At 61.4% G+C, this 111,479-nt stretch carries 104 protein-coding genes, 2 tRNA genes, 3 rRNA genes and 1 pseudogene (1 of these 110 cut by a window edge); 61 read left to right on the top strand and 49 right to left on the bottom strand.

Features of this window, described 5'->3' with window-relative positions:
* A pseudogene (locus DXT88_RS20570) lies at positions 1–404 on the top strand (transporter substrate-binding domain-containing protein); the annotation flags it as partial.
* 121 nt (positions 405–525) lie between these two features.
* Here the strand turns inward: DXT88_RS20570 and DXT88_RS20565 are convergent.
* From DXT88_RS20565 to DXT88_RS20545, 5 genes are all read right to left on the bottom strand, one after another.
* A complete protein-coding gene (locus DXT88_RS20565; RefSeq protein ID WP_265215816.1) occupies positions 526–1,533 on the bottom strand; it encodes a fimbrial protein in 1,008 nt (335 codons plus the stop codon).
* Between the two features lie 143 nt (positions 1,534–1,676).
* A complete protein-coding gene (arfB, locus tag DXT88_RS20560; protein ID WP_016833388.1) occupies positions 1,677–2,090 on the bottom strand; it encodes an alternative ribosome rescue aminoacyl-tRNA hydrolase ArfB in 414 nt (137 codons plus the stop codon).
* A gap of 32 nt (positions 2,091–2,122) precedes the next feature.
* Positions 2,123–2,569, bottom strand: a complete 447-nt coding sequence (locus tag DXT88_RS20555) for an Lrp/AsnC family transcriptional regulator (RefSeq protein WP_265215815.1) — start codon at positions 2,567–2,569, stop codon at positions 2,123–2,125.
* An 11-nt stretch (positions 2,570–2,580) separates the two neighbouring features.
* Positions 2,581–3,372, bottom strand: coding sequence for an amino acid ABC transporter ATP-binding protein (locus DXT88_RS20550; RefSeq protein ID WP_321161126.1), 792 nt, complete (start codon positions 3,370–3,372; stop codon positions 2,581–2,583).
* Between the two features lie 4 nt (positions 3,373–3,376).
* A complete protein-coding gene (locus DXT88_RS20545) occupies positions 3,377–4,045 on the bottom strand; it encodes an amino acid ABC transporter permease (protein WP_016833391.1) in 669 nt (222 codons plus the stop codon).
* A gap of 302 nt (positions 4,046–4,347) precedes the next feature.
* Between DXT88_RS20545 and DXT88_RS20540 the strand changes: the two genes are divergently transcribed.
* Together DXT88_RS20540 and DXT88_RS20535 are read left to right on the top strand one after the other, a co-directional pair.
* Positions 4,348–5,115, top strand: coding sequence for an SDR family NAD(P)-dependent oxidoreductase (locus DXT88_RS20540; RefSeq protein WP_265215814.1), 768 nt, complete (start codon positions 4,348–4,350; stop codon positions 5,113–5,115).
* Between the two features lie 14 nt (positions 5,116–5,129).
* Positions 5,130–6,398: a D-amino acid dehydrogenase gene (locus tag DXT88_RS20535; RefSeq protein ID WP_265215813.1), complete on the top strand. Its 1,269-nt coding sequence runs from the start codon at positions 5,130–5,132 to the stop codon at positions 6,396–6,398.
* Here the strand turns inward: DXT88_RS20535 and DXT88_RS20530 are convergent, their stop codons facing one another.
* Positions 6,399–6,836, bottom strand: a complete 438-nt coding sequence (locus DXT88_RS20530) for a hypothetical protein (protein ID WP_265215812.1) — start codon at positions 6,834–6,836, stop codon at positions 6,399–6,401. It lies immediately after the preceding gene.
* A gap of 174 nt (positions 6,837–7,010) precedes the next feature.
* On the opposite strand from DXT88_RS20530, the gene DXT88_RS20525 reads away from it, so the two are divergent.
* On the top strand, positions 7,011–7,595 hold the full coding sequence (locus DXT88_RS20525) for a cell division protein FtsI (RefSeq protein WP_265215811.1): 585 nt from the start codon (positions 7,011–7,013) through the stop codon (positions 7,593–7,595).
* Between the two features lie 729 nt (positions 7,596–8,324).
* Here DXT88_RS20525 and DXT88_RS20520 read toward each other — a convergent pair.
* A complete protein-coding gene (locus DXT88_RS20520) occupies positions 8,325–8,957 on the bottom strand; it encodes a flagellar basal body L-ring protein FlgH (RefSeq protein WP_016833397.1) in 633 nt (210 codons plus the stop codon).
* 49 nt (positions 8,958–9,006) lie between these two features.
* Between DXT88_RS20520 and DXT88_RS20515 the strand changes: the two genes are divergently transcribed.
* From DXT88_RS20515 to DXT88_RS20415, 21 genes are all read left to right on the top strand, one after another.
* Complete coding sequence (locus DXT88_RS20515; protein WP_265215810.1) at positions 9,007–9,315, top strand: hypothetical protein; 309 nt, start codon at positions 9,007–9,009, stop codon at positions 9,313–9,315.
* A gap of 295 nt (positions 9,316–9,610) precedes the next feature.
* The gene (locus DXT88_RS20510) at positions 9,611–10,396 is read left to right on the top strand and encodes an ABC transporter ATP-binding protein (RefSeq protein WP_016833399.1); all 786 of its coding nucleotides are present in this window, start codon (positions 9,611–9,613) and stop codon (positions 10,394–10,396) included.
* 62 nt (positions 10,397–10,458) lie between these two features.
* Positions 10,459–11,478: an ABC transporter substrate-binding protein gene (locus tag DXT88_RS20505; protein WP_016833400.1), complete on the top strand. Its 1,020-nt coding sequence runs from the start codon at positions 10,459–10,461 to the stop codon at positions 11,476–11,478.
* Positions 11,479–12,336, top strand: coding sequence for an ABC transporter permease (locus DXT88_RS20500; RefSeq protein ID WP_029363254.1), 858 nt, complete (start codon positions 11,479–11,481; stop codon positions 12,334–12,336).
* A 14-nt stretch (positions 12,337–12,350) separates the two neighbouring features.
* Positions 12,351–13,127: an SDR family oxidoreductase gene (locus tag DXT88_RS20495; protein ID WP_265215809.1), complete on the top strand. Its 777-nt coding sequence runs from the start codon at positions 12,351–12,353 to the stop codon at positions 13,125–13,127.
* Positions 13,128–13,170: 43 nt separating this feature from the next.
* Entirely contained in the window at positions 13,171–13,710 is a 540-nt protein-coding gene (locus DXT88_RS20490) for a cupin domain-containing protein (protein ID WP_016833403.1), read from the top strand.
* A gap of 29 nt (positions 13,711–13,739) precedes the next feature.
* Positions 13,740–14,651: an alpha/beta fold hydrolase gene (locus tag DXT88_RS20485; protein WP_265215808.1), complete on the top strand. Its 912-nt coding sequence runs from the start codon at positions 13,740–13,742 to the stop codon at positions 14,649–14,651.
* A gap of 10 nt (positions 14,652–14,661) precedes the next feature.
* Positions 14,662–15,495: an IclR family transcriptional regulator gene (locus DXT88_RS20480; RefSeq protein WP_265215807.1), complete on the top strand. Its 834-nt coding sequence runs from the start codon at positions 14,662–14,664 to the stop codon at positions 15,493–15,495.
* A 5-nt stretch (positions 15,496–15,500) separates the two neighbouring features.
* Positions 15,501–16,316: an SDR family oxidoreductase gene (locus tag DXT88_RS20475; RefSeq protein WP_265215806.1), complete on the top strand. Its 816-nt coding sequence runs from the start codon at positions 15,501–15,503 to the stop codon at positions 16,314–16,316.
* On the top strand, positions 16,309–18,060 hold the full coding sequence (locus DXT88_RS20470) for a thiamine pyrophosphate-binding protein (RefSeq protein WP_265215805.1): 1,752 nt from the start codon (positions 16,309–16,311) through the stop codon (positions 18,058–18,060). Before DXT88_RS20475 ends, DXT88_RS20470 begins: the two co-directional genes overlap by 8 nt.
* A 19-nt stretch (positions 18,061–18,079) precedes the next feature.
* Positions 18,080–18,880: an aspartate dehydrogenase gene (locus DXT88_RS20465; RefSeq protein ID WP_265215804.1), complete on the top strand. Its 801-nt coding sequence runs from the start codon at positions 18,080–18,082 to the stop codon at positions 18,878–18,880.
* Between the two features lie 19 nt (positions 18,881–18,899).
* On the top strand, positions 18,900–20,384 hold the full coding sequence (locus DXT88_RS20460) for an aldehyde dehydrogenase (RefSeq protein ID WP_407649384.1): 1,485 nt from the start codon (positions 18,900–18,902) through the stop codon (positions 20,382–20,384).
* 16 nt (positions 20,385–20,400) lie between these two features.
* The gene (locus tag DXT88_RS20455) at positions 20,401–21,381 is read left to right on the top strand and encodes a VOC family protein (protein WP_265215803.1); all 981 of its coding nucleotides are present in this window, start codon (positions 20,401–20,403) and stop codon (positions 21,379–21,381) included.
* A 14-nt stretch (positions 21,382–21,395) separates the two neighbouring features.
* Positions 21,396–22,541, top strand: a complete 1,146-nt coding sequence (locus DXT88_RS20450) for an FAD-dependent monooxygenase (protein ID WP_265215802.1) — start codon at positions 21,396–21,398, stop codon at positions 22,539–22,541.
* A gap of 11 nt (positions 22,542–22,552) precedes the next feature.
* Complete coding sequence (locus DXT88_RS20445; protein WP_016833381.1) at positions 22,553–22,888, top strand: hypothetical protein; 336 nt, start codon at positions 22,553–22,555, stop codon at positions 22,886–22,888.
* The gene (locus DXT88_RS20440; protein WP_016833380.1) at positions 22,888–23,121 is read left to right on the top strand and encodes a recombinase-like helix-turn-helix domain-containing protein; all 234 of its coding nucleotides are present in this window, start codon (positions 22,888–22,890) and stop codon (positions 23,119–23,121) included. The genes DXT88_RS20445 and DXT88_RS20440 overlap by 1 nt, the downstream gene beginning before the upstream one ends.
* Before the next feature lie 34 nt (positions 23,122–23,155).
* Positions 23,156–24,202: an aromatic ring-hydroxylating oxygenase subunit alpha gene (locus DXT88_RS20435; protein WP_029363249.1), complete on the top strand. Its 1,047-nt coding sequence runs from the start codon at positions 23,156–23,158 to the stop codon at positions 24,200–24,202.
* Positions 24,203–24,206: 4 nt separating this feature from the next.
* On the top strand, positions 24,207–24,653 hold the full coding sequence (locus tag DXT88_RS20430) for a RidA family protein (protein WP_265215801.1): 447 nt from the start codon (positions 24,207–24,209) through the stop codon (positions 24,651–24,653).
* 12 nt (positions 24,654–24,665) lie between these two features.
* Positions 24,666–25,616 carry a PDR/VanB family oxidoreductase gene (locus tag DXT88_RS20425; RefSeq protein ID WP_265215800.1) on the top strand — a complete coding sequence of 317 codons (951 nt, stop codon included), beginning with the start codon at positions 24,666–24,668 and terminating at the stop codon, positions 25,614–25,616.
* A gap of 299 nt (positions 25,617–25,915) precedes the next feature.
* Complete coding sequence (locus DXT88_RS20420) at positions 25,916–27,001, top strand: porin (protein WP_265215799.1); 1,086 nt, start codon at positions 25,916–25,918, stop codon at positions 26,999–27,001.
* An 83-nt stretch (positions 27,002–27,084) separates the two neighbouring features.
* Positions 27,085–28,794: a methyl-accepting chemotaxis protein gene (locus DXT88_RS20415; RefSeq protein ID WP_265215798.1), complete on the top strand. Its 1,710-nt coding sequence runs from the start codon at positions 27,085–27,087 to the stop codon at positions 28,792–28,794.
* 3 nt (positions 28,795–28,797) lie between these two features.
* Here the strand turns inward: DXT88_RS20415 and DXT88_RS20410 are convergent, their stop codons facing one another.
* Positions 28,798–30,132, bottom strand: a complete 1,335-nt coding sequence (locus tag DXT88_RS20410) for an LLM class flavin-dependent oxidoreductase (protein WP_265215797.1) — start codon at positions 30,130–30,132, stop codon at positions 28,798–28,800.
* A gap of 18 nt (positions 30,133–30,150) precedes the next feature.
* A complete protein-coding gene (locus DXT88_RS20405) occupies positions 30,151–31,122 on the bottom strand; it encodes an aliphatic sulfonate ABC transporter substrate-binding protein (RefSeq protein WP_265215796.1) in 972 nt (323 codons plus the stop codon).
* Between the two features lie 270 nt (positions 31,123–31,392).
* On the opposite strand from DXT88_RS20405, the gene DXT88_RS20400 reads away from it, so the two are divergent.
* The 3 genes from DXT88_RS20400 (at position 31,393) to DXT88_RS20390 (ending at position 33,758) form a co-directional block, all read left to right on the top strand.
* A complete protein-coding gene (locus DXT88_RS20400) occupies positions 31,393–32,415 on the top strand; it encodes a fimbrial protein (RefSeq protein WP_265215795.1) in 1,023 nt (340 codons plus the stop codon).
* A 192-nt stretch (positions 32,416–32,607) separates the two neighbouring features.
* Positions 32,608–33,327 (top strand): GTP cyclohydrolase I, encoded by a 720-nt coding sequence (gene folE / locus DXT88_RS20395; protein WP_029363247.1) that lies wholly within the window; start codon positions 32,608–32,610, stop codon positions 33,325–33,327.
* A gap of 5 nt (positions 33,328–33,332) precedes the next feature.
* Positions 33,333–33,758 (top strand): BLUF domain-containing protein, encoded by a 426-nt coding sequence (locus tag DXT88_RS20390; RefSeq protein WP_265215794.1) that lies wholly within the window; start codon positions 33,333–33,335, stop codon positions 33,756–33,758.
* 15 nt (positions 33,759–33,773) lie between these two features.
* On the opposite strand, the gene DXT88_RS20385 is transcribed toward DXT88_RS20390, so the two are convergent.
* A complete protein-coding gene (locus DXT88_RS20385; RefSeq protein ID WP_265215793.1) occupies positions 33,774–35,018 on the bottom strand; it encodes an HD-GYP domain-containing protein in 1,245 nt (414 codons plus the stop codon).
* Positions 35,019–35,286: 268 nt separating this feature from the next.
* Positions 35,287–36,714, bottom strand: coding sequence for an MFS transporter (locus DXT88_RS20380; protein ID WP_265215792.1), 1,428 nt, complete (start codon positions 36,712–36,714; stop codon positions 35,287–35,289).
* A 342-nt stretch (positions 36,715–37,056) separates the two neighbouring features.
* On the opposite strand from DXT88_RS20380, the gene DXT88_RS20375 reads away from it, so the two are divergent.
* From DXT88_RS20375 to rrf, 9 genes are all read left to right on the top strand, one after another.
* The gene (locus DXT88_RS20375; RefSeq protein ID WP_016833365.1) at positions 37,057–38,547 is read left to right on the top strand and encodes a sensor histidine kinase; all 1,491 of its coding nucleotides are present in this window, start codon (positions 37,057–37,059) and stop codon (positions 38,545–38,547) included.
* A gap of 13 nt (positions 38,548–38,560) precedes the next feature.
* Positions 38,561–39,067, top strand: coding sequence for a hypothetical protein (locus DXT88_RS20370; RefSeq protein WP_265215791.1), 507 nt, complete (start codon positions 38,561–38,563; stop codon positions 39,065–39,067).
* A gap of 35 nt (positions 39,068–39,102) precedes the next feature.
* The gene (locus DXT88_RS20365; RefSeq protein WP_265215790.1) at positions 39,103–40,476 is read left to right on the top strand and encodes a sigma 54-interacting transcriptional regulator; all 1,374 of its coding nucleotides are present in this window, start codon (positions 39,103–39,105) and stop codon (positions 40,474–40,476) included.
* A gap of 221 nt (positions 40,477–40,697) precedes the next feature.
* Positions 40,698–41,048, top strand: a complete 351-nt coding sequence (locus tag DXT88_RS20360; protein ID WP_265215789.1) for a BON domain-containing protein — start codon at positions 40,698–40,700, stop codon at positions 41,046–41,048.
* A 621-nt stretch (positions 41,049–41,669) separates the two neighbouring features.
* Positions 41,670–43,202: ribosomal RNA gene (locus DXT88_RS20355) — 16S ribosomal RNA — on the top strand.
* Positions 43,203–43,318: 116 nt separating this feature from the next.
* Positions 43,319–43,395 (top strand) — tRNA-Ile (locus tag DXT88_RS20350).
* A 9-nt stretch (positions 43,396–43,404) separates the two neighbouring features.
* Positions 43,405–43,480, top strand: a tRNA-Ala gene (locus DXT88_RS20345).
* Between the two features lie 284 nt (positions 43,481–43,764).
* Positions 43,765–46,639, top strand: a 23S ribosomal RNA gene (locus DXT88_RS20340).
* Positions 46,640–46,783: 144 nt separating this feature from the next.
* Positions 46,784–46,896 (top strand): 5S ribosomal RNA (gene rrf / locus DXT88_RS20335).
* Together the 16S, 23S and 5S rRNA genes with 2 tRNA genes alongside form the textbook arrangement of a ribosomal RNA operon.
* A 331-nt stretch (positions 46,897–47,227) precedes the next feature.
* On the opposite strand, the gene DXT88_RS20330 is transcribed toward rrf, so the two are convergent.
* The 20 genes from DXT88_RS20330 to infA form a co-directional block, all read right to left on the bottom strand.
* Positions 47,228–47,461 (bottom strand): hypothetical protein, encoded by a 234-nt coding sequence (locus DXT88_RS20330; protein ID WP_265215788.1) that lies wholly within the window; start codon positions 47,459–47,461, stop codon positions 47,228–47,230.
* Positions 47,462–47,494: 33 nt separating this feature from the next.
* Positions 47,495–48,109 carry a HupE/UreJ family protein gene (locus DXT88_RS20325; RefSeq protein WP_016836512.1) on the bottom strand — a complete coding sequence of 205 codons (615 nt, stop codon included), beginning with the start codon at positions 48,107–48,109 and terminating at the stop codon, positions 47,495–47,497.
* Between the two features lie 74 nt (positions 48,110–48,183).
* Positions 48,184–48,813, bottom strand: coding sequence for an urease accessory protein UreG (gene ureG, locus DXT88_RS20320; protein WP_029364006.1), 630 nt, complete (start codon positions 48,811–48,813; stop codon positions 48,184–48,186).
* A 70-nt stretch (positions 48,814–48,883) separates the two neighbouring features.
* Entirely contained in the window at positions 48,884–49,564 is a 681-nt protein-coding gene (locus DXT88_RS20315) for an urease accessory protein UreF (protein ID WP_265215787.1), read from the bottom strand.
* 21 nt (positions 49,565–49,585) lie between these two features.
* Positions 49,586–50,095: an urease accessory protein UreE gene (ureE, locus tag DXT88_RS20310; protein ID WP_016836515.1), complete on the bottom strand. Its 510-nt coding sequence runs from the start codon at positions 50,093–50,095 to the stop codon at positions 49,586–49,588.
* Between the two features lie 9 nt (positions 50,096–50,104).
* On the bottom strand, positions 50,105–51,805 hold the full coding sequence (ureC, locus tag DXT88_RS20305) for an urease subunit alpha (protein ID WP_265215786.1): 1,701 nt from the start codon (positions 51,803–51,805) through the stop codon (positions 50,105–50,107).
* Positions 51,805–52,128 (bottom strand): urease subunit beta, encoded by a 324-nt coding sequence (locus tag DXT88_RS20300; protein ID WP_265215785.1) that lies wholly within the window; start codon positions 52,126–52,128, stop codon positions 51,805–51,807. The genes ureC and DXT88_RS20300 overlap by 1 nt, the downstream gene beginning before the upstream one ends.
* Before the next feature lie 11 nt (positions 52,129–52,139).
* Positions 52,140–52,442 carry an urease subunit gamma gene (locus DXT88_RS20295; protein ID WP_007881339.1) on the bottom strand — a complete coding sequence of 101 codons (303 nt, stop codon included), beginning with the start codon at positions 52,440–52,442 and terminating at the stop codon, positions 52,140–52,142.
* 30 nt (positions 52,443–52,472) lie between these two features.
* Positions 52,473–53,372 (bottom strand): urease accessory protein UreD, encoded by a 900-nt coding sequence (locus DXT88_RS20290; RefSeq protein ID WP_265215784.1) that lies wholly within the window; start codon positions 53,370–53,372, stop codon positions 52,473–52,475.
* A 165-nt stretch (positions 53,373–53,537) separates the two neighbouring features.
* Positions 53,538–54,236, bottom strand: a complete 699-nt coding sequence (urtE, locus tag DXT88_RS20285; protein WP_265215783.1) for an urea ABC transporter ATP-binding subunit UrtE — start codon at positions 54,234–54,236, stop codon at positions 53,538–53,540.
* A gap of 16 nt (positions 54,237–54,252) precedes the next feature.
* Positions 54,253–55,107, bottom strand: coding sequence for an urea ABC transporter ATP-binding protein UrtD (gene urtD, locus DXT88_RS20280; protein ID WP_265215782.1), 855 nt, complete (start codon positions 55,105–55,107; stop codon positions 54,253–54,255).
* Positions 55,104–56,228 carry an urea ABC transporter permease subunit UrtC gene (gene urtC / locus DXT88_RS20275; protein WP_029364008.1) on the bottom strand — a complete coding sequence of 375 codons (1,125 nt, stop codon included), beginning with the start codon at positions 56,226–56,228 and terminating at the stop codon, positions 55,104–55,106. Before urtC ends, urtD begins: the two co-directional genes overlap by 4 nt.
* The gene (gene urtB, locus DXT88_RS20270) at positions 56,225–57,841 is read right to left on the bottom strand and encodes an urea ABC transporter permease subunit UrtB (protein ID WP_265215781.1); all 1,617 of its coding nucleotides are present in this window, start codon (positions 57,839–57,841) and stop codon (positions 56,225–56,227) included. Before urtB ends, urtC begins: the two co-directional genes overlap by 4 nt.
* 202 nt (positions 57,842–58,043) lie before the next feature.
* Positions 58,044–59,297, bottom strand: a complete 1,254-nt coding sequence (urtA, locus tag DXT88_RS20265) for an urea ABC transporter substrate-binding protein (RefSeq protein ID WP_265215780.1) — start codon at positions 59,295–59,297, stop codon at positions 58,044–58,046.
* A 491-nt stretch (positions 59,298–59,788) separates the two neighbouring features.
* Positions 59,789–60,637, bottom strand: a complete 849-nt coding sequence (locus DXT88_RS20260) for a ferritin-like domain-containing protein (RefSeq protein WP_265215821.1) — start codon at positions 60,635–60,637, stop codon at positions 59,789–59,791.
* Positions 60,638–60,824: 187 nt separating this feature from the next.
* Positions 60,825–61,694 (bottom strand): 4-hydroxy-tetrahydrodipicolinate synthase, encoded by an 870-nt coding sequence (gene dapA / locus DXT88_RS20255; protein WP_265215779.1) that lies wholly within the window; start codon positions 61,692–61,694, stop codon positions 60,825–60,827.
* Between the two features lie 138 nt (positions 61,695–61,832).
* Positions 61,833–62,072 carry a hypothetical protein gene (locus DXT88_RS20250; protein ID WP_265215778.1) on the bottom strand — a complete coding sequence of 80 codons (240 nt, stop codon included), beginning with the start codon at positions 62,070–62,072 and terminating at the stop codon, positions 61,833–61,835.
* 193 nt (positions 62,073–62,265) lie between these two features.
* Positions 62,266–62,478, bottom strand: a complete 213-nt coding sequence (locus DXT88_RS20245) for a cold-shock protein (protein WP_016836527.1) — start codon at positions 62,476–62,478, stop codon at positions 62,266–62,268.
* 223 nt (positions 62,479–62,701) lie between these two features.
* Entirely contained in the window at positions 62,702–63,013 is a 312-nt protein-coding gene (locus DXT88_RS20240) for a hypothetical protein (protein WP_083831047.1), read from the bottom strand.
* 25 nt (positions 63,014–63,038) lie between these two features.
* Complete coding sequence (gene infA / locus DXT88_RS20235) at positions 63,039–63,302, bottom strand: translation initiation factor IF-1 (RefSeq protein WP_007881321.1); 264 nt, start codon at positions 63,300–63,302, stop codon at positions 63,039–63,041.
* Positions 63,303–63,777: 475 nt separating this feature from the next.
* On the opposite strand from infA, the gene DXT88_RS20230 reads away from it, so the two are divergent.
* On the top strand, positions 63,778–64,032 hold the full coding sequence (locus DXT88_RS20230) for a DUF1488 family protein (protein WP_016836530.1): 255 nt from the start codon (positions 63,778–63,780) through the stop codon (positions 64,030–64,032).
* Between the two features lie 235 nt (positions 64,033–64,267).
* Positions 64,268–66,940 carry a DbpA RNA binding domain-containing protein gene (locus DXT88_RS20225; RefSeq protein WP_265215777.1) on the top strand — a complete coding sequence of 891 codons (2,673 nt, stop codon included), beginning with the start codon at positions 64,268–64,270 and terminating at the stop codon, positions 66,938–66,940.
* Between the two features lie 84 nt (positions 66,941–67,024).
* Here the strand turns inward: DXT88_RS20225 and DXT88_RS20220 are convergent, their stop codons facing one another.
* The 3 genes from DXT88_RS20220 to DXT88_RS20210 form a co-directional block, all read right to left on the bottom strand.
* Positions 67,025–68,329, bottom strand: coding sequence for an LLM class flavin-dependent oxidoreductase (locus DXT88_RS20220; RefSeq protein ID WP_265215776.1), 1,305 nt, complete (start codon positions 68,327–68,329; stop codon positions 67,025–67,027).
* Positions 68,330–68,338: 9 nt separating this feature from the next.
* The gene (locus DXT88_RS20215; RefSeq protein WP_265215775.1) at positions 68,339–69,322 is read right to left on the bottom strand and encodes a sulfonate ABC transporter substrate-binding protein; all 984 of its coding nucleotides are present in this window, start codon (positions 69,320–69,322) and stop codon (positions 68,339–68,341) included.
* A gap of 139 nt (positions 69,323–69,461) precedes the next feature.
* Complete coding sequence (locus tag DXT88_RS20210) at positions 69,462–69,893, bottom strand: hypothetical protein (RefSeq protein WP_265215774.1); 432 nt, start codon at positions 69,891–69,893, stop codon at positions 69,462–69,464.
* A 133-nt stretch (positions 69,894–70,026) separates the two neighbouring features.
* Here DXT88_RS20210 and DXT88_RS20205 point away from each other — a divergent pair, with 133 nt between their 5' ends.
* The 3 genes from DXT88_RS20205 to DXT88_RS20195 all read left to right on the top strand — a co-directional run bounded on the left by DXT88_RS20205 (position 70,027) and on the right by DXT88_RS20195 (position 73,258).
* Positions 70,027–70,368 carry a zinc ribbon domain-containing protein YjdM gene (locus DXT88_RS20205; protein ID WP_265215773.1) on the top strand — a complete coding sequence of 114 codons (342 nt, stop codon included), beginning with the start codon at positions 70,027–70,029 and terminating at the stop codon, positions 70,366–70,368.
* A gap of 25 nt (positions 70,369–70,393) precedes the next feature.
* Positions 70,394–71,440: an oxidoreductase gene (locus tag DXT88_RS20200; protein WP_265215772.1), complete on the top strand. Its 1,047-nt coding sequence runs from the start codon at positions 70,394–70,396 to the stop codon at positions 71,438–71,440.
* A 273-nt stretch (positions 71,441–71,713) separates the two neighbouring features.
* Complete coding sequence (locus DXT88_RS20195) at positions 71,714–73,258, top strand: methyl-accepting chemotaxis protein (protein WP_265215771.1); 1,545 nt, start codon at positions 71,714–71,716, stop codon at positions 73,256–73,258.
* Between the two features lie 109 nt (positions 73,259–73,367).
* Here DXT88_RS20195 and DXT88_RS20190 read toward each other — a convergent pair whose 3' ends face one another.
* From DXT88_RS20190 to DXT88_RS20175, 4 genes are all read right to left on the bottom strand, one after another.
* Positions 73,368–75,152, bottom strand: a complete 1,785-nt coding sequence (locus DXT88_RS20190) for a methyl-accepting chemotaxis protein (RefSeq protein WP_265215770.1) — start codon at positions 75,150–75,152, stop codon at positions 73,368–73,370.
* A gap of 207 nt (positions 75,153–75,359) precedes the next feature.
* On the bottom strand, positions 75,360–77,123 hold the full coding sequence (locus DXT88_RS20185) for a diguanylate cyclase (RefSeq protein WP_265215769.1): 1,764 nt from the start codon (positions 77,121–77,123) through the stop codon (positions 75,360–75,362).
* 56 nt (positions 77,124–77,179) lie between these two features.
* Positions 77,180–78,367 (bottom strand): extracellular solute-binding protein, encoded by a 1,188-nt coding sequence (locus tag DXT88_RS20180; RefSeq protein ID WP_265215768.1) that lies wholly within the window; start codon positions 78,365–78,367, stop codon positions 77,180–77,182.
* Between the two features lie 251 nt (positions 78,368–78,618).
* Positions 78,619–78,813: a hypothetical protein gene (locus DXT88_RS20175; RefSeq protein ID WP_265215767.1), complete on the bottom strand. Its 195-nt coding sequence runs from the start codon at positions 78,811–78,813 to the stop codon at positions 78,619–78,621.
* A 158-nt stretch (positions 78,814–78,971) separates the two neighbouring features.
* Here DXT88_RS20175 and DXT88_RS20170 point away from each other — a divergent pair, with 158 nt between their 5' ends.
* The 14 genes from DXT88_RS20170 (at position 78,972) to DXT88_RS20105 (ending at position 94,816) form a co-directional block, all read left to right on the top strand.
* Positions 78,972–80,195: a Bcr/CflA family multidrug efflux MFS transporter gene (locus tag DXT88_RS20170; protein WP_265215766.1), complete on the top strand. Its 1,224-nt coding sequence runs from the start codon at positions 78,972–78,974 to the stop codon at positions 80,193–80,195.
* A gap of 340 nt (positions 80,196–80,535) precedes the next feature.
* Positions 80,536–81,222, top strand: a complete 687-nt coding sequence (locus tag DXT88_RS20165) for a FadR/GntR family transcriptional regulator (RefSeq protein ID WP_265215765.1) — start codon at positions 80,536–80,538, stop codon at positions 81,220–81,222.
* Between the two features lie 78 nt (positions 81,223–81,300).
* On the top strand, positions 81,301–82,953 hold the full coding sequence (locus tag DXT88_RS20160; protein ID WP_265215764.1) for an ABC transporter substrate-binding protein: 1,653 nt from the start codon (positions 81,301–81,303) through the stop codon (positions 82,951–82,953).
* Positions 82,954–83,041: 88 nt separating this feature from the next.
* A complete protein-coding gene (locus tag DXT88_RS20155; RefSeq protein WP_265215763.1) occupies positions 83,042–83,995 on the top strand; it encodes an ABC transporter permease in 954 nt (317 codons plus the stop codon).
* A 2-nt stretch (positions 83,996–83,997) separates the two neighbouring features.
* Positions 83,998–84,903, top strand: a complete 906-nt coding sequence (locus DXT88_RS20150) for an ABC transporter permease (RefSeq protein ID WP_265215762.1) — start codon at positions 83,998–84,000, stop codon at positions 84,901–84,903.
* Complete coding sequence (locus DXT88_RS20145; RefSeq protein WP_265215761.1) at positions 84,900–85,955, top strand: ABC transporter ATP-binding protein; 1,056 nt, start codon at positions 84,900–84,902, stop codon at positions 85,953–85,955. Before DXT88_RS20150 ends, DXT88_RS20145 begins: the two co-directional genes overlap by 4 nt.
* Positions 85,948–86,952: an ABC transporter ATP-binding protein gene (locus DXT88_RS20140; protein ID WP_265215760.1), complete on the top strand. Its 1,005-nt coding sequence runs from the start codon at positions 85,948–85,950 to the stop codon at positions 86,950–86,952. The genes DXT88_RS20145 and DXT88_RS20140 overlap by 8 nt, the downstream gene beginning before the upstream one ends.
* Before the next feature lie 61 nt (positions 86,953–87,013).
* Positions 87,014–88,225, top strand: coding sequence for an amidase (locus DXT88_RS20135; protein WP_029363324.1), 1,212 nt, complete (start codon positions 87,014–87,016; stop codon positions 88,223–88,225).
* Entirely contained in the window at positions 88,212–88,766 is a 555-nt protein-coding gene (locus DXT88_RS20130; protein WP_265215759.1) for an ureidoglycolate lyase, read from the top strand. Before DXT88_RS20135 ends, DXT88_RS20130 begins: the two co-directional genes overlap by 14 nt.
* A gap of 158 nt (positions 88,767–88,924) precedes the next feature.
* Entirely contained in the window at positions 88,925–89,803 is an 879-nt protein-coding gene (gene rarD / locus DXT88_RS20125; RefSeq protein ID WP_265215758.1) for an EamA family transporter RarD, read from the top strand.
* Between the two features lie 61 nt (positions 89,804–89,864).
* Positions 89,865–91,532 (top strand): energy-dependent translational throttle protein EttA, encoded by a 1,668-nt coding sequence (gene ettA / locus DXT88_RS20120; protein WP_029363325.1) that lies wholly within the window; start codon positions 89,865–89,867, stop codon positions 91,530–91,532.
* A gap of 243 nt (positions 91,533–91,775) precedes the next feature.
* The gene (locus DXT88_RS20115) at positions 91,776–92,933 is read left to right on the top strand and encodes a branched-chain amino acid ABC transporter substrate-binding protein (protein WP_265215757.1); all 1,158 of its coding nucleotides are present in this window, start codon (positions 91,776–91,778) and stop codon (positions 92,931–92,933) included.
* Positions 92,934–93,177: 244 nt separating this feature from the next.
* Positions 93,178–94,098: a ketopantoate/pantoate/pantothenate transporter PanS gene (panS, locus tag DXT88_RS20110; RefSeq protein WP_016833737.1), complete on the top strand. Its 921-nt coding sequence runs from the start codon at positions 93,178–93,180 to the stop codon at positions 94,096–94,098.
* A gap of 118 nt (positions 94,099–94,216) precedes the next feature.
* Positions 94,217–94,816 (top strand): molybdopterin-dependent oxidoreductase, encoded by a 600-nt coding sequence (locus DXT88_RS20105; protein ID WP_265215756.1) that lies wholly within the window; start codon positions 94,217–94,219, stop codon positions 94,814–94,816.
* 52 nt (positions 94,817–94,868) lie between these two features.
* On the opposite strand, the gene DXT88_RS20100 is transcribed toward DXT88_RS20105, so the two are convergent.
* The gene (locus DXT88_RS20100) at positions 94,869–95,447 is read right to left on the bottom strand and encodes a DUF4337 domain-containing protein (RefSeq protein ID WP_016833740.1); all 579 of its coding nucleotides are present in this window, start codon (positions 95,445–95,447) and stop codon (positions 94,869–94,871) included.
* Positions 95,448–95,638: 191 nt separating this feature from the next.
* Between DXT88_RS20100 and hisC the strand changes: the two genes are divergently transcribed.
* Positions 95,639–96,706: a histidinol-phosphate transaminase gene (gene hisC / locus DXT88_RS20095; protein WP_265215755.1), complete on the top strand. Its 1,068-nt coding sequence runs from the start codon at positions 95,639–95,641 to the stop codon at positions 96,704–96,706.
* Positions 96,707–96,745: 39 nt separating this feature from the next.
* Here the strand turns inward: hisC and DXT88_RS20090 are convergent, their stop codons facing one another.
* The 4 genes from DXT88_RS20090 to DXT88_RS20075 form a co-directional block, all read right to left on the bottom strand.
* Positions 96,746–98,821, bottom strand: a complete 2,076-nt coding sequence (locus tag DXT88_RS20090) for a 2Fe-2S iron-sulfur cluster-binding protein (RefSeq protein WP_265215754.1) — start codon at positions 98,819–98,821, stop codon at positions 96,746–96,748.
* 25 nt (positions 98,822–98,846) lie between these two features.
* Entirely contained in the window at positions 98,847–99,458 is a 612-nt protein-coding gene (locus DXT88_RS20085) for a glutathione S-transferase family protein (RefSeq protein ID WP_029363326.1), read from the bottom strand.
* A 121-nt stretch (positions 99,459–99,579) separates the two neighbouring features.
* Entirely contained in the window at positions 99,580–100,425 is an 846-nt protein-coding gene (locus DXT88_RS20080) for a LysR substrate-binding domain-containing protein (RefSeq protein WP_265215753.1), read from the bottom strand.
* 62 nt (positions 100,426–100,487) lie between these two features.
* Positions 100,488–101,708 carry a YbfB/YjiJ family MFS transporter gene (locus DXT88_RS20075; RefSeq protein WP_265215752.1) on the bottom strand — a complete coding sequence of 407 codons (1,221 nt, stop codon included), beginning with the start codon at positions 101,706–101,708 and terminating at the stop codon, positions 100,488–100,490.
* Positions 101,709–101,978: 270 nt separating this feature from the next.
* Between DXT88_RS20075 and DXT88_RS20070 the strand changes: the two genes are divergently transcribed.
* The 3 genes from DXT88_RS20070 to DXT88_RS20060 are packed head-to-tail and all read left to right on the top strand — an operon-like array spanning position 101,979 to position 104,415.
* Complete coding sequence (locus tag DXT88_RS20070; RefSeq protein ID WP_407649381.1) at positions 101,979–103,205, top strand: MFS transporter; 1,227 nt, start codon at positions 101,979–101,981, stop codon at positions 103,203–103,205.
* Positions 103,206–103,242: 37 nt separating this feature from the next.
* Positions 103,243–103,695 carry an META domain-containing protein gene (locus tag DXT88_RS20065; protein ID WP_029363327.1) on the top strand — a complete coding sequence of 151 codons (453 nt, stop codon included), beginning with the start codon at positions 103,243–103,245 and terminating at the stop codon, positions 103,693–103,695.
* A gap of 24 nt (positions 103,696–103,719) precedes the next feature.
* Entirely contained in the window at positions 103,720–104,415 is a 696-nt protein-coding gene (locus tag DXT88_RS20060; RefSeq protein ID WP_265215751.1) for an alpha/beta fold hydrolase, read from the top strand.
* 225 nt (positions 104,416–104,640) lie between these two features.
* Here DXT88_RS20060 and DXT88_RS20055 read toward each other — a convergent pair whose 3' ends face one another.
* Positions 104,641–104,907 carry a hypothetical protein gene (locus DXT88_RS20055; RefSeq protein ID WP_016833751.1) on the bottom strand — a complete coding sequence of 89 codons (267 nt, stop codon included), beginning with the start codon at positions 104,905–104,907 and terminating at the stop codon, positions 104,641–104,643.
* A gap of 152 nt (positions 104,908–105,059) precedes the next feature.
* Positions 105,060–106,031: an NAD(P)H-dependent flavin oxidoreductase gene (locus DXT88_RS20050; protein WP_265215750.1), complete on the bottom strand. Its 972-nt coding sequence runs from the start codon at positions 106,029–106,031 to the stop codon at positions 105,060–105,062.
* A 479-nt stretch (positions 106,032–106,510) separates the two neighbouring features.
* On the opposite strand from DXT88_RS20050, the gene DXT88_RS23430 reads away from it, so the two are divergent.
* Entirely contained in the window at positions 106,511–108,346 is a 1,836-nt protein-coding gene (locus DXT88_RS23430) for a methyl-accepting chemotaxis protein (protein ID WP_321161125.1), read from the top strand.
* 76 nt (positions 108,347–108,422) lie between these two features.
* Here DXT88_RS23430 and DXT88_RS20040 read toward each other — a convergent pair whose 3' ends face one another.
* The 4 genes from DXT88_RS20040 to DXT88_RS20025 form a co-directional block, all read right to left on the bottom strand.
* Complete coding sequence (locus DXT88_RS20040) at positions 108,423–109,331, bottom strand: hydroxymethylglutaryl-CoA lyase (protein ID WP_265215749.1); 909 nt, start codon at positions 109,329–109,331, stop codon at positions 108,423–108,425.
* 42 nt (positions 109,332–109,373) lie between these two features.
* A complete protein-coding gene (locus DXT88_RS20035) occupies positions 109,374–109,889 on the bottom strand; it encodes a YbaK/EbsC family protein (protein WP_016833756.1) in 516 nt (171 codons plus the stop codon).
* Between the two features lie 2 nt (positions 109,890–109,891).
* Complete coding sequence (locus DXT88_RS20030; protein ID WP_265215748.1) at positions 109,892–110,827, bottom strand: 2-hydroxyacid dehydrogenase; 936 nt, start codon at positions 110,825–110,827, stop codon at positions 109,892–109,894.
* A gap of 66 nt (positions 110,828–110,893) precedes the next feature.
* Positions 110,894–111,479 carry the 3' portion of an MBL fold metallo-hydrolase gene (locus DXT88_RS20025; protein WP_265215747.1) on the bottom strand. 350 nt of this gene lie beyond the right edge of the window, so the window shows 586 of its 936 coding nt (coding positions 351–936); its start codon lies beyond the right edge, outside the window — the gene reads right to left on this strand; the stop codon is at positions 110,894–110,896.

Below are 111,479 nucleotides of genomic sequence, written 5' to 3'. Positions count from 1 at the left end.
ACAAGCCTGAAGTCAAGATCGGCGTCGACATCGGTTCGTCGCACGATGCGATGATTTCGCGCGTCTGTCCCAAGGCCACCATCGTGCGTCTGGAAAAAGCCGACGACGCCACCCTGGCATTGCAAACCGGTCGCGTCGACGTGCAAGTGCTGGTCTGGCTGCTGGCGCTGAACGTGCTCAAGAAGAACCCGAGCCTGGGCACCATGATCGTGCCGATGCCGCTGGAAGCGACCTCGACCAACATCGGCGTGCCGAAGGAAGACGACAAGGCCTGGCTCGACTACATCAACAAGTGGATCGTGCAAGAGCGCGCCGCCGGCAAGGTCAAGTCCACCGTGCTGGAAAACCTGCAGAAGCTGTCCGGCGTGCGTCCGGAAGACGTGCCGCCGCAGATTCCGCTGTAAACGTACGGCGCCGGAAAGCACAAAGGGCTTGTCGCGAGACAAGCCCTTTTTTCATGGCGCCGGGCAGGGTAGCGATCGATCGCGAAGTTGCCTTGGCCTCCGCCTCCACTTCCGCCTGCGGCTATCGGTAGGTGACGCTCACCACCGCGCGTCCGGCCACGGTGCCGGTGCCGACCGTCGCGTCGGTTTGGTAATAGCGCGCGCTGAGGGGGTAACTGTAGGTGCCGTTCAGCCCCTTGACGATGCTCCCGCTTTCGAAACGACCGAACTGGATCGGCAGGTTTGTTGTCTTGTTGACGACCTGGATCGCCACGCCTGCTGCCGAATTGGCGGTGGCGTCCACGGCAATGACGCCCGCCGCCTGGGACGCATGCCGATAGGCAGGATCGAACGAGAGGCCGATATCGGCGACCTGGTCTTCCTGTGCGCACCTGATCTGCACGTTGAAGTCGGTGGGCCGTGCGGTAGTACCGACGCCCTGGAATTCGCGCACCGGGGCTCTACCCAGCGTCACCAGCTGGTTGGTCTGGGTGAAATCGCAGGTGGTCGCCACGACTTTGGCTGTGCTGAATGTGGCGCGCCAGAACCATATGAGATTCGTATTGGAGGTGAGCGAATCCTCCATATGAGCTAACTCACTACCCTCATAGGAGACATACCTGCGGGTGTCGATAGGGCCGGTGATCGCTCCCGTCTTGATAAGCTCAACGCGCAATGAAAAAGGCGCGGTTGCCGCAGTCGGCAGATCATCTTCTCGTGTCGTGAGGTTCAGCCTGCCGTTGACGTTTCCATAACTCATGGAGAGGCGAACACCTAAACCCGGCACGGATGTCGGGGAAATGCCGTTTTCATCCGGAGCGATATGCCCCCCGGCGTAACTCGTGAAATAAATCGTCCGATGGCCTTGGGTTCCACACTGGGTTGTTGGAGTGATGATAGAAGTGAAGGTTCTGTCATACACGATGCTGCCAACGGGAAGGTTCGTGGGAATCGTCAGAGGATCCAGCACGATATTGGTACCTTGCCAGGGTGTGCAGCCTTGGGCGTGAGCTTGGTTCGAGGCTGTCCATAACAAGAGCGACAGCAAAAGCAGAGTCAGTTTTTTCATGGTTGTGGCGGGTTCGTCCATGGCATGGACACATCGGGATTGCATGTCGGCCAAAGATGCCATGGTAGGGATCGACCGCTTGTCGTGCTATAGGAAAGTTCTCAAAAGCGATCCAGGGCGGCCTCGATGGCAACGGCCTCAAAGGTCAATCCCTCTGCACCGTTTCATTCCGCGATGCGCGTACGCAACACCTTCAGCAGCCCGCGCCGGGTCTTGCTGTCGACGCGCTTGCGTTTGGCGCTGCGGGTGGGTTTGGTCGGCCTGCGCGATGGGTGGATGACGCCGGCCTCCCGGATCAGCGCCGCCAGCCGTTCCAGCGCTGCAACACGATTCTGCTCCTGGCTGCGGCTCTGCTGCGACTTGATCACGATCACGCCGTCGCGGGTGATGCGCTGGTCCTTCAGCAGCAGCAACTTTTCCTTGTAGAAGTCGGGCAGCGAGGACGCGCGGATGTCGAAGCGCAGGTGCACCGCGGTCGATGTCTTGTTGACGTTCTGCCCGCCCGCGCCCTGGGAGCGCGTGAAGCTGAGCTCGATGTCCGTATCGGGCAGGCTCAGGTCTTCGGTGATCTGCAACATGGCGCTTCAGCCGCGCCGACGGAGCGCGATGTTCATCGGTCTATCTTGCGCGACAGCACGATCGAGGTGGTGGTCTTGCGCACGCCTTCGATTTCGCCGATGTCGTCGAGCAGCTTGTCGAGTTGTTCGGCCGAGCCGGCGCGCAGCCAGGCGACATAGTCGAACTCGCCGCTGACGGAGCAGAGCTGTTCGATCTCGGGGATGCGCTTGAAGCGCTTGAGGACGTCGCGCGCGGTCTTGGCTTCGACCGTGATCCCGACGTAGGCGAGCAGGCCGCTGTCCTGGGCTTCCTGGCCCAGCTTGACGGTGTAGCCGACGATGACGCCGTTCTTTTCCAGCCGGGCCAGGCGTGCCACCACGGTGGTGCGGGCCACGCCGAGCTGGCGCGCCAGGTTGGCGACGCTGTCGCGCGCCGATTGCTGCAGCAGCGAGATCAGCTTGCGATCGGTGTCGTCGAGCAGGTCGAGGCGGCCGGTCATCGGATCAGCCGCTAGCCGTTGAAGCGGGTGAGGAAGGATTGCGTCGCCGCCTGCTGCGGATTGTCGATGACCTGCGACGGCGGACCGGCTTCGACCACCACGCCGTCGCGCATGAAGATGACCTGGTCGGCCACTTCGCGGGCGAAGGCGATTTCGTGCGTGACCAGGATCATGGTCATGCCGTCGGCCGCCAGTGAGCGGATGACATTGAGCACTTCGCCCACCAGTTCCGGATCGAGCGCCGAGGTGGCTTCGTCGAACAGCATCACGCCTGGACGCATGGCCAGCGCGCGGGCAATTGCCACGCGTTGCTTCTGGCCGCCGGACAGACGTTGCGGATAGATGTCGGCGCGGTCGGACAGGCCCACTTTCTGCAGCAGTTCCAGTGCGTAGGCGCGCGCTTCCGCCTTGGGTTTGCGCAGCACCGTGAGCATGCCTTCCATGACGTTTTCCAGCGCGGTCATGTGCGGGAACAGGTTGAAGTGCTGGAACACCATGCCGGTGTTGGTGCGGAACCTGGCCAGCTCGCGATCCTTGAGCGGCTTGGATGCTTTGGAACCAAAGGTGAAATCCTGCGCGCCGACGCGGATGCTGCCTTGCTCGGGCACGGTCAGCAGGTTGATACAGCGCAGCAGCGTCGACTTGCCGGAACCGGACGGGCCGATCATGGCGACCACGCTGCCCTTGTTGACCTGCAGCGAAATGTCCTTGAGCACCACGTGGTCGCCGAAGGCCTTCTTCAGATTCCTGATTTCAATCATGACTTCATTGCTTACGTGATTGGCGTGATTAGTGTTACTCATGTTCTCATGCTCCCTGTTGCGCGGTCAGGCGGTTTTCCAGGCGCTTGGCCCAGATCGTCGCCGGCAGCAGGATGAGGAAATAGATCACCGCGACCATGGTGTAGATTTCCAGCGGGCGGTAAGTTTCATGCGCGATGATCTGGCCCTGGTACAGCAGGTCCGGCACCGCCAGCACCGACAGCAGTGAGGTGTTCTTGAGTTGCATGATGGACTGGCTGACCAGCGGCGGCGTCATGCGCTTGAACGCCTGCGGCAGGATCACGCGGCGCATCAGCTGGAAGCGCGTCATGCCCAGCGCACAGCCGGCTTCGCTCTGGCCGATGTCGATCGAGACGATGCCGCCGCGGATGATTTCCGAATAGAAGGCGCCGCCGTACAGCGCCAGCGCCAGCAGGGCCGAAGTACCGGCCGACATCTCGATGCCGACCAGCACCGGCAACGCATAATAGAACCACACCAGTTGCACCAGCACCGGCGTGCAGCGGAACACTTCGACGTAGGCACGCAGCGGGCCCGACACCAGCGGGTTGGTCGACAGGCGGCCGAGGCCGACCGCCAGTCCGATCAGCAGGCCCAGCAAGACGCAGGCGACCGTATAGGCCAGCGTGTAGCCGAAGCCCACCGCAATGACGTTGCGGAATTGCCAAAGCGCGGCGAAGTCCCAGTGATACATCGTGTTTCCTTTTCTTTTACTCTTTGGTGTCTGAATTCTTGGTTGCCTCAGTTGCCTGAGTTGCCCGGGTTGCAAAATGGTGCGCAGGCAGGGCAGCATGAAATGTGCCAGTCGATGCAGAAAAGATGGTCGGTCTGACCAATTTCCCTTCCCGAAAACCCCGCAATTGTAATGGAGAATACCGCCCGGGATGTAGCGGAAGCTGTTGTGCAGCGCTTTTGCGGCTGGCCGGCGCTTATTGGTTAAAATAGCGCACGGCCGTTCCGGTCCTCCTTATTCTTCATATTATTTCCCCGTCACCCATGAATCCATCTTCCAGCGTGCAGCGCGTGATCCTGATTACCGGCGCCGCACGCGGCATCGGCGCGGCCACCGCGAAAACCGTGGCCGCCGCCGACACCGGCATGGTGTTGCATGCGCGCGCCGATTCGCCCGAGTTGCAACAGACCGCCGCCGCTTGCCGCGAGCGTGGCGCGCAGTGCGTGACGGCCTTCGGCGACCTGGCTGACGTCAATACCGCCGCCGCCCTGCGCGACGTCGCACTCAACACCTACGGCCGCTTCGACGCCCTGGTTGCCAACGCCGGCTTCGCCGACCGCAAGCGCATCGGCGAGCTCAGTACGCAGGACTGGTCGCGTTCGATTGATGCGCTGCTGGGCGGCTTCTTCCAGCTGGTCACTGCCTGCAAGGACGCCTTGCAACAGGCGCCGGCGGGCCGCGTGGTGGCGGTCAGCTCTTTTGTCGCGCACGTGTATCGGCTCGGCGAATCGGGTTTCCCGGCCTCGGCCGCCGCCAAGGCCGGCATCGAAGCGCTGGTGAAATCGCTGGCGGTGCAGCTGGCGCCGTCGGGCGCGACCGTCAATGCCGTGGCGCCCGGCTACGTGCAGAAATCCGATCCCAACAAATCCGCCATCGACCCGGCCGCCTGGGCCGCCGCGCTGGAGCGCATTCCCATGCAGCGCCTCGGCCAACCGCAGGAAATCGCCAACGTCATCGCCTTTTTACTGAGCCCGGCCGCGTCATACGTCACGGGTCAGGTTTGGCACATCGACGGTGGCCTTACTCTATAAATAGTTAATTCATCATGCACATCATCGTCATCGGCGCCGGCATCGTCGGCGTAACCACCGCCTATTTCCTGCACGAAAAGGGATACACCGTCACGGTGGTCGACCGCCAGCCGGAAGTCGCGGCCGAAACCAGCGTCGGCAACGCCGGCCACGTCTGTCCGTCCTACGCCACGCCGTGGGCGGCGCCCGGGATGAAGGGCAAGTCGCTCAAGTGGTCGCTGCAAAGCTGGCTGGGCATGGAGTCGGCATTGCGCTTCACGCCGCGCCTGGACCGTCATCAATGGCGCTGGCTCGGCCAGTTCCTGTCGCAATGCAACGCCGGGCGCTACGCCGTCAACAAGGCGCGCATGGGACGGTTGGCGCGCTACAGCCACACGCAGCTGAAGGACATCCGCGAACGCCTCGGCATTGAGTACGAACAAACCACGGTCGGCAACCTGCAACTGTTCCGCACCCAGGAAGGCATGGACAACGCCGGCCTTGCCGCGCGCGTGCTGGCCGAAGCGGGCGTGGCCTACGAGTTGCTCGACGCCGGCGCCTGCGTGGCCTTCGACCCGGCCCTGCGCGCCGCGCGCGATCAACTGGTCGGCGGCATGCTGCTGCCGCAGGATGAGACCGGCAACTGCCCGCTGTTCGCCCGCGCGCTGGCCGGCTGGCTGCAGGCGCAGGGTGTCGGCTTCGTGCTCGGCACGTCCGTGCAGCAGATCGAATATGCCGGCGGCGCCGTCACCGGGCTGCGCACCGCCAACGGCCTGTTGACGGCCGACGCCTATGTGGTGGCCTGCGCCAGCGCATCGGTGGCGCTGGTCAAGCCGCTGGGTTTGCAATTGCCGGTGTATCCGGTCAAGGGTTACGCCATCACGGTGCCGGTCGCTGACGCGACGGCGGCGCCGAAGAGCGGCGTGATGGATGAGTACTACAAGGTCGCGATCACCCGCATGGGGTCGCACATCCGCGCCGCCGGCACCGCCGAGATCGGCAGCTGGGATACCAAAGTGACGCCGCGCGATTGCGCCACCGCAGTGAAGTCGTTGAGTTCGCTGTTCCCGGGCGGCGCCGACATGAGCGGCATCAGCTACTGGGCCGGGCTGCGTCCGATGACGCCGGACGGCGCGCCGCTGATCGGCGCGACCGCGTTTTCCAATCTCTACCTCAACGCCGGCCACGGCTCCAACGGCTGGACCACGGCTTGCGGCTCCAGTCGCCTGATCGCCGACAAGATCGCCGGCGTCGCCACCGAAATCATCAGCGACGATCTGAGTCCGTTGCGTGCGTTTGCATAGTCAGCGTGTAAACAAGCTGTTGATGTTGTCGCCATTGCTGAAGTTGCTCAGCGCCCAGCCCGAGCTGGTCCTGTAGAAGATGAATTGCCAGGGAATCGCCTGCTTCTCGGCCTTCTCTATATAGACCAGCTTGAGCAGCGATTCGCCCACCTTTTCGCTGCGGATGAACTCGTAGCCCACCGACCCGCCGATGTATTGCTCCAGTTGCATGCGCGAAGTGCGTGCGCCGAGCCGTGCGCGGTCGAGCGTGTTGACGTCGGTCAGCGTGTACGGCGTCATCGCCGCGTAGGCGTCGTCGGTCTGCCCCTTGCCGGCGGCAGCCATCACCTTGTCGGCGAGCTGGCGTACTTCGGTTTCGTTTTTGAGCGTGTCGGCGTGGACATTGAATGTGGTCGCCGCGAACAACGCGACGATGGTCGTGGACAGCAAGGCGCGCATGATGTTTCTCCTGAAAAATCAGAGCGACCATTGTGCCACCGTCGCGGACAGGCTACAGAAAACCGGCGAGTGTAAAGCCGTGTCCGGCATGGCGTAAATCAGGGTAAAAGCGCGCGAATCCGGGAACATCGGCGGATATGATGAATTTCACTCATCGTCGAACCGGTCGCCGCCATGATCAAAATTCTCTTCGCTTCCGTCTGCGCCGCTTCGGCATTTTCCCTGTCCGGCTGCGTCGTCATGTCGCCCAGTCCGATCGTGGAAGCCGCCAACCTGCTCGGCTCCGCCATCTCCGGCGTCTCGTCGATGACGCCGGCCACGCCGCAGAATCCCATCGTCTTCGCGCACGCGCCGATCAAGGAGATCTGCATCGAGTGGAACGGCGCGGTGGCGCTCAGCGATTTTGTCCCCAGCCTGCAAAGCGAACTGCAACGCCACGGCGTGCCGAGCCGCGTCTATGACGCCGGCACCCAGCCGGGCAGCTGTTCGATGACGCTGGCGTATGCGGCATTCGTCAAATGGGACATGAAGACCTTCAGCAATGCCTATATGCCCTACCTGACGTTTGCCTCGGTGACCTTGCGCAAGGAGGGGCGGGTGGTGGGCAGCGCTTCTTACAAGATGGGGTCGATTGCGCAGGACAAATGGTCTTCCACGGGGAGCAAGCTGGGGCCGGTGGTGGATGCTTTGCTGATCAGCAATCCGGTGGTGGAGGCTACCAATAGTGTGGGGGCGTCGAATGTGTTTGGCGGGTCTTGAATTTAAATCTCAGATCTGGTTTTTTGTTTCGACGTTCCGGCTGTATTGTTGATGCTTTTCTTTCTTCGGACGACCGTGGTTGCCGGGTGCGGCCCGGCAGCCGCTCACTTTCTTTGCTTCGCCAAAGAAAGTAAGCAAAGAAAGGCGACCGCGATTCGCCGCCCCTTCGGGGTTCCCGTTGGCGCCGTACTCAAATCGGGAAGGGAAACAAACTCGCTGCGCTCAGACAAGTTTCCCTTCTTTATCCGATTTGAGCACGNCGCCAACGGCGACTCATAAGCGGAATTCTTTTTTCGGCTCGCTTCGCATTGCCTTGGGTGGCTCGCCTGCGGCATTGTGATGCTCATTCTTGGTTTTATTGGTAGCGGAGAACTGCGACCGTAGCTTCATCATCGTACCCTGGCGATGCGAAGCGAGCCCGTCTCGAATTCCCGCTTGAGAGTAGCCGGTGGCGGCAGGTGCAAATCGGATAAAGAGGGGAAATTTGTCTGAGCGCAGCGAGTTTATTTCCCCTCCCGATTTGTGCCTGCCGACGCCGGGAACCCCCGAAGGGGGCTGCGAACCGCGGTCGCCTTTCTTTGCTTACTTTCTTTGGCGAAGCAAAGAAAGTGAGTAGCCGCCGGGCTACCCCCGGCAGGGTTGATCGAAGAAAAAACAGCATTCATAACGCACAACAAGCAAGTCGGAACAAAACGCCGCTCTCAAAGAGCAGCGCCAATCCCTCCCTCATCACCAAAACGTCAAAACACTCCTGAAAAACTGCTGCATCCATCCCTGCGAATTCGCATCCGCCACCGTCCCGCCGCCAACCTGCTCCAGCCGCGCATCCGCCACATTGCTGGAAGAAACCACATTCCCCCCGCGAATATCGCGCGCCCTCACCACTCCCGAAAACCGCAAGGTATTGATCGACCCGTTCATGCCGATGCGCTTCTCTCCCGCCACCACCAGGTTGCCGTTGGGGAGCACCTCGATGATCGACACCATCAGGCTGCCGGTCATGCTGTTGCTGTTGTCGGTCTGGCCGCTGCCCTTGAAGGAGTCGCTGCCGGTGGCCGTCGCGTTGATGTTGAAGACCGAGGCCAGCAGGCCGCTCATCGACGAGCCGGCGCCGGGGCCGACTTGCTTCAGGCTGGTGTCGCGGCTGTTGGAGGTGGTCGACTTGTTGCTGCCGGTGAGCGACTCGGCGATCTCGATCTTGAGGATGTCGCCGACGTAGTGCGTGGTCGATTCTTCAAACAACTGCGCGCTGCTGACGCGGAAGATCGCGCCGTTGTTTTCGATATTGGCCACCGGATAGGCCGGCCGCACGCTGGTCGGTCCCTGCACCATCGGCGGCGGGCTGCTGCACGCGCTCAACATGCATAAAAATCCTGCCGCATAAGCAGTGCAGGCAATCCGTCCCTGAATCATGATCTTCCCCCCTGGCAAACCGATAAAAACCGATAACCGGCAACGGGTCCTGCAAAGGACAGGCCCTCGCGGCCATCATCGCGGCAAAGCCTGTAAGCGGAAGTTAATGCGCTGTAAATCAGCGAAAACGCCTCTCAAGACGGGTGAAGATTCTTCAAGGAATGTGAAGACGATCCGTATCGCCATTGTCATGAACGCCGAATCCATCGCCAATCCGGCATTTTCCCTGCGGGGACGCTGCGGCGCTAGCCGGCTGGAATTGGTGCAAGCCGCACCGGTGAAGCGCGTCAGCGCGTTTCTTTGGTGAGCGAGTGTCTGAAATATGAGACAAAACCGCAGATTTTTGCGTGGCACAAACCTTGCGATAAGAGGAAAACAGTTTTTATATAAATCATCAAACCATATATGAAACAAAAAGCACTATCTTTTTGCGAAATATCTGCTATATTTGATTCGTATATCTCGCATTTGGTTTGTGGTTTTATATATGAGACAACTGACATTTGTGCCGCACCAGTCACCTACCGGTCGCCGGCTTCAGCGAATGTCACGTAATTAGGCGCGAGGGCGCCAAAGCAACAAGTAACCAACCAAGAGGCATCATGATCGAAATCGAATTTCGCAACGTCGGCAAGAGCTTCGTCGACCGCCAGACTTCCCAGCCGCGCGCCGCGGTCACCAACGTCAACCTGTCGATACGCAGCGGCGAAGTGGTTTCCATCATCGGTCCGTCGGGCTGCGGCAAGAGCACCTTGCTGAACATGGGAGCCGGCTTGTACCTGCCGACCTCCGGCGAAGTCATCGTCGGCGGCCAGCGCGTCACCAAGCCGGTCCGCAACGTCGCCTTCATGCTGCAAAAGGACTTGCTCATGCCCTGGCGCAATATCCGCGCCAACGTCTCGCTCGGGCTGGAAATCGACGGCGTCAACGCCGCCGAGCGCAAGCGCGTGGCCGACGAGTTGCTGGCCAAGTGCCACCTCAAGGGCTTCGAAGAACACTATCCCTATCAATTGTCCGGCGGCATGCGTCAACGCGCCGCGCTGGCCCGCACGCTGGCGGTGGATCCGCAAGTGCTGCTGATGGACGAGCCGTTCTCGGCGCTGGACGCGCAGACCAAGATGGTCTTGCAGCAGGACCTGGCCAAGATGCTGTTCGAAAAGAAAAAGACCGCGCTCTTCATCACCCACGACCTGGTCGAAGCGATTGCCCTGTCGGACCGCCTGCTGGTCATGAGCGAGCGTCCCGGCACCATCATCGAAGAGATAGAAGTCAACCTGCCTTTCCGCGACAACCCGCTGGAGCGCCGCAAGCTGCCGGAGATCGGCCCGCTGCAAGGCCGCCTGATGGAGTTGCTCAAAGTAGGCAAGGAAACCGCCGAATTGCATTAAGACGTATCCCGGCATCCCGACATCCAACCTGATCACCACCGAACAATAGGAGTGAAGCAAGCATGACAAAATTTCTCGCCTCTTTCTGCAGCAAACTGGTCCTGAGCGCCGCCGTTGCAACGACACTCGCGGTTACCGTCGCCGCCGCGCTGGTGCCGGGCATTGCCCACGCCGCGCCTGAAGAAGTGACCTACCTGCTGCCGGCGCCGCCGAATTCCCCGGCCTTCGCACCGTGGGTGCTGGCGCAGCACAAGGGCTATTACGCCGACGAAAACCTCAAGATCAACTTCATCGTCGCCAAGGGCGGCGTCGACGTCGCCAAGCAGATCGGCGCCGGCAACGCCGTCATCGGCGGCGCCATCGGCGACACACCGATCGTGGTGCGCGCCAATGGCATTCCGGTCAAGGCGATTGCAGTTCTGGGCGCAGGCTCGATCACCATGGTCGCCGCCAACGCCGGTGAAAACATCAAGTCGCTCAAAGACCTCAAGGGCAAGACCGTCACCGTGATGTCGTACACCGACACCACTTACTACGCCTTCCTCGGTAGCCTCAAGACAGCCGGCCTGTCCAAGACCGACCTGCAGATCCAGGCCGCCGGTCCGGCAGGCGTATGGCAAGTGTTCACCGCAGGCAAGGCATCGGCATTCGCCGGCGTGCCTGACTGGGTTGTCAATTCCACCGATGCCGGCGCCAAGGTCGAGCTGCTCGACAACGGCGGCTTCAAGAGCATGGCGCAAGCGATCCTGGCCTCCGACGACACCATCAAGAACAAGCCCGAATTGCTCAAGCGCCTGGTGCGCGCCACCCTGCGCGGCATGCAGGACATCATGAAGGATCCGAAAGCCGCCGCCACCGACTACGTCGCCGCACTGCCTGCCTACAAAGGCAAGGAAGCCAGCATCGAAGCGACCTTCGAGATGTATCGCAAATACGTCTACGCCGGCCAGAAGACGCTGGGCCAGATCGATGCCGCCCGCATGGACAGCGTGCAGAAGTTCTACGTCAGCGAAGGCATCGTGACCAAGGCCACGCCGGTCAACGAACTCTTCACCAATCAATTCGTTGGAACAGCAAGATAAATGGATACCTCTACTACAGCCAATCCCATGACTACGCCTGCGCCGGAGACCGGCACCATCGCCAAGGTAAAACGCCCGCTGCTCAATGAGCGCGCGCGCACCGTCTGCGGCAGCCTGGTGGTGCTGGTCCTGTTCCTCGCCTCATGGCAATGGGGGCCGGGCTGGCTCGGCATGCCGGAATACATCCTGCCGAACCTGTCGCACGTGCTCAGGGAATCGGTGGTCATGTGGAACAACAACGACTTGCTGACGCACTTCGGCATCACCGCCATGGAAGTGGTGTTCGGCTTCCTGTTCGGCGCGTTGCTGGGATTGGCTGTCGGCGTTGCGCTGGGTTTGTCGCCGCGCGCCGAAGCGATGCTGTCGCCGTACATCCTGGCCTTGCAGATTGCACCGAAGGTCGCGTTTGCACCGTTGTTCGTGATGTGGCTCGGCTACACCATCTACCCGAAGATCATCGTCGCCGTGCTGATCGTGTTCTTCCCGATCATGATCAACGTGCTGTCGGCCGTCCGCACGGTGGATCCCGACATGGTCAACCTGGTGCGCACGCTCAACGCCGGCCGCTGGCAGATCTTCCATCTGGTTGAGTTTCGTTCGGCGCTGCCGGCGCTGTTCTCCGGCCTGCGCATTGCATCGACGCTGTCCGTCATCGGCGTGACCGTCGGCGAACTGGTCGGCGGAAATCAAGGCCTCGGCTACCTGCTGGTCGACGGCGAAGGCCAGGGCAATACCGCCGCCGTGTTCGTCGCCATCTGCGCGCTGACGCTGATCGGTATCGTCACTTACGGCGCCGTCGTCTGGGCCGAACGCCGCGTGCTGCACTACCTGCCTAAAGTGCACACCAGCACGGTCTGATGGAGCAATACGAAATGACTTCTTCCACGACGATTCCCAACCAATTGCTGGCCGGTCGCCGCATCCTGATCACCGGCGCCGCGCGCGGCCTCGGCCTGGCGTTCGCCACTGCGGTGGCGGAAGCGGGCGCCAGCGTGGCGATGGCCGACATCCTGCAAGACACTTTGCAGGGCGCGGTCGCCGGTTTGCAACAGCGCGGCCTGAACGTCGCCGGCTTCACCGTCGACCTGGCCGACCCGCAGTCGATCGACGCCTGCGCCAAGGCATCGGTGCAATGGCTGGGCGGTCTTGACGGTCTGGTCAACAATGCGGCGATCACCAATTCGGGCGGCAAGACCACCGAGCAACTGGCGATCGACATGTGGGACAAGGTCATGGATGTCAACGTGCGCGGCACCTGGCTCATGACCAACGCCTGCTTGCCGGCCTTGCGCGAATCGGGCCGCGGCAGCGTCGTCAACCTGTCATCCGACACGCCGCTGTGGGGCGCCACCAACCTGCTGGCCTATGTCGCCAGCAAGAGCGCGGTGATTGGCATGACGCGCTCGCTGGCGCGCGAACTGGGCGGCGACAACATCACCGTCAACGCCGTGGCGCCGGGCCTGACGCTGGTCGAAGCCACCGAATACGTACCGAAGGAACGCCACCAGACTTACCACGACCGCCGCGCCATCCAGCGCGACCAGTTGCCGGAAGACGTCTGCGGCGCCGTGATCTTTGCTCTATCCGATTTGTCCCGTTTTTACACAGGACAAGTCATGGCCGTCAACGGCGGCTTCGTGATGAATTGAATCAAAACCGACTACGTTTCCCTGACCTACCAAGGAGAAAAGAATGACCGACATGTCCGAACAAAACAACGTCAAGCGCAGCTGGGACCAGCCTGAAGGCAGCAGCTTCGGCGACTGGATGGAATCGCGCGTGGCGCGCCTGTCGACCCGCAAGTACGACTGGGACGCGCTGAAGTTCCAGGCCGACCACGATCCGAAATTCCGCCGCGCGCAAATGCGCTACATCGGCACCGGCGGCACCGGCGTGGCGGTCGACGCCAACGTGATTCCTTCGGAGCACTTCACCTTCTCGACCATGATCATCCCGGCCGGCCACGAAGGCCCGCCGCACCTGCATATCGACGTCGAAGAAGTGTTCTTCGTCCTGCGCGGCAAGCTCAAGCTGGTGCTGGAAAAAGACGGCGAGCGCTTCGAAACCATCCTGACCGACCGCGACGTCGTGTCGGTGCCGCCCGGCGTATACCGCGAAGAAATCAACATCGGCGACGAAGATGCGCTGATGTGCGTGATGCTGGGCGCGAAGAAGCCGATCACGCCGACCTATCCGCCGGAACATCCGCTGGCTTCCATCAAGCGCGGCTGATCGGCAGCAAGAGCCCACCGGAAACCGACATGACTCCGCACGCACCCGCCTCCGCCTCCGTCACCTGCGCCGACACGCTGAAGGATTCCCTGAGCCTGCTCGAGGGACGCTTCGCGGAAAGCACCGTTGATCTCGACGACGGCAGCATCGTCTCGTATCGCTCGTGCGGACGCGGCCCGGTGATCGTGCTGCTGCACGGCATCAGCTCGGGTGCGGCGTCGTGGCTGCAATGCGCGCTGCGTCTTGAAAAAGACGCCCAGGTCATCGCCTGGAACGCGCCCGGCTACGGTCGTTCGACCGCACTACCGCAGATGCAGCCAAGCGCAGCCGACTACGCCGCGCGGCTGGAACTGTTCCTGCAGGCGCTGGGCGTCAACAACTGCCTGCTGGTCGGCCATTCGCTCGGCGCCATGATGGCGGCGGCCTATGTCGGCGGCAGCGGCGGCGGCAAGCGCGCCTCGCGCCTGTTGCTGGTCAGTCCGGCGCAAGGCTACGGCAGCGACGCCAAACGCGAACGCGGCCGGCAGATTGCGCAGGAACGTCTCGACGTCCTGCGCGCCATCGGCGTCGAAGGCATGGCCGAGCGCAGCCCGGCGCGCATGTTGTCGGCGCAGGCCGGCGATGCCGAACGCGCCTGGGTGCGCTGGAATATCCAGTGGCTCAACCCGGCCGGCTACACGCAGGCGGTGCACATGCTGTGCGGCGATGCATTGCAGGCCTATGCGCCCAACGGCATGCTCGGACACGTACCGGCGACGGTCTGTTGCGGCGCCGAAGACGTGGTCACCAGCGCCGACGACAGCCGTGAACTGGCCTGGAATTTGAATTTGCCGTTCCACCTGATCGACAATGCAGGCCACGCCTGCTACATCGAACAAGCCGGAGCGGTAGCAGCAGCCATACGTCGCCAGCTCAGCGGTCATCCTTATCAACTTTCGTAAAACAAAAATCATGAACAAACCAGTGCTGCCAGAAGAAGAATCGCAAGAGAAATACCTCGTTCCAGGCCTGGAGCGCGGCCTGCGCCTGCTGTGCGAGTTCAGCCGCCAGGACAAGACCCTGTCGGCGCCGGAACTGGCGCGTCGCCTCGACGTGCCGCGTTCCACCGTATTCCGCCTGCTGACCACGCTGGAACGCATGGGCTTCGTCGAGCGCAACGACGGCGGCCGCGACTACCGCCTCGGCATGGCCGTGCTGCGCCTCGGCTTCGAATACCTGGCCTCGCTGGAATTGACCGAGATCGGTCGTCCGTTGCTGGACCGCCTGCGCGACGAAATCGGCTACTCCTGCAACCTGGTCGTGCGCGACGGCCGTTCCATCGTGTACGTCGCCAAGTCGGTCACACAAACCGCCTTCGCCAGCCACGTCAACGTCGGCACCCGTCTGCCCGCGCACGCTACCGTGCTCGGCCGCGTGCTGCTGGAAGACCTGACCCTGGCCGAACTGCGCGACCTGTATCCGGAAGAACACCTGGAAGTCTTCTCCAGCAATACGCCGAAGACCGTGGTCGAACTGTTCGACATGGTGCAGAACGACAAGCAACGCGGTTACGTGCTGCAGGAAGGCTTCTTCGAAACCAGCATCTCCACCATCGCCGCACCGGTGCGCGATCTCTCCGGCAAGGTGGTGGCCGCGATGGGCGCGACGATCCCGTCGCCGCACATCGACACCGACCAGCTCGACCTGATCGTGGCCAAGGTGCGCGACACCGCGGGCGAACTGTCGCGCCTGCTCGACCATGCGCCGGCAAAGTCGGGCAAGGTCGTCAACATGTGGCGGGAGTAACGGCAATGAGCATGATTCAACTCGAAGGCAAAGTCGCCGTCGTTACCGGCGGCTCTTCGGGCATCGGCCTGGCGACTGTCGAGCTGTTGCTCGAAGCCGGCGCGGCGGTCGCGTTCTGCGGCCGCAACCAGGAACGTTTGCAACAGGTGGAAGCGCAACTGCGCGCGCGCTTCCCGCAAGCGAAATTGTTTTCGTCCGTCTGCGACGTGTTGTCGCATGAGCAGGTGCAAGCCTTCGCCGCCGCCGTGGAAGAAAAACTCGGCGCGGTCTCCATGTTGGTCAACAACGCCGGCCAGGGCCGCGTGTCGACCTTTGCGGATACTGAAGACGCCGCCTGGACCGAAGAGCTGCGCCTGAAATTTTTCTCGGTGATCTATCCGACCCGCGCCTTCCAGCCGCAGTTGCAGCGCATGAGCGCCGTGCATGGCGAAGCGGCCGTGGTCTGCGTCAACTCGCTGCTGGCGATCCAGCCCGAACCGCACATGGTGGCGACTTCCGCCGCGCGCGCCGGCATCCATAACCTGGTGCGCTCGCTGGCGACGGAATTCGCGACACAAAAGATCCGCGTCAACGGCATCCTCATCGGCCTGGTCGAATCCGGCCAATGGCGTCGCCGTTACGAGGCGCGCACCGGCGCCGACCTCGACCTGTCCTGGGAACAATGGACCCAGGCGCTGGCGCAAAAAAAGAATATTCAACTCGGCCGTCTCGGTCACCCACAGGAAGCCGCCCGCGCGATCGTTTTTCTCGCGACGCCGCTTTCTTCGTACACAACAGGCAGCCACATCGATGTTTCAGGAGGACTTTCCCGCCATGCCTAAGCAAAACCAACCAACAGAACAAGTCACCGTGGGCTGCGCCATCGCCGCCTTCCTCGAGCAATGCGACGTCAAGGCAGCATTCGGTGTTATCTCGATCCACAACATGCCCATCCTCGACGCCTTCGGCGAGCGCGGCAAGATCCGTTTCATCCCGGCACGCGGCGAAGCCGGCGGCGCCAACATGGCTGACTCGTATGCACGCACCACCGGTGGTCTGGGCGTCTGCCTGACCTCCACCGGCACCGCTGCCGGCAACGCCGCCGGCGCCATGGTCGAAGCACTGACCGCCGGCACGCCGCTGCTGCACCTGACCGGCCAGATCGAAACGCCTTACCTCGATCAAAGCCTCGCGTATATCCACGAAGCGCCGGATCAATTGTCGATGTTGAAGGCGATCTCCAAGGCCGCCTTCCGCATCCGCAGCACCGAGACCGCCATCAGCACCATCAAGCTGGCCGTGCAGACGGCACTGACGCCGCCGATGGGGCCGGTCAGCGTCGAGATCCCGATCGACATCCAGGCTGCGTTGATTCCGATGCCGTCCGATCTGCGTCCGCTGCCGATCGCCGTGCAGGCGCCTTCCGAACATGCACTCGACGAACTGGCCGAGCGTCTGCTCAAGGCCGGGCGTCCGTTGCTGTGGCTGGGCGGCGGTGCGCGTCGGGCCGGCAAGCAGGTGCAGCGCCTGCTCGATCTCGGCTTCGGCGTGGTCACCAGCACGCAAGGCCGCGGCATCGTGGCGGAAGACGACCCTCGTTCGCTCGGCTCATTCAACCTGCACAAGCCGGTAGAAAATTTCTACCAGACCTGCGACGCCATCGTCGTGATCGGCTCGCGCCTGCGCGGCAACGAAACCCTGAAGTACGAACTGAAGCTGCCGCGTCCGCTGTATCGCATCGACGCCGATCCATCGGCGGAAGGCCGCTGCTACAACAGCGACCACTTCGTCTGCGGCGATGCTGCACTGGCGCTGGAAGGCCTGGCGGATCGCCTCGAAAAACGCAAGAGCGCAATCCACATCGACCCGGCCTTCATGGCCGACCTGAAAAAGGCGCGCGATGCCGCCGTCGCCGGCCTGGTCGACGGTCTCGGTCCCTACAGCGCGCTGGTTGAGCAAGTACAAAAGGCCGCCGGCCGCAAGTTCAACTGGGTGCGCGACGTCACCGTGTCGAACAGCACCTGGGGCAATCGCTATCTGCGCATTTTCGATCCGCTGGCCGGCGTGCATGCACTCGGCGGCGGCATCGGCCAGGGCCTGGCGATGGGCATCGGCGCCGCCATCGGCGCAGCGGTGACCGCCTCGGGCAAGAAGACCTTCACGCTGGCCGGCGACGGCGGCTTCATCCTCAACCTGGGTGAGCTGGCGACTGCCGTGCAAGAAAAGGCCGACATGGTCATCGTGCTGATGAACGACAAGGGCTACGGCGTCATCAAGAACATCCAGGACGTGCAATACGGCGGCCGCCGCCATTACGTCGACCTGCACACGCCGGACTACGCGCAACTGTCGCAGGCGCTGAGCCTGCGCCACACCCGCGTCAGCAACCTGGCCGACGTCGAAGGCGCGTTGAAAACGGCGCTGTCCGAGTCCGGTCCTTTCCTGCTCGAAATCGACATGCTGGCCATCGGCAGCTTCAAGACGGCGTTTGCCGGTCCGCCGGTGACGGAAAAAGCCGCCGCGGAAGCCGCAGCCGCTTCCATCGCCACGAGCAAAACCGCTGCAGTTACAGCAGCAGCCGTCTGAAGAAACTGAGGAGAAACCCATGTTGCATGTTTCGATGATCGGTTGCGGCGCCATCGGCGTCGGCGTGATGGAGCTGCTGAAAAGCGATCCGGAAGTCGCCTTCGATGTCGTCATCGTTCCGGAAGCGAACATGGCGAACGCCCGCACCGTGGTGTCGTCGCTGGCCCCCAAGGCGCGCGTCGAGACCCGTCTCGGCGACGATCGTCCCGATCTGCTGATCGAATGCGCCGGCCACCAGGCGATCGAAGAGCACATCATCCCGGCGCTGCTGCGCGGCATCCCCTGCATGGTGGTGTCCATCGGCGCGCTGTCGGAGCCCGGCCTGGTCGAGAAGCTGGAAGCCGCAGCACGCGAAGGCAAGACCCAGGTGCAATTGCTGTCGGGCGCCATCGGTGCGATCGATGCCTTGTCGGCGGCGCGTGTCGGCGGTCTGGAGTCTGTGGTCTACACCGGCCGCAAGCCGCCCAACGCGTGGAAAGACACACCGGCCGACGGTCTCTTCGACCTCGCCAACCTGACGGTGGCGACGGTGATCTTCGAAGGCACCGCGCGCGAAGCCGCGCGCCTGTATCCGAAGAACGCCAACGTCGCAGCGACCTTGTCGCTGGCCGGCCTTGGCCTCGATCACACGCAGGTTCGTCTGTACGCAGATCCGGATGTCACCGAGAACGTGCATCACGTCGAAGCCAGGGGCGAGTTCGGCGGTTTCGAACTGACCATGCGCGGCAAGCCGCTCGCGGCCAATCCGAAGACCTCGGCGCTGACCGTATTCAGTGTGGTGCGTGCGCTCGGTAATCGTGCGCATGCGCTGTCCATTTAAGTGATGTGAACAACCAATCATGACCGAACTGAATCTCAACGAAACACTGCCGATCTGCGTCGCCGGCGAATGGCGTCTGGGCGGCGGCGATCGCTACGCCACGCTGTACCCGGCCACCGGCGAAGCGGTTGCTTATCTGAATGCCGCCAGCGTGGCCGATGTCGAAGAAGCCATTGTCGGCGCCGACAAAGCCTTCCGCACCAGCGGTTGGGCGCAGAAGAAACCGCATGAACGCGCCATCGTCCTGTACCGTGTCGCGCAACTGATCCGTGAACGCGGCGAAGCGCTGGCGCAACGTCAGCGTCTCGACAACGGCAAGCCGATTACCGAGACGCGCAATCTGGTCGGCAGCGCTGCCGCGACCTTCCAGTTCTTTGCTGCTGCCTGCGAGACACTGGAAGAAACCATCACGCCAATGCGCGGCGACAACCTGACCATGAGCGTCTACGAAGCCATGGGTGTGGTCGCTGCGATCACGCCATGGAATTCGCCGATCGCCAGCGAAGCGCAAAAGATGGCGCCCGCACTGGCCGCCGGCAACGCCGTGGTGGTCAAGCCTGCCGAAGTCACGCCATTGATGGCGCTGGAACTGGCCAGGATCTGCGAAGAAGCCGGCGTGCCGAAAGGCCTCATCAGCGTCTTGCCTGGCAAGGGCTCGGTGATCGGCGACGCCATCACGCTGCATCCGCTGGTCAAGCGCGTGTCCTTCACCGGCGGCACCACCACCGGCAAGCATATCGCCCACATCGCCGCCGACAAGATGATGCCCGTCTCGCTGGAACTGGGCGGCAAATCGCCGACCATGGTGTTCGACGACGCCGACGTCGACCACGCCGTGGCCGGCGTGCTGTACGGCATTTTCAGCAGCTCGGGCGAGTCCTGTATCGCCGGTTCGCGCCTGTTCGTGGCGCGCAGCATCTACGATAGTTTCATGGAGCGCCTGGCCGCGGGCGCCGCAGCCTTGCGCGTCGGCGATCCGGCCGATGAGCGTACCCAAATGGGCCCGCTGATCACTGCGCGCCATCGCGAAGGCATCGAGTCTTACGTCTCCATCGGCGTCGCCGATGGCGGCCGTATCCGTACCGGTGGTACGCGTCTTGCAGGCGATCAGTTCGCACGCGGTTACTACTACGCGCCGACCATCATCGAAGGCGTCACCAACGACCAGCGCATCTGCCAGGAAGAAATTTTCGGACCGGTGCTGGCGGCGATGCCGTTCGACAACGAAGAGGACCTGATCGCACAAGCCAACGACAGCGTGTATGCGCTGGCGGCCGGCATCTGGACGCGCGACTACAAGAAGGCCTGGCGTTTCGGCCGCGCGGTACAGGCCGGCAACGTGTGGATCAATACCTATAAACAATTTTCGATTTCGACGCCCTTCGGCGGCTGGCGCGATAGCGGCCTCGGACGCGAAAAGGGCCGCCTCGGCATCCTGCAATACATGGAGCAGAAGAGCATGTATTGGGGGCTGAATGAAAACCCGTTGCCGTGGGCAGGCTGAGTTCAAGGAGAAACAAATGGCTGGAATTGACGTATCAGGTATCGACGAAATCACTTACGGCGCGGACGACATGCCCGCTTGCCGCCAGTTCTTCCTCGACTGGGGCATGACGCTGGCGCAGGAGAGCGCCGAGGCGCTGGTGTTCGAATCGCAAAACGGTTGCCGCGTGATCGTGCGCAACAGCGCCGATCCGACGCTGCCGCCGGCCATCGAAGCCGGTCCGACACTGCGTGAAGTGGTGTGGGGCGTATCCGCCGCAGAGGTGCTGCCGAAATTCGCAGAACGCATCAAGGATCTGCCGGGTTATTTCAATGACGGAAAACGTGTCGGCTGCACCGATCCCAACGGTCTTGCGGTGAGCTTCCAGGTCTCGCAAAAGCGCGACGTGCAAGTCGAGTGCGCCACCATGAACACCTGGAACGAAAAGAACCGTATCAACCAGCGCAGCCCGGTCTATGACCATGCCTCGCCGATCGAAGTCGGCCATGTCGTGTTCTTCGTCAAGGACGTCAAGGCCTGCGAAAAATTCTACTGCGAGAACTTCGGCTTTGTTCCCTCGGACCGCTATCCGGAACGCGGCGCCTTCCTGCGTTGCGCCGACGTCGGCGGCCATCACGACATCTTCCTGCTGCAACCGCCGGAAGCACGTTCGGGCCTGAACCACGTGGCCTTCACCGTGCGCGATATTCACGAAGTCTTCGGCGGCGGCATGCACATGTCGCGCAAGGGTTGGGACACGCAACTGGGCCCGGGTCGTCATCCGATCTCGTCGGCCTATTTCTGGTACTTCAAGAATCCCGCCGGCGGCCTGATCGAGTACTACGCCGATGAAGACCAGCTCGATGCCGACTGGGAGCCGCGTGATTTCGAACCGGGTCCGACCGTGTTCGCCGAATGGGCGATCGATGGCGGCATCGACGGCAACACGCGTCGTCAAAAGAATGCGCAAGGGCCGACCGGCAAATTCCTGACCGACCGTCAGCCGACCCACAAGTAATCGGAGCAAGTCATATGTCTTCTTTCAAAATCGGTATTCTTGGCGCGGGCATCGGCGGTCTGACCGCCGCCATCGCCCTGCATCGCGCCGGCCATGACGTGGTCGTGTACGAACAATCGAAGCAATTCCTGCGCGTCGGCGCCGACATCAATCTCACGCCCAATGCGGTGCGCGCACTGGACGGCCTGGGCATCGCGGACGCTGTGCGCCGCACCGCTGCGCGCCCGACCCATCGCATCAGCCGCACCTGGGACAGCGGCGAAGAAACCTCGCGCCTGGAAATGGGCGACACCGCCGAGAAGAAATACGGCGCACCGCAACTGACCATCCACCGCGCCGATTTGCTGGCGGCGCTGGCGGAAGTGTTCCCGGCCGGGCGCGTGCAGTTCGCCAAGCGTGCCGAAGCGATTGTGGAAGACGCGCAAGGCATCACACTGAGCTTCACCGACGGCACCACCGACAAGGTTGACGTGCTGATCGGCGGCGATGGCATTCACTCCGCCGTGCGCAGCGCCATGTTCGGCAAGGAAAGCCCGCGCTTCACCGGCGTGGTCGCCTTCCGCGCCGTGATCCCGGCCGACAGCGTGGCGCAAGTGCCGAACCTGCAGGCCTTCACCAAATGGTGGGGCCCTGATCCGGAAAGCCAGATCGTCACCTTCCCGCTCAACTGCGGCAAGGACATTTTCATCTTCGCCACCACCGCGCAGGAAACCTGGCATCTCGAATCGTGGACCACGCCGGGCAGCGTGCAGGAATTGCGCGACAGCTATGCCGGTTTCCACCCCGACGCCACCGCGCTGCTGGATGCCTGCGACGAAGTGCTGAAGACCGCGCTGTACGAACGCGATCCGCTGCCGCACTGGTCCAAGGGCCATATGACACTGTTGGGCGATGCCAGCCATCCGATGATGCCGTTCATGGCGCAAGGCGCCGGCATGGCGATTGAAGACGCCGTGGTGTTGGCGCGCTGCCTGGAAAAAGTGGCGACCATCGATGGTATCGATGAGGCACTGAAGACTTATCAGGAACTGCGCCTGGAACGCACCAGCAAGATCCAGATCGGTTCGCGCGGCAACAACTGGCTGCGCGAAGGCGGCAATGCGGATTGGGTGTACGGCTACGACGCCTGGTCCATCCCGCTTGAAGCGGAAACGGTCTGAGGGGCCGAGCGATGAGCGACACCGACAACAAGTCCGGGCTGATGCTGCTGACCGTGCTGCTCAAGCACGATCAGTCGAAGAACCTGGAAGACATCCAGGCGCACATGAAGAAGGTCGGCTGGTGGGATCGTTTTCCCGTCGAAGGCACGCGCGTGGTGTCGTGGACCGTGGCCATGGGTCTGGGCCAGATTGTCACGCTGGAATTGCCGCCGGCCTTGCTGCCGCTGGTGAACGTGGAGCTGGAACGCTCCGCCTGGGGCGTGTTCCGCACGGAATGCTACCCGACTTACGATTTTGTACCTGTGCGTGAGCGTATCCGCGAGCGCGTCAAGAATGGAGGCCAATAATGGTTGCAACAGTCACAGAGGTTTATCTCAATCCGCATCAGGCGCGTCGTCGTGCGCCGACCCAGTATGAAGATCTGCTGGGCGATTCCATCGAGCGTGCCTACGGCGCCGGCATCACCGAGCTGGCGGCGCTGGTCGCGCATCTGAATCGTACCGGCCCCGGCTGTCCGTACAACAACGGCGTCTGGACCGAGGAAAATTATCAACAGGAAATCGCGCGTCTGGCTGCCTAAGCCGACAGTCCGCCTACCCTCAGGAGAATAGTCAATGAGAACGACAGCCAATGATCCAGTCGATGCGGTCCTCGCCGTTGGATTGAAAGATTTGTGGTACCCGATTTGCCCGTCCGAATTCGTCGCCGAGCGTCCTGTGTCGCTGCGCCGCCTGGGCAAGAAATTCGTGCTCTGGCGTGAAGCCAACGGCGCCTTGCACGCGCTGGAAGACCACTGTCCGCACCGCGGTGCGCCGCTGTCGATGGGCATCGCCATGGGCGACCGCATTGCCTGCGGCTACCACGGCGTGCAAGTCCGCTTCGACGGCGTCGTCATGAGCGTGCCCGGCAGCCCGGGTTGCAAACTGGAAGGCGCCAAAGCCACCCGTTCGTATCACGTCACCGAAGCCTGCGGCGCGATCTTCCTGTTCAACGCCGGCAGCGACATCGCCGAACCGCCGCCGCTGCGCCTGCCGGAAGAACTGACCAGTCCCGAGTATTCCAACTTCCTGTGCTACACCGAATGGAAGGGCGACTACCGCTACGTGCTGGACAACGTCATGGACCCGATGCACGGCACCTTCCTGCACAAGCAATCGCATTCGATGGCCGAAGGCGACAACACCGCCTCGTTCGGCATCCGTGAAACCGACATCGGTTTCATCTTCGAAAAAGAAGGCCAGCGCGACGTCAACTTCGACTGGACCGAATGGGCCGACACCGATCTGCACTGGATGCGCCTGGCGATCCCGTATCCGAAGACCGGCGGCCCGGGCGGCAGCTTCTACATCGTCGGCAGCTATACGCCGATCGTCGACAACATCGCAGCCGTCTTCCACTGGCGCTGCCGCAAGCTGACCGGCTGGCAAAAAGACACCTGGCGCTTCCTCTATCGCAACCGCCTGGAAGCGCGTCACTGGAACGTGCTGGAGCAAGACCGCGCGGTGCTGGAAGTGATGGAGCCGGACGCCAACCAACGCGAAATGCTGTACCAGCACGACATGGGCATCGTCCGCCTGCGCCGCCACATGCGCAACCTCGCCAAGGAACAACTGGCGAAGGAAGCAGCGGCACAGGAAAACAAGTCGGCCAAGGCAGCGTAGGCGGATGACTGCGCAGACGATCGTCCAGATGCAGACAGTGCGTCACATCAAGACCGACAAGGTGGCCGAGCTGGCCACCGCGACCTGGTCGAATTGCCTGGTGATCGGCAAGGAGATTTCCATGTCGGGCATGACCGCGCATCCGGCCTCGCGCAACAGTGTACTGTCGACCTACGAGCAGACGCTGGTGGTGCTGGGCAAGGTGCGCGATCTGGTGGAGGCTGCCGGCGGTACGCTGGGCAGCATCTACAAGCTGGTGATTTACGTGAAGGACATCGCGGACAAGGATGAAGTCGGTCGTGCGCGCCGCGATTTCTTCACAGCGCCGCAGCCATGTCCCTATCCGTGTTCGACGCTGGTGGAAGTCAGCGGCCTGGTGTTTCCCGAATTGACGGTCGAGATCGATGCATTTGCGCGGCTCGACATCGATTTGCAGCAAGCAGTTTCCTGATTTGGATTTTTTATGAGCAGCTCTCTTCTTTCCGTCCGTGTCCAGGCCATGCGCTTTGAAGCGCAGGGCATCGTCAGCGTCGAGCTGGTGTCGCCCGAAGGTGCGGAACTGCCGGCCTTCGAAGCCGGTTCGCACGTCGACCTGCACCTGGCCAACGGCATCGTGCGCAGCTATTCGTTGTTGAACGCGCCGGCCGAACGTCATCGCTATGTCGTCGGTGTGCTCAACGACCGCAACAGCCGTGGCGGCTCGCGCTACGTTCACGAGCAATTGCGCGTCGGTGCGACGCTGACAATTTCAGCACCTCGCAACAACTTCCCGGTCGACGAGAGCGCCACGCATTCGGTGCTCATCGCCGGCGGCATCGGCATCACGCCGATTTCCTGCATGCTCAATTACCTGCGCGGCAAGGGCAAGTCGGCCGAGCTGCTGTACTGCGCGCGCTCACGTGCGGAAGCAGCGTTCGCCAGCGAGTTGCTGCAACAGACCGGAGTGAGCAGTCACTTCGACGCCGAGAAAGGTGCGCCGCCGGACCTGCGCGCTTTCCTCGCGAGCAAGCCGAAGGATGCACATTTCTACTGCTGCGGTCCGACACCGATGTTGAATGCGTTTGAAGCGATCTGCGCCGAACTCGGTCTGCCCAACGTGCACATTGAACGTTTTGCCGCGGCGGAAAACGTCGAAGCCGTGCAAGGCGATGAATACGTCGCCGAACTGGCGCGCAGCAAGAAGTCGGTCACGGTGCCGGCCGGGAAATCCTTGCTGGATGCACTGCTCGATGCCGGTCTCGATGTCGAACACAGCTGCCGCGAAGGCGTCTGCGGCGCCTGCGAAACCAAGGTGCTCGAAGGCGAACCGGAACATCGCGACGGCGTGCTGAGCAAGGCGGAGAAAGCCTCCAACAAAATGATGATGGTGTGCGTTTCAGGCTGTAAAGGACGCCGCCTGGTGTTAGATCTGTAGTACTTAAGCGCTCCCAAAAATGCCCGCAAGCGCCGGGCATTTTTTTGAGCCCGAACATTTTTGTGGAACGTTGATTCATGGGTGAAACAAAGACCTGATTCAACGCTCCAGGAAGAGCCGCTAACAACGCGCCGCTGGCAAGGCGCGCCGACGCAGACAGTACGCTAGTACGGCAAGGAGAAGCAACGCCGCCAGCGGTGTGTTGTTAGTGGCTCTACAGGATTCACCTCTCATAGGCGCGGGGCAGATGAGAGAAGTGAACGCGGCGTCAGCCGTGCTTAATTGAAGGGGAGTTTTTCATGAAGAAGGTACTCTTTGCCGTCGCCGCCACCGGCTTCGCGGCAAGCGCATTCGCCCAGAGCAACGTGACGATCTACGGTAGTCTGGACGCCGGCGTGGCCTATGTCAGCAACCTCGGGGGCGGATCGGTCGCACGTGTGGATCAGGGCACCATGCAACCGGACCGTATCGGTTTCCGCGGCACGGAAGATCTGGGCGGCAATCTCAAAGCCAACTTCCAGCTGGAAACCGGCTTTTATACCGACAGCGGCGCTCAACCGAGCGCCGGCAAACTGTTCAACCGCTACAGCACGGTCGGCCTGTCCGGCGACTTCGGCGCGGTGACCATGGGCCACATGCCCGACATCGTGTTCGATTACGTCGGCAAGCTGTCCAACGGCTATCAACTGACCAACTGGTACCTGTTCCACCCGGGTAACCTGGACAGCCTGGCCAATACCTACCAGTTCGACAATGCCGTGCGCTACACCTCGCCGACCTTCGCGGGTCTGCAACTGAGCGGCATGTACGGTTTCGGCGAAGTTGCAGGCGACAACAGCAACGGCCGCAACATCAGCGCGGGCGCGACCTACACCAACGGTCCTTTGCGCGCCGCACTGGCGTATTCGAAGCTGAACAATCGCGCAGCCGGTTACGGCGGCGCGTTCCTGCAAAGCCTCGGCCTCGGCACCGCGGCAACCGTGTTCAACAGCCTGAGCACCACTGCTGCGGGCGTCGGTTACACCATCGGTCCGGTGCGCCTGAACGCCGACTACACCCAGGTCAAGATCTCGTTGCCAACCGGCGTCACGCCGAAGCAAAAGAACTTCGACCTCGGCGCAGCCTGGCGCTATGCGGCGGCTGACACGCTCAACTTCGGTTACGGCCTGTCCAAGCTGGAAAGCGCACGCTGGAACACCTTCAGCCTGAGCCACGTGCATGCGTTCTCCAAGCGCACCGAGTTCTACGTCCAGGCGGCATATCAACGCGCCGGCGGCAGCGCGCGCTTTGCGGTCATGAACGGCACCGGCGCCGGCGGCGCCACCGGCGTGTCGGGCAGCGACACCCAACTGGTGACGACCATAGGCATGCATCACTCGTTCTAAAGGCATGTAGCAATCACCGTTGTAACGCAACCCGGCGCCGACCGACATCCCGGCGCCGGTTTGTTTTTGGGGGACTAAAAAAGATGACTAATTTGAAACTCGGTACGCGTCTTGGCTTGGCATTCGGTCTGGTAGTACTGCTGCTGATCGGCATCACCGGCCTCGGCATCCAGAGCCTTGGCGCGTTGCATGACGGCACGCAACTGATCGTGAAAAACCGCTATCCGCAAGTGGTGGTCGCCAACGACATCGTGCTGCAGATCAGCGACAACGCGATTGCCATGCGCAACATCCTGCTGATCGACGATCACGACACCTTGCTCAAGGAAATCCAGCGCATCGAAGACGGCGAAAAGAGCATCAACGCCAATCTCGTCACACTCCGGCAGATGCTGTCCAGCGACATGGGGCGCAAGTCCTACGGCGAAATCTCCGCCCTGCGCGCGACCTACGAAAAAGGCCAGAAGGAATTTCTCAAGCTGGCGGCCACCGGCGCCACCATGGATGCATCGCAGTTGCTGCTGACGTCCTTGCGCAACGACCAGCAGAACTACATCAATCGCGTCAAAGGCTTCATCAAGGGCGGTTCCATCGTGATGGCCAAGAGCAGCGTCGAAGCCAGCGATCTGTATCGCAACAAGACCGTCATCATGCTGAGCATGGCCGCCATCGCGGTGTTGCTGGCCTGCGGCTTTGCGTACTGGATCACGCGCTCGATCACGCGCCCGGTCAATCACGCAGTGCAGGTGGCGCAGAGCGTCGCCGCCGGCGACCTCAGCAGCCATGTCGAAGTGAGATCGCAGGATGAAATCGGCCAGCTGCTGATGGCGCTGCGAGACATGAACGGCAGCCTCACCAACATCGTCTCGGAAGTACGCACTGGCGCCGACACCATCGCCACCGCCTCGGGTGAGATCGCCACCGGCAACCTCGACCTGTCCAGCCGCACCGAGCAGCAGGCCGGTTCGCTGGAAGAGACCGCCGCCACCATGGAACAACTGACCTCTACGGTCAAACAGAACGCCGACAATGCGCGCCAGGCCAACCAGCTGGCGGCGACCGCCTCCGACGTCGCTGCACACAGCGGCTCGGTGGTGGCGCAGGTGGTCACGACCATGGGTTCCATCAGCGAATCCTCGCGCAAGATCGTCGACATCATCAGCGTGATTGACGGCATCGCATTCCAGACCAATATCCTCGCGCTCAACGCCGCAGTGGAAGCGGCACGCGCCGGCGAGCAGGGCCGCGGCTTTGCGGTTGTCGCCAGCGAAGTGCGCAGCCTGGCGCAACGCTCGGCCGGCGCGGCGAAAGAGATCAAGGCGCTCATCGACGACTCGGTCGAGAAGGTCGACATCGGCAGCAAGCTGGTCGCACAGGCCGGCAGCACCATGGACGACGTCGTTGCCAGCGTCAAACGCGTGAGCGACATCGTGGGCGAAATCAGCTTCGCCAGCCAGGAGCAGAGTTCAGGCATCGAGCAGGTCAACCAGGCCATCACGCACATGGACGAAGTGACGCAGCAGAATGCCGCGCTGGTCGAGCAGGCCGCTGCCGCCGCGCAATCGCTGCAGGATCAGTCGGCCAACCTGGCGCAGGTGGTGGGGGTGTTCCGCCTCAACTCTCAGGATGCGCCGCGACTGGCAAAACCAGCAGGGCCGGTCGCGACAGTCGCACCGCGCATTGGCGCACCGGCCGTACGCAAGATCGCATCGCCACGTTCGCCGGCGCCGGCGCCGGGCAGAGCGGCGGTGCTGCCGGCAGCATCCGGCGACGGCGATTGGGAAACGTTCTAAGGCTTAGGCAAAGCGATTCCGGGGGCGCGCCAACCCCAGGTGCTGGCGCAGCGTGTCGCCTTCATACTCGCGGCGGAACAGGCCGCGTTCCTGCAAGATCGGCACCACCTGTTCAACAAAATCGCTCAGCGATTCGGGCAGGTAAGCCGGCATCAGGTTGAAGCCGTCACAGGCGCCGCTGTCGAACCATTCGGCGAAGTTGTCGGCGATCTGTTCGGCGGTGCCGGCCACCACGCGGTGCGAGCGGCTGCCGCCGAAGCGTTTGCCGAGCTGGCGCAAGGTCAGGTTGTCGCGCTTCGACATTTCCTGCACCAGCTTGTAGCGGCTCTGATTGCCGCGGATGTCTTTCAGATCCGGCAAAGGTTCATCCAGCGAATACACCGACAGGTCGTGGTTCATGCTGTCGGACAGCAGCGCCAGTCCTCCGAGCGGATGCACCAGGTCTTCCAGATGGCGCAGCTTCTCTTCGGCCTCGGCTTGCGTGGCGCCGATGATGGGCATCACGCCGGGCAAGATCTTGATGCTGTCGGGCGCGCGACCGTATTTGAGGACGCGTGCGTGGATGTCGTTGCGGAATTCGCGCGCCGCTGCGATCTGCGGTTGCGATGAAAATATCACCTCGGCCGTCTGCGCTGCGAAATCGCGTCCTGTATCCGATGAACCGGCCTGGATCAACACCGGATGGCCTTGCGGCGGACGCGTCACATTGAGCGGGCCACGCACGCCGAACCAGTCGCCCTTGTGATGCAGGTAATGGACCTTCGAAGGGTCGGCGTAGACGCCGTTCTCCTTGTCGAGCACCAGTGCATCGTCTTCCCAGCTATCCCACAACCTGGTGACCACATCGAGGAATTCGTGCGCGCGGCCGTAGCGGGTCTCGTGTTCCAGATGTTCCTGCTTGCTGAAATTGAGTGCTTCGCCGTCGTTGGTCGAGGTGACGATATTCCAGGCGATGCGTCCGCCGGTCAGGTGGTCCAGCGTGGCGAAGGCGCGCGCGAGGAAGAAGGGTTCGTTGTACGTCGTGGAGGCGGTGGCGGCCAGGCCGATCTTTTCCGTGACGGCGCCGAGTGCGCCCAATAGCGAGATCGGCTCGGGCCGCGCTTGCGCGAGGTAGCGCACGGTGGTGTCGAAACGGTTGTCGAAGCGATCCGAAATCGCCAGCCGGTCGGCAAAGAAAATCAGATCGAACTTGCCCGCCTCGGCGATCTGCGCCAGCTTCTTGTAATAAGCGAAGTTCATGGTGTTGGCCGGATCAACGCCGGGAAAGCGCCAGCCGGCGGCGTGGTGGCCGACCGACATGAGGAAGGCGCCGAGGTGCATTTGTTTGGGCGATGACATAAGAGTGTGTCCGATGGGTTACTTGACGGAGACCGACGCGTCCTTGATCTGCACGGCCTTGGGAATCAGCTTGTAGCGGAAGAAGGTATCGGCCACTTCCTGCTGCGCTTCGACGATATTCGGCGGCAGCGGATAGGCCACGCCCCAGGCCTGACGGGTCAGCGCGAGCTGCCAGACTTTCAGCGGCACGCGCGTGTCTTTTTCCAGGAAGCGGGCGGTCTCGTCGGCGTGCTCCCTGGCGTATTGCTCGGTGTCGTTGAGCTTGTCCAGCGTGAGGCGCAGGATGGCCGGATAGGCTGAGGCGAATTTCGCTGGCGCGACGTAGAAGCTGTATTGCGGCGTCAGTCTGGACGCGGTCACCAACGGACGGGCGCCGATGTTTTGCTCGATATCGGCCAGGCGCGGATCGGGCACCACCCACGCGGCGACGTCGCCGCGTTCAAATGCCGAGCGCGCTTCGCTGTATTGCAGGTAGGCGAAGACGACGTCGTCGGGCTTCATGCCGTCTTGCTCCAGGGCCTTGAGCAGCAGGTACTGACCGGCTGATCCTTTTGCGACGGCGATCTTCTTGCCTTGCAGGTCTTTCATGCGGCGCGCGCTCGATTCTTTTGGCACCACCACGGCGTAGTTGTCCTTATAAGCCGCTGCGTAACCAACGTAGCGAATCTCGGGCGCGCCGCCGGCCTGGGCGAATACCGGCGGCGTCGAGCCGACGAAGCCGAGATCGATCTCGCCGGCGTTGAGCGCTTCCACCATCGGCGGGCCGAACGGAAATTCGTACCATTTCACCGTGACGCCATTGGACGCGAGCGCCTTTTCCAACTCGCCGCTGGCTTTGAGGATGACCAGGCTGTTGCCCTTCTGATAGCCGATGCGGAATTCCCTGGGGTAGGAAGTCGCCGGCGCGGCGGCGTGAGCGACGATCGCCGACAGGCTCAGCATGAGCGCCAGCAGCGCACCGAGGGTGCGCGTGAAGAGGAGGATGGGCATGGAGTTCCGGGCAGCGAATAAAAGTATGGTCGCTGACCATAGCACCGGCGTCGCGCAAAACTAAGCGATGTTTCTGCATGAGCTTATGCGGTGGATTTCTATGGTGGGCAGCTGAGATTTCTTGATGAAAGCGAGTTGAATCCGGAGGTTGCTTTGAGAGTTTTCTCATATCGCGGGCCAGCCCGAAAAGCGACAATCTTCTGCTTACTGCGGATGCAGTGAACGTTGCATCGCAGGCCTCACCGTCGGCGCCAGACAGCGGTGAAAAAAATGAAATATTTTCTGAGGAAAATTATGCGGAAAATCAGAATAACGATCAAATCCATCCTGTGGATGATGTTGATTTTCGTGGGGCTATCTTGTGGAGCTGCCCATGCCGCGTCTGGATGCACAGTGATGGGCATGGCGGGGGACTCAACCATCACGATACCCAATATGACGGTCAGCCGGGATACGGCGATTGGACAAGTCATCGGGACGGCGCGATCCACCCCGCCGATTCTGCAAGTCAGCTGCACCAACTACATTCCACCGCTTACCGTCTCCGAAATTGCGGCAAGAGACATCGCGCGTGCCACTTCCACCATGTCCGTATTGGATAGCGCCGGCGTCGCCATTCCCGGACTCGGCGTGAAGATATCCAACACGTACTGCACCGGCGTAGTTGCTCAAAGAAGCACAAGGTGCTCCGGCACCGGCAGCGTTAATGACGATCCGATCGGAGTGCCGGTAAGCTATCCCGCCATCTTTCTGGAGTTCATCAAGACGGCCAACACGCTCAGCGCTGCGACCTTGGGCTCGGGCAACGTCTTCAGGATGAGTATTCCTTCGATGCCAAATACAACGCAGACGTATTCCATCGGCAATAGCGCCACCATCACCGCCAACGTCTGCAGATTCACTATTCCAGTTGCCGTCCCTCTGGGGGCGCTGCCGCGTGCAAGCATCGCGACCGGTACTCCTGGGCCGACGACGAGTTTCAGGCTGGAGATTGACTGTGATGCAGGTACCCAGGCCAAAGTCAGATTCGATGTAACCGGCTCCAGTACGACGGAGGCCTCCAGCGGCCTGATCAATAATGCTGCCCCGACCGATCCGGCAGCCAATGTGCAGGTCCAATTGCTCGACAGTGCGGGCAACGCGGTCGCACTCAATGCCGACAGGAACTACGCTGCGACGTTGACCTATCCGGCGACCCTCACCTACGGCGCGCGTATGCGGCAGAAGCCCGGCAGCGTTGCCGGCGTTGGACAGGTAAGGGCATCGGCGGTCGTCACCTTTACGTTCTTTTGATGCCATCCGGCCACGGCAAGACGGGCTTTCGCATTTATTGAGATAGTCCCGGAAGTTGCATCAGATAGTTGCCTGCATTCAGGGAAGGCCGATGTTTCTCGTGCTTGCACCGGCCCGACTCAGCCCCGGGGTCGTTTCGGGGCATAATGGCAACAATTTCATTCGTATCGCGCCCACGCGCTCCATTCCACAATGGCAACAGACCAACCACGACCAAGCGTGCACGACGAATTGGTGTCCGAACTAGTGTCGAACCGTATCCGCGCGCGCATCAAGGCTGCCGGCGTCCGCTTTCACGCCAATGACAATATCTCCGCCTTCATTGAAGACGGCGAGCTCGACGCCTTGCAGGCGGAGGTGCAGGCCAAGCTGGCCGGCGTGCTGGAGAGCCTGGTGATCGACGTCGACAGCGACCACAATACCCAGGACACCGCCAAGCGCGTGGCCAAGATGTATCTGCAGGAAGTGTTCCGCGGGCGTTATCTGCCGGCGCCGCCGGTGACGGAATTCCCCAATATCGAACGCCTCAACGAGTTGATGATCGTCGGCCCGATCACGGTGCGCAGCGCCTGCTCGCATCACCTGTGCCCGATCATGGGCAAGGTCTGGGTCGGCGTGATGCCGAATGAACATTCCAACCTGATCGGCCTGTCCAAGTACGCCCGCCTGATCGAGTGGATCATGAGCCGTCCGCAGATCCAGGAAGAGGCCGTGTCGCAAGTGGCCGGCCTGCTGATGGAAAAGCTGCAGCCGGACGGTTTGGCGATCGTGATGGAAGCCGATCACTTCTGCATGCACTGGCGCGGCGTCAAGGACACCGAGTCGAAGATGATCAACAGCGTCATGCGCGGCTCGTTCCTGCGCGACGCCAACTTGCGCCGCGAATTCCTCGCGCTCATCCGGAAAGGATAATCACCATGCTGGTTCGTCTGATCTATGCAAGCCGCGCCTGTACTCCGATTGCTCAGGAGCAGGTCGACGCCATCCTGGCGACGGCGCGCCGCCACAATCCGCCCAGCGGCATCACCGGCGTGCTGTGCCACAGCGAAGACGTGTTCGTGCAGGCGCTGGAAGGCGGCCGCGAGCAGGTCAACCAGCTATACGCACGCCTGTTGCAGGACCCGCGCCACAAGGACGTGATCCTGCTGTGCTACGAAGAGGTCGGCGTGCGACGGTATTCGTCGTGGACCATGGGCAAGGTGAGGCTGGACAAGCTCAACCGTTCACTGCTGCTGAAATACTCCAGTACCGGCGTGCTCAATCCTTACGACGTGTCGGGTTGCGCTACCGTGGCGCTGCTGGAAGAGTTGGCGGAAACCGGCGCGTTCGCAGTCCGGGATTAAGCTTCACGCGACCGCTCAGGCGATCGCTGCCGAAGCCCAGATGGTTTCCAGATTGGGCAGGTGCAGTTTGGCCGGATCCACGTGCGAGGCGATCTTGTCGCCGCTGCGCGTGGTGGCCAGGTCGATGATCTCGATCGGCAGCGGCGCCATTGTCAGCGCCGAGAAAAATACTTTCACCTTCGGCGTCAGCAGCGATCCGGGATGCTGGTCGATCACGATGCCGACCTTGCCGGATTGCATCACCACACAGGACCCGGTCGGAAAAATCCCCACGCTCTTGATGAATGCCTCGAGGATGATCTCGTCGAAATGGCCTTGGTTGTTGGCCATGCGCTTGACCGAATGGCCCGGCTCCCAGCCCGGCTTGTAGGGCCGGTTGGAGGTGATGGCGTCGTACACGTCGCACACCGCGCCCATTTTCGCCACCATGGAAATCTGATTGCCCTTGAGGTTGAACGGGTAGCCGCTGCCGTCGACCTTTTCGTGATGGTGCAGCGAGACGTCGAGCGCGGCGTCGCCGATGCCGTCGACGCCGCGCAGGATGGCGTGGCCGGCTTGCGCGTGTTTCTTGATCGAGGTGAATTCGTCGTCGGTGAGCTTGCCGGGCTTGTTGAGGAGTTCGGCTGGCACCGCCATTTTGCCGATATCGTGCAGCAGGCCTGCGATGCCGGCCTGGCGGGTTTCTTCGGCAGACAGGCCGAGCTGGTGACCGAGCGCGATCATCAGCGCACAGACCGCCACCGAATGCATGTAGGTGTAATCGTCGGCCGTCTTCAGGCGCGCCAGGCTGATCAGCGCGCCGGAGTTGCGCGCCACCGAGGCGGTGATTTCCTGCACCACCGGCATCGCCTGGCGAATGTCCAGCGCTTTGCCCATGCGGGTTTCGTTGAACATCGTCATGATGGCTCTTCTGGATCCGGTCAGGACGCGCGCGGCTTGCACGCGCTCCTGTTCGGCGCCGACATGGACGACGATCTTCGCTTGTCTCGGGAGGGTGGCTTCGGGTGTTGTTTCAGCCGCTATTTCAGCAGTAGCGGGCGCGGCCGCTGCAGCTTTGGGCTCGTCTTCCATGACGATGTCGCGACCTTTGGTGGTGTCGATCAGGATCTGTTCGATCTTGGCGGAACGCAGCGTCTTGAGGTCTTCGTATTTTTCCAGTTTGAAGGAACCCCGCCAGAATGGATGATTCATCCACGGGCCTGGAATCTCCTGGACATACATGCCAAGGCGCAACTGATCGGGTGCAATACGCTTCAACACTTTCGGTCCTCCGTGGACGCTTATTGTTGGAACTCATTTCATCAATCGGCATGAAATGCGTTCTTATGTTGCTGCTCTGAAATACGCATGAATCCTGGACTTCCGCGAATTCACGTTCAGCGATTGCATGGCCTTATCGTAGCAGAACCTGCTCGGAATGTGGCTGTTGTATTTGTACTGCGCGAAGGCTTGGAAAAACGAGAATTGCTGGTCGTTGCGGACGATCCGTGCCGTCGTGGCGCGGATCGTCCGCAAGAAGTGATGTGACTTACTTCTGCGCCGGCGGCGCGTACGGATTGGTGGTCAACAGACGCATGAAACTGGCGAGACAGGCGGCGCCCGCAAAGCCGGCGCCGAGTCCCAGTGCGATGCGCGAGCCGTGCAGTTCCGACATGCTGAAGCACAGCGCCACCAGCGCCGCGCCGATGCTCTGGCCGAACAGCCGTGCGGTGGCGACGATGCCGCTGGCGCCGCCGCTGCGATTGGGCGGCGCGCTGGTCATCAGCGCCTTGAGATTGGGAGACTGGAAGAAGCCGAAGCCCATGCCGCAGACGAACATGCGCCAGGAAATTTCAAACACGCTTGGCGCGGCCGGCATCAGCGTCATCAGCATCAGGCCGATGCACAGCAGCGCCAGGCCGAAGCCGCCGAGCATGCCGGCGGGGTAGTGATCCGACATGCGCCCGGCGATCGGCGCCATGATGGCGACCGCAACCGGCCATGGCGTCATCAGCAAACCGATTTCCACTTGCGAGCGGCCGAGGTCGTGATGGAAGAAGAACGGCAGCGACACGAAGGCCAGGCCTTGCGCGGCGAACGAACACACTGCGGTGATGGCCGACAGCGAGAACATCGGCCGGCGGAACAAATCGACCGGCAGCATCGGCGCCGGATGCGAGGCTTCGCGGCGCATCAGCAGGTAGCCGCATACCAGCGCGGCGACGAATTCCAGCACGACCACGCTCGGCGCCGCCTGGTGCGCGCCTTCGCCGATGGCCATGATCAGGAGACCGAAGGCGGCGGCGTTGAGCAGCGCGCTCTTGATGTCGAAATGGTGGGTGGACTTCGGCGTGTACGGCAGCGACGGCACGGCCATCACCAGGCCGATGATGCCAAGCGGGACGTTGACGGCGAACAGCCATGGCCACGGCGCGATCGCCAGGATGCCGGAGGCGACGCTGGGGCCGATGGTGAAGGAGATGGCGACGATCAGCGTGTTGATGCCGACGCCGCGCCCGAGCGAACGGGTCGGGTAGATATAGCGGATCAGCGCGGTGTTGACGCTCATGATGCCGGCGCCGCCCAGGCCTTGCAGGAAGCGCGCGACGGTCAGGGCCGGCAGCGACCAGGCGACAGCGCACAACAACGAGGCGGCCGTGAACAGCGCCAGCCCTCCTATATAGATCCGGCGATAGCCGACGATTTCGCCCAGCGCGGCCAGCGGCAGCAGCGAGACCATCATCGCCAACTGGTAGGCGGTGACGATCCAGACCGAGGCAGCCGGGGTGGTGTTGAGGTCGCGCGCCATGACCGGTAGCGCCGTGTTGGCGATGGCGGTGTCGAGCGTGGCCAGGCCGACGGCGATCAGCAGCGTGATGATGGCAATGGCGCGCTTGTCGGCGGGCAGGCCTTCGCCGGCGATGACTACGGGGTGAACAGGAGCGGCCGCGGCGGCCTTGGACTTCGACGGTTCCATTGTGATGCGCAGTAGTGGCAGAGGAAAGGGGGACGGACGACCGGCGCGCGGGCTGCTGCTGAATCGCGCGAAACGTAGCAGCAGAGCAGCAGCGCGGGCCGGCCGGAGCTGCGGTCATGATATACGGGAACCGCCGGGACTGCTGGCGAGGGCGTTTTGCGGTGGATACGAAAATATTGGCAGGGGAGGCGGTTTCTAGTATTTTCTAGAAGATATAAGATACTTTTCTGTATCCGTCTCGTCGTTGATTACAATGATGACCCACCCTAGCGAGAAAGATTCATGCTCAAGCAAGCTGCCGTACAACAGCCGGTATCTCGTTCGCCTGCGGCCCGGCCAGTGATGTTGCCGGGTTTGTCATTCCGTCAGCTGTTGCTGGCGGCGTTCCTGTTGATCGCCGCACTGCTGAGCGGCACTTCGGTGCATGCCCTGTTCACGCTGGAGCGCATGTCCGTCCACAGCCGCGAGACCGCCGGCCAGGCCGTGCGCCTGACCGAGCAGGCGCAGCGACTGGCCGAGCGCACGGTGGCGATGGAGCGCAGCGCGCGCCAGTACTTGGTGCTGGACGATCCGGCTTTCCGCGATCGTTACGCCGAAGCGTGGCAACAAGCCAAGACCGCGCTGACCGAATTGCAGGAAGCGCTGCCGCAGACGCTGGCCGACACATTCAATTCCTGGAACAGCTACGGCGAAGCGGCCTGGACCGTGTTGCAGGCGGATCAGACGCCTGCAGTCGCAATCGTCCCTGTACCGCTGACGGGTGGCAAGCGCAAGCAGGCGGCGCGCAAGGTCGAGGCGCGCAAGCCGGACCAGCGCGCGCTGTTCCAGGCGTTCGCCCATCTGCCGGCGCTCAATGAACAACTGGCGCTGGAAAGCAAGCGCGAAGTCGAGCGCCGCAACAACGCCTTGTCCAACGATCTGGAGCAACAGCGCCAGATGCTGACGTTTCAGGTGATCGGCGCCATCGTGCTGGCGGTGCTGCTGGCATTCTGGTTTGGACTTTGGCTGTCGCGGCCGCTGGCGCGCATCGAGTTGGCGATCAATCGTCTCGGCGAAAACCGTTTCGACCAGCCGATCATCGTCAAAGGGCCGGCCGACTTGCGCCGCCTTGGCCAGCAACTGGACTGGCTGCGACAACGGCTGGCCGATCTGGAGGCGGAGAAATCTCGCTTTTTGCGCCATGTTTCGCATGAACTGAAGACGCCGCTGGCAGCCCTGTGTGAAGGCGCGGCGCTGCTCGACGATGAGGTGGCCGGCAAGCTGACCGACAGCCAGCGCGAGATTTCGCGCATCCTGCGCCAGAACACGCAAGCGTTGCAGAACCAGATCGAGGATTTGCTGCGCTATAACGAAGTGGCGTTCGACGCTCAGCACATCAACCGCCTGCCGGTGGATTTGCGCGCGCTCTTATATAAGGTGATCGATGACCAGCGCCTGCAATGGACGGCGCGCGATCTCAAGGTCGAAGTCGAGGGCGGCGCCCGCACGGCGGTGCTGGATCCGGACAAGTTCGCCATCGTGCTGGCCAACCTGCTGTCGAATGCGGTGCGCTTCAGTCCGCGCGGCGGCACCATCCGTTTCGTGCTGTCGGGGCATGAAGGCCGCGTGCGCATTGATTGCATCGACCAGGGGCCGGGCGTGGCGGCGACCGACACGGTGCGGATTTTCGATCCCTTCTACCAGGGCCTGAACCAGCCGCAAGGCGCACGTCACGGCAACGGCATCGGCCTGTCCATCGTGCGTGAGTACGTGCTGGCGCACAATGGCGAGGTGCAATTGGTGGCGGGCCCGGGCGGCGCGCATTTCCGCATCGAATTGCCGGATGAAAGCTGAAAACTGACAAATCATGAAATCCAGATTACTTCTCCTGCTGCTTTCCCTGTTACTGGCTGCCTGCGCCACACCCGCGCCGGAAGCGCCGACCAGTACCGTCAAGCTGGTGACGACGGTGGGCGGCATGGAGGACTTGCTCGCGTATCACCAATCCTTGCGTCGCCTGTCGCCGCAGGAGCTGGGGCGCGAACTGCAGGTGCTCAATGCGCGTCATGGCGGCGGCGCCATGCTGGCAATGCAAAAAGCCATGGTGCTGGGCCTGACGCACGACGCCGGCGATCTGACCAAGGCGCAGGCGCAACTGGGCGCGGTGCTCAGTGCGACCGATTCCGATGCGACCGCCTTGAAGCCGCTGGCGCAACTGCTGGTGAGCAACTACGCCGAGATGCGCCGTTTGAATGACAACGTCGACAAGGCCAGCCAGCAGGCGCGCGATAGCCAGCGCCGCCTCGACCAGTTGAGCGAAAAGCTGGAGGCGCTGAAGAACATCGAGCGCACCCTGCCGGGCCAGCCAAAGTAGATCCCCTTATATAGAGCATAGAGAAGCACATCGAGATGAGCACACCGCGCCACCTGCTGCTGGTCGATGACGACGCCGATTTGCTGCAACTGCTGTCGCTGCGCCTGACCGCCAACGGTTATCGCGTCACCGGCGTGGCGAGCGCCGAAGCGGCCCAGGCGCAACTGGCAATGGACTTGCCGGCGCTGGTCATCAGCGATATCCGGCTGCCGGGCAAGGACGGGCTGGCGCTGTTCGACGAGATCCGCGCGCAGTACCCGGCGCTGCCGGTGATCCTGCTGACGGCGCACGGCACCATTCCCGATGCGGTCGAGGCCACCACGCGGGGCGCCTTCGCCTACCTGACCAAACCTTACGATCCCAAGATCCTGCTGGCCAAGATCGAGCAGGCGCTGAGCCTGACCGCGTCGGTTGACGGCAATGCCGATGAAGCCTGGCGCGAAGAATTGATCAGCCGCAGTCCGCGCATGGCGGAAGTATTGTCGGAAGCACGGTTGGTGGCGGTGTCCGACGCCAGCATCCTGATCCGCGGCGAAAGCGGCACCGGCAAGGAATTGCTGGCGCGCGCGATCCATCGGGCCAGTCGCCGCGCCAAGGCGCCGTTCATCGCCGTCAATTGCGCGGCGATTCCGGAGCAATTGCTGGAGTCGGAGCTGTTCGGCCACGTCAAGGGCGCCTTCACCGGCGCAGTCGAGCATCGCAAGGGTTTGTTCCAGGCGGCCGACGGCGGCACGCTGTTCCTCGACGAGATCGGCGACATGCCGTTGCCGCTGCAGGTCAAGCTATTGCGCGTGCTGCAGGAGCGGACGGTGCGTCCGGTCGGCGCCAACGACAGCACGCCGGTGGATGTGCGCATCCTTTCGGCTACCCATCGCAACCTGGACGCGGCGATGGCCGACGGTTCCTTCCGCGAAGATCTCTACTACCGGCTCAACGTCGTCACGCTGGCGCTGCCGCTGCTGGTCGAACGGCGTGAAGATATCGCCTTGCTGGCCAATCATTTCCTGCAGGCAATCGCCGAGCGATATCAGAAGAAACTCAACGGCTTCGCCCCCGACGCCCTGGAAATACTGATGATGGCCTCCTGGCCCGGCAACGTGCGCCAGCTATATAACGTGGTCGAGCAGGTGTGCGCGCTGTCGACCGCACCGCTGATCCCGGCCGCGCTGGTGCAGCGCGCCCTGCGGGTGCCGGCGCTGGAGGTCTTGCGCTATGCGGACGCCAAGCAGCGTTTCGAGCGCGATTACCTGATCCAGCTGCTCAAATTGACCGACGGCAATGTTGCCGACGCGGCCCGATTGGCCGACCGCAATCGGACCGAGTTCTATCGTCTGTTACAGAAGAATGGGCTGGATCCACGGCTTTTCCGCGGAGATGAAGAAGACGTCGCTATCGAGCGACAAGAATAAGTCTTTTTAAATCAAAGGCTTAGGTTTTTTGGGTGGTCTGGCGTCGCTCCCAGGCGACGAAAAACAGTGGTTTTTGAGGGGAGAAACGTCGACTGGCTTGGTCGGTATTTCCCAAGTCATTGAAATCATTGAGTTAATTCATCCTGGCATGGCCTTTGCGAAAGAGAGGGCAGGTAGCGCGAATGCGTTGTCTCTCTTTTTCATACTATAAGGACCTCATCATGCAAAAGACCAAAACCATCTCGACACTGGTTGCCGCCGCCTTCCTGACCGCCGCCGCAGTTCCTGCCGTCTACGCAGCCGATACCTCCACCGGTTCGTCTTCCGCCAGCACTACGCAGAAAGCCGGCGCCTATGTAGACGACTCCGTCATCACCGCCAAGGTCAAGGCGGCCTTCGTGGAAGACAGTCAGGTGTCCGCCCTGAAGATCAAGGTCACCACCAAAAAGGGCATCGTTACTCTTGCCGGCCCAGTGCCTAATGCCGACGTCGGCCAGCATGCATTGCAATTGGCGGCCGCGATCGATGGCGTCAAGGACGTGAAGAGCGAACTGACCGTCAAGAGCAGCTAATTTGCTGCACTGCTAATCACAGGTGATTAAGGCAGAAATGAAGCCCGTCCCGTCAGGGACGGGCTTCATGCTTTTTGTTTTTAAAATTATTTACGGCTGCAAATGCAGGGCTGGCGTGGGTTTGCCGGGAGGGTGGATAAAAAGTTTAAATAATTTTTCAAAAAGGGTTGCACGGAATGGAAAAGCTTTGCTATAGTTCGCCTCCCCGCTGACAGAGCGACGCAGCAAACAGCAAGACGCAGCGCGCCGGAGGTGGGGAAAAGGAAGTAAAAAAGGTTTTTGAAGCGAGAAGTTGGAAGTAAAAATTTTTAGTGAAGCGTTAAAAAAGTAGTTGACGCAAATTAAAAAACACTACATAATCTCGTTTCTCTGCTGCTGACAAACAAAACGATTTGACAGCGACGCAAACGGCACTTCGGTGCGGAGCGAAGCAGGCAAGGTTCTTTAAAAATTAACAGTCGATAAGTGTGGGCGTTTAATGAAGTGCGACAGACCTTCGGGTCTGGAAACTTTAAATATTTTTAAACGCTCACGAAGAAATATAGGTAAGAAATTATCTGTCAGTATTTTGAGTGAGTGACCGATTCGAAAGAATCAGCCAGCAATGGCAAAACAGAGATTGAACTGAAGAGTTTGATCCTGGCTCAGATTGAACGCTGGCGGCATGCCTTACACATGCAAGTCGAACGGCAGCACGGGAGCTTGCTTCTGGTGGCGAGTGGCGAACGGGTGAGTAATATATCGGAACGTGCCCTAGAGTGGGGGATAACTAGTCGAAAGATTAGCTAATACCGCATACGATCTACGGATGAAAGTGGGGGATCGCAAGACCTCATGCTCATGGAGCGGCCGATATCTGATTAGCTAGTTGGTGGGGTAAAAGCTCACCAAGGCGACGATCAGTAGCTGGTCTGAGAGGACGACCAGCCACACTGGAACTGAGACACGGTCCAGACTCCTACGGGAGGCAGCAGTGGGGAATTTTGGACAATGGGCGCAAGCCTGATCCAGCAATGCCGCGTGAGTGAAGAAGGCCTTCGGGTTGTAAAGCTCTTTTGTCAGGGAAGAAACGGTCTTGGTTAATACCTGGGGCTAATGACGGTACCTGAAGAATAAGCACCGGCTAACTACGTGCCAGCAGCCGCGGTAATACGTAGGGTGCAAGCGTTAATCGGAATTACTGGGCGTAAAGCGTGCGCAGGCGGTTATGCAAGACAGATGTGAAATCCCCGGGCTCAACCTGGGAATTGCATTTGTGACTGTATGGCTAGAGTGTGTCAGAGGGGGGTAGAATTCCACGTGTAGCAGTGAAATGCGTAGATATGTGGAGGAATACCGATGGCGAAGGCAGCCCCCTGGGATAACACTGACGCTCATGCACGAAAGCGTGGGGAGCAAACAGGATTAGATACCCTGGTAGTCCACGCCCTAAACGATGTCTACTAGTTGTCGGGTCTTAATTGACTTGGTAACGCAGCTAACGCGTGAAGTAGACCGCCTGGGGAGTACGGTCGCAAGATTAAAACTCAAAGGAATTGACGGGGACCCGCACAAGCGGTGGATGATGTGGATTAATTCGATGCAACGCGAAAAACCTTACCTACCCTTGACATGTACGGAATCCTGAAGAGATTTAGGAGTGCTCGAAAGAGAACCGTAACACAGGTGCTGCATGGCTGTCGTCAGCTCGTGTCGTGAGATGTTGGGTTAAGTCCCGCAACGAGCGCAACCCTTGTCATTAGTTGCTACGAAAGGGCACTCTAATGAGACTGCCGGTGACAAACCGGAGGAAGGTGGGGATGACGTCAAGTCCTCATGGCCCTTATGGGTAGGGCTTCACACGTCATACAATGGTACATACAGAGGGCCGCCAACCCGCGAGGGGGAGCTAATCCCAGAAAGTGTATCGTAGTCCGGATTGGAGTCTGCAACTCGACTCCATGAAGTTGGAATCGCTAGTAATCGCGGATCAGCATGTCGCGGTGAATACGTTCCCGGGTCTTGTACACACCGCCCGTCACACCATGGGAGCGGGTTCTGCCAGAAGTAGTTAGCCTAACCGTAAGGAGGGCGATTACCACGGCAGGGTTCGTGACTGGGGTGAAGTCGTAACAAGGTAGCCGTATCGGAAGGTGCGGCTGGATCACCTCCTTTCTAGAGTGCGCATGATTTAAGCGCTCACACTTATCGTCTGTTAGTAAAGAAGAACAGTTATATCGGTTGCGGCGGCGGCATAGTCTGCTGGCTGACTGCTGATTACTGATCCAAGCGGGTCTGTAGCTCAGCTGGTTAGAGCACCGTGTTGATAACGCGGGGGTCGTTGGTTCGAGCCCAACCAGACCCACCAAAGAGTTTCGGGGGTTTAGCTCAGCTGGGAGAGCACCTGCTTTGCAAGCAGGGGGTCGTCGGTTCGATCCCGTCAACCTCCACCAGAAACATCAAACCTAAGTCGCATGCATGAGCGTGTGGATTTAGGTTTGGTCTTTTAGTGATCAATAGCTGTTTTTGTTCTTTAACAATCTGGAAGAAGTAAAGAATTCGTCAACGACGAGCGCCAGGATTTCGATCCTTGTGCAAGAAGTTGATGGGTGTGATTGTATCAATCAAAGTATTACGAAGTGATCTTAGCAATTAGAAGACTTACTTTGGCAATACGGCAAACGCTAAACTCAAAAAACTCTATAACGATCTCTCGGAAGAGAGGCTAACGTTATAGGGACAAGTGAATAAGTGCACATGGTGGATGCCTTGGCGATTACAGGCGATGAAGGACGTAGTAGCTTGCGATAAGCTGCGGGGAGCTAGCAAACAAGCTTTGATCCGCAGATTTCCGAATGGGGAAACCCACCCGCAAGGGTATCACTGACTGAATACATAGGTCTGTGAAGCGAACGCGGCGAACTGAAACATCTAAGTAGCTGCAGGAAAAGAAATCAACCGAGATTCCCAAAGTAGTGGCGAGCGAAATGGGACCAGCCTGCAAGATTTAGCACCATTGATAGTAGAACGGAATGGAAAGTCCGGCCATAGAGGGTGATAGCCCCTTATACGAAATCAGTAGTGTGGAACTAGGCTTGCGACAAGTAGGGCGGGACACGTGAAATCCTGTCTGAACATGGGGGGACCATCCTCCAAGGCTAAATACTCGTAATCGACCGATAGTGAACCAGTACCGTGAGGGAAAGGCGAAAAGAACCCCGGAAGGGGAGTGAAATAGATCCTGAAACCGTGTGCATACAAACAGTAGGAGCGGACTTGTTCCGTGACTGCGTACCTTTTGTATAATGGGTCAGCGACTTACATTCAGTGGCAAGGTTAACCGAATAGGGAAGCCGTAGAGAAATCGAGTCCGAATAGGGCGTTCAGTCGCTGGGTGTAGACCCGAAACCAAGTGATCTACTCATGGCCAGGTTGAAGGTGCGGTAACACGCACTGGAGGACCGAACCCACTAATGTTGAAAAATTAGGGGATGAGCTGTGGGTAGGGGTGAAAGGCTAAACAAACTTGGAAATAGCTGGTTCTCTCCGAAAACTATTTAGGTAGTGCCTCAAGTATCACCATCGGGGGTAGAGCACTGTTATGGCTAGGGGGTCATCGCGACTTACCAACCCATTGCAAACTCCGAATACCGATGAGTGCGAGCTTGGGAGACAGACGTCGGGTGCTAACGTCCGGCGTCAAGAGGGAAACAACCCAGACCGCCAGCTAAGGTCCCAAAGATTGGCTAAGTGGAAAACGAAGTGGGAAGGCTAAAACAGTCAGGAGGTTGGCTTAGAAGCAGCCACCCTTTAAAGAAAGCGTAATAGCTCACTGATCGAGTCGTCCTGCGCGGAAGATGTAACGGGGCTAAGCCAGTCACCGAAGCTGCGGATATCAATTTATTGATATGGTAGGAGAGCGTTCTGTAAGCCTGCGAAGGTGTCTTGTAAAGGATGCTGGAGGTATCAGAAGTGCGAATGCTGACATGAGTAGCGATAATGGGGGTGAAAAGCCCCCACGCCGTAAGCCCAAGGTTTCCTGTTCAACGTTCATCGGAGCAGGGTGAGTCGGCCCCTAAGGCGAGGCAGAGATGCGTAGCTGATGGGAAGCAGGTTAATATTCCTGCACCGTCGTTAGATGCGATGGGGGGACGGATCGCGGAAGGTTGTCCGGGTGTTGGATGTCCCGGTTTCTGTATCAGAGAAGGCTGTTAGGCAAATCCGGCAGCGTAATTCAAGGGTATGGGACGAGCGAACTTGTTCGCGAAGCAATCGGAAGTGGTTCCAAGAAAAGCCTCTAAGCTTCAGTCTAACGAGACCGTACCGCAAACCGACACAGGTGGGCGAGATGAGTATTCTAAGGCGCTTGAGAGAACTCGGGAGAAGGAACTCGGCAAATTTGTACCGTAACTTCGGGATAAGGTACGCCCTAGTAGTTTGACTGGCCTGCGCCAGAAGGACAAAAGGGTTGCAATAAAAAGGTGGCTGCGACTGTTTAATAAAAACACAGCACTCTGCAAACACGAAAGTGGACGTATAGGGTGTGACGCCTGCCCGGTGCTGGAAGATTAAATGATGGGGTGCAAGCTCTTGATTGAAGTCCCAGTAAACGGCGGCCGTAACTATAACGGTCCTAAGGTAGCGAAATTCCTTGTCGGGTAAGTTCCGACCTGCACGAATGGCGTAACGATGGCCACACTGTCTCCTCCCGAGACTCAGCGAAGTTGAAATGTTTGTGATGATGCAATCTACCCGCGGCTAGACGGAAAGACCCCATGAACCTTTACTGTAGCTTTGCATTGGACTTTGAACCAATCTGTGTAGGATAGGTGGGAGGCTTTGAAGTAGGGACGCCAGTCTCTATGGAGCCATCCTTGAAATACCACCCTGGTTTGTTTGAGGTTCTAACCTTGGTCCGTTATCCGGATCGGGGACAGTGCATGGTAGGCAGTTTGACTGGGGCGGTCTCCTCCCAAAGTGTAACGGAGGAGTTCGAAGGTACGCTAGATACGGTCGGACATCGTGTTGATAGTGCAATGGCATAAGCGTGCTTAACTGCGAGACTGACAAGTCGAGCAGGTACGAAAGTAGGACATAGTGATCCGGTGGTTCTGTATGGAAGGGCCATCGCTCAACGGATAAAAGGTACTCTGGGGATAACAGGCTGATTCCTCCCAAGAGTTCATATCGACGGGGGAGTTTGGCACCTCGATGTCGGCTCATCACATCCTGGGGCTGTAGCCGGTCCCAAGGGTATGGCTGTTCGCCATTTAAAGTGGTACGTGAGCTGGGTTTAAAACGTCGTGAGACAGTTTGGTCCCTATCTGCCGTGGGCGTTGGAAGTTTGAAGGGGGCTGCTCCTAGTACGAGAGGACCGGAGTGGACGAACCTCTGGTGTATCGGTTGTCACGCCAGTGGCATTGCCGAGTAGCTAAGTTCGGAAGAGATAACCGCTGAAAGCATCTAAGCGGGAAACTCGCCTTGAGATGAGACTTCCCGGGGGTTTAACCCCCCTAAAGGGTCGTTCGAGACCAGGACGTTGATAGGTCAGGTGTGGAAGCGCAGTAATGCGTTAAGCTAACTGATACTAATTGCCCGTGCGGCTTGTCCCTATAACATTAGCTGTTATAGCTTTAGAGATTTATGTGTTTGCCCTGATCGGCACATCACACCCAAAGATAAAATTTACTTCTTCCCAGATTGCGTTGTTTGGCCATCCTAGCTCCAATTGGACCCAAGCAACACTACAAGTTATGCCTGATGACTATAGCAAGTTGGTACCACCCCTTCCCATCCCGAACAGGACCGTGAAACGACTTCGCGCCGATGATAGTGCTGCAACCAGTGTGAAAGTAGGTCATCGTCAGGCTATTAATTAAGCTCAAGCCCCATGCCATCAGGTGTGGGGCTTTTTGCTGTCCGTTTCCTTTGTCATATCTTCCCCTCTTCAATCCCTCCACGCCGTATTTGCGGCGTATTACCCGGGCGCAGAACAACTGCCGGTTCCGTTTTACCTCTTCCGCCTCACTGTTTTACCCGCATTGCGGGGGCAATCCGCGCCTCGCGGACTCACCGCCGCTTCATTCCAACTACGCTCCCAACACCGCTGATCGGCCGGGAAGATCAAGCGTCCACGGCCGTGGTTTGTATCAAGCACACCAGCGCCCCGCAGAAATAAACGAGGAACAGCGGCAGTCCTCTCACCCACTTCCTGATCTGACCCGCACGCACGCGTCGAGCGCGATCCCGACGCCAAACTTCCCCAACAACCCATTGCTCCAATCCGACAGACGCAAAAAACCGATCAATGACCGGTCCTTTTTGCATCCGAGATCGCGCAGCCGTTCGTTCCCGGCAATCAAATCCGATCCACAAACAAAAAGGGCCGCGTCGAAACGCGGCCCTTCGCTATCCTGTCCGGTGGCGCCGGGCATCCTGGAACGCCACGCCACCATCAGTTACATCAATCAACCAGCCGCCAACAAATAAGCGCCGACCGCAGCAATACCGATACCGCCGATACGCACAACTTTATCGGCCATCTGCTTGCCGGCAAACAGGCCGATGCCAAGCCCAGCCGCGTGCAACAAAGCCGTGGCAAGCACGAAACCGATGCCATACAGCGCAGCCGACGAACCGTGCGGTAATTCGCTGCCGTGTGCATAGCCGTGGAACACTGCGAACAAGGACACCACGACCGTGCTCGCCCACAAAGGCATGCGCACGGCGAAGGCGATCAACAAGCCAAGCACCGCGACGGAAGCGGCAATGCCGGTTTCAGCGGCGGGGATGCTCAAGCCGGAAAACGCCAACAGCGCGCCGACCACCATCATCAGCGGAAACGCCAGCGGCAAGACCCACATCGCCGAACGCTTGTTTTGCGCCGCCCACAAACCAACCGCCAGCATCGCCAGCAAATGATCCACGCCTGAAAACGGATGGCTGAAGCCGGCGCCGAAACTCATCGACGCAGACACCAGCGAATCGGGGTGGCCGGGATGGGCCAGCACGCTGGTGCTGGCCAGCGCTGCGATGGTCAATGCGCTTGCGCGCGCGACAGTCTTGCCGGGAATACGAAACATGTTTTTCTCCTTCAAATGAATCTTGCGAATGCGCTCATGCGCCTAACGAACCAGAATAGCAAGCAGTCTTAACTTTACTTCTTCTCATCCAGCAAGCCCTGCTTGCGAATGTATGCAATCACCGTCTCCACGCCGTCACCGCTGCGCAAATTGGTAAACACGAACGGCCGGTCGCCCCGCATGCGCTTGGCATCCTGGGCCATGATGTCCAGATTGGCGCCGACATACGGCGCCAGATCGGTCTTGTTGATGATCAGCAGATCCGAACGCGTGATGCCGGGGCCGCCTTTGCGCGGAATCTTCTCGCCGCCGGCGACGTCGATCACGTAAATGGTCAGGTCCGACAACTCGGGGCTGAACGTCGCCGCCAGATTGTCGCCGCCGGATTCTACCAGTATCAGGTCCAGATCCGGGAAATCCGCGCTCATGCGCGCAATCGCTTCCAGGTTGATCGAGGCGTCTTCACGGATCGCCGTATGCGGGCAACCGCCGGTCTCCACGCCCATCAGGCGTTCCGCGGGCAAGGCGTCGGCGCGCAGAAGGATCTCCATGTCCTCCTTGGTGTAAATATCGTTGGTGATGACGGCCATGTCGTAATGGTCGCGCATGCGCTTGCACAGCATTTCGCACAGCGCGGTCTTGCCGGAACCGACCGGGCCGCCGATGCCGACGCGCAATGGATTGGGGGAGGATGGATTGCTCATGTTTATCTCGATTAAAGACGGATTCTATAAAAATTCAAAATGACTCTGATGGACCGACAGGACATCAACACTAAGAACGGTACAAGCGGCTGTATTGCACTTCATGCTGCATCGACAGCAGCGACAAGCCCGGGGACCAGTTCGACAATTCATCGTCAGCCAGTTCCTGCGCGGTCTTCGCTGCAGCCTCGAGCTCCGGTTGCAGGGACAGCAGCAAACGTTGGCCGGCAACCTGGCCGAGTGGAACCGACTTGACGCAGACCAGTACCTGATTCTCCGCCCACGCGAACAACATGCCGAGCAGGGCAGCGTCGTGCGGGACGTTCAGCGCTACCGCAGCATAGGCCAACGCCGTCGGCAACGGGACTTCGCCTTGCGCCTGCAACAGATCAAGCAAAGGTTGGTCGCCGATCTTCAGGTCGACGGCCAGCTTGCTCAGTGAATATCCCATCTGTATGGTCTCGGCGCGGAACTCAGCCGTGTCGCGCGCGGCGATAAAGCGTTCGTTCCACAATGCCACCGCATCAGTATCGCGCGCGTCGAAGGCCTGCAGCAAACGCCACAAAATCGGCGCTTCAAACCTGGCGATTACTTCATGCAACGAATCGACGATCCACGCACGCGCACCGGCCTCGTTCTTCACGGTGCCGTTTTCAATCGCTGCCTCGAGTCCCTGCGAATAGCTGTACGCGCCGATCGGCAGCGACGGGCTGGTTAGCTGGAGCAGATGGAGCAGGGCTTGTGCTTGCATGGAAGTCTCTGCGAATCAGGATCAGGATTTGTCGCCGGGGCGATGAATCTTCTGACGCACGGGGATGGGAGCCAGCGGGTGATGATGGTCGTCGCCATGATGGTGATGACCGCCGCCGTAGGCACCCGACTCCGGCTCGAAAGCGGCTTCTTCTTCAAGCACCAGCGCGCCCAGGCCTTCCAGCATTTCTTTCAGCACCGGATCCTTGCGGATGCGCAGGAAGCCCTCGCCGACTTGCGCCTGCGTGTGACGATTGCCAAGGTGGAAAGCGCAACGCAGCAACTGATGCGGCGAACTCGCCTCTACACGATAGGTAGCCTCCCTGGCGGCATTGATCTTGACCACGCGACCGTCGTCGCCGCGCAGCAGGTCGCCATTGCGCAGCACGGTGCCGCGCAGGGTGAAGACCGCGACTTCTTCGCCCGAGGTCATGGTCGCGCGCAGGCGGCTCTTCTCGCGCTGGTCGTAAGGCAACAGCAATTCGCCGTCGATCTTTTCGGCGTGTTCGATCTTGGTGTTCAGGGTCAGCATAGTATTTTTTCAGAACAGGAAATAACGTTGCGCCAGCGGCAGCACCTTGGCCGGTTCGCACACCAGCAACTCGCCGTCGGCGCGCACTTCGTAGGTTTCGGAATCGACCTCCATCTTCGGCGTCGCGCCGTTATGGATCATGTCGCGCTTGCGCAGATTGCGCATGCCTTTCACCGGCACGACTGGCTTGTTCAGCTTGAGCATGTCGCCGATACCGGCATCGAACGCGGATTGCGAGACGAAGGTCATCGAGGTCTTCAAGCCGCCGCCGTAAGCGCCGAACATCATCCGATAATGCACTGGCTGCGGCGTCGGGATGGATGCATTCGGATCACCCATTTGTGCCGCCGCGATCATGCCGCTCTTGAGGATCATCGACGGCTTGACGCCGAAGAAGGCCGGCTTCCACAGCACGATGTCGGCGACCTTGCCGACTTCCAGCGAACCGACCACATGCGAAATGCCATGCGTGATCGCCGGGTTGATGGTGTACTTGGCGATATAGCGCTTGACGCGGAAATTGTCGTGGCGCGACGGATCTTGCGCCAGCGAGCCGCGCTGCGTCTTCATCTTGTGCGCGGTCTGCCAGGTGCGCATGATCACTTCGCCGACGCGGCCCATCGCTTGCGAGTCGGACGACATCATCGAGATCGCGCCGATGTCGTGCAGGATGTCTTCTGCAGCAATCGTTTCGCGACGGATGCGCGATTCGGCGAAGGCGATGTCTTCGGCAATGGCAGGATCCAGGTGATGGCAGACCATCAGCATGTCCAGATGTTCGTCCAGCGTATTGACTGTGTAGGGACGCGTCGGATTGGTCGACGACGGTAAGACATTACTTTGCCCTACGGCCGCGATGATGTCCGGTGCGTGACCGCCGCCCGCGCCTTCGGTATGGAAGGTGTGGATGGTGCGATCCTTGAAGGCCGCCAGCGTATGCTCAAGGAAGCCGCCTTCGTTGAGGGTATCGCTGTGGATCGCGACCTGCACATCGAGGCGATCCGCGACGGACAAGCAGTTTTCGATTGCAGCAGGCGTCGAGCCCCAGTCTTCATGCAGTTTCAGGCCGATGGCGCCGGCGTGGACCTGTTCTTCCAATGGTGTCGGCAGACTGACGTTGCCCTTGCCGAGGAAGCCCAGATTCATCGGGAATGCATCCGCCGCCGACAGCATCGAGTGGATATGCCACGGACCCGGCGTACAAGTTGTCGCCGCGGTGCCGACTGCAGGCCCGGTGCCGCCGCCGATCATGGTGGTGACGCCGCTCATCAGCGCTTCTTCGATCTGCTGCGGGCAGATGAAGTGGATGTGGGTATCGACGCCGCCTGCGGTGACGATCATGCCTTCACCGGCGATGATTTCGGTAGCGCCGCCGATGGCCATGGTGACGTCGGGCTGGATATCCGGATTGCCGGCCTTGCCGATGGCTGCAATCTTGCCGCCCTTCAAGCCGATGTCGGCCTTGACGATACCCCAATGGTCGACGATCACAGCATTGGTGATGACGGTGTCCATGACGTCTTTATAGTTGCGCTGCGACTGGCCCATGCCGTCGCGGATCACCTTGCCGCCGCCGAACTTGACCTCTTCGCCGTAGGTCGTGAAATCCTTCTCGACCTCGATGAACAACTCGGTATCGGCCAGACGCAAACGGTCGCCGACGGTGGGGCCGAACATCTCGGCATAAGCCTGACGCGAAATCTTGGCCATTATTTATTTCCCTTCTTGTCGAGTTCGCCCATCACTTTGGCGTTGAAACCGTAGACCTTGCGGTCGCCGGCCAACGCCACCAGTTCCACCGTGCGTTCCTGGCCCGGCTCGAAGCGGACCGCGGTGCCGGCGGCGATGTTCAGGCGCATGCCGTAACCGATCTGACGGTCGAATTTCAGCGCCGGATTGGTTTCGAAAAAGTGAAAGTGCGATCCGACCTGGATCGGACGGTCGCCGCTGTTGGCGACGGTGACGCTCGCGGTGCGGCGGCCGACGTTGAGTTCGATGTCGCCCGGCTCAACCAGCATTTCTCCTGGAATCATCTCAGCGCTCCTCAAGGAATCGGGTGGTGAACCGTGACGAGCTTGCTGCCGTCCGGGAAAGTCGCTTCGACTTGGATGTCAGGGATCATCTCCGCCACGCCATCCATGACGTCGGCGCGCGACAAGATCTTGGTACCCTCCGACATCAGCTCGGCGACGGTGCGGCCGTCGCGCGCGCCTTCCATGATGGCGGCCGTGATCAGCGCCACCGCTTCCGGATAATTCAGTTTGAGGCCGCGCGCCTTGCGCCGTTCAGCCACCAGGGCCGCCGTAAAAATCAGCAGCTTGTCTTTTTCCCGCGGGGTCAGTTCCATGCGTTCTCCTTGATTCTTTCTGTCGCTTGCTTATGTATTCCAGATGCGCGGCACGATCGCCTCACGCTGCATCAATTCCGGACGAATGCGCTGCCATGCATGCGTCAGCCATTGCCGCGCAACCTGGCTGGAATTGCCCAGATAACGCAGCACCAATACCTGTTTCATTTGCGTCGCGCCGCTGCGGCCGTCATGGGCCAGCGCGCTGGTTTGTTCGCGCAGTTCGCCGAGGAAAGCGGCGTTGAGCGGCAAGCCGACCGCTATCAAGGTAGCGCTGACCGAATAGCCGGCCAAAGCCAGCGGGCTCGTCATCGACGACGTGCCTGCGCGCAAGGCGCCTTGCTCGAACCACACCAGTTTGCCGTCACGCCGGATGCTGGTGCGCTGGCTGACGCGACCGTCAGTGAACGATTCACCCGACGCGGTGCGGCCGAAGCAGAGGATCTCGCCGCCGATATAGGTCGCGTCGGCAGCCAGCTCGACCTGGTGTTCCATGCGCACATCGGCATCGTTGAAGAAGATGGTCTCCTGCGGCAGCCACTCCATTGCGGCTCCGGCCGTTGCAGTCAGTGCAACTTGCTGCTGCGAGACGAAGTCGTTGGCGCGATACCATTTCCCCGCTCCGGGCGTAGTCAGCAACGCGTGGGCCTTGTCGCCGACATGCGCAGTGATGTTCAGCACGTCGCCACCGAGGATGCCGCCCGGCGGATGCACGATGACGGCGTGGCAGACGGCGGGGTGTTCCGGATACAGCGGCTTCTGCACGCGCAACGGGCCGAAGTGGCTACGCTCGATCATGCGCGTGGTGCCGGCATCGTCGGCGAAGCCCAGCGTCAGCCGCGCCTGCTGATGGCGTGACGCAGGTGCGGCGACGGCGGCGGTCTGGCCTGATTCCGTGACGGCAGCGGCAGGATCGATGATGCGTTTCATGCAATGTTCTGATTGTGCGGATTATGCGGATTGTGCGACGTGAGGATGCTGCGGCGTGGACGTTCGTTTATAGCAGACCTGTAAGCAAAACGCACGCCGCGAACGTCGGCCGGACTTGATAATCCGGCAATACAGCGCGGCTTATGCGGCCATGCACTTGCCCTGTTACACCGCCAGGTGCTTCTTCACATTTTCGTTATCCATCTCCGCCTGCACGCCCGACGCCACCACTTCGCCGCGCGACATCACGACAAAGGTGTCGGCCAGTTCACGCGCAAAATCGAAGTACTGCTCGCACAGCAAGATACCGATGTCGCCGCGCTGGCGCAGCAGGCTGATGACGCGGCCGATGTCCTTGATGATCGACGGCTGGATACCTTCGGTCGGTTCATCGAGGATGATCAGTTTCGGTTCGGCCAACAGCGCACGGGCGATCGCCAGTTGCTGTTGCTGCCCACCCGACAGATCGCCGCCGCGACGGTGCAGCATTTCCTTCAGCACCGGGAACAGTTCATAGACTTCGCCCTTGATCGTCGACGCCTTGCGGCCGGATTGGGTGGCCATGCCCATCAGCAGGTTTTCTTCCACGGTCAGGCGTGCAAAGATCTCACGACCTTGCGGCACATACGCAATCCCCAGTCCTGCACGTTGGTGCGGCTTGAGCTTGGTGATGTCGCGGCCTTCCAGCGTGACGTTGCCGGCCGCGACCGGCAGCACGCCCATCAGGCATTTCAGCAGCGTCGTCTTGCCGACGCCGTTGCGGCCGAGCAGCGACAGGCACTTGCCTTTTTCGACGTTGATCGACACGCCGCGCAAGGTGTGCGCGGCGCCGTAGTATTGATTCAGTTGATTGACTTGCAGCATATTTTTTCGTCTCCGCTTATCGGCCCAGATACACTTCAATCACGCGATCGTCCGATTGCACCTGCTGCATCGTGCCTTCCGCCAGCACCGCGCCTTCGTGCAGCACGGTCACCTTGCCGCCTTGCGAAATCTCTTCAACGAAACCCATGTCGTGCTCCACCACCATGATCGAATGCTTGCCGCGCAGCTCGTTGAGCAGCTCGGCGGTGCGCACGGTTTCGGCGTCGGACATGCCGGCCACCGGTTCGTCCAGCAGCAGCAATTGCGGTTCCTGCATCAGCAGCATGCCGATCTCCAGCCACTGCTTCTGGCCATGCGAGAGCAGGCCGGCGACGCGGTTTTCCTGGCCGTTCAAGCGGATCAGCTTGAGGATCTCTTCGATCTTGCCGATCTGTTCCGAGTTCAGGCGCGCGAACAAGGTCGTCTTCACGCGCTTGTCCATCTTCATCGCCATTTCCAGATTCTCAAAAACCGAATGCTGCTCGAACACTGTCGGTCGCTGGAACTTGCGGCCGATGCCGGCATGGGCGATTTCGTATTCGGTCATCTTGGTCAGGTCGATGCTCTGGCCGAAGAAAGCCGTGCCCGCCGTGGGTCGCGTCTTGCCGGTGATGACGTCCATCATGGTGGTCTTGCCGGCGCCGTTGGGACCGATGATGCAACGCAGTTCACCGACCGAGATGTCGAGGTTCAGGTTGTTGATCGCCTTGAAGCCGTCGAACGAGACAGTGATGTTTTCCAGATAAAGAATGGCGCCGTGCGTGGTGTCGACGCCCTCCGGTTTGATGCGCGCATACGAGGTGCCGTGGTCGGCGTGCTCGTTGTTGTCGACGCTGTCTTGCGGCGCTGCGCGGTTATACATTTCGCTCATGCGGCCTCCTTGATGCGGTCTTGCGGATCTTGCTTCTTGAGTTTCTTGATCAGCCCCAGGATACCTTGCGGCAGGAACAGCGTCACCAGGATGAAGATCAGACCCAGCGCATACAGCCACAAATCCGGGAAGGCGGCAGTGAACCAGCTCTTCAGGCCATTGACGGTGAACGCGCCGATGATGGGGCCGAGCAGCGAACCACGTCCGCCGACGGCGGCCCAGATCACCATTTCAATCGAGTTGGCCGGCGACATTTCCGACGGATTGATGATGCCGACCTGCGGCACATAAAGAGCGCCGGCAATGCCGCACAGCACCGCCGACAAGGTCCACACGAACAGCTTGAACCACAGCGGGTTGTAGCCGATGAACATCAGCCGCGATTCGGAGTCGCGTACGCCCTGCAGCACGCGGCCCAGTTTCGAGGTCACGATGGCGCGGCACAGCAGCAGCGAACCGAGCAGGAAGGCCAGCGTCACCAGATACAGCACCGCCTTGGTCGACGGCGCCGTGATGGTGTAGCCGAGGATGCGCTTGAAGTCGGTGAAGCCGTTGTTGCCGCCGAAGCCGGTGTCGTTGCGGAAGAACAGCAGCATGAAGGCGAAGGTCATCGCTTGCGTGATGATCGAGAAGTACACGCCCTTGATGCGCGAACGGAAGGCGAAGTAACCGAACACGAAGGCCAGCACGCCTGGCACCAGCACCACCAGCAGCATGGCGAACCAGAAGTGCTCGGTCATCCACCAGTACCACGGATAGGCCTTCCAGTTGAGGAACACCATGAAGTCCGGCAGGTCGCTCTGATACACGCCGTCGTGGCCGATGGCGCGCATCAGGTACATGCCGTGCGCATAGCCGCCCAGTGCGAAGAACACGCCGTGGCCGAGCGACAGGATGCCGGTGTAACCCCACACCAGATCCAGCGCCAGCGCCGCCATCGCGTAGCACATGAACTTGCCGATCAGCGCGATGGTGTAGCTGGAGATGGACAGCGGATGGCCGGCCGGCAAGATCAGATTGAGGATCGGCAACAGCCCGAGGATCACGGTGAAGACCACGATCGCTATCCAGGCCGGACGCGAAAACAGCGAAGGTTTCAATGGGAGATTGAGGGTACTCATTCCACGCTCCTGCCTTTCAGTGCAAACAGGCCTTGCGGGCGCTTTTGGATAAACACGATGATGAATACGAGGATGGCGATCTTGGCCAGCACGGCGCCGGCGACCGGTTCCAGGAACTTGTTCACTTCGCCCAGGCCGAACGCGGCGATCACGGTGCCCGCCAGTTGGCCGACGCCGCCCAGCACCACCACCATGAAGGAGTCGACGATGTAGCCCTGGCCGAGGTCGGGGCCGACGTTGCCGAGCTGCGACAGCGCGACGCCGCCGAGACCGGCGATGCCGCAGCCGAGGCCGAAGGTCATCATGTCGATCTTGCCGGTCGAGACGCCGACGCAATCGGCCATGCGGCGGTTTTGCGTGACGGCGCGCACGAACAGGCCGAGGCGCGTCTTGTTCAGGATCAGCCACACCGCGAACACCACGAACAGCGCGAAGAAGATGATCACGATACGGTTGTACGACAGCACCAGCGAACCCAGCACCGTGATGCCGCCCGACATCCAGCTCGGGTTGGCGACCTCGACGTTCTGCGCGCCGAAGATGGAGCGCACGGCCTGCATCAGCATCAGGCTGATACCCCAGGTGCACAGCAAGGTTTCCAGCGGACGGCCGTAGAGCCAGCGGATCACAAGACGTTCCAGTGCAATCCCCACCGCAGCGGCGACGATGAAGGCGGCCGGCAACGCGACCACGATGTAGGCGTCGATTGCGCCGGGGAAGAATTTGCGGAACACCAGCTGGCAGACATAAGTCGTGTACGCCCCGATCATCAGCAGTTCGCCGTGCGCCATGTTGATGATGCCCATCAGGCCGAAGGTGATCGCCAGCCCGAGCGCGGCCAGCAACAACACGCTGCCCAGTGAGACGCCGTAGAACAGTTTGCCGACGAACTCGGTGATGGTCAGATGGCGATCCAGTGCCGACACGGTGCGCACGGCTTCAATGCGCACGCCTTCATCGGGTTCGACGTAGCTGCCGTCGGGATTCTTGGCCAGCATTTGTTCCAGCACCGGTTTCAGGCTGGCGTTGGTGGTCTCTGCGAGGGCCTTGACGGCGGCCTTGCGCGTGGCTGCATCGGGTGCATGCAGGTTGGCGGTGGCGACGACCTGCTTCAGCACTTCCTGGATTTGCGGATCTTTTTCCGCCGCCAGCGCTTTGCTGATCAATGGGGTTTGTGCGGCGTCGGCGGTCTTCAGCAATTCGGTCGCGGCGGTCAGGCGCGCGGCGCGGTCCGGCGAAAACAGTTTGAGTCCCGATAGCGCGCCTTCGACCACGCCGCGCAGGCGGTTGTTGACGGTAATGCCTTCGGCGTCGTCAGGCGCCGGGCCAGTCTTGTCGGTGGCAGGATTGAAGGCGTCGCTGTCTTCAATGATCAGCACGTCGCCGGCAGGCGTGGCGTACAGCGCATCGCTGTTGATGGCGTTGAGGATCTTTTGCGCGTCGGCATTGGCCAGCGCAGCAATCTGCGTGACGGCGGCGATGCGCGCGTCAGGGTCGTCGCCGGCCAGCGGCTTGAGCAGCGCCGGATCGATCGCGGCATGCGCGCTGATCGCCTGGGTGCACAGCCAGCCTGTCAGCAAGGCGGACGCAATTATCTTGGGGAGAAGTCTCATGGTTCTTTTCGGTGGCAAGGCAAGACGGAAAGAAAGTCGGTCTCACGACGCTTATCTGAGATTCATGCATGCATTCCAATGAGGGATGCGGCATGGATTGCACCGGGCGGGATGTCGGACGCCCGGTGCAAGGTCTTGCAAACCGCTGCATGGAACATGCGGCGGGAACTGCTCAACTAACCAAACTTGGCAAGCGCCTGCATTACATCTTTTGCTTGCTCTCGTTGCCCGGAATGTACGGGCTCCATGGTTGCGCACGGATGGTGGTCTTGGTCTTGTTGACCACGTTGAACTGACCGTCGGCCTTGATTTCGCCGATCATCACTGGTTTGTGCAGGTGATGGTTGGTCTTGTCCATTTCCAGCGTGTAGCCGGACGGCGCCTTGAAGGTCTGGCCGCCCATCGCTGCGATCACCTTGTCGGTGTCGGTGGTCTTGGCTTTTTCAACCGCTTGCTTCCACATGTAGATACCGACGTAAGTCGCTTCCATCGGATCGTTGGTCACGACGGTGTCGGCGTTCGGCAGACCCTTGGCCTTGGCGTAGGCTTTCCACTTCTTGATGAAGGCGGTGTTGACCGGGTTCTTCACGGATTCGAAGTAGTTCCAGGCAGCCAGGTGGCCGACCAGCGGTTTTGCGTCGACGCCGCGCAGTTCTTCTTCACCCACCGAGAACGCCACGACAGGCACGTCGGTCGCCTTCAGGCCGGCATTGCCGAGTTCCTTGTAGAACGGCACGTTGGAGTCGCCGTTGATGGTCGAGATCACTGCAGTCTTGCCGCCGGCTGCGAACTTCTTGATGTTGGCGACGATGGTCTGGTAATCGGAGTGACCGAACGGCGTGTAGACTTCGTCGATGTCGGAATCCTTCACGCCCTTGCTGTGCAGGAAGGCGCGCAGAATCTTGTTGGTGGTGCGTGGATACACGTAGTCGGTGCCCAGCAGGACGAAACGCTTGGCGCCGCCGCCTTCTTTCGACATCAGGTATTCGGTGGCAGGAATGGCTTGCTGGTTAGGCGCTGCGCCGGTGTAGAAGACATTCTTTTCCAACTCTTCGCCTTCGTACTGGACCGGGTAGAACAGCAGGCTGTTCAATTCTTTGAAAACCGGCAGCACCGATTTGCGCGAGACCGAAGTCCAGCAGCCGAACACAACGGAAACCTTGTCTTGCGAAATCAGCTGGCGCGCTTTTTCAGCGAACAGAGGCCAGTTGGATGCAGGGTCAACGATCACGGGCTCAAGTTTCTTGCCATTGACGCCGCCATTGGCGTTGATTTCATCAATCGTCATCAGCGCCACATCTTTGAGCGATGTTTCGGAGATGGCCATGGTGCCTGACAACGAATGCAGGATGCCGACTTTGATGGTGTCCGCAGCGAATGCGGCAGGGAGCCAGGAAGAAGCTGCAAGTGCGAACGCGCCGAGTGCTGTTGCTTTTAGGATAGTACGACGTGACATGAAGTGCTCCTACAGTTAGAAGAATCAATGAGAGTTTGTTGACTGCCTTCCTGCTTTAGCAGAATGCGTGCCAATGACAGTGGAACTCACTTCGTCAATAGGCGTGAGATGCGTTCTTCCCAGAGAGGGCGCTGGCAAGGCGCGCGACGCGTCGCGTAGCGGTGCTACGCGCAAGGAGTGCAACGCGGCCAGCGCCCTCTCTGGGAAGAACCGAAGGGAGCGGCCTGTTTGGGCGATCTGCTGCGTTGCGAATCGAGGTCAAGACGCCCAGTCTTGACCTCGATTCGCGCCTTGCATCTCATCCCAAACAGGACAAGCTCGCACTCACGCCTATTGACGAAGTGAGTTCCGATCAATCTCTTGTGATTTTTCCGGCTTTGCAGAAGCCCTCGCGCACTATCGCACCATTTTAGTGATGCTAAAAATGGTGGCGGTGCGGTAAACGAAGAATCGCCCCAGAACGGAGCAAATTGCAGGGTTTGTGTTTGTTTTTAGCGCAAAAACACGTAGTGCATCAGTTGGCGGATAGGATATTGCACCCAGGTTTGCACCTTGGGAGGCAGCTCCAGCGGGCGCATGAGCATCTTCAAGGCCATGTCCGGCGTCAAATTGGTGCGCACGGTGGCATTCATGCGCGCGCTCAGTTCTCTTAAATAAGCGACGTCGCCGGCGCGTGCCGGATCGCGGAATTTGAGCGCATGGCGAATGGCGCAGTCGGCGTCTTCGTTGCGCATTTCCAGCGTGCGGCGACTCAGTGTGCCGAGCACGCGCGAGCGGCCGATGCCTTCGCGCCGGCGGTACTGGCGGAAGTATTGATAGAAATGCTTGTAGTGATTGACCTCATCGTTGGAGATGCGCGCCGCCAGCTCCTGCAGCACCGGCTCCTGCACGCTGCGCGACAATGCGCGGTAATAGGTCGCAGTGCCGGTCTCGACCACGCAGCGCGCGGCCATCTCCAGCGCCTTGGTCGGCTCCAGCAGCTCGACCTTGCAGTAGTCCGCGTACTCGGCGAGGAAGCTGTCGTAGGCTTGTTGCCAGTCGAATTCGGGCCAGACGTGCTCGACGTAAGCGCGCAAGGCCGCCCCGTGTTGCAACTCTTCCACTTCCCATTGTTCGCGCAGCCAGGCCGCGACTTTTTCATTGTCATGGAAGAAGTCGACCAGGTTGTGGGTATACAGATCGGAGCCGCTTTCGACGAACGAGGCGCAGGTCACCAGATAGAAAGTGTTTTCATCGTGACGCACGCGTTGCAGATCGATGCGCGAGAAATCCAGATCGGCGATGCGCCAGCGCGGTTGGTGCGCTTGTTGTTGGGCTGGTTGTGCTTGATGCGATTCCAGGTTTGCCACATGACCTCCTCGACACAGTGCGATAGAGATATGACGGGACCTTCAAAACTTGGTTCGCTGCCTCATGTTGGCGATTTGTAACAATGAACAATGCGCCGCGTTCAGCAGCGATGTTGTCCGTATGTCAAGCAGGGCATCGCCAGCGGCCCGCCGTGGCGGGCTTGCCTTGGCCGGGCGCCTACAGGCAACCGAGCCGCGACAGCTCGCGGCGCAAGCGCTCGTGCAGCGCCGGCGAGCTGGACAGCATCGGCGCGCGCAATTCGTCGCGCAGCATGCCCATCATCGCCAACGCCGTCTTGATCATGGCGGGATTCGGCTCGGCGAACAGCAGACGGATCAGCGGCAGCAATTCATAGAATTGCTCGCGTGCTTCGGCCAGGCGTTGCGCGCGCACCAGCTGCGCCACGCGCACGAACAAGTCGGGACGGATGTGCGCCGCTGCCGTGATTGCGCCACTGCCGCCGAGACATAGCGTGGTGAAAATCTGTTCGTCTTCTCCCGTCAGAATTTGCAAACCGCCATGCGCGATCAGGTCCATGGTGGCCGCCGCGCTGCCGCCGCAATCCTTGACGGCGGCGATGCGCTCATGGTCGGCGAGCGCGAGAATGGTGGCGGCGTCGATGTTGATACCGCTGCGGTACGGGATGTTGTAGACGATCACCGGCACCTCGGCAGCATCGGCCATCGCCAGGAAAAACGCACGCAAGCCTTCCTGCGAGGGGCGGACGTAATACGGCGCCGGAACCAGCAATCCCGCGATCGGGCGCTGCTGGATTTGTTGCATCTTTTCAAGCATCGCAACCGGACGATTACCGGCCAGTCCCATCGCCACCGGACAGCCCGGCACCGCATCGAGGACGGCGTCGAGCACTGTCAGTTGTTCACCGTCGTCGAGTGCGGCCGCCTCAGCGGTCGAACCGCAGGCGACCAGGCCGGACACGCCGGCGTCGAACATGCTGCGCGCCAGCGCCTGCAAAGCGGGGAAATCGATCTTGCCGTCGTGGAAGGGCGTGACCAGGGGAATCCAGATACCGTCGAAAGAACGCATTGCTGCTCTCCATGAAAATGTACTGCGTTACAGACCGTTGAATGTCTGTCGGCAGGTGCAAGGAGAACTAGCGAGGGGAACGTGTCCGGTCTGCGTTGGCCATCCTGTCAGCCCACCTGACAGGACAGCGCGCCCCGGTCAGATGAGCGACTGTTTCTTTTGTTTACCGGCTGCGGCTGCGCGCGCATGCGTCTGCGCAGCCAGGACATACAGGCTGAGCGACAACAGGCAGGACAGGGCGGCGATGAACATGAAGGATGAATGCAAATAATAAAACGATGAGTTGATTCTAGCAGCATTCCGGAAAATGGTTTCAGGCGCGCTCTCATTCCTCAAGGAAGCTGGTGCGGAGGTCGCGTAGCCATTGCCCGCGCCCATGCGGCGATGATAGCTGAAACATGTCGGCCCTGAATGCAACAAAGCCCGCCGTAGCGAGCTTTGTTATTCCGCAGAAACTGCGGTGCCGGGAATTTTTCCATCAACGACCCATGCTATCTGCATGGTGCCGTCAGTTTGTGAATCCCGGACTTGGATGTCGCGAAGACCTTGGTCTTCGCGTTACATCATGCGATTAGATCGCTTTGATATTGGTGGCTTTTTCGCCCTTAGGACCAGTGCCGCGCTCGAACGAGACGCGCTGGTTTTCGGCCAGGCTCTTGAAACCGTTCGATTGGATGTCCTGGAAATGCGCGAACAGATCGTCGCCGCCTTGATCAGGCGTGATGAAGCCGAAGCCCTTTGCATCGTTGAACCACTTGACCGTACCTGTTTGACTTGTAGACATGTTATTACTTCCTTGAAAAAAAATGAGGGACAACGCCCGAAGCGCACCCGAGACCAAGAAAGATGTAACCGAAGAGAGTCCGACAGAGGAGGCTCGCAAGCGAGCTCAAGAGAAGAGACCAACAATAACGACGACTTGATGTAAGTGCAAATTTAAATATACAGGTAAACCTGAAGATTACCTAAACATATCGAGATTTAATTCGCGATATGCCCGTATGCGTTCAGCGATAACCGTAGGTTGGCGCCGGCGTGCGCTGCTGCAACTGAACGATCGCGCGCTGCAGGCGTTCTTCAGTGCGCTTGGCGCGTGACGCATTTCCGGACGAGGTCAATTCCAGATCCGGAAAATACACGCGCACGGATTTCGCCGCCGTGATCAGGTCGAGCCGGTGCGCATGTTCATGCGTGAGGTCGGCGCCGATATCCCAGACGCATTCGACCAGCTCGACTTCCAGCGCAGCGGCCAACGCGACTGCCTTGGCGGAAATCGCCGCAGCGCCATTACTGCGCTCCAGAGGTGTCGCGGTAGGCATTGGAATCTCGTTACGGATCGAGATATCAGTAGCGACGACGTTGCTGTCCGCCGCCGACCGGTCCGCGCTTTTCCAGATGACGGAAAGTGATGCGGCCTTTGCTCAGGTCGTAGGGAGACAGTTCCAGTGTGACTTTGTCGCCGGCCAGGATGCGGATATGATTCTGGCGCATTTTGCCGGAGGTGTAGGCGATCAGTCGATGGCCGTTTTCCAGGTTCACGCGGAAGCGCGAATCGGGCAGGACTTCTTCGACGAGGCCGTTCATTTCAAGTAGTTCTTCTTTAGCCATGGTGGTTTCCAAATAAGGCGACCGGCAGGCGGCAGCTTGCAAGAAGCTGCAACAACATCCGCCGAAGATCGCAGAAAAAAGGGGCCGGTTACCGCTTGAGCGGACCAGTGCGGTTGTGCTTTCCGTCCCGGGAGCAGCACCGCGTGCACGTGCAGACATGCGGAGAAACTTGGCGCCGGATGCACAATGTCGCCGGCGGCAGGACTGCTACAGGACGGGCCGCGTGCCGGAAAACAAGTGAAACGAAAGGCTGGCGCGGCCGGAAAGAGTGGAGACTGGCACGCTTTGAAGATGATGTTGCAGGCCGGTCCGAAAAAGGGCGAAACCGCCCAACGAGCCTCTATTATACATTGTCTGCAGTGAACCCGGCCAATCCTTCCGGAAGCCGCGCCAGCGCCGGGCGATCGCCGATTTTGGTTGCTATTCGCGGGACTTACGCGCACTATAGGTCGATTATCCGATTAAAGGAAAAGCCATGTCGCAGTCTGTTACCGAAGTGAAATTGACCAACGCCGGCGTGATTTTTTCTGTATGCGTGGAGTTCGTCAATCGCGAGTGCTTCATCTCCAACGAAGCGCTGATCAAACTGGCCTCGCAAATGTTCAATGCGATCGGCCCGATGCGCACCTTCCGTGAACTGGAAGCCAACATTACCGGTGTCGCGCGCCGCCTGGTGCATGCCGGCGTGCAAGGCTCGCCGCTGCAACTGACACCGAATACTTTCCCGTAAAATCCCTCCCGGCCGGCTTTTTCATCCGCTTTTCGCCTGATCTCGTGTTTCTTGTCGTCGGGCATTGTTTGTCTCTCAGGCAACATCTCCACTTGTCACCGGTCAAGAAAGCGCCCATTTCGGCCGCCGGCACACGCGCGGCTGCAACTTAACATCGCTGAGCGCGTCACAAGCGGGTAAACTGCATCCCATGCGGCCGCGCCCTGCGGTCCCAAAAAAGAACCAGTGAGTCCTCATGTCCGAAGCCCCCCTTCCCTTGTTTTCCGACCTCAATCTCAGTGAACCGCTGTTGCGCGTCCTGAAAGAGCTCGGTTACGAATCGCCGTCGCCGATCCAGGCCGCGACCATCCCTATCCTGCTCAGCAACCGCGATGTCCTGGGCCAAGCCCAGACCGGCACCGGCAAGACCGCCGCATTTGCGCTGCCGATCCTGTCGCGCATCGATATCCGCCAGACCGTGCCGCAAGCGCTGGTGCTGGCGCCGACGCGCGAACTGGCGATCCAGGTGGCTGAAGCCTTCCAGCGCTACGCCACGCACATCCCCGGTTTCCACGTCTTGCCGATTTACGGCGGCCAGAGCTACGGCCCGCAGCTGAGCGCCTTGCGACGCGGCGTACACGTCGTGGTCGGCACGCCCGGGCGCGTGATCGACCATCTGGACAAGGGCTCGCTCGACCTGTCGCAACTGAAGACCATGGTGCTCGACGAAGCCGATGAAATGCTGCGCATGGGTTTCATCGACGACGTCGAATCGATCCTGCAAAAGACCCCGGCCACGCGCCAGACCACGCTGTTCTCGGCCACCATGCCGTCCGCGATCAAGCGCATCGCCCAGACTTACCTGCGCGATCCGGCCGAAGTCACCATCGCCGCCAAAACCGGCACCGCCGAAAACATCCGTCAGCGCTACTGGCTGGTCAGCGGCATGCACAAGCTCGACGCGTTGACGCGCATCCTGGAAGTCGAACCGTTCGACGGCCTGATCATTTTCTCGCGCACCAAGCTCGGCACCGAAGAACTCGCGGGCAAGCTGAAGGCGAGAGGGTTTGCCGCCGCCGCCATCAACGGCGACATCCAGCAGCAGCAGCGCGAACGCACCATCCAGCAACTGAAGGACGGCCAGATCGACATCCTGATCGCCACCGACGTCGCTGCACGCGGACTCGACGTCGAGCGCATCAGCCACGTCATCAACTACGACGTGCCTTACGACCCGGAAAGCTACACCCACCGCATCGGCCGCACCGGCCGCGCCGGCCGTAGCGGCGAAGCGATCCTGTTCATCACTCCGCGCGAAAAGAACCTGCTCAAGAGCATCGAGCGTTCGACCCGCCAACCGATCACGCAAATGAACCTGCCAAGCGTGCAGGCCGTCAACGACGTGCGCGTGGCGCGCTTCAAGGAACTGATCGGCGAAACGCTGGCCGCCGGCGAACTCGACGTCTTCCGCTCGCTGATCGAAGACTACGAGCGCGAAGAAAACGTCACCGCCGTCGACATCGCCGCCGCACTGGCCAAGATGGCCCGCGGCGACGTGCCGCTGCTGCTCGACAAGAACCAGCGCGAGCCGGAGTTCGTGCGCAGCGACGACCGCGCACCGCGCGAGCGCCCTGATCGTTCACCGCGGGCAGAACGAGGCGACCGTCCCGAGCGCGGTGATCGCAATGATCGCAATGATCGTGGCGAGCGTCCAAGCTACGCCTCCAAGGAGCGCATCGTCCGCGCCGCCGATCCCGGCATGCAAACCTTCCGCATCGAAGTCGGCCATCAGCACGGCGTCAAACCGGGCAACATCGTCGGCGCCATCGCCAACGAAGCCGGCATGGATTCCAAGCACATCGGCCGCATCGAAATCTATGATGACTACAGCGTCCTCGATCTGCCGGACGACATGCCGCCGGACCTGATCGATCATCTGAAATCGGTGCGCGTGGCCGGCCAGCAATTGCAGATCAGCCGCGACGGCGGCGTCGCAGGCGCTGCACCGCGTGCGGAACGAAGCGAGCGCAAGGAACGTCCGGAACGTACCGAGCGCACTGAGCGTACTGAGCGTACTGAGCACGTTGAACGCGCGCGTCCGACCAAGGCAGATTTCGCCGCGCACACGACACAGACTTATCGCATCGAAGTCGGTCATGAACACGGCGTCAAGCCCGGCAACATCGTCGGCGCCATCGCCAACGAAGCCGGCATGGACGCCAAGCACATCGGCCGCATCGAAATCTTTGACGACCACAGCGTGCTCGACCTGCCGGGCGACATGCCTGACGACTTGCTGCAGCATCTGAAGAAAGTCTGGGTCGCCGGCCAGCAACTCAAGATCAGCGTCACCGACGAACGTCCGCCGATGCTGCGCGCCGAACGCGGCCCGCGTGCGGATCGTCCCGAGCGCAGCGACCGTGGCGACCGCCATGAACGTGCCGAGTCCGCTCCGGCTTCTGCACCCGTGGAAGAACCGCGCAAGACCAAGGGCAAGGAAAAAGGCAAGCCCGAGTTCCAGATGCAGACCTTCCGCATCGAGATCGGTCGCGCCCACGCGGCGACGGCAGCGAGCATCGTCAACGCCATCGCCACCGAAGCCGGACTCGAGGCCAAGCACATTGGCCGTATCGACATCCACGATGATCACAGCACATTGGACCTGCCGGCCGGCATGCCCAAGCCGCTGCTGCATCAGTTGAAAGTGGTCGAGATCGCCGGGCGCAAGATGAACATCAGCATCATCGGCACCGGCACCGAGCATCACGACAAGACCCCGGCGAAGAACGCCACGCCGCCCAAGGTCAACAGCAGCGCGCGTGCCGGTCGTCCTGGCGACAAGCGTTCGGACAAGCGAGAAGGTCGTGGCCCGGATACACGTGTGTCAGGCCAGGCCAAGCCGCATCGCAAGGGCGGCAAGCCGGAGTAAGTTGCACAGTTGCAGCAATTGGCACAATGAAATGAAAACGGCGCGAAGTGATTCGCGCCGTTTTCATTTGTGCCTTCCTTGTCCTCAGCGCAGATAACTGCGCAAGGTATCGCCCTCGTAATCCAGCCGGAATTGTCCGCGCCGTTGCAGCTCCGGCACCACCAGATCGACGAAGTCGTCGAAGCCTTCCGGCAGGTGCGCCGGCGTGATCACGAAGCCGTCCGCCCCTTGCTGCGCGACGATGTGTTCCATCCAGTCGGCAATGTCTGCAGCGGTGCCCGCCACTTGCGGCACCAGTACGCCGCTGGCGTACAGCCTGCCGATATCGGCCAGCGTGAGGCGGCCTTCGCTCGACAATTCCTTCACCAGTCCGAACAGGCCCTGCATGCCGGCCACCTGGATGTCGTCGATCGGCGCGTCCAGCGCATGCGCCGAAAAATCCACGTTCATGTGGCTCGACAAGGTCGACAGGCCGACGATGGGATCGACCATCGCATTGTGCCGCGTGCGTTTGTCTTCCGCCTCGGCTTTACTCTTGCCGACGAAGGGCATGAGCGCGGTCAGCACCTTGATGTCGGCAGGCTTGCGGCTGAATTTTTCAGTGCGGCTTTTCAGGTCCTGGTAGAAGCGCTGCATGCGTGCAAGGTCGGGCTGGATGCCGAACACCACTTCCGCCCAGCGCGCCGCAAAATCCTGGCCGCGATGCGACGAGCCGGCCTGGATGATGACCGGACCGCCCTGCGGCGAGGCCGGGATGTTGAGCGGGCCGCGCACGTTGAAATGCGTACCGCGATGATCGATCGCATGGACATGATCGGGATCGGCGTAGCGTCCGCTGCCGGCTTCCAGCAGCAGCGCTTGCGCATCCCAGCTGTTCCATAACTTGTGCGTGACCTCGAGAAATTCATCGGCACGGTCGTAGCGCTCGTCATGGCCCAGGGTTTCACGCAGGCCGAAGTTGTCGGCCTCGCCCTGGTTCACCGAGGTCACCACGTTCCACGCCGCGCGTCCCGCCGACAAATGATCGAGCGTGGAAAATTCGCGCGCCAGGCTGTACGGTTGCGAGTAGGTAGTCGAGCGTGTGGCGCCGAGTCCGATGCGCGACGTCACCGCCGCGATCGCACCCAGCACCGGCAGCGGATCCATGCGTGTCGCATCCTGGTCGCCATGCGCCACGCCATAGCGATGGCTGCCGCCGAAGCGCGTCGACACCGCCAGCCGGTCGGCGAAGAACAGCAGGTCGAACTTGCCGCGTTCCAGCGTCTGCGCAATGCGCTTGTAGTAATCCAGCGTCAGGAATCCGCCCGGCGTGCTGCGCGGATGGCGCCACAGAACCTGGCTGTGGGCCGCATTGCCGGCGATCAGGAAGGCCGCGAGATGTATGGTCATCGCAGGCGCTTACAACAAGGCTTCGCCGTAAACCTTGTCCTTGACCTGCACCTGATTCTTGATCAGGCCGAGCTTGTAGAAGGCTTCGACGATTTGCTGTTGCTCCTGGATGATGCCGGCGTTGATCGGCACCGTGGTGTAGTCGCGGCGCTCGGTCGCCAGGCGCAGCACCTTGGGATCGACGCCCAGCTGCGGCGCCAGCAGGTCGGCGGTTTCCTGCGGGTGGGCCTGAGTCCAGTTGTTGGTCTTTTTCAGCTCGGCGAACAGGATGCGGATGATGTTCTTGTTCTGGTCTGCGAACTTCGGCGTGGCCAGGTGGAAGGTGCGGTTGTTCGACAAGCCGGTACCGTCGCGCAGGATGCGCGGACGCGTCGAGATTTCCTGACCGGCCAGGAACGGATCCCACAAGCCGGCCGCGTCGACGTTGCCCGACTGGAAAGTCGCACGCACGTCGGCGGCGTTGGACAGATACACCGGCACGATGTCGTTATAGCTCAGACCAACTTCTTCGAGCGCGCGCACCAGCAGGTATTGCACGTTCCAGCCGCGCCCCAGCGCGACCTTCTTGCCCTTCAGTTCCTTGATCGAGCGGATCGGCGAATCCTGCGCGACGAAGATGCCGATGCCCTTCGGATATGGTTGCTCGGCGGCGAGATACACCGCGTTGACGCCCGAGGCGTTGGCGAACACCGACGGCGTGTCGGCCGCGTGGCCGAAGTCGATGGCGTCGGCGTTGAGCGCCTCGGTCAGTTGCGGCCCCGCCGCGAACTCGAACCACTTCACCTTCCAGCCCAGCGGCGCCAGCGCCTTTTCCAGGTTGCCTGTGCCCTTGAGGATATTGAGCGTGTTGAACTTCTGGTAGCCGATGCGCAGCGTGCGCTCTTCGGCGGCGTTGCTCCAGCCGGCCGCGCCGACCAATGCGGCCGCCGCGGCGCCTTGCAATACCAGACGGCGTTTGTTCGATGTTGTGGATGTATTCGATCTTGTTGTCATGTCCTGCCCCGGAAAATTATCAAGGGACCAAGACTAAACAAAGCGACGTTTTAGCAGAACGAATGCTTTCGATGATGCTTACGCGATTTCTGAATATATCGGTGCGGCTGCAGCGGCAGAAACATCAGAAACGTCGGAATCACGCGCCGCCCAGCAGGTCGTGGGCATTGAGGATGGCGAAGGCGATGTCGGGATTGCTTTCCAGGCATTTGCGGATTGCAGCCGGCACTGCCTGGCGGGTTTTCTTGCACAGGCCGGGACGTTCTTCCAGCAGGATCAGGAAACCGCGCACGGTGCGCACTTCGCGCGGGCTCGGGGCGATGCGCAAGACCACGCCGAGTTGTTTGTAGAGCAGTCCGGCGACGTGTTGCAAATCGTCGTAGCTTGAAACGCGCCCGATGCGTTCGAGCAGCCTGCGCTCCTGCTCCTGGGTCAGCGTCAGTATGCGCACGTCGGTGTCGGGGTCGGCCGCCGCGCTGTCGAGCAGGCTCTCGCGATCGCATACACAGGCGCCCGGCGGGCACTCCTTGCGTAACGAATGGACGGGGATACCGGAAAGCGACTGCAGCATGCCAACTCCTGCGTGAAAGTCATTCAACGACAACGGCTAGTATAGCGGCTAGTGTGTGGGGGCGCGCGGGCGGTATACTGCGCACCTGGCGACGCGCATCCGGCGTGTCCGCCGCATCGTTACGAAAGCCATCATGAGCACCTTGCCACCCTGTCCCCAATGCCAGTCCGAATTCACCTACGAAGACGGCGCCCTGTACATCTGTCCCGAATGCGCCCATGAGTGGTCGGCCCAGCCCGCCGAAGCGGTAGAAGAAAGCGGCAAGGTATGGCGCGACGCCGCCGGCAACATCCTGCAGGACGGCGACACCGTCACCGTGATCAAGGATCTCAAGCTCAAGGGCGGTGGCGGTGTGGTCAAGATCGGCACCAAGGTCAAGAACATCCGCCTGGTCGACGGCGACCACGACATCGATTGCAAGATCGACGGCTTCGGCCAGATGGGCCTGAAGACCGAGTTCGTCAAAAAAGTCTGAAGCGCACAGAGCGAGGAACGACTGCATGTCCGGGAAATTGAAACTGGGTTTGATGGGCTACGGCTTTGCCGGCGCCACCTTCCATGCGCCGGTCATCGCCCGTAGCGGGCGCACCGAACTCGGCGTGATCGCTACTTCGCAGGCAGAGCGCGCCCGCGCCGACTATCCGGATGCCGGGATCGTCTCGGACTTCGACGCATTGATCGCGCAACACGACATTGCCTGCATCGTCATCGCCACGCCCAACGACACCCATTTCGGGTTGGCGCGTCGCGCGCTGGAAGCGGGCAAGCATGTCGTGGTCGACAAGCCGGTCACCTTGTCCGGCGACGATGCGCAAACACTGGCGCGACTGGCGGAGCAACGCGGCCTGCTGTTCGCACCGTTTCACAATCGCCGCTGGGACGGCGACTTCATGACGCTGCGGGCGCTGATCGCCGACGGCGCGCTTGGCCGCGTGACGCACTTCGAATCGCACTTCGACCGCTTCCGTCCGGTCATTCCAAAACGCTGGCGCGAAGAAGCGGCGCACGGCGGCGGCCTGCTGTTCGATCTCGGCCCGCATCTGATCGACCAGGCGCTGGCCTTGTTCGGCGCACCGCAGTCGCTGTCGGCCACCGTGCGGCGCCAGCGCGACAATGCCCAGGTGCCGGACTACGTCCATCTGCAATTGCATTACGCCGACAAGGAAGTGGTGCTGCACGCCAGCGCGCTCAGCGCCTTGCCGCCGTCGCGCTTTACCGTACACGGCACGCGCGGCGGTTACCTGAGCAACGGCCTCGACGTACAGGAAGATCAACTGAAAGCAGGCTTGCGTCCCGGCGACGCCGGCTTCGGCAAGAATCCTCCGGGATGGTTGAGGCAAGTTGACGGGGACGACGATCGTCAAGGCGAGCACGCCACGCTGGACGGCGACTACGCCGGCTTCTACCGGGCGCTGGCCGACACGCTGCTGGACGGCAAGACTTTTCCGGTGCCGGCGCAAGATGCGGTCGATGTCATGACCATCATCGACCTGGCGCTGCGCAGCGATGCCGAAGGCGTACGCCTGCCGTTCACGCCCTTGATTTGACATTCCGCCCCCCTTGCAAGGCACACCGTTGCCGCGTTGCCGGCAGCGCGGCGCGCGACACCCGGATCGGACTATGCCGAGCGTGAAGTCGAGGTGCAGGTTGAACGCTGAGCGCTGAACGGACCGTTTTGCATGCTGCTGCGCAGCAGTGTTGCTTTCGTCCAAACTTGTGTTTGCCATCACGAAAAAACGAGGTAATCTGCATCAGAGCCCGGACCAGAACCGTGCCAGGGAAACATAAACACAACGACAGTACGCGGGGACGCAGCCATCATGAAACAACTTTCCAGCATGCGGATTTCGAGCCGCCTGATTTTCGGTTTTGCCATCGTTCTCATCCTGGCGACCATTTCCACTTCGATAGGACTGATCAACGCCAGGCGCAATGCAGAAGCCACCCGCGCCATGATGGAATTGCCGCTGGCCAAGGAAAGGCTGGTCGCCGACTGGTTCGTGCTGACGTATTCGGCGATCGTGCGTACTTCGATGATCGCGCGCAGTTCTGACGCCAATCTGGCAGATACCTTCAAGGACGCGATCGCCGCCAGCGTCGTGTCCGGCAGCGGCATCATCAAGAAGATCGAACCGCGCCTGAGTTCGGAGGACGAGAAGGCCCTGTTCAAGGAAATCATTGCCGCGCGCAACAAATACCAGGCTGCCAAGGAACTTGTGATGAATACGCGCAAGACCGGCGACGGCGCCGCCGCCGAGAAAGCCTACAAGGACGTGTTCGAGCCTGCATCCAAGGCCTATGCGGACAAGGTCAATGCGCTGCTGGCGATGCAACGCAAAGCCATCGACCAGATGGCCGTCGACATCGACCGCTCCAGCACGCACGGCATGCAACTGATGATGACGCTGGGCGTGCTGCTGGTGCTCATCAGCGTGGTCGCGGTGCTGATCATTTCGCGCAGCATCACGACGCCGTTGAAGCGCGCTCTGGAGGTCGCCAAGATGGTGGCTGCAGGCGACCTCACCGCCAGCATCGAGAAACACGGCAAGGATGAAATCGCGGAACTGATGCAGGCGCTCGACGAGATGAATACCGGCCTGCGCAAGATCGTCTCGGAAGTGCAGGTCGGCACCGATTCGATTTCCACCGCCGCCAATGAAATCGCCTCCGGCAATTTCGACCTGTCGTCGCGCACCGAACAGCAAGCCGGCTCGCTGGAAGAAACCGCCGCCTCGATCGAGCAGCTCACCTCCACCGTCAAGCAGAACGCCGAGAACGCGCGCCAGGCCAATCAACTGGCGCAGAACGCTTCAGACGTCGCGGTCAAGGGCAGCGGCGTGGTGTCGCAAGTGGTCGATACGATGGGCGCGATCAACGCGTCGTCGAACAAGATCGTCGACATCATCAGCGTCATCGACGGCATCGCCTTCCAGACCAACATCCTGGCGTTGAATGCCGCCGTGGAAGCGGCGCGCGCCGGCGAACAGGGTCGCGGCTTCGCGGTGGTGGCGTCGGAAGTGCGCAGCCTGGCGCAACGCTCGGCGGCCGCCGCCAAGGAAATCAAGGCCCTCATCGGCGACTCGGTCGACAAGGTCGGCTCCGGCAGCAAGCTGGTGGAGCAGGCCGGCGCGACCATGAGCGAGATGGTCGAAAGCGTCAAGCGCGTCACCGCCATCATGGGCGAAATCGCCACCGCCAGCCAGGAACAAAGCCAGGGCATTGAACAGATCAACCAGGCCGTCACCGAAATGGACAACACCACGCAGCAGAACGCCGCGCTGGTGGAGCAAGCCTCGGCGACGTCGGAACTGTTGCAGACGCAAGCCGGCAAGCTGGCGGAAGCAGGGCGGCACTTCAAACTGTAAACCGGCGGCAGAAAATCAAAAGGGCGCCCGATGCAAGTCGGGCGCCCTTTTGTTTGGTGCGGTCATGACCGCACGTGCATGCTGCATTCAGTAGTACATGAGCAGCACATCAGAAAGTTTCCCAGTCGTCGGCGTTGTCCTTGATCGGCGCCTGCCGTGGTTGCGGCGGCGCGATGGTGCGTGTCTTTACCGGCATGGCCTCGCGCGACGATGATTTTGCCGCAGCGATGACCGGACGCTGCGGCGTGATATTCCTCATCGGTGCTGCCGCCTTCGGCGCGGTCGCGGTCTGCGTATTGAGCTGAGTATTGGTCTGAATACTAGTCTGAGTACTGACCCGAGTACTGACCTGATCGTTATCGAGTTTGAACACGCTCACAACTTGCGCCAACTTCGCCGCCTGGTCCTGCAGCGAACCGGCGGCAGCCGCCGCTTCTTCCACCAGTGCGGCATTCTGTTGCGTGACCTGGTCCATCTGCGTGATGGCGTGGTTGACTTCGCCGATGCCGGTGCTTTGTTCCTGTGTGGCGGCGCTGATCTCGGCGACGATGTCGCTCACGCGCTTGACGCTGCTGACCACGTCAGCCATGGTCTTGCCGGCCTGCTCCACCAGACGCGTGCCCGAGCCGACCTTGTCGACCGAGTCGCCGATGAGCAATTTGATTTCCTTGGCGGCCGAGGCCGAGCGTTGCGCCAGGCTGCGCACTTCCGACGCCACCACCGCGAAGCCGCGACCCTGTTCGCCGGCACGCGCCGCTTCCACGGCGGCATTCAACGCCAGGATGTTGGTCTGGAAAGCGATGCCGTCGATGACGCTGATGATGTCGACGATGCGACGCGAGGATTCGTTGATCGCGCCCATGGTGTCGACCACCTGGCCGACCACGGCGCCGCCTTCGACGGCGACGTTGGAGGCGGTCAGCGCCAGTTGATTCGCCTCGCGCGCGTTGTCGGCGTTCTGCTTCACGGTCGACGCCAGTTGCTCGATGGCCGAGGCGGTTTCTTCCAGCGAGCCGGCTTGCTGTTCGGTGCGCGACGACAGGTCGAGATTGCCGGTGGCGATTTCGGCCGAGGCGGTGGCGATGGTATCGGCGCCGCTGCGGACCTCGCGCACGGTCTTGAGCAGGTTCTGCGACATGTCGTGCAGGCCTTGCAGCAACTGACCGATTTCATCCTTGCGGTCCACCACCACGTGCGTGCTGAGGTCGCCCGCCGCGACTGCGGAAGTGGCCTGCACGGCGCGACGCAGCGGTCGCGTGATGCCGTCGGACAGACGCCAGGACGCAATGATGCCAACCAGCAGCGCCAGCACACCTACCGCGATCAGGATCGTGCGACCCGAACGGTACTGTTCGTCGACGATCGCCGCATTGCGGTTGATGACCTCGCGCTGGTACGTTGCGATGGCATTCACGCGGGCGGAGTATTCCTTCATCGCCGGCAGCAGTTCGGTTTCAAGCGCCGCCAGCGCAGCGGCTTCATCGCCGCCTTCCTTGATCTTGATGATCTTGTTGCGCAGGTCGTTGTAGACCTTGCGCTGCACCAGCAGGGAGTCGAACAGTTTGCGTCCTTCAGCCGACTTGATCAGTTCGTCGAGCTGCTTCTGGACCGCGCTGGTGCGATCGACCGTGCCGGCCATCTGGTCCTTGAAAAACTTCTGATGGTCGGCGTTGTTGCTCTTGATGACCGCAATCGTACGCACGCCGTTGGCATCGATGTTGGCGGCCCATTCGGACGCCAGCCGCTCTTTCTGCAAGTCCAGCGCGATCATGCTGGCGGTGCGGTTGCCGATGTCCTGCAGTCGCCATACGCCGATGATCGTCATCAGCACCAGCAGCGACAACACCAATGCAAAACCCAGGCCCAGGCGCGAGCCGATGCGCATGTTTTTCATTTGATTTTCTTTCGTCTCAATATTGTTTTTTGTACAACCTGCGCATGGGGGAGAGCAGGATCAGCATTGCATGGTAGTCCGTCGGAGCGGCCGGCGATCCGAGGAAAAGGCTGGGAAATGGTATTCAGTTACGGCCCTTTGCGTGTGCTTCCGACAGCGTCGCATTGCAGCAAAGTTGTCGGCCTGATCACGCAGGATCAGGCTCGATCAGGTCACGGCGCGATGTTCCGGCAGATCATCGGCCGCACCTGGCGGATCGCTCAACGCCACGCGATTGCGGCCAAGCGCCTTGGCTTGATACAAGGCCACGTCCGCCAGCCGCAGCAGCGTGTCGGTGCTCATGTTCTCGTCCACTTGCACGGCGATGACGCCGATGCTGCAGGTGACGCAACCGAAGGGCGACTCCTCGTGCGGGATCTGCAACGCGGCAACGGCATTGCGGATGTTTTCGGCGAATTGCACGACGTTGGCGGCATCGCTTTCGGCCACGATCACGGCGAATTCCTCGCCGCCGTAGCGCGCCGCCAGGTCGGTGGCGCGACGCGAACTGGCGCGCATGACACGTGCAATGGTGCGCAGGCAATCGTCGCCCGCCAGGTGGCCGTAGCGGTCGTTGTAATTCTTGAAATAATCGACGTCGAGCATCATCAGCGCCAGCGGTTTCTGCGAGCGCACCGCACGTCGCAACTCACCGCTCAGCGCTTCGTCGAAACGGCGCCGGTTGGCGATGCCGGTCAGGCTGTCGGTAGCGCTCAGGGCTTCCAGCTGACGGTTGGCCTGCTCCAGTTCGCGCGTGCGTTCGGCCACCAGTTCTTCCAGCCGCTCATTGTGCTGATGGACCTTGCTGGCCATGTCGTTGAAGCGCTGCGACAATTCCGTGATTTCATCCTTGCCTTCGTAATCCATGCGGATCAGATAGTTGCCGGTGCGGGTCGCCTTCATCACGCCAACCAGCTGCTTGAGCGGTAGCGAAATGCTGCGTGCGATGATGAAGGACAGCACCAGCGCCAGGATGAAACACAGCACGCCGATGAGGATGATCTTGTTGCGGATCGAGCGGACTTCGGCGTTGAGCGCATTGAGCGGCGTGACGTTGACGACCATCCAGCTGGTGCGCGGCACCGGCGCGAAAGCGGCGAGCTGCTCCCTGTTATCGCCGTCGCGGTAAGACACGAAATTGCCGCTGTTTTCCGCTACGCTGCGCGCGATCGCGGCGACCAGGCCTGATTCCGGGGCGTTATCGTTGGCCGCATTGGCCGCATTGGCCGCATTGGCGCTCACGATGACGTGGCCGTCGCGGGCGTCGATCACCAGCATGCGCGAACCATACCCGAGATTGACCGATTCGAAGATGCGCGAGAAGTGCAGCGGCCGCAAGCCGACGAACAGCGTGCCGGCGACGCGATTGTTGCCCTTGAACAGGATGTCGCGCAGCATCACCACGCTCTTCTGTCCGGCGGCGGTGCTGTAACTATCCCAGTACGGCCGGCCTTTCATGTCGGGCGCATCTTCGGCGAAGCGCGCCACGCCATCGCCGAGCTGGGCGAATACCTGCGGATCCATGATGCGATGGCGGCGATCGAGTACGTATTTCTGATTGACGTATTCGAAGGAGCCGTAGTTCTCCAGCAGCAGGCGGATGATGTCGGCATGGCCGGCGGCGCGTTCGGAAGGCGTCTTGCTGTAGTAGGCCGCCAGCGCATTCTGCATGCGTTCGGACATCGCCAGTTCTTCGCTCGAGGATTCGATTTTCTCGATTTGCTGGAGCATGTTCTGCGCCACCTGCTTGACCACTTCGCCTGCGAAGATGCGGACTTTTTCCTGCGAGGCATTGCTCGACTCGCGATACGCCACGATGCCGGCGATCAGCAGCGGCAGCATCGACACCAGCAAAAACGAATTGATCAACCGGTAGCGGATCTCGATCCGGCGCAACAGCTTGAGCGACAGCAGGTCGAGCATCTTCTTCATGCGACGATGTCCTTGCTGTGTTGGTCCGGAGCGGGAGCGAGCAGGCGGATCATGGCTTATTTGTTCTCCGTGCGCGCTTCATGGCGGATCGATCTGTCGAGCGTCAAGGCAGCCTGGCGCGGCGAAATCTTGCCGAACAGGACCTGTTGCAGCAGCGGATGCAGCAAGTCGATGGTGTTGGTCGGCAGATAGGAATAATAGGGCGGCGCCGTCAGCGGCGCCTGCGTCACCTGCCGGACGTAGTCGCCGATCTGTGGGTCGCTCACCACCTTGCCGCTGACCTGCTTCAGTGGCGGGATGTTCTGGCGCTTGTTCTGCTGGATCGCAAAGCCTGCGCCATAAATGAACTCGAGGAACTGCAGCGCAGCCTTCCTGTTGCGCGTATCGCATACGGCGAAGCCGGTCTCGCTGCCGACCACCGGCACCACGGTTTTGCCGCGCGCATTCCAGGGCGGCACGAACACGCCGGTGCTGAAATCCTTGCCGTGCATCAGCGCACCGGACGACCACGTCCCCTGAAACGCCATCGCCGCCTTGCCGTCGGCGAACAGTTGGATACCCTCGTCGTAGCTGGTGTTCATATAGCCTCGTTGCAGGTAACCCTTGTCGGCGATCAGCTTCATGCGGCCGAAGATATCGACGGCGTCGCCATTGCGGAGGTCGAGGCTGCCGGCGGCGATGCGTTGCTTCCAGTCGTGCGGATGGCGCGCCGTCACGCTGTTGGCGAAGCCGAAACTGAACGGTCCGTTGGCCAAGGTATTGGGGAAGGCGCCGGTCCAGACCATCGGCGTGAAGCCGGCTTTTTTGAGCGCGGCGCAGGCGGCCAGGAATTCTTCGAAATTGGTCGGCGGCGCCGCGATGCCGGCGCGCTTGAACATCTCCTTGTTGTAGTAGATCAGCGTCGCCGCGACGCCGCCGGAAATGCCGAAGCGCTTGCCGTGCCGGTTGGTCCAGTCGGGCTTGAGCGACTCCAGCATGTTGTTCCACGCCACGGTCTCGCCGAGGTCGGTCAATACGCCCTGTTCAGCGAGCTCGGCGCTGTAGGCGTTGGGATTGACCGATACCAGATCGGGCAGGTTATGGGTGGCGACTTTGGGTTTGAGGTTTTCTTCGACTGAATTGCCGATCATGAATTGCACGTCGACGCTGATGTCCGGATGAGCGCGATGGAACGCGTCGGCGATGCGATGCATTTCGTCGGGCCAGTCGGGTGCCCACACCAGAGCGGTAATTTGCGTTCGCACAAGTGGCGCCTGATCGGCGGCATCGTTGCCGGCATCCTGTCCGCACGCTGCCAGCAGGCACAACAGGAAAGCGGTAAGCAACCGCGAGACAGGGGAAGCGGCCCGCGCTGCGATTTCTTTTATTCTTCCCTTACCCATGAATCTTCCTGAATGCTTCCCCAAAAAGTGACGACCAGAACATTCCGGGTAGTATGGAAATGCCGACAAATCTATAAATTCTTGGCGGCATTTCATCAAATTATTGTTTGCAATCAGTGTGCCACCTTTTTGTTAAATTGCTGATCGAATGTTGATTGACCATCAAAAAAATCCCAGAAACGGCAACCGCCGGTCCCGGCAAGGTCGCGGTACAACAGTTCAGGAAGTGCGTGGTCGTTGCTTCTGCTGCATTGCCGTATCGCAACCGTCGGCTGAAGAGATGCCCGCCAACCGGTATAATGCGACATGCGCGTTTTCCTGCGCGCCACGCTTCCCCTCTCACGCGCTCATCGTTTCCTGCTTTGTCTTATGTATGCTGCAATAAGCCGTAGTTAAGCCATAAAACGCGGTCTTAACTCAGCCCTGCGTAAGCTGCAAGCCGGACACGGTTTTTTGTACTCTCCTCATGCAAACAGATTCTTCGCCTTTTCAGGGCAAACGTCTTCCCGGTTGGTTGATCCTCATGGCCGCGCTGACGGCGATGGGCGCCTTGTCGATCGACATGTACCTGCCCAGTTTTTCCTTCATCGCCAAAGACCTCGGCGTGGCCAGCAACACCATCCAGCTGACGCTGTCGACTTTCCTGATCGGGCTGGCGCTCGGGCAGATGTTCTACGGACCGATCAGCGACCGCTTCGGCCGCAAGCCGCCTTTGTATTTCGGCATCTGCCTGTATGTGGTGTCCTCGATCGGCTGTACCTTTGCTCCCAATCTTGAAACGCTGCTGGTGCTGCGTTTCTTCCAGGGCCTGGGCGGCAGTTCCGGCATGGTGATCCCGCGCGCCGTGGTGCGCGACAAGATGGGCGCCGACGGCGCGGCGCGCGCGTTCTCGATGCTGATGCTGGTGTTCGGCCTGGCGCCTATCCTGGCGCCTTTCATCGGCGGATTGCTGCTGACTTTTTCGACCTGGCGCGCGATCTTCGCGACGTTGACGGTGTTCGGCGTCATCTGCCTGATCTTTACCCACCGCGTGATGGAAGAGACGCGCGACCAGGCGCATGTGGTGCCGCTGCATCTCGGGCGTGTGCTGCGTCAATACCTCGGCCTGTTGCGCCATCGGCAATTCATGGCGTATGTCTTGTGCGGCGGCCTGATCCAGGCTGGGCTGTTCGCCTATATTTCCGGCGGCCCGTTCGTGCTGATCGAACTGCATGGCATCAAGCCGCAGAATTTCGGCTTCGTGTTCGGCGCCAACGCCATCGGCCTGATCGCCTGTTCGCAGATCAACGCGCGCCTGGTCATCAAGCGCAGCGCCGACCGCGTGCTCGGCAAGATCATCTGGATCCCGGCCATCCTGACCACCATCGTGGCGGTGCTGGTCGCCTGTGGTTATGAAAGCCTGCCGCTGTTGCTGATCGGCTTCTTCGGTTTCCTGTCATGTCACGGTTTCGTCGGTCCCAACGCCTCGGCCATCGCACTCGCACAACAAGGCAAGCAAGCCGGCACCGCGGCCGCGCTGATGGGCACGCTGCAGTTCGGCATCGGCATGCTGTCGGGGGTGATCATGGGCGTGTGGCACGACGGCACCGCCTTGCCCCTGACGACTCTGATGGCGGTGTGCGGCATTGCCGCGCTGCTGTTGTATCGCTACGTTGCGCGCCATACGATGCAGGCGCCGCGTCCAGCCTGATTCTTCTCTTCTCCCGTTTCCACCGGTGACGATGCAAGTTGACTGATCGTCACTGGGCGCTGAAAACTGCGCCCGGTCGTGCAGAGGCCGTGCTCTCATTTTCGGTTTCAGAGATGTGCACGCTTAACGCACATTTTCACCGCACGCGCCTGCATGAAATTCGTGCAGCGGTTTGTTTCAGCGCATTGTTCAGGCCAACGCCCGCGCCTGAAAACCTACCCGCAATCTCCTCCGCAATCACCGCCGCCGCTGCGTAATCGTCGTTTTGGCGAACAGGTGGCATGTCAATTGCTATATCGCCTCTTGCGGTCTGACCAGTCAGACCAAAAAGGGGAAACCGATGAGCATGCCCAATATCGCGGCACAAACTTTGCAGCGCCAAATCCTGTCCGGGACATACAAGACCGGACAAATGCTGCCGGGCCAGCGCGATCTCGCCGAGTCGCTCGGCATCAGCCGCGCGTCGCTGCGCGAAGCGCTGTCGATGCTGGAAGCGCTCGGCTTCATCCGCGCCATGCCCGGCAAAGGCACGCTGGTCACCTCGGGCCGCAGCAGTGCAGCCAGTACGCCTGCACGCAGCGGAGCGGCGCTGCCTTCATCGGCGGAGCTGCAATCAACCTTCCAGCTGCGCTACGTGTTCGAACCGGCCGCCGCCGCGCTGGCCGCGCGCGTCATCAATGCCCACACCACGCCGCGCCTGTGGGGCGTGCAGGCCCGTTTTGAAGACGCGCTGAAAAACGTCGACCTGGTCAGCGCCTCGCAGGCCGATCTCGAATTCCACCAACTGATCGCGGAGCTGTCCGGCAACGGCGGGCTGATGCAAGTGGTGCGCGATTTTGAAACGCGCATCAGCCACAGCCAGCGCTTGCCGTTTGCCGATCACTCGCGCATCTGGGAAACCGCCGAAGAACATCGCGCCATCGCCGCCGCCATTTCCGCCGGCGACGCCGAAGGCGCCCGCGACGCCATGCAACGGCATTTGCTGCACACCGCCGCGCGCGCCGGCATCGAGTTTCTCCAACCCTGATCAACTGATTTTCTTCACCGACCTCAAGCCCGTAAGCATCACCCTTCGCCGTCCTCAACAACAAAAGGAAGCATCGACATGAAACTGACCAAACCAAGCGCAATCACTCTGGCCTGTACGCTGGCTTTCGGCTTGCTCACCTCGGTCGGCGTGCACGCTGAAAAAGTGCTGCGCATCGCCATGACCGCAGGCGACATTCCGCGCACCCTGGGCCAGCCCGACCAGGGCTTCGAAGGCAATCGTTTCACCGGCATTCCGATGTACGACAGCCTGACGCAATGGGATCTGTCCAAGGCCGACAAGGCCAGCGAAGTGATTCCCGACCTGGCCGTGTCGTGGGCGGTCGACGCCAAGGACAAGACCAAATGGATCTTCAAGCTGCGCCCCGGCGTCAAGTTCCATGACGGCTCCGCCTTCAACGCCGACGCGGTGGTGTGGAACGTCGCCAAGGTGCTCGACAAGGACGCGCCCAACTTCGATCCCAGCCAGGTCGGCGTGACCGCATCGCGCATGCCGACGCTGCGCACTGCCAAGAAGATCGATGACCTCACCGTTGAGCTGACCACCTCCGAGCCGGACTCTTTCCTGCCGATCAACCTGACCAACCTGTTCATGGCCTCGCCGCTGCAGTGGGCCAAGAAGCTGGCCGCCGTGCCGGGTTCTGTGAGCGACAAGGCCGAGCGCGCCAAGCAAGCCTGGGCTGCATTTGCCGCCGATGCCTCCGGTACCGGTCCGTTCAAGATGACCAAGTTCGTGCCGCGCGAGCGTCTCGAACTGGCCAGGAATCTGGAATACTGGGACGCCAAACGCCGCCCGCAAATCGACAAGGTGGTGATGCTGCCGCTGCCGGAAGCCAACTCGCGCACCGCCGCCTTGCTGTCCGGCCAGGTCGACTGGATCGAAGCGCCGGCGCCGGATGCGCTCGACACCATCAAGGCGCGCGGCTTCAAGGTTTACTCCAATCCGCAACCGCACGTGTGGCCGTGGCAACTGTCCTTCGCGCCCGGTTCACCATGGCTGGACAAGCGCGTGCGCTACGCCGCCAACCTCTGCGTGAATCGTCCGGCCATGAAGCAATTGCTGGGCGGCCTCATGGGCGAAGCCACTGGTACCGTCGAGCCGGGCCATCCATGGCGCGGCAACCCGAGCTTCCACATCAAGTACGACCCGGACGGCGCGCGCAAGCTGATGACCGAGGCCGGTTATTCGGCCGCCAAGCCGCTCAAGGTGAAGGTGCAGATTTCGGCCTCCGGTTCCGGCCAGATGCAGCCGTTGCCGATGAATGAATTCATGCAGCAAAACCTGAAGGCCTGCTTCATCGACGTGCAGTTCGACGTGATCGAGTGGAACACGTTGTACACCAACTGGCGCATCGGCGCCAAGGATCCGAGCGCGCACGGTTCGGACGCGGTCAACATCAGCTTCGCGGCGATGGATCCGTTCTTCGCGATGGTGCGCTTCGTCAGCAGCAAGGCGGCGCCGCCGGTGTCGAACAACTGGGGCTTCTACAGCAACCCTGAAGTCGACGCCATCATCGCCAAGGCGCGCACCACTTTCGACGCCAGGCAGCGCGATGCCTTGCTGGCCCAGTTGCACGCCAAGATCGTCGACGAAGCGCCGTTCGTCTGGGTGGCGCACGACACCGGTCCGCGCGCCATCTCGGCCAAGGTCAAGGGCGTGGTGCAGCCGCAAAGCTGGTTCATCGACATCGCCACAATGACGATGGATTAAATCGGCATCGATGCATTGACGTTGTGAACATTGCTGCCGGTATTGCGAGGGTAATGCCGGCGGCAAGAATGACTTACTGAAGATACCCATGATTTCCTATCTGATCCGCCGCGTACTGTATGCCATGCCCATCATGCTGGGTGTCGCGTTCCTGTGCTTCATGCTGGTCCACATCGCACCGGGCGATCCGCTGGTGGCGATCCTGCCGCCGGATGCGTCCGTCGATCTGCAGAAGCAACTGATGGAGCTCTACGGTTTCAATCGCAGCTATCCCGAACAATTTTTCAGCTGGGTCTGGCGTGCCATGCACGGCGACCTCGGCAGCTCCATCGCCACCGGACGACCGGTCGCGCAAGAAGTCTTCAAGGCGGTCGGCAACACCTTCATGATCGCCGCACTGGCGACGCTGATCGGTTTCTTCTTCGGCTCGCTGTTCGGCTTTGTCGCCGGCTATTTCCGCAACTCCTGGGTCGACAAGATCGCCTCCTTCATTTCCGTGGTCGGCGTCAGCGTGCCGCATTACTGGCTCGGCATGGTGCTGGTCATCATCTTCTCGTCGCAGCTGATGTGGCTGCCGGCCACTGGCGCCGGGCCGGACGGATCGGCTGCCTGGATCTGGGACTTCGAGCACGTCAAATACCTGATCATGCCGGCGGTGACGATGTCCTTCATCCCGATGGGCATCATCGCGCGCACCGTGCGCGCGCTGGTGGCCGACATCCTGTCGCAGGAATTCGTGATCGGCCTCAAGGCGCGCGGCCTCGGCGAGTTCGGCGTGTTCCGCCACGTGGTCAAGAACTGCGCGCCGACCGCGATGGCGGTGATGGGCCTGCAGCTCGGCTATCTGCTGGGCGGCTCGATCCTGATCGAGACGGTGTTCTCCTGGCCCGGCACCGGCTTCCTGCTGAACCAGGCGATCTTCCAGCGCGACCTGCCGCTGCTGCAAGGCACGATCCTGGTGCTGGCCTTGTTCTTCGTGTCGCTGAATCTGTTGGTCGACATCCTGCAAACCGTGTTCGATCCACGCATAGAAAGGGCATGATCATGTCGACCCTGCAAGCGACTGCTGCAACTCCCGTCCCCGCCTTGCCTTTGCCTGCGTTCAAACGCTCACGCGGCCATTGGGCCAATGTCGCCGCGCGCATCGTGCGCAATCCGCTGGCGATGATCGCCGCCGTCATCCTGCTGACGCTGATCGGCATTGCCGTGTTCGCGCCGTGGATCATGCCGGCCGATCCCTTCGCCACGTCGATGTTCACGCGCCTCAAACCGATCGGCACGCCCGGCCATCTGTTCGGCACCGACGAGCTCGGCCGCGATCTGTTGTCACGCCTGATGCTGGGCGGACGCCTGTCGCTGTTCATGGGCATCACGCCGGTGCTGACGGCCTTCGTCATCGGCAGCGGCATCGGCATCCTCGCCGGGTATGCCGGCGGCTTCATCAACACCGCCATCATGCGCACCATCGACGTGCTGTATGCGTTCCCGTCGGTGCTGCTGGCGATTGCTTTGTCGGGTGCGCTCGGCGCCGGCATCGTCAACGCGCTGACCTCGCTGACCATCGTCTTCATTCCGCAGATTGCGCGCATCGCCGAAAGCGTCACCACGCAGGTGCGCCGCAGCGACTACGTGGATGCGGCGCGGGCGTCGGGGGCGGGCGCCTTCACCATCGTGCGCGCCCACGTATTGGGCAACGTGCTCGGGCCGATCTTCGTGTATTCGACCAGCCTGATTTCGGTGTCGATGATCCTGGCCTCGGGTTTGTCCTTCCTCGGTCTCGGCGTCAAGCCGCCCGAGCCGGAATGGGGCCTGATGCTCAATACGCTGCGTACGGCGATCTATACGCAACCCTGGGTGGCGGCATTGCCGGGCGCGTTCATTTTCATCACATCGATTTCGTTCAACATGTTGTCCGACGGTTTGCGTTCGGCGATGGAGGTCAAGCAATGACAAACCAACGCGATATCGGCGGACCGCGCCAGCCACTGCTGCAGGTGCGCGATCTGCTCAAGCATTTTCCGCTCAAGGGCAAGGGCTTGCCCTTTGCCTCGCCGCGCAGCGCGGTACGCGCGGTGGACGGCGTCAACTTCGACATCCTCAAGGGCGAGACGCTCGGCGTGGTCGGTGAATCCGGCTGCGGCAAATCGACCACGGCCCGCGTGCTGATGCAACTGATCAACCAGGACAGCGGCGAACTGGTGTTCGACGGCGAGACGGTCGGCTCGCGCGCCTTGCCGCTGCGGCAGTTCCGCCGGCAGGCGCAGATGGTGTTTCAGGACAGCTACTCCTCGCTCAACCCGCGCATGACGATCGAGGATTCAATTGCTTTTGCTCCCACTGTGCACGGCTTGCCCTCGCGTGAAGCGATCACGCGTGCACGCGACTTGCTGGCCCGCGTGGGATTGCAACCTGAGCGTTTCGCCGGCCGCTATCCGCATGAACTGTCCGGCGGCCAGCGCCAGCGCGTCAATATCGCGCGCGCGCTGGCATTGGAGCCGCGCCTGGTGATCCTCGACGAGGCAGTCTCGGCGCTCGACAAATCCGTCGAGGCGCAGGTGCTCAATCTGCTGCTGGACCTCAAGCAGGAGTTCGGCTTGACATATCTGTTCATCAGCCACGACCTCAATGTGGTGCGCTTCATCTCCGACCGCGTGCTGGTGATGTATCTCGGCCAGGTGGTGGAAATCGGTTCATCGGACCAGGTGTTCGACCAGCCCAGGCATCCCTACACGCGCGCCTTGCTGAAATCGATGCCCAGCATGGATCCCTTGCAACGCACGATGGAGGCGCCGCTGGCGGGCGACCCGCCCAATCCGATCAACCCGCCCAGCGGTTGCCGCTTCCACACGCGCTGCGCCTATGCCCGGCCGGTGTGCGGCCAACGCGCACCGGTGTTCACCAGCGATGAAAGTAGCGGCGGCGGCCACGGCGTCGCCTGCCTGCGTTACGAAGCCGACACCGCATCCCTGTTTTCGACCGCCGGCGAGGTGAGCCATGCATGACATGATTACCTTGCGCGATCTGCAGGTGCAGTTCTTCGCGCCGAAGAAACTGATCCGCGCCGTCAACGGCGTCAACCTCACCGTCGGCCAGGGTGAAGTGGTGGCCCTGATCGGCGAGTCCGGCTCGGGCAAGAGCGTCACCTTGCGCTCCATCATGCGCCTGCATTCCGAGCGTTCGACGCGCATCAGCGGCGGCCTTGAAGTCGACGGCAAGGACGTGCTGAAGATGTCGCAGCGCGAACTGGCGGCGCTGCGCGGCGACACGGTGGCGATGATTTTCCAGGAGCCTTTGCTGGCGCTCGATCCGGTCTACACCGTCGGCGCGCAAATCATCGAAGCGATCCGCCGCCACAAGAAAGTGTCGAAGGCAGAAGCGCATAAGCAGGCGTTGAGCCTGTTCGAGAAAGTCCGCATCCCGAGTCCGGAGCGCCGTCTCGACGCCTATCCACACGAGATGTCCGGCGGCATGCGCCAGCGCGCGATGATTGCGCTGGCCTTGTCGTGCTCGCCCAAAGTCTTGCTGGCCGATGAGCCGACCACGGCGCTCGACGCCACCGTGCAGATCCAGATCCTGCTGTTGCTGCGCGATCTGCAAAAGGAGCTCGGCCTGTCCATCGTCTTCGTCACCCACGACATCGGCGCGGCGGCGGAAGTGGCCGATCGCATCGCCGTCATGTACGCGGGCAAGATCATCGAGCAAGGCCCGGCGGCGGAGTTGCTGACGCGACCGCGTCATCCCTACACTTTGTCCCTGCTCAAGAGCCGCAGCCACGGCGCCATGCAAAAAGGCCGGCGTCTGGAAACCATCGGCGGTGCGCCGCCGGACCTGAGCAACCTGCCGGCCGGCTGCGCCTTTGCCGAGCGCTGCAAATACGCAGTCGCTGAATGCAGCAGCGTGCAGCCGCGTGACGAGTTGCTGTCGCCGGGACATGTCGTCAGCTGCTTGCGGGTGCATCAGATTCCTCATGCCAACGACGTCGCGGCGACGGCGAACTGAACCGTTCCATGTCATGGGCAATCAGACCAATACTTCCTTTTCTCGTCCGAAAGAATCATCCATGTCAGTCGACATCTCCGCGGCGCAAGCCGCACATTGTTTCGTCCCCTATCCCGCATCGATGACGACGGCGATTTCATCGGGCCCCTTGTCGGGCCTGCGCTTTGCAGTGAAGGATATCTTCGACGTCGCCGGCTATCCGACCGGATGCGGCAACCCGCACATGCTGGCGTTGTCCGGCATCAAGACCGCATCGGCGCCCTCGGTAATCGCGCTGGCGCAGGCCGGCGCCACGTTCATCGGCAAGACTTATACCGACGAACTGGCGTTCTCGATGAACGGCAAGAACGCCCACTTCGGCACGCCGCGCAACGGCGGCGCGCCCGAGCGGATTCCAGGCGGCTCCAGTTCGGGGTCGGCCTCTGCGGTGTCCAACGGGCTGGCGGATGTTGCACTCGGCACCGATACCGGCGGTTCCGTACGTGCTCCCGCCAGCCACTGCGGGCTGATCGGCCTGCGCCCCACGCATGCGCGCGTGAGCCTCAAGGGCTGCATGGACCTGGCGCCGTCGTTCGACACCTGCGGCTGGTTCGCACGCGACATCGACAGCTTTGCGCGCGTGGGAGAGGTGCTGCTGCGCGAAGACACTTGTTTACTGCCCGACGGCATGCCGGCCATGCCGCAGGTACTGGTGGCGGCCGACGTACTGGCGTTGCTCGAGCCGCGCGTGCAGGCGGTGTTCATGCAGACGCTGGAGCGCCTGTCCGGCCTGATTGGCGCGCCGCTGCCGGTCAAGACCGCGACGCCGTCGTTCGACGCCTTGTACTGGGCGTTCCGCCACATCCAGGGATACGAGGCCTGGCAAAGTCACGGCGACACGATTACCCGCCACGACCTGCAACTCGGCCCCGGCGTCGCCGAGCGCTTTGCCTGGTCGGCCAAGATCACGCCACAGCAGATGGAAGAGCACAGCAATGTGCGCCAGCGCTTCACCGAAGATTTCCTGCGCCTGCTCGGCAACGATCGCGTGATCGTGCTGCCGAGCATGCCGGATGTCGCGCCGCTGCTGAGCGACCCGGAAGAGGTGCTGGAGAATTATCGCAACCAGGCCGTCCGCATGTTGTGCCTGGCGGGTCTGTCCGGTTGCCCGCAGATTTCGCTGCCGCTGATGACGCTGGACGGCGCGCCGTTCGGTTTCTCGATCATCGGTCCGCAGGGTAGCGACCAGGCGCTGATCCGCCTGTCGAGAAAGCTCATCGATGAACTCGCCTGAGCCCTCGTCGCCCGGCCGCGTCATCGTTGCACAAACCTTGACGCCAGTCGCGTTCGCGCCGTTCGGCGACGCCATCCTGCCACCCGACAATGGCAATGGCAATGGCTGCGGCAATGGCAGCGGCAACAGTTCGCCGATCAATGAAGGCACCGCACAACGCTTCGACGACCTGACGCAACTGGACGTGAGCGAGCAGGGCGGCGAGGCATGCGTGGCGATCTTCCGCACGCAGGACGGCACGCACGTCGCGCCCTATGCGCTGACCATGTTCGAGCGGCATCTGCTGGGCAGCCAGAGCTTCGTGCCGATGGCGCAGGGGCGCATATTGGTGGTGGTGACGCAGGGCGTCGGCGCGCCCGATGAAGACGCCATCCAGGCCTTCATCGTCGAACCGGGCCAGGCCGTCACGCTGCGCCGCGGCGTCTGGCATCACCCGATGATCACCATCGGCGGCGCCGACGTATTCGTGATCGAGCGACGTGCGGGGGAAGTCGATTGCGAGATTGCGCGTATCGAAGGCCGTTTCGTCGTTACGCTGTAATCCTCCCGCACCATACTAACTCCGGAACGCCGGTGCCCAGCCGGAAAATAAAAATCCTGTGATAATGCCCTTGCTGCCGCGAAACTTTCCAGAGTTTTCGCGGCGCTTCCATTTCTGCCGTTCCATTTTTCCATCGTTTGCTCATCCTTTAGGTCGCCATGTTTTACGCGATAAGCTGTTTCCTCCTGTGGGGTTTGTTCCCGCTTTACTTCAAGCTGCTGCAGGATGTCGGCTCCTTCGACATCGTGCTTCAGCGCATTTTCTGGTCGCTGCTATTTCTGGTGGCGGTGCTGACCTGGAAGCGTCAATGGGCCTGGCTCGGTGAGGTGGTGCGCAAGCCGCGCGTGCTGCTGGGATTCCTGCTCAGCGCCTTGCTGTTGTCAGGCAACTGGGTGTTGTACGTGTGGGCGGTCAACAGCGGCCGTATCGTCGATGCCAGCCTCGGTTACTTCATGAGTCCGCTGATCAGCGTGCTGCTGGGCTATGTGATCCTCAAGGAAAAATTGCGTCCCTTGCAATGGTTGTCGGTCTTCATGGCGCTCGGCGCGGTGCTGTGGCTGACCTGGATCAACGGCGCGCTGCCGTGGATCGGGCTGGTCATCGCCGCCACCTTCGGCATCTACGGCCTGCTGCGCAAGATCGCCCACCTCGGCGCGCTGGAGGGCCTGGCGCTGGAAACCATCCTGCTGGCGCCGCTGGTGCTGGCGATCCTGGCGGTCACCGCGGCGCACGGCAACAACGGTTTCTTGCAGGCGTCGCCGATGTCGCAGATCCTGCTGGCGCTGTCGGGGCCGGTCACGGCGATTCCGCTGCTGCTGTTCGCCCGCGCGGCGCGCCGGATTCCCTTGTCCTTGTTGGGATTGCTGCAATACATTTCGCCCACGATGCAGCTGCTGACCGGAGTTTTCATCTATGACGAACCGTTCGACGGGCCGCGCCTGACAGGTTTCGTGGTGATTTGGGCCGCGCTGGCTGTATACTCCCTGGAAGGATTGTGGCGCTTGTGGTCCGCCAAGGGCCGTGCGCTCAGCGCCTGATCACGGGATCCGGCAAGTAGTTTTCACCCTCATTTTTTACCTTCATCATTGGCATCCAAACATGGCTCAATACGTATTCACTATGAACCGCGTCGGCAAGATCGTGCCGCCGAAGCGTCAGATCCTGAAAGACATCTCGCTGTCCTTCTTCCCCGGCGCCAAGATCGGCGTGCTCGGCCTGAACGGTTCCGGCAAATCGACGCTGCTCAAGATCATGGCCGGCATCGATAAGGAAATCGAAGGCGAAGCAACGCCGGCGCCGAACCTGAACATCGGTTACCTGCCGCAGGAGCCGCAGCTCGATCCGGAAAAGAACGTGCGCCAGGAAGTCGAAAGCGCGCTCGGCGAAGTGTTCGAAGCGCAAGCCAAGCTCGACGCCGTGTACGCCGCCTATGCCGAAGAAGATGCCGACTTCGATGCGCTCGCCACCGAGCAGGCGCGTCTGGAAGCGATCATCTCCGCCTCCGACGGCAACAGCCTGAACCAGCAACTGGAAATGGCCGCCGACGCCTTGCGCCTGCCGCCGTGGGACGCCAGGATCGCCGTGCTGTCGGGTGGTGAAAAGCGCCGCGTGGCCTTGTGCAAACTGCTGCTGTCCAAGCCCGACATGCTGCTGCTCGACGAACCGACCAACCACCTGGACGCCGAATCGGTGGACTGGCTGGAGCAGTTCCTGCTGCGCTTCCCGGGCACCGTCGTGGCGATCACCCATGATCGCTACTTCCTCGACAATGCCGCCGAATGGATCCTCGAACTGGACCGCGGCCACGGCATTCCATGGAAGGGCAATTACTCGTCCTGGCTGGAGCAGAAGGAAGCCCGCCTGAAACAGGAAGAAGCCACCGAATCGGCGCGCCAGAAAACCATCGCCAAGGAACTCGAATGGGTGCGCCAGAATCCGAAGGGCCGCCAGGCCAAGAGCAAGGCGCGCCTGTCGCGTTTCAATGAGCTGAGCGAGCACGAATACCAGAAGCGCAACGAGACCTCGGAAATCTTCATCCCCGTGGCCGAGCGCCTGGGCAATGAAGTCATCGAGTTCAAGGGCGTCAGCAAGGGCTACGGCGATCGTCTGCTGATCGACAACCTGAACTTCAAGATCCCTGCCGGCGCCATCGTCGGCATCATCGGCCCAAACGGCGCCGGTAAATCGACCTTGTTCCGCATGCTGGCGGGCCGCGAACAGCCGGACAGCGGCGAGCTGGTGCTCGGACCTACCGTGCGCATCTCGCTGGTCGATCAGTCGCGCGAAGACCTGGAAAACAAGAAGACCGTGTTTGAAGACGTCGCCGGCGGCGCCGACATCCTGACGGTCGGCCGTTTCGAAATGCCTTCGCGGGCGTATCTCGGCCGCTTCAACTTCAAGGGCGGCGACCAGCAAAAGATCGTCGGCAACCTGTCCGGCGGCGAACGCGGTCGTCTGCATCTGGCCAAGACGCTGCTGCAAGGCGGCAACGTCCTGCTGCTTGATGAACCGTCCAATGACCTCGACGTGGAAACCCTGCGCGCGCTGGAAGATGCCTTGCTGGAGTTCGCCGGCACCGTGCTGGTGATCAGCCATGATCGCTGGTTCCTGGATCGTATCGCCACGCACATCATTTCGTTCGAAGGCGATTCGCAGGTCAGCTTCTTCGACGGCAATTATCAGGAGTATGAAGCCGACAAGAAGAAGCGCCTCGGCGAAGAAGGCGCCAAGCCGAAGCGTATTCGCTACAAGCCGGTAACCCGTTGATGCGGTGAGTCGCCGGGGTCTGATGCTCCGAATATTGCGGAGTGGAATGACAATCCGACGGCGACTTCGCTCCTTCCGTCTTCAAGCTTGCCATGTCGCAACTATGCCCCGCTCTGCGGGGCATTTTGTTTAGGGCGCGGCAATGCAATGTTGATGTCTTTTCGTATTTTTTTGATCGTGTGTTAACTCTGTGTGGGGTATAAGAACAAGCGCTTGCTAAGACTAGGTTCATACGGAGGTGACATGCTTTTCCTCAAATATCGACGCATGCTGATGTTTTGCATATTGTCGCTGGCGTTGCACGCTTCCGGAGCGATCGCCAGCGAGGAAGTCCAGACCGTGACGATAGGCTTTGTGGGCGCGCTCAGCGGCGTCTCGGAAAGTTTTGGCAAGAGCCTGGCCAACGCTGCCGAACTGGCGATCTTCGAAGCCAACCGCAAGCCCTTCAAGATCAATGGCAAGCGTGTGCAATTCCGCCTGCTGCGCATGGACGACCGCAACGACGCCGAACGCACGCAACGTGTGGCGCAGGCGCTGGTGAAGGCCGGGGTGATCGGCGTCATCGGCGGCACCAACAGCAACACCAGCATCGCCGCATCGAGGATTTTTGCCGACGCCGGCGTGCCGCAAATCTCGCCCACCTCCAGCTTGCGGAAATACACCGGGCAGGGTTTCCGGACGACCTTTCGCATGCTCGGCATCGACGACGATGCCTGTATCTATCTGGGCGAATACGCCGTCAAGGAATTGCATGCGCAGCGCATCGCGGTCATCGACAACGGCACCGTCTTCGGCGTCAACGTCGGCATGCGTTTCAGCGAGGTGGCGCGCGAACATGGCGCAGTCATCGTCAGCCGCGATTCGGTCAGCGACGTGTTGATGAACTTCGGCGAGATCCTGCAGCGCGTCAAGGCACAGGACATCGATGCGGTTTTCTTCGGCGGTTATTCGGCGCAGACCAGCATGCTGGCGCAAAGCATGTTGCGTCTGGAAGTCAAGGCGCGGCTGGTGACCTCGATGAACGGCATCGTCGGCTCGTCGTTCCTGATATCGAGCGGCATCGCCGTCAACGGTACGGTTGCGCAGGAAGCCGGCATTCCATTCAACAAGATGCCGGGCTGGAAGAAATTCGAAGCCGATTTCAATCAGCGCTTCGACTTCCAGGTCTACAGCATGACGCCGTACGCCTATGACGCTGCGCATGTACTGATGGCCGCCGTACGCCGGGCCAATTCGCTTAACCCGCGCAAGGTCACCAACACTTTGCACGAGATCAGTTTCAAGGGCCTCACCGGTATCGTCGCCTTCGACGCCGTCGGCAATCCGCGTTCGCCGTCCTACACCATCTACGAAGCGCAGAACCAGAAATGGACGGCGATGAAGACCAATACGATGCGCTGAGACGGCGCAGTTTCAGCGTCAGAAAAATGTCAGTGTGAATGCTGCAAAGCCGCCGCCGGCAGGGATTTGCGCGCGCAGGTAGAATGACGCCTTCGTGTTTCCACAAGACGCACGGCCGGGCCGGCGCGATCGCATCATCGGATGACCATTCCGCGCATTCATCGCCGCCTCTACTGCACTCGCGCGCCATCCGCGGAGCTACTTCCAATAACAATCTCTTTACTCCGCTGAATCGATCTCAATCATGCTTGCCAGTCTTACCCGCCTGTTTCCTCTCTGGGCGCTGCTGCTGTCCGCCGCCGCCTATTTTTCTCCCGCCACCTTCACGCCGATCGGTCCGCACGTCACGCTGCTGCTGACGCTGATCATGCTGACCATGGGCGTCACGCTGACGCTGGACGATTTCAAACGCATCGTCAAACGCCCGGCGCCGGTCGCCGCCGGCATCATCCTGCATTACCTGGTCATGCCGCTGGCAGCCTGGGTGATCGCCAAGCTGCTGCGCATGCCGCCCGACCTGACCGCCGGCATGGTGCTGGTCGGCAGCGTCGCCAGCGGCACGGCGTCGAACGTGATGATTTATCTGTCGCGCGGCGACGTCGCCCTGTCGGTCACGATCTCCACGCTGTCGGCGCTGGTGAGCGTGTTCGCCACGCCGCTGCTGACCGAGCTGTACGTCGACGCCTCGATCCACTTCGACGCGCACGCGATGCTGATGAGCATCGTGCAGATCGTGGTGGTGCCGATCGTGGTCGGCCTGGTGCTGAACCTGTTCGCCGGCAAGCTGATCCGCCGCATCGAGCCTTACCTGTCGCTGGTATCGATGGTGGCGATTTTGCTGATCATTGCAGCGGTGGTCGGCGGCAGCCAGGCCAGCATTGCCTCGGTCGGCCTGGTGGTGCTGGTGGGCGTGATCCTGCACAACGCCATCGGCCTGCTGGGCGGTTACTGGGGCGGTCGTTTGCTCGGTTTCGATGAAGCCATCTGCCGCACGCTGGCGATCGAAGTCGGCATGCAGAACTCCGGTCTCGCGGCGGCGCTGGGCAAGCTGTACTTCACGCCGCTGGCGGCATTGCCGGGCGCCCTGTTCTCGGTCTGGCACAATCTGTCGGGTTCGATGCTGGCCGGTTACTGGCGCGGTCGTCCACCAAAGGATCAGGCCTGATACGGTCGCTGCTGCACATGAAAAAAGCGGACTCAGGTCCGCTTTTTTTTGTAGCCGTCGCCGGCGTTTATCGTGCATCATGCTGCGCATCGCCTGTGCTGAACAAGGAGAACCAAGCATGAAAAAAAGACAATTCCTGGCCGCCGGTCTGCTCGGCATGAGTACCGCCGCGATGGCCGCCAACCAGAAAAATCCGGTCGCCTGCAATGTGCCAAAAGACGCCGGTCCGGTGCTGCTGACACTGACCGGCGCCATCGGTGCGGGCAATCGCGGTGCGCTCGATCCGGCGCTGGATCAGATGATGGCCAAGCAGAAGCTGCAATTCAATCGGGCCCACACCTTCGACTTCGCGGCCTTGAGCGCCTTGCCGCAGGTCACCATCAAGCCGACGCTGGAATACGACAACAAGCAGCATGTGCTGAGCGGTCCCTTGCTGGCCGACGTCGTCAATGCCGCCGGCGCCGAGCCAGGTGCGGCGAGCGACGTGCTGCTGCGCGCCGTCGACGGCTATGCAGTGCAGGTGGCGCTGGCCGACATCCGCAAGTATCGCTTCATCGTCGCCACGCATCTGGACGGCAAGGCTATCCCTCTCGGCGGCCTCGGCCCCTTGTGGGCGGTGTACGACGCCGACAGTTTCCCGGACATCATGAAAAAACCGATCAGCGCGCGGTTCGCGCTGTGTCCGTGGGGCATGTATCACATTGAAGTGAAAGCCTGAGGCCCGCTCTCGTTGCGAAGCGAGAGCAGGTTTGTTTCAGTGACTCAGATATTCAGATATGCATTGCCGCCAGCGAGCCCAGAATCACGCTCGCACCCGCTGCGGTATAGGAAATCTTCTTGAGCCAGTCCTTGCGCGTCAGCAGCGTGATCGCCGCCAGCGAGATGGCGATCTGGATCGCCGTCATGGCCTGCGCCCAGCGGTGATGCTGGTGCAGTTTGACCTCCGACAATTCGTCCCATTCCTTCGATTCCGCTTCCAGCTTCTCGGCGATCTTGCGGATGTCTTCCTTCTCCGACTTGTAGCGTTCCGCGGCGGCATTGTATTTCGCTGAATCGACGCCGGGAATCGTCGCCGCCAGCTCGGCCAGGTTCTGGCGGCTGGACTTGGCCTGGTAATAATTCCATTGGTTGGCCGCCTCGGTCTTCTTGATGGCGGCGTTGTTCTTGTTCATCGCGGCGGCGCTCTCGGTGGAGCCGGCCTGGAAGCTGAACAGCGCGCCGACGGTCGCCATGATCGCGGTCATGACGGCGATCTTGCCGGCGAAATTGTCGCCGCTGCCGTGATTGTGTTCGGCGACGTGTTCCAAATGGTGTTCGTGCGGGCTTGGGACTTCGTATTCTGTGGCCATGCGGATGCTCTCTTCTTTATCGTGATCGAATTGTTAAAATTATCATGGTGTGCCTGTTGCTTCGAGGCATGTCGCGCAACCCTCCTTGCGCATGTCCTTAATGCGCTGGACGCCTCGCCAGTTGACGCGCGCGGCGTCCGGGTTTGTTACCATTGCTGTTTTATTGCATAACCAGCGCGAAAACCATTCCCATGAGCAAATTCTGGAGCCCCATCGTCAGCCGTCTGACGCCGTACACCCCCGGCGAGCAGCCCAAGATCAGCAAGCTGGTCAAGCTCAATACCAACGAAAATCCCTACGGTCCTTCGCCCAAGGCGATCGCCGCCATGGTGCAGGAAATCGGCGACAGCCTGCGCCTGTATCCGAACCCGGATGCCGAGCCGCTCAAGCTGGCGATTGCAAAACGCCACGGCCTGTCGCCGGCGCAAGTGTTCGTTGGCAACGGTTCCGATGAAGTGCTGGCGCATGCCTTCCAGGCGCTGCTCAAGCATGGCGCGCCCATCCTGTTTCCGGACATCACCTACAGCTTCTATCCGACCTACGCCAGTTTGTATGAAGTGGAATACCGCGCGGTGCCGTTGTCCGAGGATTTCACCATCCGCGTCGACGATTATCTCGGCCAGGGCGAGGCCATTGGCGGCATCATCTTCCCGAATCCGAATGCGCCGACCGGTTGCCTGCTGGCGCTGGACGAAGTCGAACGCCTGCTGGCCGGCAATCCGGATCGGGTGGTGATCGTTGATGAGGCGTATATCGATTTCGGCGGCGTCAGCGCCATCGACCTGGTGGCGCGCCATGCGAATCTGCTGGTGGTGCAGACGCTGTCGAAGTCGCGCTCGCTGGCCGGTTTGCGGGTCGGTTTTGCGGTCGGCCATGCCGACCTGATCAGTGCGCTGGAACGGGTCAAGAACAGTTTCAATTCCTATCCGCTGGATCGCGTCGCGATTGCCGGTGCGACTGCCGCGATGGAAGACGATGCGCACTTCGACAGCACCCGCAACGCCGTGATCGCCAGTCGCGACAAACTGGTGGGCCAACTGACGGCGCTCGGTTTCGAGGTGCTGCCTTCGGCCGCCAACTTCGTCTTCGCGCGCCATCCGCAACATGACGCCGCCGGCCTGGCCGCCAAGCTGCGCGGCGACGGCATCATCGTGCGCCACTTCACCAGCGCGCGCATCAATCAGTTCCTGCGCATCACGGTCGGCACCGATGAATCCTGCGGTGCGCTGATCGATTCGCTGCGTAAGCATCTGGCCTGAAGTATTGACTGAACACCGCGGTGCTGCATCTCGGACGGATTACAGTTCGAGATGCAGCGTCGTGCAACCTGCGGCCGGCAGCGCGCAGCAGATCAATGCTTCATCATCCGCCACTGCAAACTCAGGCGTCTTCACGTAAGTCACTTCGCCTTGCAGCACACGCGTACGGCAGGTGCCGCAGCGGCCGTCGCGGCAGCTTGATTCCGGATTCAGGCCGCGCTGTTCGGCCAGTTCCAGCAGCGAGCCGCTGTCGGAAGTCCAGCGCGCTTCCTTGGCCGAGCGCATGAACAGCACCGGCACCGTGTCTGCGGAAGCCGGTTTCAACGGGACCTGCTCCGCCTGCGCGTCGATCTGGCGCTGCAGGCCGGAAGGACCGAATGCTTCCGCATGAATGCGCGCGTCGATCACGTTCATGGCGCGCAATCCGTCATACATCTGCTGCATGAATGCCGCTGGTCCGCACAGGTAGAAATCGTAGTCGTCAAAGGGCAGCATCTGCTTCAGCAGGGCGATGTCGATGCGTCCGGAGACCTCGACATCGTCGTCGGGCTGGCTCACCACGCGCACGTGACGCGCACCGCCCTTGGCGGCGTTGACCAGCGCCGCGATCTCTTCACCGAAGGCCAGCTCGGCCTTGCTGCGCGCCGACTGGAACAGCCACACCGGGCGCTGGTAGCGCTTGCGCACACCTTCGTGAATCAGGTGCCGCAGCATGGCCAGCATCGGCGTGACGCCGACGCCCGCCGCCAGCAACACCGCAGGGCGTCGCACCGAAGCGTCGATAACGAAATTGCCGGACGGCGCGCGCGCTTCGATGATGTCGCCGACCTTGATCGTTGTGTGAAGATGATCGGAAAACAATCCCTGGCGCTTGACGCTGATGCGCAGGAATGCATCCGAGGGCGCGCTCGACAAGGTGTATTGGCGGATCTGCGTGCCACCGCTGGCGAGCGGCAGCCGCACCGAGACATGCTGCCCGGCTGCGACGCCCGGCATGCCGGCGCCGTCGTCCGGCAACAGATGAAACGAGCGGATGGCCACAGTCTCGTCAACAATCTTGCCGACGCGGAACGGCCGCCATTGCGTGGACCGTTCGGCCGCCTTCAAGCGGGCGGCGGCGTCTTCCCAACTGCCGGTGATCAGTGCATTCGGAGAAGCACCCGAATCGGCGCCGACAACGACGTCTATCCAGCGCAGCGGCAAGGCGGCAGGACGGCGCACGATCTGTTGCGGCGTGAAGCGCCACATGCGTTCCGCCCCCATGAAGGCGGCTACTTCGGGCGCGTCGAGGATGACCTCGGCGCGTCCGCTCAGTTGCAGCAGATCGCCGTTGCGAAAGTCGACAAACACCAGGCCGGCGCGCGGATTCAGCAAGAAATTCCCCAGCGTGTTGAAGAACAGATTGCCGGAGAAATCCGGAATCGTCAGCACACCGTCGTCGTCGATGCGCACGAAGCCGGGTTTGCCACCGCGATGCGAGGCGTCGACCTGCTTCTTGCCGTCGCGCACCACATACGAGGCGACGTAGAACGAATCGGCCGCGCGGATCATGGCGGCTGCGTCGGCATCGAGCGCCGCCAGCTTGCTGACCGGACCGGCGGGCGCATCGGTAAATTCATATTGGCGCAACTGGATGTATTGCGGGCAGTTGCCGTAAGCCTGGGTCACGTCGATGTGGAAACGTTCGCCGGACTGGCGGCTGACCAGTCCGTTCATGCGATTGCGGCGACGCGTGTGCAGCTCGATGCCGAGCATGCCGATGCCGTCGCCGTCTTCCATGCCGGCGTCGGCGGGATCAAGCGGATCGCGCGCCAGTTCGAGCGTGAGTTTTTCGGCGATGTCGGCGTGCATGAAGCCGGGCCGGCCGGCGCGCAAGGTGGCCCATACTTCGCCCTCGGTATCGACGGCGCCGAGGATCACGAACGGCAACTGGGCGTAGAACTCGCGATGCTGGTCGGGCATCCGGGTTCGGCTCATCTGGTTGCGGCCGGGACCGGCCATGCGTTCGACAACGCCGACGCTGCGCTGCATGGTCAGCTCGCCTTCATGCCAAGGGGAGGCAGAAGGTGCGATCGAGGCTGCTTGCGTTGCTTGTGTCGGCTGTGTCGAAGTCATGATGGCGCTCCTTATGCGTTATGCATTACGCGGCCAGGCCGATGGCAGTTTTCTGAAATTCGACGAAACCGGGCAGCGCCTCGATCCGCGCCAGCCATTGGCGGGTGTGCGGATAGGCGCTCAGGTCGACGTTGCCTTCGGGTGCGCTGGAAATATACGAGTACAAGGCGACATCGGCGATGGTGGCTTGATCCGCCGCCAGCCATGTACGGGTAGCCAGTTCCTGTTCGACCAGCGTCAGGATGGCGTGGGCGCGGCGGATGGCGTCGTCGGCGTCGATCGGTGCGCCGAACACGGTGACCAGGCGGGCGGCAGCGGGGCCGCGGGCGATTTCGCCGGCGGCGACCGACAACCAGCGTTGTACGGCGGCAGCGGCGGCCGGATTTTCCGGCAACCAGTCGCTGCGTCCCAGCGACTTGGCCAGGTAGATCAGGATGGCGTTGGAATCGCTGACGACGGTGTCGCCGTCTTGCAATACGGGAACCTGGCCGAAGCGGTTGAGCTTGAGCAGTTCAGGGGATTTTTGTTCGCCCTTTTTCAGGTCGACCAGCACCAGTTCATGTTGAGCGCCCAGTAACGAGAGGAACAGGCGGGCACGGTGCGAATGGCCGGACAGGGGATGGTAGTAGAGTTTCATGGCAGCTCCAGGTGGTGTGTTGTAGGAGTCGCCAGTGTTGCTGATAACGCGGATGATGAGAATCGCCGCCAAGGACAATGGACTATTCCCGGATCGAGAATAATCCTGCTTCTTTACTCCTTCATTGCTTGCCCGGGCGCTCGCCGCGCAGCTCCCCGACGGCCAGGTCGAGGAAGGCACGCACCTTGCGCGCCGCGTGGCGGCCTTCATGATGCACCACGTGCACCGGCAGCGTCGGGGTCTCATGTCCGTGCAATACTTCCACCAGCCGGCCGTCCGAGAGCGGCGCTGCCACCATGTAGGACAGCACGCGCGTGATGCCGAAGCCGTCGAGTGCGGCGATGATGGCTTCGTCGTTCGACATGACCGTCATGCGCGGCTGCACGCGCACGATGGTGGTCGCACCGCCCTTGGTGAAGCGCCAGTCGGGCGAAGTCGAGACGCCGTTGGAGGACACGATGACATGCTGCCTGAGATCCTCCGGGGTCTGCGGCGCGCCGTGCTCGGCGAGATAGGAAGGCGACGCGCACACCACGCGCCGCACCGTGCCGACCGGAATCGCCTGATAGCTGGAATCGGCCAGTTGACCGATGCGGATCGCCACGTCGATGCCTTCGTCCATCAGGTTGATGATGCGGTCGGCGAACCGGCATTCGACTTCGGCTTCGGGATAGCGTCGCAGGTATTCCAGCACGATCGGCGTGACATACATGCGACCGAACATGGCCGACGCCGTGACCACCAGGCGACCGCGCACCGCGCCGTGGGCGCCGGCGGCCAGGTCTTCCATTTCGCTGACGTCGGCCAGCACCCGGCGGCAATCTTCGGCATAGCGCGCACCGACATCGGTGACGCGCACGATGCGCGTGACGACAGGCGGCGAGATCTTCATCTTGCGTGCGGCGGCGGCAAATCCGCCTTCATCGACCACCGCCAGGAAAATCGCCATCGACTCGAGCCGGTCCATATTGTTCCCGTTTTCTTATGATGCGAATTGCAATTTACAACACCGGCGGCCGGACCGGGTGTTTAATTTTTCAGCAGATGCAACGGTCGTTGACGCCATGCCAGCAGCGCGCCGATCAGCAACGACAACGCCGAAAACAGCAGACCCTGCTGCAGTCCGCCGCTGCGGTCGGCGATCCAGCCGACAACGGTCGGGCCGACGATCTGGCCTGCCGCGAACACGATCGTGAAGGCGCTGATGCCGAGCGACCAGTTGGCCGGCGGCAGATTGTGGCGCACCAGCGCGGTGGTTGACGCCACCGCCGACAGGAACACGCCGCCGAACAACAAGCCTGAAATGAACACCGCTACCGGCGCCGCCGTCACGGCCGGCAACAGCGTCGCCACGCTCAGCAGCGCGTTGAGAATGGCCAGCGATTCGCCGCCCTTGAACTTGTCCAGCATGCCGGCCCACAGCCGCGACGACGCCATCACCGCGAGGCCGAGCAGTGTGTAGAACAGCGTGATCATCGAGGCCGACATGCCTTGTTCCTTGAGCAGGGCAATCACGAAGGTCATGTAGCCGATGTAGCCGAGTCCGAACATGAAATAACCGGTCAGGGCGAAACCCAACGTGCGCATGCGAAATCGTCCGGCGCCCTGCGCTTGCGGCGGCAGGGCCGGGATGCGTAGCGCCGGCGGCGCCATGAAGCCGGTCGCCACCAGACTCAGCAAGCCCATCGCCAGCCATGCCCATTGCCAGCTATGGGCCACGCCATACGCCGTGGCGGCGGCCATGGTCGCCGGCACCAGCCAGGCCGACGCGACGATGCCGATGCCGCTGCCGCCGTAGAAGAGGCCCAGCAGGAAGCCCGCGCGTTGCGGGTGCAGCGCCGCCAGGCGGCTGATCAGGATGCCGCCGGAAATGAAGATGAAGGCGCTCACCGCGCCGGTCACGATGCGCAGCGCCAGCAGCATCGCGGTATCGATGAACAGCCCCGACAGGATGATGAAGAAAGCCGTGGCCAGCGCGCCGCCGATCAGCATCTTGTGCGTGCCGAAGCGGCGCGCCAGCGGCGGCGTGATGAGCGCGCCGAGCAGGTAGCCGAGCGCGTTGCCGGTGTTCATGCCGCCGGCGATCAGATAGGGCCAGCCAAGGTCGGTGCGCATCGGCGACAGCAACAGCGCATATGAAAAGCGCGCCACGCCGAGTGCGATGGCAGTGCCCAGCGACAGGGCGAGAGCGGTCGGCAGCGGATGGCGCATGATGAAATCCGGCGCGGTGACGGCGGTGTGTTCGGGCATGTTGAATTGTCTCTTGGGGATCGGCGGCTGCCTGGGGCGGGGCGTCGCATCATTGTTATGGCGCCGCGCGTCCGTGCTGCCGCGGCAATGCCAAGAGTGTAGCGGAACTTGTCGGTACGCGTTGCCGCATCAGGTCCTGGGGGGAACAGGGCGTCGGGCATGCAAACAATAAAACGGCGGCAATGGTGAACGGAACGAATGGATGAACATCATCGGTGCATGCGGGATGCGAGATAATGGCAGCCGACGAAGTTTATTCCTCTGGATTGCATGACAACCGACCTGACCCTGGATTCGACTCCTGACCCGACTGCTGACCGGACTGTTGACGCGGCGGCTGACACGACCTCCGGCACATCCACGTCCACCTCCGCCTGGCGCGCCCGTTGGCGGCGCAGCGCCATTCCATTTTTCTTTTTCATGCTGGGTCTGCTGTACGCCAGCTGGGCGGCGCGCATTCCGTCGATCCGCGACAACCTGCAACTCGATGCGGCCACGCTGAGCATGGTGCTGCTGTGCGGCGGCATCGGCGCGGTCGGCTCGTTCCCGCTGGCGGCCTGGCTCAACGCGCATTACGGTGCGCGCCGCACCACCTGGTATGCCGGGCTGGTGCTGCTGCTGACCTTGCCGGCGCTGGGCATTGCGCCCAACCTGGTGCTGCTGATGTTGTTCAGCGCGATCTACGGCGCCGCATCGAGCTGCTTCGACGTCGCCATCAATGCCCTCGGCGCGGTGGCGGAGAAGCAGGCGGGGCGCTCCATCATGTCGCTGCTGCATGCCTGGTTCTGCGTCGGCACCTTCAGCGGCGCCTTGCTCGGCAGCGCCGTGGCTGCGCTCGAGGTGGCGCCGTTCTGGCATTTCCTGGCGCTGGCGGTGTTGTTTCTGCTGCCGCTGCGACTGGGCTACAAGGCCATGCCGAACGACCGGCCGGAGCCGAGCGCCGACAAGAAGATTTTCGCGATTCCGCATGGCCACCTGGTGGCGCTCGGCCTGATCGGATTCTGCGGCGCGATCGTCGAGGGATCGATTGCCGACTGGAGCGGTCTGTACATGAAGGACCATATGAACGCCGGCGACGGCGGCGCGCCGCTGGCCTATGCCGGGTTCGCCGGCATGATGCTGCTGGCGCGGCTGGTGGGCGATCGCCTCAAGGAACGCTGGGGTGCGCGCAAGGTGGTCGGCTTCGGTTCGTTGCTGGCGGCGGTGGGCGTATTCATCGCCGTCGCGGCGCTCGACATTCCGATGGCCATCTTCGGTTTCGCGATTGCCGGCACCGGTGTGGCGATGGTGTTTCCGTTCGTGTTCAGCGCCGCCGGACGGCATGGCGCCATCGCGCTGGCGGGTGTCGCCACGCTCAGTTACAGCGGCGGCCTGATCGGGCCGCCGGTGGTCGGTTTCCTGGCGCATGGCTTCGGCCTGCAGGCTGGCCTGGCGTTCATCGGCACGCTGTGCATCGCGGTGGCGCTGGCGGCCAGCCGGGCCGAATGGCTGGAATGATTTTCCAGATTATCCACGTTGAGGAGGACACAGGATCATGAAACGATATCTTGCAATGCTGGCGGCGCTGCTTGGGTTGGCAGGCTGTGCTTCGCAACCTGCCGGCACCGACGGCGCCGCGCTGACAAGTGTGCGCTGGGAGCTGACCAGCTGGCCGGGCCACGAGATTCCACGCGGCGGCGAGGGCAGCGCGCCGGTGGTCCTGAGTTTCCAGGACGACGGCGTGCAGGCCAGCGTCAGCGGCCGCGCCTGGTGCAATCCGTTCAACGCGCCCTACGTGCTGCGCGACGGCGGTCGCCTGACCATCGGCCATGCGGCGGCAACCCGCATGGCCTGTCCGGGCAAGGCCATGGCGTTCGAGGCGGTTTTCCTCGACTGGCTGCAGGCGCTGGAGCGTTACAAGATCACCGGCCGCACGCTTGAGCTGTTTGCCGCGGACGGCGACGTCATGACACTGCAGGCGCGCGAGAAGCCGGCAACATCAAAATAAGTTGATTGGGAAGAGAACAGCAACATGCGCGATCTGGTTTTTCTACCGGGCTTCATGCTCAACGCGTCCTTGTGGGACGACATGCGCGGCGATCTCGCCACGCTTGGCACATTGCATTTCGGCGACCTCGGCCAGGACAGTTCGCTGGACGCCATGGCCGAGCGGGTGCTGGCCAACGCTCCGGACAAATTCCTGTTGTTCGGTTTTTCGATGGGTGGTTTCGTGGCCCAGGCGATTGCGCTGAAAGCGCCGCAACGGGTGCTCGGTCTGGGTTTGCTGAACACGTCTTCGCGTCCGCAAAGCGCGCAGGAATCGACCTCGACGCTGGCGCAGATCGCGCTGGCGGAAAAGGCGCCGTTCAAGGGCCTGACTTCGCGTGCGCTGGCGTCGTCGTTGCATCCCGACCGCGCCGCCGACACGGTGCTGCTGCAACGCCTGCAAGCGATGGCGCTGCAGAACGGCAAGGAAGTCTTCCTGCGCCAGCTGTCGACGTTGCGTGACGGCAGCTATGCCGATCTGCATCGCATCGCCTGCCCGGCGCTGATCGTGGCCAGCGATGCGGATCGTTTGCGTACGGTGGAAGAATCGGAAGAAATGGCGCAGCGCATTCCGGCGGCGCATCTCGAGATCGTGCGTAATTGCGGGCACATGACGCCGATGGAAAAGCCGCAGGAATTGTTTGCCGTCATCCGCGACTGGATTGCGGCATCGAAGCTGTGACGCCACGGCGTTGACCGCAGCAGAACCGCATCGCCCAAATGCAATACGCCGCTAAGCAGCGGCGTATTGTTTTTTTGCGGTGGGGCAGCCGGGATGCGGCGGCTTGTTCAGGAAAATATCGTCTCTTGATTTTCTGTCAATGCGCGCTGTCCCGCGCTGCCGAGTACGGCGATTGCACGTTCAGGACTTAGTTTCAAAATTCAGTTCCAAGGCGCAGTTTCAGATTCAATGCGACTTGTCGAACGGGTCGTCCTTGCGCGGCGCTTCGCTGGCGCGTTTGCCGGCGCCCTTGTTGATTTCGTCGAGACCGCCGCTGCCGCGCAGATCGGTGTCCACCTGGCCTTCGCGGATGTCCTGATAGGCGCGTCGCATTTCCTTCTGGTCGACGTCGCTGCGCTGGCTGTCGCCGGACTGGTCGTGCTCATGGGGCAGGCGTGCCTTGTTTTCCGGCTTCGGGTGGCGGTCTTTTCTGGTGCGGAGAAAACTGGTCATAAAGTCCTCACGTTGTATGGAGTTCGAGACCGTACGACATACAAGTGCGCGAGAAGTGCCGTTAGTTACAAAGTCATTTGCAAATAGCGGCGTTGTCCGACAGAAGCCGTCTGTCGGAGCCGTTTCAGGGCAGCGTCGGACCTGCCTCCGGACTACAGCGCCAGGCGTTGGCGCGCAGCCGCATATTCGGCTTCCAGCCGGTCCACCATGTGCGCCACGGTCGGCACATCATCCATCAGGCCGACCGCCTGGCCGGCGCCCCAGATGTCGCGCCAGGCCTTGGCCTTGGTGTCGCCGCCCGAGCCGAAATTCATCTTGGTCTTGTCCGCTTCCGGCAGGTTCTCCGGATCGAGTCCGGCGTTGACGATGGACTTCTTCAGGTAGTTGCCATGCACGCCCGTGAACAGGTTGGTATAGACCACGTCGGCCGCGCTCGAGTCGACGATGGCCTGGCGATAGTCGTCGCTGACGTTGGCTTCCTGGGTCGCCAGCCAGCGCGAGCCGATGTAGGCCAGGTCGGCGCCCATGGCTTGCGCCGACAGGATGGCGTCGCCGGTGGCGATGGCGCCGGACAGGATCAGCGGTCCCTTGAAGAACTTGCGCACCTCGCCCACCAGCGCGAACGGCGACAGTGCGCCGGCATGGCCGCCGGCGCCGGCCGCCACCAGGATCAGGCCGTCGACGCCGGCTTCCAGCGCCTTCTGGGCGTGGCGGATCGAGATCACGTCGTGCAGCACGATGCCGCCGTAGCTGTGGATGGCGTCGAGCATTTCCTTCGGCGGCGCACGCAGGCTGGAAATGATGATCGGCACGCGATGCTTCACGCAGACTTCCACATCGTGGGCAAGGCGGTCGTTGGACTGATGCACGATCTGGTTGACGGCGATCGGACCGATGATGGCGTCGGGATTGGCCGCCTGATGCGCCGCCAGTTCCGTCTGCAATTGCGTCAGCCAGACGTCGAGTTGCTCGGCCGGCCGCGCGTTGAGGGCAGGGAAGGAGCCGACGATGCCCGCCTTGCACTGCGCCGCCACCAGTGCCGGGCTGCTGGCGATGAACATCGGCGAAGCGATCACGGGCAGGCGCAGGTTCTGCAGCACGGCTGGAAGGGCGGAAGTAGGCATGGCGTCTCGTCGTTGTAGTAGGTAATGCAAAGATTATAGGATAAAAATATTACGATCGTGCTTTTTTGTGTTGTTGCTTCAAATGTTTTTTGCTTTTGCCAAGACTTTTTATTTTGCAAATATGTTATGTTTTCTACAAGTCAGTCGAAGACAGTTCTACGCATCCGTACTGGAGACTATCTGCAGGTGCGTAGCAGTGCCGTTCTGGCCTATACAAGGTGATCTTTTTCCTGGGGGGATATATGGATACCTTACTCATCGTGGCCGCCATTGCAGGCGGACTCATCGTCGCGGCGATCGTTCACAGTCGCCATCTGCATGCACGTCTCCGACACGTACGCGCGCGCAGTCACTACAAACACTGACGTTTTTTATTTGATCGCCATCTCGCGTGGCGCCGTGTTGCACGGCGCCACGATGCCTTCACACGCCCCTATCCTTCGGTGGGCGGAATCTCTCACGGAAACAGGGGAACGGCAATGCGCAAATTGTTTACGCTCAAGCGGAGTTTTTTCTTCTTCTTCATCATCTTGGCGGCGCTGTCGCTGCTGATGTTCGGCGCATTGCAAATGATTTTGCGAGCACAACACGAAATCGAAAGAGCCGGTGACTCGCGTTATGACTCCTACAAACTGGCCAACGAAGTACGCAACAACTCCGAGCACCTGACCCAGTCCGTGCGCAGCTACGTCGTTACCGGCGACCCGCGCTTCGAGACCATTTACTGGGACATCGTCGCCGTCAGCAGCGGCAAGAAGCCACGCGCAGACGGCCGCACTGTGCCGATCACCGACCTGATGAAACAAGCCGGCTTCACCGACCAGGAATTCGCCAGGCTCAATGAAGCGCAATCGCTCTCCACCGCGCTGATCAAGACCGAAGAAGTCGCCATGCACATGGTTAAAGGAGAGTACGACGACGGCACCGGCAAATTCACCAGGAAGGATGCGCCCGACCTGGAGAAGGCGCGCAAGCTGGTGCACGACGATGTCTATGAAAAGAACGCCGCTTCCATCATGCGTCCCATCAATGAATTTGAGAAACTGATGGATCAGCGCACCCGCGGCGAACTGGACAAGGCGCGCCGCGACGGCAGCATTGCCTATGCCGTCGGATTGGCCATGCTCGGCGTGATGCTGGCGATCTCGGTGGCCGTGCTGTATGCGCTGTATGTACTGATCAAGAAACAGCTCGACAAGAGCCTCGCGGTTGCCGAACGCCTCGCCACCGGCGACCTCACCGCTGAACTGGAAGTGGAACGCGACGACGAAATCGGCCGCCTGATGGGCGCCATCAACGGTATCGGACACGGACTGGCCAGCGTGGTCGGCAATGTACGCACCGGCACGGAAACCATCAACGTCGCCTCGCGCGAAATCGCCACCGGCAACGCCGATTTGTCCAACCGCACCGAATCGCAAGCCTCCAGCCTGGAAGAAACCGCCAGCTCCATGGAAGAGTTGACCTCGACCGTGCGCCAGAACGCCGACAATGCGCGCCAGGCCAATTCCCTGGTGACCTCCGCCTCCGAACTCGCCGTCAAGGGCGGCAAGGTGGTCGGCGACGTGGTGCATACCATGGGGTCGATCAAGGAAAGCTCGAGCAAGATCGTCGACATCATCAGCGTGATCGACGGCATCGCCTTCCAGACCAATATCCTGGCGCTGAACGCGGCGGTGGAAGCGGCGCGCGCAGGTGAGCAGGGCCGCGGCTTTGCCGTGGTGGCGTCGGAAGTGCGCAGCCTGGCGCAACGCTCGGCGTCAGCGGCAAAGGAGATCAAGGAACTGATCAGCGACTCGGTCGGCAAGGTCGACGCCGGCGGCAAGCTGGTCGATGAAGCGGGCGCAACGATGGGCGAGATCGTGACCTCGGTCAAGCACGTCGCCGACATCATGGGCGAGATCACCGCGGCCAGCCAGGAGCAGAGCACCGGCATCGAGGAAGTCAATCGCGCCATCACGCAGATGGATGAAATCACGCAGCAGAACGCCGCGCTGGTGGAGCAGGCCGCTGCCGCCGCCGAGAGTCTGCAGGAACAGGCCGACTTGCTGGCGAAGGCTGTCAGCGTCTTCAAGTTGTCCGGCACCGACCGTGGGCATGGTCATGTGCAGCCGGTCAGGCATTCCGCTCCGGTTGCAGCCGCAGCAAAGACATCTCCAGCAGCGCGGAAATTCACGTCGGCGCCCGCGGCCAAACCGGTGAAGGCGCCGGCGTCGGCGCCAAAACTGACGCAGAGCAAAGCAGCGGCATCGTCAGGCGCCCGCAAGCCGGCTGCGGCAGGCGCGGATGACGGCAATTCCTGGGAAGAGTTCTGACGCCGGCGGCGACATGAAAAAAGCGGCATGGTCGCATACCGACCATGCCGCTTTTTAACGTCCGGCGTCTTGTCGCCTATCCCAATCGCTTCGCCGCAATGGCATTGCCGGCACGGCTGACCGCCTTGCGTCCGAGATGTTGTGAAATGAACTGGCCGGCGTCCACCACGACGTCGAGGTCGATGCCGGTGTCGATGCCGAGGCCCTGCATCATGTACAGCACATCTTCCGACGCCACGTTGCCGGTCGCGCCCTTGGCGTAAGGGCAGCCACCCAGTCCGGCGACGGACGAGTGGTAAATCGTGATGCCGACTTCCAGGCTGGCGTAGATATTCGCCAGCGCCTGGCCATAGGTGTCATGGAAGTGTCCCGACAAACCGTCGATGTTGAATTCGCGGATCGCCGCCTGCAGCACCGGCGCCACCTTGTTTGGCGTAGCCACGCCGATGGTGTCGGCGATGTCGATTTCATCGCAGCCGAGGTCGCGGAAGCGACCCACCACGTCCGACACCGACGACAGCGGCACCTCGCCCTGATAAGGGCAGCCGAAGGCGCAGCTGACCGCCGCGCGTAAACGGATCTTGTGCTGTTTGGCCGCCAGTGCAACTTCGCGGAAACGCTCGATCGACTCGGCGATGGAGCAGTTGATGTTCTTTTGCGAGAATGCTTCGGATGCCGCACCGAAAATCACCACCTCGTCCGCACCGGCTTCCAGCGCTGCCTCAAAGCCTTTCATGTTGGGCGTCAACGCCGAATAAATCACGCCGGGCTTGCGCGCGATGCCGCGCATGACTTCGCCCGAGGTGGCCATCTGCGGCACCCATTTCGGCGAGACGAACGAGGCGGCTTCGACGTTGACGAAGCCGGCCGAAGTCAGGCGATTGACCAGCTCGATCTTCACCTCGGCAGAGATGGTTTCCTTCTCGTTCTGCAAGCCGTCGCGTGGGCCGACTTCAACGATTTTCACTTTCTTGGGCAAGCTCATGGGGTGTCTCCTTTACCTAAGCTTCGGCAGTTTTTGATGATATCAGTTTGGGGTGGGGACGTCGGTTGCGGTCAACGCCACATCGGCTACCGGGGCTCCGGTCATCGCCTGCAATTGCTGCGCCGTCAGATTGAAGACGGCATGCGGATGTCCTGCCGCCGCCCATACGCTGTCGTAACGGAACAAGTCCCGGTCCAGCAGCATCAGCGGTTTGACGGCATGGCCGATCGGGCAGACGCCGCCGATGACATAACCGGTTTTCTCGCGTACGAATCTGGCATCGGCCTTGCCCAGTGGGCCGACCTGCGCGGCCACCTTGGCTTCGTCGACGCGGTTGCTGCCGCTGGCGATCACCAGTACCGGCGCATCGTCGGACAGGCGTCGGAAGATGATCGACTTGGCAATCTCGGCGACGCTGCAGCCGAGGCCTGCGGCCGCCTCGGCGGACGTGCGTCCGGCGCTGGGCAGCATGATTACCGGTTTGTCGTGTTGCAGCGTCTTCAACAGATCCGCCACACGGCGGGCGGAATCGGGAAGCGCGTCGGATTGCTGTTGCATGTTCAATATCCCTTGTTACGATCGACTAGTCCGACTACCGCCTCGCCGCGTTGCAAGGCGGCGATTTTCTCGGCGATCTGGCGAGCTGCCTCGCTGCGCACGGTCAGTGCAGAAATGTGCGGCGTGATGGCAATGCGCGGATCTTTCCAGAACGGATGCTGCGGCGGCAAGGGTTCTTCCTGGAACACGTCCAGCGTGGCGCCGGCGATCTGGCCGCTTTCCAGCAGAGGGGGAAGATCGGCTTCGACCAGATGGCCGCCGCGCGCCAGATTGATCAGGTACGCGCCACGCGGCAACTGCGACAAGGTGTCGCGATTGAGGATGCCGGCGGTGTCGGGCGTCAGCGGCAGCATGCAGATCAGCACGCGCGCATTGCGCAGGAATTCATTCAATTGCGCGCTGCCTGCATAGGCTTTCACGCCGGGCAACGTCTTCGGGCTACGGCTCCAGCCGCTGACTTCAAAACCGAAATGCTGCAGGCTCTCGCAGATGCGTTGTCCCAGCACGCCCAGGCCCAGCACGCCGATGCCGAACCCGCTGCGCTCGAACGGCGGCAACGGCTTCCACTCGCCGCCGTTCGAGCGGGCCTGCCGTTCGTACTGGTCGAGGCGGCGATAGTAACGCAGCACCGCGTGCGTGGCGAACTCCGCCATCTGTACCGCCATGCCGCCGTCGTCGATGCGGATCAGCGGCAGAGTGTCCGGCACCACGTTCAATTTCAGGATGGCGTCGACACCGGCGCCGAGATTGAACACCGCCTTCAGTTCGGGACGGCCTTGCAGCATTTCGGCCGGCGGCTTCCACACGATGGCGTAATCGGCCGCCGCGGTATCGCCGGATTGCCAGACGCGAATCCCGGCATGCGGCAGGGCGGTGCGAAGATCGCGTAACCAGGCGTCCTGGTTGGCGGGGTCGGCGGTTTGGAAAAGGATGCGCATCGGAGCGGGTGAGAGGAGTGAAGGGAGTAAGCCGGTGATTTTACCTGCAACGCAAGGCGCTCGTCGTCAGCCGGCGTTCAGCAGGGACACGCCGTCGCTGCTGGCTGCACCGGCCTTGATCAGTTGCGCGCTGGCCCACTCCGCCAGTGCATCGTCGGAGAGATGGAAGTAGCGACGATTGCACAGCGCCAACAAGGGAATGCCGGCCATCATCGCCGCCACCTCCGGCAGGGAAATCGCTTGTCGTTCCAGCAGCAGGAACTTGAGCATTACCTTGACGCAGTTCTGCGCATTGCGCATGGAATCGGCCTGCAGATAGTCGAGGCGCGAATACGCCGTCGCCAGCGCCCGTTTCACGTCCGTGAACGGCGCGCCATGTCCGGGAATCACCACGCGCACATCAAGTCCCGCGATCAGGTCCAGCGTCGCGCGTTCCTCGGCAAAGCCGGATTCGCCTTCCAGCTCGGGGAAGATCACGCCGAAGCCGTTCTGCCACAACGCATCGGCGGAGATCAGGATGCCCTCCTGGGCGCAATGCAGGATCAGCGAATGCGGATCGTGTCCCGGCGCGGCGAGTGCGGTCCATTCCAGATCGCCCAGCACCAGCGTGTCGCCGTCCCGCAAGGTGTCGTCGAAACGGAAGCGCGGACAT

Source organism: Herbaspirillum lusitanum, from assembly GCF_026127345.1.
GTDB classification, from domain to species: Bacteria; Pseudomonadota; Gammaproteobacteria; order Burkholderiales; family Burkholderiaceae_D; genus Herbaspirillum; species Herbaspirillum lusitanum.
Note: the sequence above shows the minus strand (reverse complement) of the source record. Positions and strands in the feature narration are given on the sequence as shown.

Coding starts and splice junctions, on each gene's coding strand:
- DXT88_RS20565 (WP_265215816.1), bottom strand. CDS start 1,533: ATGGACGAACCCGCCACAACCATGAAAAAACTGACTCTGCTTTTGCTG.
- arfB (WP_016833388.1), bottom strand. CDS start 2,090: ATGTTGCAGATCACCGAAGACCTGAGCCTGCCCGATACGGACATCGAG.
- DXT88_RS20555 (WP_265215815.1), bottom strand. CDS start 2,569: ATGACCGGCCGCCTCGACCTGCTCGACGACACCGATCGCAAGCTGATC.
- DXT88_RS20550 (WP_321161126.1), bottom strand. CDS start 3,372: ATGAGTAACACTAATCACGCCAATCACGTAAGCAATGAAGTCATGATT.
- DXT88_RS20545 (WP_016833391.1), bottom strand. CDS start 4,045: ATGTATCACTGGGACTTCGCCGCGCTTTGGCAATTCCGCAACGTCATT.
- DXT88_RS20540 (WP_265215814.1), top strand. CDS start 4,348: ATGAATCCATCTTCCAGCGTGCAGCGCGTGATCCTGATTACCGGCGCC.
- DXT88_RS20535 (WP_265215813.1), top strand. CDS start 5,130: ATGCACATCATCGTCATCGGCGCCGGCATCGTCGGCGTAACCACCGCC.
- DXT88_RS20530 (WP_265215812.1), bottom strand. CDS start 6,836: ATGCGCGCCTTGCTGTCCACGACCATCGTCGCGTTGTTCGCGGCGACC.
- DXT88_RS20525 (WP_265215811.1), top strand. CDS start 7,011: ATGATCAAAATTCTCTTCGCTTCCGTCTGCGCCGCTTCGGCATTTTCC.
- DXT88_RS20520 (WP_016833397.1), bottom strand. CDS start 8,957: ATGTTGAGCGCGTGCAGCAGCCCGCCGCCGATGGTGCAGGGACCGACC.
- DXT88_RS20515 (WP_265215810.1), top strand. CDS start 9,007: ATGATCTTCCCCCCTGGCAAACCGATAAAAACCGATAACCGGCAACGG.
- DXT88_RS20510 (WP_016833399.1), top strand. CDS start 9,611: ATGATCGAAATCGAATTTCGCAACGTCGGCAAGAGCTTCGTCGACCGC.
- DXT88_RS20505 (WP_016833400.1), top strand. CDS start 10,459: ATGACAAAATTTCTCGCCTCTTTCTGCAGCAAACTGGTCCTGAGCGCC.
- DXT88_RS20500 (WP_029363254.1), top strand. CDS start 11,479: ATGGATACCTCTACTACAGCCAATCCCATGACTACGCCTGCGCCGGAG.
- DXT88_RS20495 (WP_265215809.1), top strand. CDS start 12,351: ATGACTTCTTCCACGACGATTCCCAACCAATTGCTGGCCGGTCGCCGC.
- DXT88_RS20490 (WP_016833403.1), top strand. CDS start 13,171: ATGACCGACATGTCCGAACAAAACAACGTCAAGCGCAGCTGGGACCAG.
- DXT88_RS20485 (WP_265215808.1), top strand. CDS start 13,740: ATGACTCCGCACGCACCCGCCTCCGCCTCCGTCACCTGCGCCGACACG.
- DXT88_RS20480 (WP_265215807.1), top strand. CDS start 14,662: ATGAACAAACCAGTGCTGCCAGAAGAAGAATCGCAAGAGAAATACCTC.
- DXT88_RS20475 (WP_265215806.1), top strand. CDS start 15,501: ATGAGCATGATTCAACTCGAAGGCAAAGTCGCCGTCGTTACCGGCGGC.
- DXT88_RS20470 (WP_265215805.1), top strand. CDS start 16,309: ATGCCTAAGCAAAACCAACCAACAGAACAAGTCACCGTGGGCTGCGCC.
- DXT88_RS20465 (WP_265215804.1), top strand. CDS start 18,080: ATGTTGCATGTTTCGATGATCGGTTGCGGCGCCATCGGCGTCGGCGTG.
- DXT88_RS20460 (WP_407649384.1), top strand. CDS start 18,900: ATGACCGAACTGAATCTCAACGAAACACTGCCGATCTGCGTCGCCGGC.
- DXT88_RS20455 (WP_265215803.1), top strand. CDS start 20,401: ATGGCTGGAATTGACGTATCAGGTATCGACGAAATCACTTACGGCGCG.
- DXT88_RS20450 (WP_265215802.1), top strand. CDS start 21,396: ATGTCTTCTTTCAAAATCGGTATTCTTGGCGCGGGCATCGGCGGTCTG.
- DXT88_RS20445 (WP_016833381.1), top strand. CDS start 22,553: ATGAGCGACACCGACAACAAGTCCGGGCTGATGCTGCTGACCGTGCTG.
- DXT88_RS20440 (WP_016833380.1), top strand. CDS start 22,888: ATGGTTGCAACAGTCACAGAGGTTTATCTCAATCCGCATCAGGCGCGT.
- DXT88_RS20435 (WP_029363249.1), top strand. CDS start 23,156: ATGAGAACGACAGCCAATGATCCAGTCGATGCGGTCCTCGCCGTTGGA.
- DXT88_RS20430 (WP_265215801.1), top strand. CDS start 24,207: ATGACTGCGCAGACGATCGTCCAGATGCAGACAGTGCGTCACATCAAG.
- DXT88_RS20425 (WP_265215800.1), top strand. CDS start 24,666: ATGAGCAGCTCTCTTCTTTCCGTCCGTGTCCAGGCCATGCGCTTTGAA.
- DXT88_RS20420 (WP_265215799.1), top strand. CDS start 25,916: ATGAAGAAGGTACTCTTTGCCGTCGCCGCCACCGGCTTCGCGGCAAGC.
- DXT88_RS20415 (WP_265215798.1), top strand. CDS start 27,085: ATGACTAATTTGAAACTCGGTACGCGTCTTGGCTTGGCATTCGGTCTG.
- DXT88_RS20410 (WP_265215797.1), bottom strand. CDS start 30,132: ATGTCATCGCCCAAACAAATGCACCTCGGCGCCTTCCTCATGTCGGTC.
- DXT88_RS20405 (WP_265215796.1), bottom strand. CDS start 31,122: ATGCCCATCCTCCTCTTCACGCGCACCCTCGGTGCGCTGCTGGCGCTC.
- DXT88_RS20400 (WP_265215795.1), top strand. CDS start 31,393: ATGAAATATTTTCTGAGGAAAATTATGCGGAAAATCAGAATAACGATC.
- folE (WP_029363247.1), top strand. CDS start 32,608: ATGGCAACAGACCAACCACGACCAAGCGTGCACGACGAATTGGTGTCC.
- DXT88_RS20390 (WP_265215794.1), top strand. CDS start 33,333: ATGCTGGTTCGTCTGATCTATGCAAGCCGCGCCTGTACTCCGATTGCT.
- DXT88_RS20380 (WP_265215792.1), bottom strand. CDS start 36,714: ATGGAACCGTCGAAGTCCAAGGCCGCCGCGGCCGCTCCTGTTCACCCC.
- DXT88_RS20375 (WP_016833365.1), top strand. CDS start 37,057: ATGTTGCCGGGTTTGTCATTCCGTCAGCTGTTGCTGGCGGCGTTCCTG.
- DXT88_RS20370 (WP_265215791.1), top strand. CDS start 38,561: ATGAAATCCAGATTACTTCTCCTGCTGCTTTCCCTGTTACTGGCTGCC.
- DXT88_RS20365 (WP_265215790.1), top strand. CDS start 39,103: ATGAGCACACCGCGCCACCTGCTGCTGGTCGATGACGACGCCGATTTG.
- DXT88_RS20360 (WP_265215789.1), top strand. CDS start 40,698: ATGCAAAAGACCAAAACCATCTCGACACTGGTTGCCGCCGCCTTCCTG.
- DXT88_RS20330 (WP_265215788.1), bottom strand. CDS start 47,461: ATGCCCGGCGCCACCGGACAGGATAGCGAAGGGCCGCGTTTCGACGCG.
- DXT88_RS20325 (WP_016836512.1), bottom strand. CDS start 48,109: ATGTTTCGTATTCCCGGCAAGACTGTCGCGCGCGCAAGCGCATTGACC.
- ureG (WP_029364006.1), bottom strand. CDS start 48,813: ATGAGCAATCCATCCTCCCCCAATCCATTGCGCGTCGGCATCGGCGGC.
- DXT88_RS20315 (WP_265215787.1), bottom strand. CDS start 49,564: ATGCAAGCACAAGCCCTGCTCCATCTGCTCCAGCTAACCAGCCCGTCG.
- ureE (WP_016836515.1), bottom strand. CDS start 50,095: ATGCTGACCCTGAACACCAAGATCGAACACGCCGAAAAGATCGACGGC.
- ureC (WP_265215786.1), bottom strand. CDS start 51,805: ATGGCCAAGATTTCGCGTCAGGCTTATGCCGAGATGTTCGGCCCCACC.
- DXT88_RS20300 (WP_265215785.1), bottom strand. CDS start 52,128: ATGATTCCAGGAGAAATGCTGGTTGAGCCGGGCGACATCGAACTCAAC.
- DXT88_RS20295 (WP_007881339.1), bottom strand. CDS start 52,442: ATGGAACTGACCCCGCGGGAAAAAGACAAGCTGCTGATTTTTACGGCG.
- DXT88_RS20290 (WP_265215784.1), bottom strand. CDS start 53,372: ATGAAACGCATCATCGATCCTGCCGCTGCCGTCACGGAATCAGGCCAG.
- urtE (WP_265215783.1), bottom strand. CDS start 54,236: ATGCTGCAAGTCAATCAACTGAATCAATACTACGGCGCCGCGCACACC.
- urtD (WP_265215782.1), bottom strand. CDS start 55,107: ATGAGCGAAATGTATAACCGCGCAGCGCCGCAAGACAGCGTCGACAAC.
- urtC (WP_029364008.1), bottom strand. CDS start 56,228: ATGAGTACCCTCAATCTCCCATTGAAACCTTCGCTGTTTTCGCGTCCG.
- urtB (WP_265215781.1), bottom strand. CDS start 57,841: ATGAGACTTCTCCCCAAGATAATTGCGTCCGCCTTGCTGACAGGCTGG.
- urtA (WP_265215780.1), bottom strand. CDS start 59,297: ATGTCACGTCGTACTATCCTAAAAGCAACAGCACTCGGCGCGTTCGCA.
- dapA (WP_265215779.1), bottom strand. CDS start 61,694: ATGCGTTCTTTCGACGGTATCTGGATTCCCCTGGTCACGCCCTTCCAC.
- DXT88_RS20250 (WP_265215778.1), bottom strand. CDS start 62,072: ATGGGCGCGGGCAATGGCTACGCGACCTCCGCACCAGCTTCCTTGAGG.
- DXT88_RS20245 (WP_016836527.1), bottom strand. CDS start 62,478: ATGTCTACAAGTCAAACAGGTACGGTCAAGTGGTTCAACGATGCAAAG.
- DXT88_RS20240 (WP_083831047.1), bottom strand. CDS start 63,013: ATGCCTACCGCGACACCTCTGGAGCGCAGTAATGGCGCTGCGGCGATT.
- infA (WP_007881321.1), bottom strand. CDS start 63,302: ATGGCTAAAGAAGAACTACTTGAAATGAACGGCCTCGTCGAAGAAGTC.
- DXT88_RS20230 (WP_016836530.1), top strand. CDS start 63,778: ATGTCGCAGTCTGTTACCGAAGTGAAATTGACCAACGCCGGCGTGATT.
- DXT88_RS20225 (WP_265215777.1), top strand. CDS start 64,268: ATGTCCGAAGCCCCCCTTCCCTTGTTTTCCGACCTCAATCTCAGTGAA.
- DXT88_RS20220 (WP_265215776.1), bottom strand. CDS start 68,329: ATGACCATACATCTCGCGGCCTTCCTGATCGCCGGCAATGCGGCCCAC.
- DXT88_RS20215 (WP_265215775.1), bottom strand. CDS start 69,322: ATGACAACAAGATCGAATACATCCACAACATCGAACAAACGCCGTCTG.
- DXT88_RS20210 (WP_265215774.1), bottom strand. CDS start 69,893: ATGCTGCAGTCGCTTTCCGGTATCCCCGTCCATTCGTTACGCAAGGAG.
- DXT88_RS20205 (WP_265215773.1), top strand. CDS start 70,027: ATGAGCACCTTGCCACCCTGTCCCCAATGCCAGTCCGAATTCACCTAC.
- DXT88_RS20200 (WP_265215772.1), top strand. CDS start 70,394: ATGTCCGGGAAATTGAAACTGGGTTTGATGGGCTACGGCTTTGCCGGC.
- DXT88_RS20195 (WP_265215771.1), top strand. CDS start 71,714: ATGAAACAACTTTCCAGCATGCGGATTTCGAGCCGCCTGATTTTCGGT.
- DXT88_RS20190 (WP_265215770.1), bottom strand. CDS start 75,152: ATGAAAAACATGCGCATCGGCTCGCGCCTGGGCCTGGGTTTTGCATTG.
- DXT88_RS20185 (WP_265215769.1), bottom strand. CDS start 77,123: ATGAAGAAGATGCTCGACCTGCTGTCGCTCAAGCTGTTGCGCCGGATC.
- DXT88_RS20175 (WP_265215767.1), bottom strand. CDS start 78,813: ATGTCGCATTATACCGGTTGGCGGGCATCTCTTCAGCCGACGGTTGCG.
- DXT88_RS20170 (WP_265215766.1), top strand. CDS start 78,972: ATGCAAACAGATTCTTCGCCTTTTCAGGGCAAACGTCTTCCCGGTTGG.
- DXT88_RS20165 (WP_265215765.1), top strand. CDS start 80,536: ATGAGCATGCCCAATATCGCGGCACAAACTTTGCAGCGCCAAATCCTG.
- DXT88_RS20160 (WP_265215764.1), top strand. CDS start 81,301: ATGAAACTGACCAAACCAAGCGCAATCACTCTGGCCTGTACGCTGGCT.
- DXT88_RS20155 (WP_265215763.1), top strand. CDS start 83,042: ATGATTTCCTATCTGATCCGCCGCGTACTGTATGCCATGCCCATCATG.
- DXT88_RS20150 (WP_265215762.1), top strand. CDS start 83,998: ATGTCGACCCTGCAAGCGACTGCTGCAACTCCCGTCCCCGCCTTGCCT.
- DXT88_RS20145 (WP_265215761.1), top strand. CDS start 84,900: ATGACAAACCAACGCGATATCGGCGGACCGCGCCAGCCACTGCTGCAG.
- DXT88_RS20140 (WP_265215760.1), top strand. CDS start 85,948: ATGCATGACATGATTACCTTGCGCGATCTGCAGGTGCAGTTCTTCGCG.
- DXT88_RS20135 (WP_029363324.1), top strand. CDS start 87,014: ATGTCAGTCGACATCTCCGCGGCGCAAGCCGCACATTGTTTCGTCCCC.
- DXT88_RS20130 (WP_265215759.1), top strand. CDS start 88,212: ATGAACTCGCCTGAGCCCTCGTCGCCCGGCCGCGTCATCGTTGCACAA.
- rarD (WP_265215758.1), top strand. CDS start 88,925: ATGTTTTACGCGATAAGCTGTTTCCTCCTGTGGGGTTTGTTCCCGCTT.
- ettA (WP_029363325.1), top strand. CDS start 89,865: ATGGCTCAATACGTATTCACTATGAACCGCGTCGGCAAGATCGTGCCG.
- DXT88_RS20115 (WP_265215757.1), top strand. CDS start 91,776: ATGCTTTTCCTCAAATATCGACGCATGCTGATGTTTTGCATATTGTCG.
- panS (WP_016833737.1), top strand. CDS start 93,178: ATGCTTGCCAGTCTTACCCGCCTGTTTCCTCTCTGGGCGCTGCTGCTG.
- DXT88_RS20105 (WP_265215756.1), top strand. CDS start 94,217: ATGAAAAAAAGACAATTCCTGGCCGCCGGTCTGCTCGGCATGAGTACC.
- DXT88_RS20100 (WP_016833740.1), bottom strand. CDS start 95,447: ATGGCCACAGAATACGAAGTCCCAAGCCCGCACGAACACCATTTGGAA.
- hisC (WP_265215755.1), top strand. CDS start 95,639: ATGAGCAAATTCTGGAGCCCCATCGTCAGCCGTCTGACGCCGTACACC.
- DXT88_RS20090 (WP_265215754.1), bottom strand. CDS start 98,821: ATGACTTCGACACAGCCGACACAAGCAACGCAAGCAGCCTCGATCGCA.
- DXT88_RS20085 (WP_029363326.1), bottom strand. CDS start 99,458: ATGAAACTCTACTACCATCCCCTGTCCGGCCATTCGCACCGTGCCCGC.
- DXT88_RS20080 (WP_265215753.1), bottom strand. CDS start 100,425: ATGGACCGGCTCGAGTCGATGGCGATTTTCCTGGCGGTGGTCGATGAA.
- DXT88_RS20075 (WP_265215752.1), bottom strand. CDS start 101,708: ATGCCCGAACACACCGCCGTCACCGCGCCGGATTTCATCATGCGCCAT.
- DXT88_RS20070 (WP_407649381.1), top strand. CDS start 101,979: ATGACAACCGACCTGACCCTGGATTCGACTCCTGACCCGACTGCTGAC.
- DXT88_RS20065 (WP_029363327.1), top strand. CDS start 103,243: ATGAAACGATATCTTGCAATGCTGGCGGCGCTGCTTGGGTTGGCAGGC.
- DXT88_RS20060 (WP_265215751.1), top strand. CDS start 103,720: ATGCGCGATCTGGTTTTTCTACCGGGCTTCATGCTCAACGCGTCCTTG.
- DXT88_RS20055 (WP_016833751.1), bottom strand. CDS start 104,907: ATGACCAGTTTTCTCCGCACCAGAAAAGACCGCCACCCGAAGCCGGAA.
- DXT88_RS20050 (WP_265215750.1), bottom strand. CDS start 106,031: ATGCCTACTTCCGCCCTTCCAGCCGTGCTGCAGAACCTGCGCCTGCCC.
- DXT88_RS23430 (WP_321161125.1), top strand. CDS start 106,511: ATGCGCAAATTGTTTACGCTCAAGCGGAGTTTTTTCTTCTTCTTCATC.
- DXT88_RS20040 (WP_265215749.1), bottom strand. CDS start 109,331: ATGAGCTTGCCCAAGAAAGTGAAAATCGTTGAAGTCGGCCCACGCGAC.
- DXT88_RS20035 (WP_016833756.1), bottom strand. CDS start 109,889: ATGCAACAGCAATCCGACGCGCTTCCCGATTCCGCCCGCCGTGTGGCG.
- DXT88_RS20030 (WP_265215748.1), bottom strand. CDS start 110,827: ATGCGCATCCTTTTCCAAACCGCCGACCCCGCCAACCAGGACGCCTGG.